General features: G+C 49.9%; 74 protein-coding genes and 6 tRNA genes (2 of these 80 running past the window's edge). 62 read left to right on the top strand and 18 right to left on the bottom strand.

Annotation, left to right across the window (positions count from 1 at the left end; genetic code table 11):
• The 5 genes from K7B67_RS09485 to map form a co-directional block, all read right to left on the bottom strand.
• A protein-coding gene (locus tag K7B67_RS09485; RefSeq protein WP_252180098.1) for a hypothetical protein crosses the window boundary here: on the bottom strand, positions 1–161 show its 5' end (the start). It extends 1,168 nt beyond the left edge of the window; only the first 161 of its 1,329 coding nucleotides appear in the window; the start codon lies at positions 159–161; the stop codon falls past the left edge of the window.
• Between the two features lie 32 nt (positions 162–193).
• The gene (locus K7B67_RS09480) at positions 194–1,165 is read right to left on the bottom strand and encodes a hypothetical protein (RefSeq protein ID WP_252180097.1); all 972 of its coding nucleotides are present in this window, start codon (positions 1,163–1,165) and stop codon (positions 194–196) included.
• 265 nt (positions 1,166–1,430) lie between these two features.
• Complete coding sequence (locus tag K7B67_RS09475) at positions 1,431–2,942, bottom strand: hypothetical protein (protein WP_252180096.1); 1,512 nt, start codon at positions 2,940–2,942, stop codon at positions 1,431–1,433.
• Positions 2,943–3,063: 121 nt separating this feature from the next.
• Positions 3,064–5,781: a [protein-PII] uridylyltransferase gene (gene glnD / locus K7B67_RS09470; RefSeq protein ID WP_252180095.1), complete on the bottom strand. Its 2,718-nt coding sequence runs from the start codon at positions 5,779–5,781 to the stop codon at positions 3,064–3,066.
• Positions 5,782–5,907: 126 nt separating this feature from the next.
• The gene (gene map, locus K7B67_RS09465) at positions 5,908–6,738 is read right to left on the bottom strand and encodes a type I methionyl aminopeptidase (RefSeq protein WP_346658274.1); all 831 of its coding nucleotides are present in this window, start codon (positions 6,736–6,738) and stop codon (positions 5,908–5,910) included.
• A 374-nt stretch (positions 6,739–7,112) separates the two neighbouring features.
• Between map and rpsB the strand changes: the two genes are divergently transcribed.
• The 29 genes from rpsB to rpoS all read left to right on the top strand — a co-directional run bounded on the left by rpsB (position 7,113) and on the right by rpoS (position 39,594).
• Positions 7,113–7,898: a 30S ribosomal protein S2 gene (gene rpsB / locus K7B67_RS09460; protein ID WP_252180093.1), complete on the top strand. Its 786-nt coding sequence runs from the start codon at positions 7,113–7,115 to the stop codon at positions 7,896–7,898.
• Between the two features lie 132 nt (positions 7,899–8,030).
• A complete protein-coding gene (gene tsf, locus K7B67_RS09455) occupies positions 8,031–8,891 on the top strand; it encodes a translation elongation factor Ts (RefSeq protein ID WP_252180092.1) in 861 nt (286 codons plus the stop codon).
• A gap of 159 nt (positions 8,892–9,050) precedes the next feature.
• The gene (gene pyrH / locus K7B67_RS09450; RefSeq protein ID WP_252180091.1) at positions 9,051–9,791 is read left to right on the top strand and encodes a UMP kinase; all 741 of its coding nucleotides are present in this window, start codon (positions 9,051–9,053) and stop codon (positions 9,789–9,791) included.
• A complete protein-coding gene (gene frr / locus K7B67_RS09445) occupies positions 9,784–10,341 on the top strand; it encodes a ribosome recycling factor (protein ID WP_252180090.1) in 558 nt (185 codons plus the stop codon). Before pyrH ends, frr begins: the two co-directional genes overlap by 8 nt.
• 250 nt (positions 10,342–10,591) lie before the next feature.
• Positions 10,592–11,365: a polyprenyl diphosphate synthase gene (locus K7B67_RS09440; protein WP_252180089.1), complete on the top strand. Its 774-nt coding sequence runs from the start codon at positions 10,592–10,594 to the stop codon at positions 11,363–11,365.
• Positions 11,359–12,159 (top strand): phosphatidate cytidylyltransferase, encoded by an 801-nt coding sequence (locus K7B67_RS09435; protein ID WP_252180088.1) that lies wholly within the window; start codon positions 11,359–11,361, stop codon positions 12,157–12,159. The genes K7B67_RS09440 and K7B67_RS09435 overlap by 7 nt, the downstream gene beginning before the upstream one ends.
• Positions 12,160–12,161: 2 nt before the next feature.
• A complete protein-coding gene (gene ispC, locus K7B67_RS09430) occupies positions 12,162–13,349 on the top strand; it encodes a 1-deoxy-D-xylulose-5-phosphate reductoisomerase (protein ID WP_252180087.1) in 1,188 nt (395 codons plus the stop codon).
• Positions 13,350–13,498: 149 nt separating this feature from the next.
• The gene (gene rseP / locus K7B67_RS09425; protein ID WP_252180086.1) at positions 13,499–14,875 is read left to right on the top strand and encodes a sigma E protease regulator RseP; all 1,377 of its coding nucleotides are present in this window, start codon (positions 13,499–13,501) and stop codon (positions 14,873–14,875) included.
• A 47-nt stretch (positions 14,876–14,922) separates the two neighbouring features.
• On the top strand, positions 14,923–17,238 hold the full coding sequence (gene bamA / locus K7B67_RS09420; protein WP_252180085.1) for an outer membrane protein assembly factor BamA: 2,316 nt from the start codon (positions 14,923–14,925) through the stop codon (positions 17,236–17,238).
• Positions 17,239–17,592: 354 nt separating this feature from the next.
• Entirely contained in the window at positions 17,593–18,090 is a 498-nt protein-coding gene (locus tag K7B67_RS09415) for an OmpH family outer membrane protein (protein WP_252180084.1), read from the top strand.
• A gap of 3 nt (positions 18,091–18,093) precedes the next feature.
• Entirely contained in the window at positions 18,094–19,122 is a 1,029-nt protein-coding gene (gene lpxD / locus K7B67_RS09410) for a UDP-3-O-(3-hydroxymyristoyl)glucosamine N-acyltransferase (RefSeq protein ID WP_252180083.1), read from the top strand.
• A 91-nt stretch (positions 19,123–19,213) separates the two neighbouring features.
• Positions 19,214–19,981, top strand: a complete 768-nt coding sequence (gene lpxA, locus K7B67_RS09405; protein ID WP_252180559.1) for an acyl-ACP--UDP-N-acetylglucosamine O-acyltransferase — start codon at positions 19,214–19,216, stop codon at positions 19,979–19,981.
• Positions 19,982–20,027: 46 nt separating this feature from the next.
• Positions 20,028–21,185, top strand: a complete 1,158-nt coding sequence (gene lpxB, locus K7B67_RS09400; protein ID WP_252180082.1) for a lipid-A-disaccharide synthase — start codon at positions 20,028–20,030, stop codon at positions 21,183–21,185.
• Positions 21,172–21,789 carry a ribonuclease HII gene (gene rnhB, locus K7B67_RS09395; protein WP_252180081.1) on the top strand — a complete coding sequence of 206 codons (618 nt, stop codon included), beginning with the start codon at positions 21,172–21,174 and terminating at the stop codon, positions 21,787–21,789. The genes lpxB and rnhB overlap by 14 nt, the downstream gene beginning before the upstream one ends.
• A 67-nt stretch (positions 21,790–21,856) precedes the next feature.
• Positions 21,857–25,366 (top strand): DNA polymerase III subunit alpha, encoded by a 3,510-nt coding sequence (gene dnaE, locus K7B67_RS09390; RefSeq protein WP_252180080.1) that lies wholly within the window; start codon positions 21,857–21,859, stop codon positions 25,364–25,366.
• Positions 25,367–25,447: 81 nt separating this feature from the next.
• Positions 25,448–26,398 (top strand): acetyl-CoA carboxylase carboxyltransferase subunit alpha, encoded by a 951-nt coding sequence (locus K7B67_RS09385; protein WP_252180079.1) that lies wholly within the window; start codon positions 25,448–25,450, stop codon positions 26,396–26,398.
• Complete coding sequence (gene tilS, locus K7B67_RS09380) at positions 26,385–27,794, top strand: tRNA lysidine(34) synthetase TilS (protein ID WP_252180078.1); 1,410 nt, start codon at positions 26,385–26,387, stop codon at positions 27,792–27,794. Before K7B67_RS09385 ends, tilS begins: the two co-directional genes overlap by 14 nt.
• Positions 27,795–27,932: 138 nt before the next feature.
• Complete coding sequence (locus K7B67_RS09375; protein ID WP_252180077.1) at positions 27,933–29,564, top strand: CTP synthase; 1,632 nt, start codon at positions 27,933–27,935, stop codon at positions 29,562–29,564.
• Between the two features lie 9 nt (positions 29,565–29,573).
• Positions 29,574–30,428, top strand: coding sequence for a 3-deoxy-8-phosphooctulonate synthase (gene kdsA, locus K7B67_RS09370; RefSeq protein WP_252180076.1), 855 nt, complete (start codon positions 29,574–29,576; stop codon positions 30,426–30,428).
• Between the two features lie 347 nt (positions 30,429–30,775).
• Positions 30,776–32,068 (top strand): phosphopyruvate hydratase, encoded by a 1,293-nt coding sequence (gene eno / locus K7B67_RS09365; protein WP_252180075.1) that lies wholly within the window; start codon positions 30,776–30,778, stop codon positions 32,066–32,068.
• A gap of 175 nt (positions 32,069–32,243) precedes the next feature.
• Positions 32,244–32,516, top strand: a complete 273-nt coding sequence (locus K7B67_RS09360; RefSeq protein WP_252180074.1) for a septum formation initiator family protein — start codon at positions 32,244–32,246, stop codon at positions 32,514–32,516.
• A 206-nt stretch (positions 32,517–32,722) separates the two neighbouring features.
• Positions 32,723–33,478, top strand: coding sequence for a 2-C-methyl-D-erythritol 4-phosphate cytidylyltransferase (gene ispD, locus K7B67_RS09355; RefSeq protein ID WP_346658268.1), 756 nt, complete (start codon positions 32,723–32,725; stop codon positions 33,476–33,478).
• Positions 33,478–33,960, top strand: coding sequence for a 2-C-methyl-D-erythritol 2,4-cyclodiphosphate synthase (gene ispF, locus K7B67_RS09350; RefSeq protein WP_276576729.1), 483 nt, complete (start codon positions 33,478–33,480; stop codon positions 33,958–33,960). Before ispD ends, ispF begins: the two co-directional genes overlap by 1 nt.
• Before the next feature lie 46 nt (positions 33,961–34,006).
• Complete coding sequence (truD, locus tag K7B67_RS09345) at positions 34,007–35,065, top strand: tRNA pseudouridine(13) synthase TruD (RefSeq protein ID WP_252180072.1); 1,059 nt, start codon at positions 34,007–34,009, stop codon at positions 35,063–35,065.
• Complete coding sequence (gene surE / locus K7B67_RS09340; protein ID WP_252180071.1) at positions 35,046–35,786, top strand: 5'/3'-nucleotidase SurE; 741 nt, start codon at positions 35,046–35,048, stop codon at positions 35,784–35,786. Before truD ends, surE begins: the two co-directional genes overlap by 20 nt.
• Before the next feature lies 1 nt (position 35,787).
• On the top strand, positions 35,788–36,456 hold the full coding sequence (locus tag K7B67_RS09335; protein ID WP_252180070.1) for a protein-L-isoaspartate(D-aspartate) O-methyltransferase: 669 nt from the start codon (positions 35,788–35,790) through the stop codon (positions 36,454–36,456).
• Positions 36,457–36,558: 102 nt separating this feature from the next.
• The gene (locus tag K7B67_RS09330) at positions 36,559–37,503 is read left to right on the top strand and encodes a DUF368 domain-containing protein (protein WP_252180069.1); all 945 of its coding nucleotides are present in this window, start codon (positions 36,559–36,561) and stop codon (positions 37,501–37,503) included.
• A 173-nt stretch (positions 37,504–37,676) separates the two neighbouring features.
• Positions 37,677–38,462 (top strand): peptidoglycan DD-metalloendopeptidase family protein, encoded by a 786-nt coding sequence (locus K7B67_RS09325; RefSeq protein WP_252180068.1) that lies wholly within the window; start codon positions 37,677–37,679, stop codon positions 38,460–38,462.
• 100 nt (positions 38,463–38,562) lie between these two features.
• Positions 38,563–39,594 carry an RNA polymerase sigma factor RpoS gene (gene rpoS, locus K7B67_RS09320; RefSeq protein ID WP_252180067.1) on the top strand — a complete coding sequence of 344 codons (1,032 nt, stop codon included), beginning with the start codon at positions 38,563–38,565 and terminating at the stop codon, positions 39,592–39,594.
• Between the two features lie 140 nt (positions 39,595–39,734).
• Here the strand turns inward: rpoS and fdxA are convergent, their stop codons facing one another.
• On the bottom strand, positions 39,735–40,058 hold the full coding sequence (fdxA, locus tag K7B67_RS09315) for a ferredoxin FdxA (protein ID WP_062264706.1): 324 nt from the start codon (positions 40,056–40,058) through the stop codon (positions 39,735–39,737).
• A gap of 193 nt (positions 40,059–40,251) precedes the next feature.
• Entirely contained in the window at positions 40,252–42,852 is a 2,601-nt protein-coding gene (gene mutS, locus K7B67_RS09310; RefSeq protein WP_252180066.1) for a DNA mismatch repair protein MutS, read from the bottom strand.
• Positions 42,853–42,974: 122 nt separating this feature from the next.
• On the opposite strand from mutS, the gene K7B67_RS09305 reads away from it, so the two are divergent.
• The 6 genes from K7B67_RS09305 to K7B67_RS09280 all read left to right on the top strand — a co-directional run bounded on the left by K7B67_RS09305 (position 42,975) and on the right by K7B67_RS09280 (position 49,795).
• Positions 42,975–43,502 carry a CinA family protein gene (locus K7B67_RS09305; protein ID WP_252180065.1) on the top strand — a complete coding sequence of 176 codons (528 nt, stop codon included), beginning with the start codon at positions 42,975–42,977 and terminating at the stop codon, positions 43,500–43,502.
• 106 nt (positions 43,503–43,608) lie between these two features.
• Positions 43,609–44,664: a recombinase RecA gene (gene recA / locus K7B67_RS09300; RefSeq protein ID WP_252180064.1), complete on the top strand. Its 1,056-nt coding sequence runs from the start codon at positions 43,609–43,611 to the stop codon at positions 44,662–44,664.
• A 192-nt stretch (positions 44,665–44,856) separates the two neighbouring features.
• Positions 44,857–47,478, top strand: a complete 2,622-nt coding sequence (gene alaS / locus K7B67_RS09295; protein WP_252180557.1) for an alanine--tRNA ligase — start codon at positions 44,857–44,859, stop codon at positions 47,476–47,478.
• 135 nt (positions 47,479–47,613) lie between these two features.
• Positions 47,614–48,858 (top strand): aspartate kinase, encoded by a 1,245-nt coding sequence (locus K7B67_RS09290; protein ID WP_252180063.1) that lies wholly within the window; start codon positions 47,614–47,616, stop codon positions 48,856–48,858.
• Between the two features lie 426 nt (positions 48,859–49,284).
• A complete protein-coding gene (gene csrA / locus K7B67_RS09285) occupies positions 49,285–49,488 on the top strand; it encodes a carbon storage regulator CsrA (protein ID WP_252180062.1) in 204 nt (67 codons plus the stop codon).
• Between the two features lie 214 nt (positions 49,489–49,702).
• A tRNA-Ser gene (locus tag K7B67_RS09280) sits at positions 49,703–49,795 on the top strand.
• 2 nt (positions 49,796–49,797) lie between these two features.
• Here K7B67_RS09280 and K7B67_RS09275 read toward each other — a convergent pair.
• Positions 49,798–50,535, bottom strand: coding sequence for an alpha/beta hydrolase (locus K7B67_RS09275; RefSeq protein WP_252180061.1), 738 nt, complete (start codon positions 50,533–50,535; stop codon positions 49,798–49,800).
• 464 nt (positions 50,536–50,999) lie between these two features.
• Here K7B67_RS09275 and K7B67_RS09270 point away from each other — a divergent pair, with 464 nt between their 5' ends.
• From K7B67_RS09270 to K7B67_RS09240, 7 genes are all read left to right on the top strand, one after another.
• Positions 51,000–54,854, top strand: a complete 3,855-nt coding sequence (locus tag K7B67_RS09270) for an autotransporter outer membrane beta-barrel domain-containing protein (protein WP_252180060.1) — start codon at positions 51,000–51,002, stop codon at positions 54,852–54,854.
• Positions 54,855–55,030: 176 nt separating this feature from the next.
• Positions 55,031–55,107: transfer RNA gene (locus K7B67_RS09265), tRNA-Arg, on the top strand.
• A 28-nt stretch (positions 55,108–55,135) separates the two neighbouring features.
• Positions 55,136–55,228, top strand: a tRNA-Ser gene (locus K7B67_RS09260).
• Positions 55,229–55,258: 30 nt separating this feature from the next.
• A tRNA-Arg gene (locus K7B67_RS09255) sits at positions 55,259–55,335 on the top strand.
• Positions 55,336–55,358: 23 nt separating this feature from the next.
• A tRNA-Arg gene (locus K7B67_RS09250) sits at positions 55,359–55,435 on the top strand.
• Positions 55,436–55,470: 35 nt separating this feature from the next.
• Positions 55,471–55,563, top strand: a tRNA-Ser gene (locus K7B67_RS09245).
• A 319-nt stretch (positions 55,564–55,882) separates the two neighbouring features.
• Entirely contained in the window at positions 55,883–78,232 is a 22,350-nt protein-coding gene (locus K7B67_RS09240) for a VCBS domain-containing protein (RefSeq protein ID WP_252180059.1), read from the top strand.
• Between the two features lie 96 nt (positions 78,233–78,328).
• Here K7B67_RS09240 and K7B67_RS09235 read toward each other — a convergent pair whose 3' ends face one another.
• From K7B67_RS09235 to K7B67_RS09225, 3 genes are all read right to left on the bottom strand, one after another.
• Positions 78,329–79,660, bottom strand: a complete 1,332-nt coding sequence (locus K7B67_RS09235) for an MATE family efflux transporter (protein WP_252180058.1) — start codon at positions 79,658–79,660, stop codon at positions 78,329–78,331.
• A 17-nt stretch (positions 79,661–79,677) separates the two neighbouring features.
• On the bottom strand, positions 79,678–83,397 hold the full coding sequence (gene metH / locus K7B67_RS09230) for a methionine synthase (RefSeq protein WP_252180057.1): 3,720 nt from the start codon (positions 83,395–83,397) through the stop codon (positions 79,678–79,680).
• A gap of 107 nt (positions 83,398–83,504) precedes the next feature.
• The gene (locus tag K7B67_RS09225) at positions 83,505–84,725 is read right to left on the bottom strand and encodes a multidrug effflux MFS transporter (RefSeq protein WP_252180056.1); all 1,221 of its coding nucleotides are present in this window, start codon (positions 84,723–84,725) and stop codon (positions 83,505–83,507) included.
• A gap of 327 nt (positions 84,726–85,052) precedes the next feature.
• Between K7B67_RS09225 and nfuA the strand changes: the two genes are divergently transcribed.
• The 3 genes from nfuA (at position 85,053) to K7B67_RS09210 (ending at position 86,942) form a co-directional block, all read left to right on the top strand.
• Positions 85,053–85,634 carry a Fe-S biogenesis protein NfuA gene (nfuA, locus tag K7B67_RS09220; RefSeq protein ID WP_252180055.1) on the top strand — a complete coding sequence of 194 codons (582 nt, stop codon included), beginning with the start codon at positions 85,053–85,055 and terminating at the stop codon, positions 85,632–85,634.
• A gap of 295 nt (positions 85,635–85,929) precedes the next feature.
• The gene (greB, locus tag K7B67_RS09215; RefSeq protein WP_252180054.1) at positions 85,930–86,409 is read left to right on the top strand and encodes a transcription elongation factor GreB; all 480 of its coding nucleotides are present in this window, start codon (positions 85,930–85,932) and stop codon (positions 86,407–86,409) included.
• A gap of 143 nt (positions 86,410–86,552) precedes the next feature.
• A complete protein-coding gene (locus K7B67_RS09210) occupies positions 86,553–86,942 on the top strand; it encodes a hypothetical protein (RefSeq protein ID WP_252180053.1) in 390 nt (129 codons plus the stop codon).
• A 47-nt stretch (positions 86,943–86,989) separates the two neighbouring features.
• Here the strand turns inward: K7B67_RS09210 and K7B67_RS09205 are convergent, their stop codons facing one another.
• Positions 86,990–88,066: a 3-deoxy-7-phosphoheptulonate synthase gene (locus K7B67_RS09205; RefSeq protein ID WP_252180052.1), complete on the bottom strand. Its 1,077-nt coding sequence runs from the start codon at positions 88,064–88,066 to the stop codon at positions 86,990–86,992.
• A gap of 457 nt (positions 88,067–88,523) precedes the next feature.
• On the opposite strand from K7B67_RS09205, the gene cysB reads away from it, so the two are divergent.
• On the top strand, positions 88,524–89,498 hold the full coding sequence (gene cysB / locus K7B67_RS09200; protein WP_252180051.1) for an HTH-type transcriptional regulator CysB: 975 nt from the start codon (positions 88,524–88,526) through the stop codon (positions 89,496–89,498).
• A 29-nt stretch (positions 89,499–89,527) separates the two neighbouring features.
• Here the strand turns inward: cysB and K7B67_RS09195 are convergent, their stop codons facing one another.
• The 3 genes from K7B67_RS09195 to cfa all read right to left on the bottom strand — a co-directional run bounded on the left by K7B67_RS09195 (position 89,528) and on the right by cfa (position 92,623).
• Positions 89,528–89,809, bottom strand: coding sequence for a hypothetical protein (locus tag K7B67_RS09195; protein ID WP_252180050.1), 282 nt, complete (start codon positions 89,807–89,809; stop codon positions 89,528–89,530).
• Entirely contained in the window at positions 89,809–91,218 is a 1,410-nt protein-coding gene (pabB, locus tag K7B67_RS09190; protein ID WP_252180049.1) for an aminodeoxychorismate synthase component I, read from the bottom strand. The genes K7B67_RS09195 and pabB overlap by 1 nt, the downstream gene beginning before the upstream one ends.
• 262 nt (positions 91,219–91,480) lie before the next feature.
• Positions 91,481–92,623 (bottom strand): cyclopropane fatty acyl phospholipid synthase, encoded by a 1,143-nt coding sequence (gene cfa, locus K7B67_RS09185; RefSeq protein ID WP_252180048.1) that lies wholly within the window; start codon positions 92,621–92,623, stop codon positions 91,481–91,483.
• Between the two features lie 234 nt (positions 92,624–92,857).
• Between cfa and K7B67_RS09180 the strand changes: the two genes are divergently transcribed.
• Genes K7B67_RS09180 through prpF form a run of 5 tightly spaced genes read left to right on the top strand, consistent with a single transcriptional unit; the run spans position 92,858 to position 99,138 of the window.
• On the top strand, positions 92,858–93,241 hold the full coding sequence (locus K7B67_RS09180; RefSeq protein WP_252180047.1) for an RRXRR domain-containing protein: 384 nt from the start codon (positions 92,858–92,860) through the stop codon (positions 93,239–93,241).
• Between the two features lie 34 nt (positions 93,242–93,275).
• On the top strand, positions 93,276–94,115 hold the full coding sequence (locus K7B67_RS09175; protein WP_252180046.1) for an oxaloacetate decarboxylase: 840 nt from the start codon (positions 93,276–93,278) through the stop codon (positions 94,113–94,115).
• Between the two features lie 38 nt (positions 94,116–94,153).
• Positions 94,154–95,296 carry a 2-methylcitrate synthase gene (gene prpC / locus K7B67_RS09170; protein WP_252180045.1) on the top strand — a complete coding sequence of 381 codons (1,143 nt, stop codon included), beginning with the start codon at positions 94,154–94,156 and terminating at the stop codon, positions 95,294–95,296.
• Between the two features lie 18 nt (positions 95,297–95,314).
• Positions 95,315–97,915: a Fe/S-dependent 2-methylisocitrate dehydratase AcnD gene (gene acnD, locus K7B67_RS09165; protein ID WP_252180044.1), complete on the top strand. Its 2,601-nt coding sequence runs from the start codon at positions 95,315–95,317 to the stop codon at positions 97,913–97,915.
• A gap of 32 nt (positions 97,916–97,947) precedes the next feature.
• Entirely contained in the window at positions 97,948–99,138 is a 1,191-nt protein-coding gene (gene prpF / locus K7B67_RS09160) for a 2-methylaconitate cis-trans isomerase PrpF (RefSeq protein ID WP_252180556.1), read from the top strand.
• Between the two features lie 69 nt (positions 99,139–99,207).
• On the opposite strand, the gene K7B67_RS09155 is transcribed toward prpF, so the two are convergent.
• On the bottom strand, positions 99,208–100,029 hold the full coding sequence (locus K7B67_RS09155) for a pyruvate, water dikinase regulatory protein (protein WP_252180043.1): 822 nt from the start codon (positions 100,027–100,029) through the stop codon (positions 99,208–99,210).
• A 219-nt stretch (positions 100,030–100,248) separates the two neighbouring features.
• Between K7B67_RS09155 and ppsA the strand changes: the two genes are divergently transcribed.
• The 7 genes from ppsA (at position 100,249) to K7B67_RS09120 (ending at position 108,221) form a co-directional block, all read left to right on the top strand.
• A complete protein-coding gene (gene ppsA, locus K7B67_RS09150) occupies positions 100,249–102,618 on the top strand; it encodes a phosphoenolpyruvate synthase (protein WP_252180042.1) in 2,370 nt (789 codons plus the stop codon).
• A 2-nt stretch (positions 102,619–102,620) separates the two neighbouring features.
• Positions 102,621–103,103, top strand: a complete 483-nt coding sequence (gene rraA, locus K7B67_RS09145; RefSeq protein ID WP_252180041.1) for a ribonuclease E activity regulator RraA — start codon at positions 102,621–102,623, stop codon at positions 103,101–103,103.
• 100 nt (positions 103,104–103,203) lie between these two features.
• A complete protein-coding gene (locus K7B67_RS09140; RefSeq protein ID WP_252180040.1) occupies positions 103,204–103,428 on the top strand; it encodes a ribbon-helix-helix protein, CopG family in 225 nt (74 codons plus the stop codon).
• A complete protein-coding gene (locus K7B67_RS09135) occupies positions 103,428–103,865 on the top strand; it encodes a type II toxin-antitoxin system VapC family toxin (RefSeq protein WP_252180555.1) in 438 nt (145 codons plus the stop codon). The genes K7B67_RS09140 and K7B67_RS09135 overlap by 1 nt, the downstream gene beginning before the upstream one ends.
• 218 nt (positions 103,866–104,083) lie before the next feature.
• Positions 104,084–106,408 carry a dynamin family protein gene (locus K7B67_RS09130; protein WP_252180039.1) on the top strand — a complete coding sequence of 775 codons (2,325 nt, stop codon included), beginning with the start codon at positions 104,084–104,086 and terminating at the stop codon, positions 106,406–106,408.
• The gene (locus tag K7B67_RS09125) at positions 106,405–107,235 is read left to right on the top strand and encodes a hypothetical protein (protein ID WP_252180038.1); all 831 of its coding nucleotides are present in this window, start codon (positions 106,405–106,407) and stop codon (positions 107,233–107,235) included. The genes K7B67_RS09130 and K7B67_RS09125 overlap by 4 nt, the downstream gene beginning before the upstream one ends.
• On the top strand, positions 107,232–108,221 hold the full coding sequence (locus K7B67_RS09120; protein WP_276576728.1) for a patatin-like phospholipase family protein: 990 nt from the start codon (positions 107,232–107,234) through the stop codon (positions 108,219–108,221). The genes K7B67_RS09125 and K7B67_RS09120 overlap by 4 nt, the downstream gene beginning before the upstream one ends.
• Positions 108,222–108,347: 126 nt before the next feature.
• Here the strand turns inward: K7B67_RS09120 and K7B67_RS09115 are convergent, their stop codons facing one another.
• The gene (locus K7B67_RS09115) at positions 108,348–109,349 is read right to left on the bottom strand and encodes a threonine/serine dehydratase (protein WP_252180037.1); all 1,002 of its coding nucleotides are present in this window, start codon (positions 109,347–109,349) and stop codon (positions 108,348–108,350) included.
• 59 nt (positions 109,350–109,408) lie between these two features.
• A complete protein-coding gene (gene aceA / locus K7B67_RS09110) occupies positions 109,409–110,680 on the bottom strand; it encodes an isocitrate lyase (RefSeq protein ID WP_252180036.1) in 1,272 nt (423 codons plus the stop codon).
• A gap of 222 nt (positions 110,681–110,902) precedes the next feature.
• Between aceA and K7B67_RS09105 the strand changes: the two genes are divergently transcribed.
• From K7B67_RS09105 to K7B67_RS09095, 4 genes are all read left to right on the top strand, one after another.
• Entirely contained in the window at positions 110,903–111,859 is a 957-nt protein-coding gene (locus K7B67_RS09105; protein WP_252180035.1) for a LysR family transcriptional regulator, read from the top strand.
• Positions 111,860–112,015: 156 nt separating this feature from the next.
• Positions 112,016–112,147 carry a hypothetical protein gene (locus tag K7B67_RS23855; RefSeq protein ID WP_256484814.1) on the top strand — a complete coding sequence of 44 codons (132 nt, stop codon included), beginning with the start codon at positions 112,016–112,018 and terminating at the stop codon, positions 112,145–112,147.
• A 212-nt stretch (positions 112,148–112,359) separates the two neighbouring features.
• Complete coding sequence (locus K7B67_RS09100) at positions 112,360–114,534, top strand: malate synthase G (protein ID WP_252180034.1); 2,175 nt, start codon at positions 112,360–112,362, stop codon at positions 114,532–114,534.
• 329 nt (positions 114,535–114,863) lie between these two features.
• A protein-coding gene (locus K7B67_RS09095) for a hypothetical protein (RefSeq protein ID WP_252180033.1) crosses the window boundary here: on the top strand, positions 114,864–115,343 show its start. 1,137 nt of this gene lie beyond the right edge of the window; the window shows 480 of its 1,617 coding nt (coding positions 1–480); the start codon lies at positions 114,864–114,866; the stop codon falls past the right edge of the window.

Raw genomic sequence — 115,343 nt, 5'->3', positions numbered from 1 at the left:
AGGTTGTAATGTTTTTTTATAACCTGCCTTTTCATAACCAGACCTGCCCATGACAAACCACTAAAAATAGTTAAGCCACTGCAAAAAAGGTGCTTTTTGTTTAGAATATTTTTGACTATGGCAATACGGGCGATCGATTCAAATACCGGCAGGCCATCCACGGTCTGAGTCGCTTGTAGACAGTGTCGGCCAATTATGGTGTGTACAGGGTGTCATCAGGGGCTGGGGAGACTTTTATACTAAACGGATTACCTAATTGTTGATTACTGGTTTCGAGCCATGTTTTTAGCTGATCGGCATCCACTGAATTCGATATCTGGACATTAAACGTCATTGTCTGGCTTTCCTCCTGCCTTTCAGAGTTTGTTAAATTAAAGTCACCCGAGCGCTTCAGTAACTGCACTATTTGTTGCAAGGTGTCGATTTCCTGAGTGCTGGTCAAACCGTTCAAACTGAATGTGAAGCTCACCTGAAACTGGTTTGGAAACCGGGTATTGCTAAAAAAACGGGCAGTGCCAAGAGTATTGAAACCTCTTGCTAATAAAGATCCCAATCCCAAGCCGGGTATCCCTGAACCAAAGCTGGTAGCAGCACTTGCCGCTGTTGCGAGAAATGTCAAAGGAGCTGCAAATTTTCCACGAGACCAGCGTGGGTTTGCGTTTGCGAGCAAGTCAAATCTATGGCTGCCACGACGCATGAAAAGCCGGGTGCTATGCATCGTGTTCGTTTCCGTAGCAACCAGACTGACAAACGTCAAAACAGAGTCTAGCAGCTCATCTTCAGGTATTTCATAAACCGGTAAATTTTCTGTGTCTGTATTATTTAGTTTTTTCAAGTAAAACGAAACATCAGCACTTCCGGTTTGCGGAGAACGAGTCCTGCCATAAAAAGGATCCATTGATGTCGCCCTAAATGGCGAATAAGCTGCTCTACGTGTCTGGGAAGCCGTTAAACCACCAACGGCTCCACGTTCTTCCGATGGGCCATCGGTTTCTGTATCAGTTTTGACTGATAGCAATACTCTGACGTGTGCTTTCGGGCTATGAATATGAAGCACGTAATAACCTGCGAATGAAGTCGCAGGCACCAGCAGGATTGCCACCACAGTGATACAACTCCATAAGACTTTAAGGTTGCAATATTTTTTTATAACCTGCTTTTTCATAACCGAACCTGTTCATAACAAGCCACTAAAGGTAGTTAAGCCACTGGAAAACAGGTGCTTTTTATTTAGATTATTTTCGACTATGCAGCATGGGTTAATGATTCATGTTGATGAATAAAAGGTGGGGTTTAATACCGGCAGACCATCCATGGTCTGAGTCGCTTGCAGGCAGTACCGGCCTTTGACATTGTGTAATCAGACGGCCTGACAGTCATTGTGCCCGGGGCGTCGTCTTTATTAGGAAAGCTTTAGGTTTAACAGGCTCCTAGGGGTTGGGGGCTGAGGGTGGTTCGAGTACATGGGCTGGATCGCTGGCGGGTTCGCCAGTGGGTTTGCCGTTAAGTTCGCCGTTGGATCCGCCGGTAGGTTCGCCGTTAGATCCGCCGGTAGGTTCACCGTTAGATCCGCCGGAGGGTTCGCTGTTAGATCCGCCGGAGGGTTCGCTGTTAGATCCGCCGGAGGGTTCACCGTTAGGTTCGCCAGTAGGCTCGCCGGAGGGTTCGCCGTTAGCTCCACCGGTGGGTTCGCCGGTAGGTTTGCCGTTGGCAGAGACGTTTATACTAAACGGATTAGTTAGTTTTTGATTATCGGTTTCGAGCAATGATGTTAGCCGCTCGGCGTTCACTGAACTTGATACCCGGACATTAAACGTCAGTGTCTGGCTTTCCTCCTGTCTTGTAAAGGATGCTAAATTAAAGCCCCCTGAAACCCGCAACAACTTCGCTATTTGCTGCAAAGTGTGGATTTCCTGAGTCATGGTCAAGCCATTCGTGCTGAATGTGAAGCTCACCCTAAACTGATTTGGAAACCGGGTATGGCTAAATAAACAGGCGGAGAGAGGAGTAAAGACCCCTCCTGTTACTATAGATCCGTATGCCAGGCCAGGCATCCCTATACCAAAGCCGCTGGCAGTGCCTGCCGCTGCTGCGAGAAAGATGAAAGGAGTCGCAAACCTTCCATAAGACCAGCGTGAATTTGCGTCCGAGTTACATATAAGGTTGCCATAGCGCACGAAAGGCTGGGTAGTGTGCATTTCGCTCCCTTTCCTGGCAACCAAACTGGCAAACGTCCTAACAAAATTTTGCAGCTCGTTTTCAGGTACTACATAAACAGGTAGATTTGCTTTGCCTGTATTTCCTCTTTGCAGGTAAGCTGAAACAGTAGCACTTCCGGTTTCCAGGGAACGGATATTGAGTGTTGAAGCATCATCTGTATCAGGTTGATTGGCTATGGGCTGAATGCTGGAAACGGATTCAGTCCCGTCATGGATATTAATATGATCAATTAATGTCACTATAACTGGCGAAGAAGCTGTTACAGACTGGGAATCTGGTACGCCGCCAACGGCTCCACATTCCTCTTGAGAGGGTGGCGTACCAGATTCCTGGTCAAGTGGCAGCTCTTCAAAGGCTTCAGTTTCCTCCTGCGGGGCTGGCGTGATTTCAACACTTCCAGATTTTCGGGCGGTTGGCAAGCCATCAGCGGTTTCAGATTCCTGAATTTCAGCACCATCACCTGATGTCACTTCAGGTGGAGGCTGGGCAGGAGATGTTGATCCAGAAATGGGCAAACCTCCGATCGTTTCGAGTTCCTGACCGTCAGCAGGTGGCCCATCAACTTCAGTATCAGGGGTGACAGATAGACGTACTTTGACTTCTGCTCGCGAGGATTTGAAATGAAGGACGTAGTTATTTGCTACTGAGGCTGTGGGAGTTAGCAGGAATATCACCGCAGTGATATAACTACACAAAATCTTTAGGTTACGAAGCATTTTCATACATAGCACCTATTAACGACGAACTTTTAAAATAGCTAATCTGCTGGAAAAAAATGCTTTTTATTTAGAATATTTATGACTATGAAACAGCTTGCAGCACTCATAAGTTCTGACTTAACACTTAAGGCTTCTGAAAGCGGATGACATCTTGCTCAGAGGCTTGTTGCAGAACTTGTTTTAGTGTCTGGCAGATATGCTGAGCAAAATCAGGATCACTGATGGGCTGATGGTGTTTATCGGTGATAAAGAAGCTGTCTTCAAGTTTTTCACCGAAGGTGGCTACCTTGGCATTGTGTACTTGCAGCTCCAGTTCCACGAAGGTTCTTACCACCCTGGCCAGCAGTCCGGGCCTGTCGGTTGCCTTGATCTCCAGAAGCGTCTTTTTAATGCCAGGCAGGTTACTGATGGTGATCTGGGGTTCTTTAGCAAAGTGTCGCAGTTGCCTGGGAGTGCGTCTCTGGGCTGCAACGGGCATTTGTTTGGGATTGTTGAGAATATCTTGCAGGTGACTTTGGATCTGCACAATACGTGATTCATTATTGCCTATGGCTGAGCCATCTTCTTCTAATACGGTATAGGTATCCAGGCTGAACTGATGACTGGAGGTGATGATTCTTGCGTCCTGAATGCTCAGGTGCAGGGAGTCGAGTCCGGCCACTGTTGCAGCAAACAGGTTGGGCCGGTCCGGTGTATAGACAAAAATTTGTGAACCACTGTGCTCCCTGTCGGTGTCGGTTTCCCGTGTCAGAACCAGGGGCTCCAATGGCTTGTGGTTAAGAATTCCCCGGGTATGCCAGGCAATTTCATGGGGATCATGACGGCAAAAGTAGTCGTCATCCAGCGTGTTCCAGAGTGACTGTATCGATTGAGTGTTGAGGTTATCACCCGCCAGTAGTTCAAGCGTTTCCTGCTGAATGTCCTGCACTCTCTCGTGACTGTCGGGCATGTTCTCTATGCCGTACTCCAGAACCTGGCGAGTCTGGCTGTACAGTTGTTGCAGCAACGAAGAGCGCCAGCCATTCCATAATGCAGGGTTGGTGGCATTGATGTCGGCAATGGTGAGCAGGTAGAGATGATTCAGGTTGTTCAGGTTGCCTACTTTGCGAGCGAAATCATGAATGACTTCAGGGTCTGAAAGGTCTTTTTTCTGAGCAGTGGTCGACAGGGAGAGGTGTTCGCGCACCAGCCAGACAATCAGTCTGGTATCTACACGACGCAGGCCGTGTCTTCGACAGAACACTTCAGCGTCCGCTGCCCCCAGCTGAGAGTGGTCACCCCCACGGCCTTTGCCAATGTCGTGATAAAGACCGGCAACATAGAGCAGTTCGGGTTTTTTGATATCATGGATGAGTTTGCAGGCGATGGGGTAACGCTGCTTGTTTTCTTCATAGCGGAAACTGCGCAGGTGCTTGATCAGCAATAGCGTATGAGCATCAACGGTATAGGCGTGGAACAGGTCGAACTGCATCTGGCCAATGATGCGACCGAACTCCGGCAGGTAGCGGCCAAGGATGCCATAACGGGCCATTCTCCTCAGACTGATGGTGAGTCCGTAAGGTGCCTGCAAAAGCTGAAGAAATAATTTTGAACACCTGGGGTCTTTTCTGAACCGGTTATCAACGATATGACGAACGTCGCGCAGTAATCGGATGGTTTCAGCCCTGGGGCCGAGAATATTCGGGTCGCGGGTCATCAGCACAAACAGCTCCAGAATAGCGGGCGGGTGCTCAGTGAATACCCGGTCATGGGTCACTTCGATGTAGCCATTGTATATCTGGAATCGCTCGTTGATCGGGGTTATGGTCTGGGGTTTGTCCGCCTTAAGAATGGTGTCATCAAAATGCTGCAGGATCAGGTCTTTGAATTGGTCAACGATCAGGACGGTGCGGAAGTAGCTTTGCATGAACTGCTCCACTGCCAGTGAGCCAGGGTGGTCCTGGTAACCAAATTGTTTAGCCAGTGATCGTTGGTGGTCAAACAGCAGCCTGTCTTCGCCTCGACCTGTCAGGGTGTGCAGCGCCCAGCGTATCTTCCACAGGAATGCCCGGCAGCGGATGAGTTGTTGGTATTCAGTATCTGTCAGAAAGTTCAGGTCCATTAATTTAATGGGGTCCTGGGTGCCGAAATGTCGCTTTGCCGCCCAGCCCAGCATGTGCAGATCACGGATACCACCGGGTGAGCCTTTGATGTTGGGCTCCAGGCTGTAGGCAGTATCGGCGTATTTTTTATGGCGGGCTTTCTGTTCGTCAAATTTGGCCTGAAGATACTGATCGCTGGGCCACATGTGGCGAACATCGATCATTTCCTGAAGTCGTTTATTCAGGCTTTTTGGGTCGGACAGAGGGCGTGCTTCCATCAGGTTGGTGATGATGGTCAGGTCATCTCTGGCCTGTTCTGCGCATTCTTTTATGGATCGTACACTGGAGCCTACTTTCAGGCCGATGTCCCACAATATTGTTATAAAAGCTTCTATCTCTGACTGGTGGGCCTGGTACTTGTCGCTCTCCAGAAGAATCAAAATGTCAATATCCGAGCCGGGATGAAGCTCGCCCCGACCATAACCGCCAACGGCAAGCAGGCTGATGTGTTTAGCATCGTCCCAGGCCGATTGCTCCCACGCCGTGATAAGCATCTGGTCGATCAGCCAGGTATAGCTGTACACCAGCTGATCAATATTGACTTCTTGTCTGAACCATTGGTTGAGCGTTTCCTTGCAGGCCTGAAGGGTATTTTTGTAAAGAGGGATAGCGGGTTGATGGCGGAGGGATGCAACAAATGAATCTTTATCAAAGAGTTCGGTTTTAAGCTGATTGGGAATCTGTGGGCTTGTGTGATTCATAATAGATACTGGCACTCCGTCGCTAAAAATACTGGCTCGCACTCTTGTAACAAGCTCTCGTGACAAGCTCTCATGACAAGCTCTCATAACAAACTCGTACGACAAGAGCTGCGAGCCATTTAATAATCAAAAAGGAAGGGTCTCTTCACTTCTCAGGGTCAGTATCTCAACGCCGTCGGCGGTAACAAGAATGGTGTGCTCCCACTGGGCAGAAGGGCGGCGATCTTTAGTGACCGCAGTCCAGCCGTCTCCCAGCAGTTTGGTGAACTTCTTGCCGGCATTGATCATGGGTTCAATGGTGAATGTCATGCCTTCTTGCAGCACACAGTCGTTTTTATCCCCATAGCCATCGTAATGAAGCACCTGCGGGTCTTCATGGAAGACTTTACCAATACCGTGGCCGCAATACTCCTCAACTACGGAATAATGATGGGTGTGTGCATGTTGGGCAATCACCCGGCCAATATCGCTTAACCTGACACCCGGTTTAACGATCTCAATACCCTTGTACAGACATTCCTGGGTGACTTTTACCAGTTTTTCTGCAAAAGGCTGGGTGCTGCCGACCAGGAACATTTTGCTGGTGTCTCCGTGGTAACCGTCTTTGATCACCGTGATATCGATGTTGAGTATGTCACCATTTTTCAGGGTTTTCTTGTCGTTGGGGATGCCATGACAAACAACATGATTCAAAGAGGTGCAAATAGATTTGGGAAAGCCGGGGCGGCCGGGTGCAGCACCGTAATTCAGAGGCGCTGGAATGGCTTGTTGTTCATTAACGATATGGTCGTGACAGAGGCGATCAAGCTCACCCGTGGTAATGCCGGGCTTGACATGAGGAGTGATCATCTCCAGTACTTCAGCAGCCAGCTTGCCGGCAATACGCATTTTTTCAATGTCTTCAGGGGTTTTGATCGTGATGTTCATTTCAGATGTTCTTTGTCGGGCGCGGGAAATACTGAGAGTACTCTAAAACGAGTGACTCAGCTTTCCCGGGTCTTTACGGATTCATTGCCTGGAATTCTAACAGAAATGGCGCTTGATCACAGTGGCACGGGCTATAAATGGCCTGATGAATTGTCGGTCAAATTGTTTGTCAAATTGTCTGTCAAAAAAGTCTTTCGGCTTTGAATCATCATCTGGTTATGGTATAAAACCGCGTCTTCGTATTCAGGGTCACCTGATTGCGGGATTTTCTATTTGATTTTGTAAACAGAACTCACATACACCGACACATGATTCAGGGTGCCCGGGCGTTATCAGTGAAAGCTGGTCATCGGGTCGAACTCATGGGGTGTGTGGAGGCCTAACCCTGTAACAGGAGAATTCTCATGGCTCAAGTCACCATGCGTGACATGCTCAAGGCGGGCGTGCATTTCGGTCACCAGACTCGTTTCTGGAACCCAAAGATGAACAAATTCATCTTTGGTGCCCGCAACAAGATTCATATCATCAACCTTGAGCACACCATGCCTGCCTTTAATGGAGCGATGAGCTTCATTCGCAAGCTGGCTGAAGGTAAGAACAAGATTCTGTTTGTTGGTACCAAGCGTGCAGCCGGTAAAATCATCCGTGAAGAGGCAGCTCGCTGCGGTATGCCTTTCGTGGCTCATCGCTGGTTGGGCGGTATGCTGACCAACTACAAGACCATCCGTCAGTCTGTACGTCGTCTGCGTGATCTGGAAGCTCAGGCTGAAGACGGTACTTTCGAAAAACTGACCAAGAAAGAAGCCCTGATGCGCCGTCGTGATCTGGAAAAACTGGATCGCTCCCTGGGTGGTATCAAGGAAATGGGTGGTTTGCCAGACGCATTGTTTGTGATCGATGTTGAGCACGAGCGCATCGCTATCCAGGAAGCTAATAAGCTGGGTATCCCTGTTATTGGTATCGTGGACACCAACTCCAGTCCTGAAGGTGTTGACTACGTTATTCCGGGTAATGATGACGCGATTCGTGCTATTCAGCTCTACATCAAGGCTGCTGCTGATGTTGTCCTCGAAGGTCGTACGGCTGCCAATACTGGCGCTGAAAGCGAATTCGTGGAAGTAGAAGTAGAAGCGGAAAAAGCAGTCGAAGCCAAGGCTGATGACGCTCAGGAAGACGCTAAGGAAGCTTAATCTTCGGATCGTTGAGAAAAGGGGGGCGTGGCCCCCTTTTTCAGATTATAAAGAGCGTTGGTTATTTTGGGGCGGTCAGGCTCCTGGGGCTGCCCTGAACCCTTAATAGAATATTTGCGAGAGGAATCCACCATGGCAGCAATTACTGCAGCACTGGTTAAGGAACTGCGTGAACGCACTGGCCTGGGCATGATGGAGTGCAAGAAGGCTCTGGTTGCTTCAGAAGGTGATATCGAAAAAGCGATTGAAGAGCTGCGTAAATCTGGTCAGGCGAAAGCCGCCAAGAAAGCAGGTCGTACTGCCGCTGAAGGTATTGTCGCTACCAAAGTTGCCGAAGATGGCAGCTTCGGTGTAATGGTCGAAGTGAACTCCGAGACCGACTTTGTTGCCCGTGACGACAACTTCCTGGGTTACGTTCAGAGAGTGGTGGATGCCGCTTTTGACCGTAAGGAAGCTAACGTAGCCAGGCTGATGGAAGGTGAGCTGGAAGAAGCTCGTCTGGCCCTGGTGCAGAAGATCGGTGAAAACATCGGTGTTCGCCGTATTGAAATCGTAGAAGGTGGCGTGGTCGACGCTTACGTTCACGGTAACAAGCGCATTGCTGTTCTGGTTAGCCTGAATGGAGGCAACTCCGAGCTGGCTCGTGATGTGGCCATGCACGTTGCAGCTGTTAACCCTCAGGTCGTTAACAAGGACGATATGCCGGCTGAACTGGTCGAGAAAGAGAAGGAAATCTTCAAGGCTCAGGCAGAGCAGTCCGGTAAGCCTGCTGAAATCATCGAAAAGATGATTGTTGGTCGTATTAACAAGTACCTGGCTGAAAACAGTCTGACTGAGCAGCCTTTTGTTAAAGACCCTGATGTTAAGGTGGGTGCCCTGGCCAAGAAAGCTGGCGCTACCATCACTGGCTTCGTGCGTTACGAAGTGGGTGAGGGGATTGAGAAAGAAGAAGTGGACTTCGCTGCTGAAGTTCGCGCTCAGGCTGGACTCTAATCCTGATACTGGTTATTACTGGTTAATGGATGGTGCCTGACCTGTCAGCTGGGCAGACTCGATTGGGTCTGTTCAGCAGCCCAGCAGGTTTTCCCGTCTAATCTGCGGGCTGTTAGGGACAGGCGCTTCTTCGCCTAACTCTGAATTGGAAAGCTGAAAATGCCGGCAAATGATCGACAACCTAAATACAAGCGCATTCTGCTTAAACTCAGTGGCGAGGCCCTTCAGGGAGCAGGGGACTTTGGCATTGATCCCAGTGTTCTTGACAGAATGGCCCTGGAAATCGGCCAGCTGGTGGGTATCGGCGTTCAGGTTGGTATCGTCATCGGTGGCGGAAACCTCTTTCGTGGCGCAGCATTAAGTGCTGCTGGCCTTGACCGTGTGACTGGCGACCATATGGGGATGCTGGCCACAGTCATGAATGCTCTGGCGATGCGCGATGCCCTTGAGCGTTCAAACATCAACACCCGTGTTATGTCTTCTATCCCGATGGATGGTGTCGTTGAACACTATGACCATCGTCGTGCAATGCGCTACCTCAATGGTGGTGATGTAGTGATCTTTTCAGCAGGTACCGGCAACCCTTTCTTTACCACAGATTCAGCAGCCTGCCTGCGTGGAATTGAGGTTGAATCCGATGTTGTGCTGAAAGCAACCAAAGTTGACGGAATCTACGACAAGGATCCGGTCAAATACCCTGATGCAGAAAAATTCGAATACCTGACCTATGATGATGTGCTTGAGCGCAAACTCGGCGTGATGGATTTGACTGCTATCTGTCTGGTTCGTGATCAGCAGATGCCTGTTCGGGTTTTCAATATGAATAAATCCGGTGCTCTGCTCAATGCAGTGGTAGGTGGCGAAGAAGGAACACTGGTGAGTGGGGTGGTGAATGATTGAAGAAATTAAGCAAGATGCGCAAGAGCGCATGAGTAAAAGCATAGATTCTCTGGATGGTGCATTTGCCAAAATTCGTACTGGCCGTGCGCACCCTAGTCTGTTGGACAGTGTCCGGGTTTCTTATTACGGCTCTGAAACACCTTTGAGTCAGGTGTCGAATATTTCTACTGAAGATGCCCGGACCCTGGCCGTGCGCGTCTGGGAAAGGCAGATGGTTCCTGATGTAGAAAAAGCGATCCTGAAATCCGACCTGGGTTTGAACCCTTCCACTGCCGGTGAAGTGATTCGTATTCCTTTGCCTCCTCTGACTGAAGAAACCCGTAAAGGTTACACCCGTCAGGCCCGTCAGGAAGCCGAGAACGCCAAAATTGCCATTCGCAATATACGTCGTGATGCTCTGGCCGACATCAAGGAACTGGAAAAAGAAAAGGAAATCAGTGAAGACGATGAGCGTCGTGCACAGGACGATATCCAGAAAGTAACGGACAAATACATTGCTGCTGTTGATGCTGCCCTGGCCAGCAAAGAAAAAGATCTGATGGAAGTCTGAGTGCCCCGTCTTCTTCTTATTGATTGCTGACAGGCCTGTCTGTGTCAGTCTGGATATAGCTGTATTTTATACCCATGATTGTCTGATGCTCCTCTAAATGTCGATCAGGGATGGTGTTTCTCAGGCGGGTCTGTGTATCCGGTCTGGGTTGTCAGGTGTGGCGCTTGTGCGGGTGTTTGTGATGTTCTGTGAACCCCTGCATGGTGCCGCAGATAAATTATTTTTTAGATCAACAAAATAGTGAATGGCCATGAAATCGCAAGAGGAAATCGGCAGCTTAGCGGAAATACCGGTTAACAGGTTGCCTCGCCATGTGGCCATTATTCTGGATGGAAATAACCGCTGGGCGAAACAGCGATTGCTTCCGAGTCTTGCTGGCCATCGAGCAGGTGTAAAAGCGGTCAGGGAAGTGGTTGAGGCCTGTGGTGAAGTGGGTGTTGAGGTTCTGACTCTGTTTGCTTTCAGTAGTGAGAACTGGAACCGGCCAAAAAATGAAGTGGATGGCCTGATGGAGTTGTTTCTGAGAACACTGCGCAGGGAAACCGGCAAACTTAAAAAAAATAATATCAGGCTGAAGATTATAGGCGACGTAAGTCGTTTTAGTCCTGATATCCAGGCGCATATTGCCGAAGCAGAAGCTTCGACGGCCGACGGCGCCAAGGTGACTTTGGTGATTGCTGCCAATTACGGTGGGATGTGGGATATTGCACAGTCGGCCCGCAAAGTGGCTAACATGGTAGAGCGAGGGGAGATATCCGCTGACGAAGTTGATGAGTCGTTGATTGGTCAACATTTGAGTACAGCTGGTATACCCGACCCTGATCTTCTAATCAGAACCAGTGGTGAACAGCGTATCAGTAACTTCCTTTTGTGGCAGTGTGCCTACAGCGAATTTTATTTTACCAGAACCTTTTGGCCGGATTTTAATCGCAGGGAGTTTGAGCGTGCGCTTCTGGCTTATGTCAATCGCCAGCGACGGTTTGGCAAAACCAGCGAGCAGGTGGAGGCTGAGGCTACGTGTTAAAACAGAGAATTCTCACTGCTGTGGTTCTGGCAGTCCTGGCTCTGGGCAGTGTTATTTTTCTTCCCCCCGCCGCATTTTCAGTCCTGATTGCCCTGATTATTATGCTGGGAGCCTGGGAGTGGGCCAATCTTTCCGGTGTTGAGGACACTGTCGCCAGAGTAGGTTATTTGTTGCTGGTCGGTGCGGTCTGCTGGTTTGTCAAAGGTGTCTCAGCCTATGTGCTGCTGGCTGTATCGGCTGTCTGGTGGCTGGTGGCATTTGCCCTGGTCAGGGGTTACCCGGCTTCTGCCCGTTTCTGCCGCAGTCGTTTATTGAGACTGGTGATGGGCGTGTTGACCCTGGTTCCTGCCTGGTTTGCGCTTTCAAAACTCAAGTTTTATGACCAGCAGGGCTGGACTATTATGCTGGTCTTCCTGTTAGTATGGGCGGCGGATATAGGGGCTTATTTTGCCGGGAAGAATTTTGGACGTCACAAGCTGGCGGCGCTGGTGAGCCCTAAAAAAACCGTTGAAGGTTTGGTGGGTGGGCTACTGATGTCGTTATTTACAGCGGCTTGTGTCGGTCTTTATTATGATCTTTCTTTTGTCCGGGGGCTGGGTCTCCTGATGCTTTCAATCACGGTCGTGCTGGTTTCTGTACTGGGTGATTTGTTTGAAAGTATGCTCAAGCGTGAGCGTGGGATAAAAGACAGTAGTAATTTATTGCCAGGTCATGGTGGGGTGCTGGACAGGATAGACAGTCTGACAGCGGCCGTGCCGGTCTTCACTCTGGCTCTGATTGTCGGTGGGAGTTAAGCATGCAACAAGTTTGTGTACTGGGTTCAACCGGATCTATCGGAAAAAGTACTCTGGATGTTATTGCCCGAAACACTGATCGCTACAAAGTCAGGTCGCTGGTGGCGTGTCGTAGTCATGACGTCATGCTGGAGCAGGTCAGGGCGTTTAAGCCTGACTTTGCTGTCATGTCAGATCCTGATGTTGCCAATCAGTTGAGGGCGTCGGTACAAGCTGAAGGGATCAAAACAGAAGTTTTGGGAGGAACCCGTTCAGTTGCCCAGGTGGCAGCGGATTCAGATGTTGATATCGTCATGGCAGCGATTGTCGGGGCGGCAGGTCTGCTGCCCACTCTGGCTGCTGTCAAGGCAGGTAAGAAGGTTTTGTTGGCAAATAAAGAGGCACTGGTTATGACGGGTGCACTTTTTATGGATTCAGTGAAAGAGTCTGGCGCCCAACTGTTGCCGATTGATAGTGAGCACAATGCGATCTTTCAGTGTCTCCCCCATGGCTATCGTCAAGGTCTTCAAAAGGTTGGGGTTCGCAGGATTCTATTAACTGCTTCAGGCGGTCCTTTCAGAGAGGCTCCGGTCGACATTCTTGCCACGGTAACGCCTGCCCAGGCTTGTGCTCATCCAAACTGGAGTATGGGGCAAAAGATTTCAGTGGATTCGGCCACCATGATGAACAAGGGGTTGGAGTTTATTGAGGCTTGCTGGCTGTTTGGAGCCCGCCCCTCCCAGGTTGAGGTGATGATTCATCCGCAGAGTATTATTCATTCTCTGGTGGATTATGAGGATGGCTCTGTGCTGGCGCAGATGGGGAACCCGGATATGCGCACACCAATTGCTCATGCACTGGCCTGGCCGGAACGCATTCAGTCCGGTGTCGAGCCCCTTTCTCTGACCGACATTGGCAGACTGGACTTTCAGAAGCCCTGTATGCAGCGTTTCAGGTGCTTGCAGCTGGCTCAGGATGCTGCTTCTACGGGTGGGACCGCCGCCGCTATGCTCAATGCAGCCAATGAAGCGGCGGTGGAGGCCTTTCTGGGTGATCGTCTTCGCTTTGATCGTATCCCTGAAGTTATTGATGCTACGCTACAGGCACTTCAAGTAAACAGTGCAGGTGATATTGAACAGGTGCTGGATGCTGATCGTCGGGCCAGGTTGCAAGCCAGTACTCAGATTGAGCGCTGGTACAAGACAGCTTGATGTTTTCAACAAGGCATCTATTTCACTGTTATTCTGGTGATATTCTGTTTAGAGTCGTATGTTAATCACTAAACTCTGTCACTCACTGCTGCCTGGTATTTCAGTACCAAATTAGACAGGCAAGCGTACTGGAGGTTGGGTAGCGCAAAATGATATTTGGAACTTTGCAGACGTTTCTGGCTTTTGTCATAACGTTGGGAATTCTTGTCAGTATTCATGAGTTCGGCCACTTTTGGGTGGCTCGGCGTTGTGGTGTCAAGGTTCTGCGTTTTTCAGTGGGTTTTGGCAAGCCGCTCTGGAGACGAACCGATCGCCAGGGAACTGAATACGTTATTGCTGCTATCCCTCTTGGTGGCTATGTCAAGATGCTGGATGAGCGGGAAGGGCCAGTCTCTGAATCGGAAAAGGCGCTCGCTTTTAATAACAAACCTGTTCTGTCCCGAATAGCCATTGTGGCTGCGGGTCCGATCGCTAATTTCTTGCTGGCTATAGTGGCGCTTTGGTTAATGTATGTGCTGGGCGTAAAGACTGTATTGCCACAGGTTGAAAAAGTACTGCCCGACTCACCTGCGGCAATGGCTGGTATTCAACCCGGTGATGAGATTTTAAGGATTGGCTCAGCGGTGACGCCGGGGTGGCAGCAGGTTAATATGAAGCTTTTGTCGTTTATTGGTGACAGTCGTTCCATTGATGTAAGTGTCAGGTCGGGGGTGCCGGGCCAGAAGCCGGAAGGCAGCGAAGTGATCAGGCAGGTGCCCTTGAATAACTGGCTGGTAGGTCAGGAAGACCTGAACCCTGTCAAGGCATTGGGGATTGTGCCCTATTCACCTCAGATACCAGCCGTTATCGGTCAGGTTGTCGCAGGTGGTGCTGCTGAGCAGGCGGGTTTGAAACCTGGAGACAAGATTCTTAAAACCGACGGTGAGCCTGTACAGGATTGGCTGGCATGGGTTAACCTGATTCGTAGTCACCCTGGTAAAACACTGCACATAGAGATTGAACGAAATAACAGTCTCCAGTGGCTTGCCATTACGCCGGGTGAGAAAGAAGTGGAAGGTCGGCGTGTGGGTTATATCGGTGCCGGTGTGCAGTCAGTCTCCTGGCCTGACGATATGGTCAGAACCCTGCAATATAACCCCTTGTTAGCTGTACCCAAAGCCGTTCAGGCAACATCCGCCCTAACGGGAATGACGCTTGAGTCGCTGTGGAAGATGGTGGTTGGGCTGGTTTCGGTAAAAAACTTGAGCGGTCCCATCACCATTGCTAAAGTGGCTGGCGCATCTCTGCAATCAGGACTGGAGAATTTTCTCTATTTCCTGTCCATGTTGAGCGTCAGTCTCGGGGTTTTGAATTTACTGCCTATTCCTGTACTGGATGGAGGACATCTGTTGTTTTATCTGGTGGAATGGGTTAGAGGAAAACCTCTGTCTGAAAAGACCCAGACGGTTGGGTTGAAAATTGGGGTGACTCTGGTGGTCAGTGTCATGATGTTGGCTCTGTACAATGATATAAGCCGGTTATTCTGATGCGACTACCCAGAGTAAAAGATGAACACGGACTAAGAACGGATTCCATGAAGCGATCACTGTTGTCCCTGCTGATTGGCTCAATGGCCTATGCGTCAGGCGCTCATGCTTTTGTAGTGTCTGATATCCGGATTGATGGCCTGCAGAGGGTTTCAGCCGGTACAGTATTTAATGCGTTGCCCATAGAAGTTGGGGATGATATTGAGTCTGTGCAAATTTCCAGTGCAGCTAAATCTCTGTTTCAGACAGGGTATTTCAAAGATATTCAAATGGCCCGAGATGGCGATATTCTGGTTATCTCGGTTATCGAGCGGCCTTCCATCAGTGAGATAGTTATCAAGGGTAACAAGGCGATCAAGACGGAAGATCTCAAGCAGGGTCTGAGCAAGTCAGGTCTGGCAGAGGGTGAGATTTTTCAGCAGGCTACCCTAGAGGCTATTCGGCTGGAACTGGAGCGCCAGTATGTTGCCCAGGGTCGATACGGTGCCAGTATTACCGCTGATGTTGAAGCCCAGCCCCGCAACCGGATCAAGCTGACGATTAATGTCAAAGAAGGTAAAGTAGCCACCATTCAACATATCAATGTGGTCGGTAATACCGTTTTCCCGCAGGAAGATGTGATTGATCTGTTTGAGCTCAAGAAGTCTAACTGGCTTTCATTTTTCGGTTCCAGCGATAAATATTCCCGGGAAAAACTCTCGGGTGACCTGGAACGACTCCGTTCCTATTACCTGGACAGGGGTTATATCAACTTTAATATTCGCTCCACTCAGGTCTCGATCAGCCCTGATAAGCAAAGTGTCTTTATCACAGTGAATGTTGATGAAGGCGACAAATACACGGTGAGTGATGTCAAGCTGGCGGGTGACTTGATTATTCCTGAAGAGGAAGCCAAGCGTCTGCTGCTGGCTAGGCCAGAGCAGGTATTTTCTCGTCGTGTGATCACCGCAACAGAAGAAACTCTGAGCAGGCGTCTGGGTAACGAGGGTTATACCTTTGCCAATGTAACGGGTATTCCCACTCCCGATCACGAAAAGAAAACGGTTTCCCTGACATTCTTCGTTGATCCGGGCAAGCGCGCTTATGTTCGCAGGATTAACTTCTCCGGAAACACCAAAACTGAAGATGAAGTTCTGCGTCGTGAGATGCGTCAGCTGGAAGGTGCCTCTGCCAACACCCAAAAGATTGAACAGTCCAAGGTGCGTCTGGAGCGACTGGGTTTCTTCAAATCAGTCAATGTTGAAACACCACCGGTGCCTGGCACCAGTGACCTGATCGATGTCAACTACACCGTTGAAGAGCAGCCGTCAGGCAGTATTTCTGCCAGTGTCGGTTACTCGCAGTCGGATGGGCTGCTGCTGGGTGGCTCCATCAGTCAGAATAACTTCCTGGGAACGGGTAACAGGGTGTCTGTAGGTCTGAACAAGAGTGATGTCAGCCAGCTCTATAACTTCAGTTTTATGGACCCATACTTTACCGTGGATGGCGTGAGTCGCGGATTTAGCTTGTATCATCGTTCTTATGATTACAGCAACACCGATATTTCAAATTACGCCGCTGATACAACCGGTGCCAATGTTAACTTCGGGTACCCGATTTCGGAAACTCAGTCTATCAGCATGGGGGTGGGTGTTGATGCTACCAGTATTACCACAGGTACAGAAACACCGGATTACATTCTCGATTACCTGAAGGCGAACGGTGACAGCTATACCAACATCAAAACGACGCTGAGCTGGTCTGAAAATGAATTGAACCGGGGCTTACTGCCGACACGGGGATACTCCCAGAGTGCCACGGCGCAGGTGACCATTCCGGGCTCAGATGTCAGCTTTTACAAGCTCGTTTATCGTGGCCAGTACTTCTATCCTTTTACTGACTCACTGACCGGACGCATCTCCACCAGAATTGGTTACATCGGTGCCTATGGTAGTACCACCGATATACCTTTCTTTGAGCATTTCTATGCGGGTGGCTTTGGCTCTGTTCGTGGCTATAAAGATAATTCCCTGGGTCCGAAGGCGAAAGAGCAGAATGACAATGATTACAACGCTATTGGTGGTGACTTTGTCTTTGAGGGTACCGCTGAGATACTGTTCCCGCTGCCCTTCGTGAAAGACCAGCGTTCGCTCAGAACCAGCCTGTTCTTTGATTTCGGTAATGTCTTTGATACCACGTGTCCCAGCGGGGATATCAAGGACTGTTCAAATCCAGATTTTGGCTCGCTCCGCTACAGTGCGGGTGTGGGCCTGACCTGGATTACGCCGCTTGGGCCACTGACGTTCAGTCTGGCCAAGGCGCTTAACCCTCAGGGTGAAGACGAGACACAGGTGTTTGCGTTCTCTCTGGGTACGCCTTTCTAAACAACTGTTCACGATCTTACTTAGGAAGTCCTCAGTAAGATCGTGAACAGCAGCTGTCCTCTTTCCTGATGTTCCTCATCCATTAGAACCATTGTTTTGTGCGGGGTGATGCCCATTGTTTTTAATGGAATGTTTTGGCAGCAGGCAGGGCAGTTTTACTGATTGTATACAGTCAATGCAGCATGAAATAGATGCGATATAGTCTTATTTCATTATAATGAGCCCATTCTCGCCAGCCGCTGTAGGAGAGCCCCGAAGCTGTCCCCGGATGTACCTGACAGGCTCTCCGGGTGAGTTGGCTCGTGGACGTGTGCTCTGGCTTAGGCTTTGTGTTTTTTATTCAGGAGAATAAACTTGAAATCGATCAAATTGGCATTTGTGGCCCTGTTGCTGTTGTCACCATTGGCTCAGGCGCAAAAGATCGCTGTTGTGGATCCACTAATGGCCATCCAGGAATCGGATGCCGCCAAAAAGTATGCCAAAGAAGCCGAAAAACTGTTTGCACCTAAAATCAAACAGCTCAAAACACTGCAGGATGAAATCAAGGGTTTGGAACAAAAGCTGCAAAAAGACGGTCCTACTTTGACTGAGAGTCAGCGCGAGAGTCGTCAGCTTGAAATTAAGCGTAAGTTTGAAGATCTTCAGTTGCAGGATCGACAGCTGCGTAGCGAAAAAGCCCGTTCTGACCAGGCCGAACTGGGTAAGATGAGGCCGAAGCTGGAAAAAGCGCTTGATGAAGTGTCTAAAGAGCTGAACTATGACATGGTTCTGGAGCGTGGTGCTGTACCTTACCTCAAGCCTGAGTTTGATATCACCCGCAAAGTGATTGAGCGTATGAACAAGTTGAAGTAATACATGAAGCAGTCTTTTTCCTTCACCCTGTGTGAGCTGGCTGACAAGGTAGGTGCTGAACTCAGGGGGGATGCCGGGGAGCGCATCTCCGGCTTGAACACCCTTCAGGATGCGATTGCCGGGGAGCTGGCTTTTTTAGCAAACCCGGCCTACGCTCGCTATCTGGAGAGTACGGGGGCCAGTGCTGTTATTTTGGCTCCGGATCAGGCCAAAGCCTGGAGTGGGAATGCGCTGATTCTGGATAATCCCTACCTGGGGTATGCTTCTCTTTCTCATCTTTTTGATACCGATAAGGGGCAGCCGGAAGGTGTTCATCCCTCTGCTGTTGTTGCTTCTGATGTCGAGATTCATCCAACGGCGGCAATAGGTCCGCAAGTAGTGATTGAGTCTGGAGTACAGATTTCTGAAGGTGTTCGGATTGATGCGGGCGCTGTCATCGGTCATGACTCCGTGATTGGTAAGAATAGTCACATTTGTCGGAATGTTTCTGTTTGCCACGGTGTCTTTATTGGTGAGCGCAGTATTATTCACGCCAATGCTGTGATTGGTGCCGATGGATTTGGTAATGCCCGTTTAGACGGGCAGTGGCATAAAATTGCCCAGATCGGCGGTGTGGTTATTGGTAATGATGTCGAGATTGGTTCCTGCACCTGTATTGATCGTGGCGCATTGGGTGACACAGTGATACAGGATGGGGTCAGGATCGACAATCTGGTACAGATTGCTCATAACGTGGTGATAGGCAAACACACCGCCATCGCCGCCAATGTCGGTATTTCCGGCAGTACCAGGGTCGGTGAGTATTGCACCATTGCCGGTGCTTCGGGTCTTGCGGGTCATATCACCATTGCCGACCATGTTCATTTGTCTGGCATGGCGATGGTCACCAAATCCATAACCCGCCCGGGGGCCTACGCATCCGGAACAGGCATTATGGAAGCGGGGGAGTGGCGAAAGAATGCTGTTCGCTTCAGAAAGCTTGATGATTTAGCCAAACGTCTGAAACAGTGTGAGCGCCGACTCGAAGAGTGAAATGTGTTTTTTAAATAACCTGTGCAAGAAAGGAACTACAGTCTTGATTGATTCCCGTTCCAGCCAAGAATCAAATACTGTTCGGGATGAGTTGATTCATCCGACAGCTATCATCGATCCGGGTGCTGTTCTGGCGCCGGACGTAAAGGTCGGCCCCTATGCCGTTGTTGGCGCAAACGTTGAAATTGACTCTGGAACAGAAATCCATGCCCATGTCGTCATCAGGGGGCACACCCGAATAGGCAAAAATAACCGTATTTTTCAGTTCTCCAGTGTTGGCGAAGATTGTCAGGATCTGAAATACGCAGGCGAAACGAGCTGGTTGGAAATGGGCGACAATAATGTGATTCGCGAAGGTTGCACTATTCACCGGGGAACTGCGCAGGATAGTTCGGTCACCCGGATTGGCTGCAATAATCTGTTGATGGCCTATGTCCATGTCGCCCATGACTGCATCGTTGGCAATAACATTATTCTGGCTAACAACGCCACGCTGGCAGGTCATGTCAGAATCGGTGATGGGGTTATCCTTGGCGGGTTTACCACTGTGCACCAGTTCTGCGTCATCGGTGATTACAGTATGAGTGCTGCTCATACCGCCATCTTCAAGGATGTTCCTGCCTTTGTGATGGTCAGTAAGAACCCGGCTAAGGCCCATGGTATGAACGTTGAGGGTATGAGACGTCGTGGCTACAGTCCGGAATTGATTCGTGAATTACGTCGATGTTACAAGCTGATCTACCGGCAGGGGCTGCGGACCAGCGAGGCTCTGGTCAGGCTTGAAGCCATGGAAAAACAACCCGAAATCCAGTTGCTGATTGACTCTCTGAAAGCATCGACTCGCGGTATCACACGCTGATCCCCGTCCGTTCTGTCAGCCACCTATTTTTTCACGGTAATTAGGAATGTCCAGAACACTGTCATTTGCTCTGGTGGCCGGGGAGGCCTCGGGTGATCTGTTGGGAGCAGCCCTGATCAGGGAGATCAAACGCCATCACCCTGATGCCCGATGCTACGGAATCGGTGGCCCGATGATGATCGCCGAAGGGTTTGAGAGTCTTTTCCCCATGGAGCGACTGTCGGTGATGGGGCTGGTTGAGGTCCTGGGACGACTGAAAGAGTTATTGGGTATTCGCAGGCAACTGAAAGAAACCTTTGTGGCAGAAAGGCCGGATGTTTTTATCGGAATTGATGCTCCTGACTTTAACTTGCCTTTGGAAAAGTTCCTTAAATCCAATAGGATACCCACGGTTCATTATGTAAGCCCTCAGGTTTGGGCATGGCGGGAAGGGCGCTTGAAACACATCAGGTGCTCGGTGGATCACATGCTTGCACTGCTCCCGTTTGAAGCCGATTACTACCAGGGGCACGGGGTTCCGGTTACGTTTGTTGGCCATCCCCTGGCCGATCAGGTGCCCTGGAAGCCGGATGCGGTTGCGGCTCGCCGCTGCCTCGGAATCGATGAAGAAGGGCTGGTGGTCGCCCTGTTGCCGGGCAGTCGAAAAGCCGAGGTCTCCCGTTTGGGGGCGCTTTTCTTAAAAACGGCACGTCTGTTAAAGAAAGATCATCCCGATATTCGGTTCCTGATTCCCTGTGCCAGTGAAAAGAGAAAGTTGCAGCTGCTGCCCATGCTGGCAAATTTCCCGGATCTGGATGTTACCGTTGCCGTCGGTAAAGCGTCCGGGATGATGGCAGCGGCCAATGCTATTTTGATTGCTTCGGGAACGGCCACTCTGGAGGCGGCTTTACACAAAAGACCCATGGTCATCAGTTATCGGATGGCGTCTTTGAGTTTTGCGATTCTCAGTCGGCTGGTGAAAGTTGATCATGTTGGGTTGCCGAATTTGTTGGCGAGCGAGCCTTGTGTCCCTGAGCTGCTGCAAAATGATGCGACACCTGAAAAGCTCTACGAGGCCATGATCAGGGCATTGGATGATCAGGAGTGGCGAAATCACCTGATTCAGGAATTTACAGCGATTCATAAAACCCTCAAACGGGATGCCAGTGCTTTGGCTTACGAGGCGGTGATGTCGGTGGTAGGAAAATACGATGGAACAAAGTGAGATGGGCTTTTTTGCTGTCCCTGAGAGTGTGACACGGGTTTGCGGTGTCGACGAAGTGGGGCGGGGGCCGCTCTGTGGTCCGGTGGTGACGGCGGCTGTTATTCTGGACCCTGATCATCCCATTGCCGGATTGAATGATTCCAAGAAACTCTCTGAAAAAAAGCGTGATGCGCTCTTTGAAGAAATTAAAGAGAAAGCATTAGCCTGGTCCATCGGCAGGGCCGAAGTTCATGAAATAGATGAACTGAATATTCTTCATGCCACGATGCTGGCCATGCAAAGAGCGGTGGCTGGCCTGTCAGTGAAACCTGAACTGGCCCTGATTGATGGTAATCGTTGTCCCGATCTGCCTTGTCCTGCCGAGGCTGTGGTCAAGGGAGACGGTTCTGTTCCAGAGATCGGGGCTGCCTCCATTCTGGCAAAAGTGACACGGGATCGGGAAATGGTTGAGCTGGACAAGCGGTATCCCGGTTATGGGATCAGTGGTCACAAAGGCTATCCCACCAAGGTTCATATGGATGCCCTGAAAAAGCTGGGAGCCACGCCCATTCATCGTCGTTCGTTCAAGCCTGTTCGCGAAGTTCTGGAAGCATCAGAGCTTTGATGTGTGGCAGATAACCCGGCTCTGTTGTTAGAATCAAAAATCACAATCAGTAGGTTTACCTTCTCTCATGCCTGCACGCTTCATACATCTGAGACTCCATACAGAATTTTCCCTGAGCGATGGCCTGGTTCGCATCAAGCCTCTGATCAAAGCGATTGGAGAGCGGGGCTTTCCAGCGGTGGCCGTCACCGATCAGTCAAACCTTTGCTCACTGGTAAAGTTTTATAACAGTGCCCAGGGGGCAGGAATTAAACCCATCAGTGGCGCTGATCTCTGGGTAACCCATTCTGACCCGGCTCTTGAGCCTGTGAGGCTGGTGCTGCTGTCCATGAATGAGAAGGGCTACAGAAATCTCACAGAACTGATTTCCCAGTCATTCCTGGAAAACCAGCGCCATGGCAAAGCCGTTGTCAAAAGAGAGTGGATCCAGGAAAAATCTGAAGGCTTGATAGCACTGTCAGGCGCCAGGGAAGGGGATGTCGGTCAGGCCATTCTTAATGGCAACGAGGCGCTGGCGGGTGAGCTGTTGACCGAATGGATGGCTGCCTTTCCGGGGCGTTACTATCTTGAGCTTCATAGAACCTCCCGGGCGGGTGATGAGGAGTGTCTGCACGGTTCTGTCGCCCTGGCTGAACAATACGATTGCCCGGTGGTAGCCACCAACGATGTGATGTTCCTCAATAAAGAAGACTTCGAGGCCCACGAAGCCAGGGTCTGTATTGGTGAAAGTTCAACCCTGGACGACCCGCGCCGGGTCAAGCGATACAGCGAAGAACAGTACCTGAAAACGGAAGAAGAGATGTGTGAGCTCTTCTCCGACATCCCTGAAGCCCTCGAAAATTCAGTGGAGATTGCCCGACGCTGCTCGGTTTATGTACATCTGGGCGAATACTTTCTGCCCGAGTTTCCCATCCCTGAAGGGATGACCATGGATGCGTTTTTCAGGAAGTTTTCCCATGATGGTTTGACGGAGCGTTTGCAAACCATTCTGGACCCTGCTGACCCGGAATACGCCAGCAAAGAAAAAGTGTATCGGGATCGCCTTGATTTTGAGCTGGATATCATCCTCCAGATGGGTTTTCCAGGTTACTTCCTGATCGTAATGGACTTTATCCAGTGGTCTAAAAATAACGGCATTCCGGTAGGTCCGGGTCGGGGTTCCGGTGCCGGTTCACTGGTGGCCTACGTCCAGAAAATTACCGATCTTGATCCTATCCAATACGATTTGCTATTCGAGCGATTCCTGAATCCGGAACGGGTATCCATGCCCGACTTTGATGTCGACTTCTGCATGGATGGCAGAGACCGGGTTATTGATTATGTCGCCAGAACCTACGGTCGCGATGCGGTCTCCCAGATCATTACCTTCGGTACCATGGCGGCTAAAGCGGTGGTCAGGGATGTCGCCAGGGTTCAGGGTAAGTCTTATGGTCTTGCCGACCGGCTCTCGAAAATGATTCCTTTCGAGATTGGTATGACCCTCAGCAAAGCTCATGAGCAGGAAGCCACGATCAGGGATTTTCTTGATGTCGATGAAGATGGCAGAGAAATCTGGGATATGGCGCTCAAGCTGGAAGGGGTTACCCGGAATGTCGGTAAGCACGCCGGTGGTGTGGTGATAGCACCCACCAAGCTCACCGATTTTGCCCCGCTTTATTGTGATGAATCCGGCGGCAGTATCGTTACCCAGTTTGACAAGAATGATGTGGAGTCAGCCGGTTTGGTGAAGTTTGACTTTCTGGGGCTGAGAACGCTGACCATCATTGACTGGGCGCTGAAAATGATCAATCCCCGCCGCCAGCAGCGTGGCGAGGATGAACTCGACATCATGATGATCGATCTGGAGGACAAGTTCTCCTACGACATGCTTAAACGAGCGGAGACCACCGCCGTTTTCCAGCTTGAATCCCGGGGCATGAAGGATCTGATCAAGCGTCTTCAGCCCGACTGCTTTGAAGATATTATTGCCCTTGTGGCCCTGTTCCGTCCGGGGCCGCTGCAATCGGGCATGGTGGATAACTTCATTAACCGTAAGCATGGCCGGGAAGAGTTGTCCTATCCGGATGCTCAATATCAGCACGAGTGGCTGCAACCGATTCTCCAGCCTACCTATGGCATCATCCTGTATCAGGAGCAGGTGATGCAGATCGCTCAGGTGCTGGCGGGTTATACCCTGGGCGGTGCCGATATGCTGCGTCGGGCCATGGGTAAGAAAAAACCGGAAGAGATGGCCAAACAGCGGGCGGTCTTTGAAGAAGGTGCTATCAAGCAGGGGATTGATGGCGAGCTGGCGATGAAAATCTTCGACCTGGTGGAGAAATTTGCCGGTTACGGGTTTAACAAATCTCACTCCGCTGCCTATGCCCTTGTCTCTTATCAGACGCTCTGGCTGAAAGCTCATTACCCTGCTGAATTTATGGCGGCCGTTATGAGCTCGGATATGCAGAATACCGACAAGGTCGTGACGTTTATCGAAGAGTGTCGTGAGATGGAACTTACCGTCCTGCCGCCGGATGTTAACAGCGGTGACTATATGTTTGGCGTCAATGAAGACGGACATATTGTGTATGGCCTGGGGGCCATCAAAGGCGTGGGTGAAGGCCCTATTGAGTCGATTGTTGAAGCGCGAAAGTCAGGCGGAGCGTTTAAGGATCTCTTTGATTTCTGTGAGCGGGTCGATGCCAAGAGTATCAATAAACGGGTTCTGGAAGCGTTGATTCGATCCGGTGCCCTTGATTTGCTGGGGCCTGCGCCGGGTAAAAAGTCCCGATACAATTTTAACCGCGCGGTATTGGAGTCCAGCCAACCTGAAGCCATGAAAGCGGCAGACCAGGCCGCCAAGAGTTTTGATTCTGGCCATGGCGATCTGTTTGGTGCCCTGGTACCCGCTGGTGAAGAGAACGTCTACGACAAGTACGGCAAGGTCGAAGAGTGGACCGATAAAGTCCGGCTGAGCGGTGAAAAAGACACCCTGGGTCTGTATCTGACCGGCCATCCTATCGATGAATATGAGCAGGAGATCAAGCATTTTATTCGTAATCGTATCCGCGATCTTCAGCCTGCCAGAGGCGAAAGTCAGAACATAGCGGGCCTGGTGGTGGCCATGAGAACCATGAGAAACAAACGCGGCGACAAAATGTGTTTTGTGACATTGGATGACCGTACTGGCCGGATCGAGGTGTCTATTTTTGCTGATGTTTTTGAGCAGTGTCAGGCGCTTCTCAAAATGGATACGGTGATCGTCTTTGAAGGGGAGGTCAGCTTTGATGACTATTCGGGTAGCCTCAAGGTCAGGGCCAGGAAAGCACTTAACCTGATTGATGCCCGAAGTTACTATGCCCGCAGGCTGCTGGTGGATTTACACCATGAGCAGGTGGACAGAGTCTTTCATACCAAAATGTCCGGCCTGCTCGAACAGCATCCGGGGCACCTCCCGGTGCAGGTCAACTATACCCGTGAAGATGCTTCGGCCAGTCTCCAGTTGGGTGAGCAATGGAATGTCAGTCCCAGTGATGATCTGGTGTTGGGTTTGAGGCAATGGCTGGGGAAAGAATCCACCAAAGTAGAGTATCAGTAACGGACGCTTACGCTTTTTAACTCGACATATTGATCGCTTTTACGTATTTTTCGCTGATGCTGAACTCTTGAAGTGGAATCTATGAACCCGAACTATCTGGATTTTGAACAGCCGATTGCTGAGTTGGAAGCAAAGATCGAAGAACTGAGACTGGTCAGCAGCGATGCCGAACTGAACATTACGGATGAAATCAGCCGTTTGCAGAACAAGTGCAAAACCCTGACCGAACAGATATTTTCTGATCTGTCTGCCTGGCAGGTGGCTCAGCTTTCCAGGCACCCACGTCGCCCATACACTCTGGATTATATTCAATATCTTTTTACTGAGTTTGATGAGTTGCATGGTGATCGACACTTTGCCGATGACGCTTCTATCGTCGGCGGTATCGCCCGATTCAATGATCGCCCGGTCATGGTGATCGGTCATCAGAAAGGCCGTGAAATCAAAGAAAAAGTGCTTCGAAACTTTGGTATGCCCAAGCCCGAAGGTTATCGGAAAGCCTGTCGGCTGATGGAGATGGCTGAACGTTTCAAAATGCCTGTCATGACGTTTATTGATACTCCGGGCGCTTATCCGGGCATTGGTGCAGAAGAGCGTGGTCAGAGTGAGGCCATCGCCTACAACCTGGCTGTTATGTCTCGCCTGCGAGTGCCTATTATTTCTACGGTTATCGGTGAAGGGGGTTCCGGCGGCGCTTTGGCCATCGGTGTCTGTGACCGGCTATTAATGCTGCAGAACTCCATCTATTCAGTGATTTCTCCTGAAGGTTGTGCGTCGATTCTCTGGAAGAAATCAGAATACGCTCCTACAGCGGCAGAAGCGATGGGCGTCACGGCGTCCCGGCTGAAGGAACTGGAGCTGGTAGATCGTCTGGTTACCGAGCCTCTGGGTGGTGCTCACAGTCATCCTGAAGTGATGGCCGCTTCGCTGGGTGCAGCCCTGGAAGAAGAACTCCAGAAACTGGAAAAAATGAATGCGGATGAATTGATCGAAAGCCGTTATCAGCGAATCAGGGATTATGGCGCTGTCTGATGGCGGATCAGCCTTTTGTCGCCCTCTCGTCGCATTAGCTGAACACCTTTCTGAGCAAGTCAAAACCGTTGCCGGGAGGCCCCTTGTGGTGGCCTTCAGCGGCGGTGTCGATTCCACGGTTCTCCTTCATTTACTGGTGTCTCTGCGGGAACAGGCGGCGGTTGAGTCACTCTCGGCGGTTCATATTCACCACGGGCTTAGTGACAACGCTGATTCATGGGCGGAACATTGCCTGTCTGTTTGCCGACAATGGCAGGTTCCCCTGGAGGTCGTCAAAGTCGCCATTAATTCATCCTCTGATATTGAACGACAGGCTCGTGAGGCTCGCTATGCCGTTTTTGAAGACTGTCTACCTGAGGGGGGGTGTTTGCTGATGGGTCATCATCAGGATGATCAGGCGGAAACCGTGCTCTTTCGACTGCTACGAGGCAGTGGGCTGGATGGCGCAGCCGGTATGCCTGTTTCAAGAGCTTTGGGTAGCGGGATTTTGTTCAGACCTTTGCTTAATACTCCCCGGAAACACATTGAAAACTATGCAAAAAATTATGATTTGGATTTTGTAGAGGATGAATCCAATCAGGATCAGAGGTTCCGTCGTAACTTTCTGAGGCGCGCTCTGATGCCTCAGATTGAGGCTGTCTGGCCGGGCGTTGCTGCTCGACTGGCGCAGTTTTCCGAGGATGCCTCTGAAGCGAATCAGATTATTCTTGAGCAAACAGAGCAGTACGCCCGGCAGATTATTCAACCTCCCCCTTCCCATTTTTGGGGTGAGCGCAGCATTTTAGATTTGCAGGCGCTCAGGCTCATTAATGACGCAGCAGCCCGAAGAGTGGTTCGTTACTGGCTGGCAACTCACCAGGTCCAAATGCCGGATAGAGCCCGGCTGAGCGTCCTGTTTTCGGATTTGATTGAGGCCACAGGGGATGCTGAACCTATTGTCCGTCTGGGGGCTTTTCAGTTGCGCCGCTTTGCCGGAAAACTGGTGCTGCTTGGTCAGCCTGAATTTATTAAGAAAGAGTTGATTAAGAATGAGTTGATTGAAAAAGAAGCACTTGAGTGGCAATGGTGTCTGGATCGAAGCATTGAGCTGCCTTTTTCAGGGGGAAGGCTGTCGTTGCAGGAAGGCGGTAATGTTTGCTTGCCTGAGGTGCCATTGCGCATACTGTTTCGTGCTCAGCTGCCTGCGGGGCTGAAAATCGCTGTGAAAGGGCGCCGGGGTCGTAAAACCATCAAACGCTGGTTGCAGGACTATCAGGTTCCGCCCTGGGTCAGGGAAAGCATTCCTTTTATTTTCCATGGCGATGAGCTGGTGGCGTTACCGGGAGTTTTTGTCACAGTCAGTTACGCCTGTGAGCCGGGTTTGGGTCAATGCCTGTCCTGGCGTCCTGATGTTTGAGTCTGGACAGCAGCACTGAAATTGAACTTTTTCAGCATTTTCTCAGTATCTGTTTTACGTTTAGTAACGGTTTTGGTATCCTGATCTCCCATCTTGAGTATCCATTTTTTCCCGCATTTTAAGAGTCAGCAGATAACAATGACGCGTTATATTTTCGTCACCGGTGGTGTTGTATCCTCATTGGGCAAAGGCATTGCATCAGCCTCCCTCGCAGCTATCCTTGAAGCACGCGGTCTTAAGGTGACGATGCTGAAGCTGGATCCCTACATTAATGTTGATCCGGGTACCATGAGTCCGTTCCAACACGGTGAAGTGTTTGTCACTGAAGACGGTGCTGAGACCGACCTTGATCTGGGCCATTATGAGCGTTTTGTGCGCACCACCATGAAGAAGGGTAATAACTTTACTACCGGTAGAGTTTACCAGGATGTGTTGCGTAAAGAGCGTCGTGGTGATTATTTGGGTGGTACAGTTCAGGTTATTCCTCATATTACCGATGAAATCAAGCGCCGCGTTGTTCAGGGTGCCGGTGATGCCGATATCGCCATGGTTGAAATTGGCGGTACCGTGGGTGACATTGAGTCTCAGCCATTCCTGGAAGCGATTCGCCAATTGAAAGTTGAGCTGGGTTCTTCCCATGCTTTGCTGATGCACCTGACTTTGGTGCCCTATATCAAGACGGCCGGTGAAACCAAGACCAAGCCTACCCAGCACTCTGTTAAAGAGTTGCGATCCATCGGTCTTCAGCCGGACATCCTGGTTTGTCGCAGTGAGCAGTTTATTGAAGCCTCTGCCCGTCGCAAGATCTCTTTGTTCACTAACGTGGAAGAGCGTGCAGTTATTTCTCTGGAAGATGCCGATACCATTTACCGCATTCCCCAGATGCTCCATGAACAGGGCCTGGATCAGATTGTTGTCGATAAGTTTAATCTGGATACACCGGCTGCAGATCTGTCTGAGTGGGCAGATGTTGTCGACCGTGACACCCACCCTGAGCAAGAAGTCACTATTGCCATGGTCGGCAAATACATGGAGCTTCTGGATGCCTATAAATCCCTGATTGAAGCGATTCGACACGCCGGATTAAAAACCCGTACCAAGGTCACTATTCGCTATGTTGACTCCGAGCTGCTGGAGCAGGAAGGTCTGAGCCGTCTGGAAGGTGTCAGTGCGATTCTGGTGCCGGGTGGTTTTGGTCATCGGGGTGTGGAAGGTAAGATTCAGGCGGTTCGTCATGCCCGTGAGAACAGGGTTCCCTATTTGGGTATCTGCCTGGGGATGCAGGTCGCTGTGATTGAGTACGCTCGTAACAAAGCGGGTCTGGAAGGAGCCAACAGCTCCGAGTTTGATCAGAATTCCCAGCATCCGGTGGTAGGTCTGATTACTGAATGGCTGTCTTCCGACGGTGCCGTCGAGACTCGTACCGAGGCGTCCGACCTGGGTGGAACCATGAGACTGGGTGCCCAGAAGTGTCATCTTATTCCTGGTACGCAGGCTCATTCTGCTTATGGTAAAGACGCTGTCACTGAGCGCCACCGTCATCGCTATGAAGTGAATAACAATTACCTCCCAGCCTTGCAGAAGGCGGGTCTGGTTATTTCCGGACGTTCTGAAGATAATGCCTTGGTTGAAATGGTGGAAGTGGCAGAGCACCCCTGGTTTGTGGCCTGTCAGTTCCACCCTGAATTTACCTCGACGCCAAGGGATGGTCACCCGCTCTTTAAGTCATTTATTGAAGCAGCTCTGGACCATCAGGCTCGACAGGATTAAGGACGCAGTATGTCTGAACAGAAAGTAGTCTCTGTAGGCTCTATCCAGGTAGCGAATGACAAGCCATTTGTGCTGTTTGGTGGCATGAATGTGCTTGAGTCCCGTGATATGGCCATGAAAGTGGCAGAGCACTATGTTGCGGTCACGGAGAAGCTGGGCATTCCTTACGTTTTCAAGGCTTCCTTTGACAAGGCGAACCGTTCTTCCATTGAGTCCTATCGTGGGCCGGGCATGGAAGAAGGTTTGAAGATCTTTCAGGAGTTGAAAGAGACCTTCGGTATGCCGGTGATCACCGATGTTCATGAAGTTCATCAGTGCCAACCGGTAGCCGAGGTGGTTGATGTGATTCAGTTACCCGCTTTTCTGGCACGTCAAACCGATCTCGTGTTTGCCATGGCCAAAACCGGTGCCGTGATCAACATCAAGAAACCCCAGTTCCTGAGCCCTTCCCAGATGGGTAACATTGTCGATAAGTTCGCGGAGGCTGGTAATGAGCAGGTCATTCTCTGTGAGCGTGGTTCTTCATTTGGTTACGACAACCTGGTGGTTGATATGTTGGGTTTTCGTACCATGAAAGAGGTCAGTGGCCAGTCCCCCGTTATTTTTGATGCGACTCATGCGCTTCAGTGCAGAGATCCCATGGGGGCGGCTTCGGGTGGTCGTCGTCACCAGGTGGCTGAGTTGTCCCTGGCGGGTATGTCGACCCGACTGGCAGGTCTTTTCCTGGAGGCTCATCCTGATCCGGATGCGGCTCGTTGTGATGGCCCTTCAGCGCTGCGCCTTTCGCAGTTGGAAGGTTTCCTGACGCAGGTGAAGGCGGTTGACGATCTGGTTAAGTCCATGCCTGAGCTGGATACCTATTGACCAGGACTTGAGTACTTGCTTGGATAGCAAAAAAAACCGCCTGCTTTCGGCGGTTTTTTTTCGTCGAGTGTTTTTGTCATAGATCGCCCTGGGTTCATTTTTCTCAGGCCTTAACCGATGCTTGTTATTTGTTTTTCGTCGCTGTGATATCAACGATTTCTACTGAATTCAGATGTTAACTATTGCGCCTTCGGTGTTGCTATGTGCAATAGTTGATAACCCGTCGGGAGTTGGTATAGTGGCCGCATTACGCCCGATCGGATCGGGTCTGTTTCCCTTCATAGACGACGGTGTTGTGAAAACTACTTTTCATTGGCCGTCAGCATTTGTGTAGAGAGAAAGCTATTATGGCAAACATTGTTGAAATCAAAGGCCGCGAAATCATGGATTCTCGTGGTAACCCAACCGTAGAGGCCGACGTCATTCTGGATTCCGGTGCCATGGGGCGTGCTGCGGCGCCCTCTGGTGCTTCTACCGGTTCCCGTGAAGCTCTGGAGCTGCGTGATGGAGACAAGTCTCGCTACCTGGGTAAGGGTGTCCTGAAAGCGGTTGGTAACATTAACGGCCCTATCCGTGAAGCACTGCTCGGTCGTGACGCTGCTGATCAGCGCGGACTGGATCTGGCCATGATTGAACTGGATGGTACTGAGAACAAAAGCGTTCTGGGTGCCAATGCCATTCTGGCAGTATCCCTGGCTGCTGCTAAGGCCGCAGCTGCCGACAAAAACATTCCTCTGTACCAGCACATTGCTGACCTGAACGGCACTTCCGGTCAGTTCACCATGCCGGTTCCTATGATGAACATCCTGAACGGGGGTGAGCACGCAGACAACAATGTCGACATTCAGGAGTTCATGGTTCAGCCAGTGGCGGCCAAGACATTTGCTGAAGGTCTGCGCATGGGTGCTGAAGTCTTCCACGCCCTGAAGAAAGTGCTGTCTGCCAAAGGCCTGAACACTGCGGTAGGTGATGAAGGCGGGTTCGCTCCCAACCTGGCTTCTAATGCCGATGCTCTGGCGGTTATTAAAGAAGCGGTTGAAGCGGCTGGCTACAAGCTGGGCACTGACATCACGTTGGCGATGGATTGCGCAGCTTCTGAATTTTACGTTGACGGTCAGTACAACCTGAAGGGCGAAGGCAAGGTTTTCTCTTCTAATGATTTTTCTGACTATCTGGCCAAGCTGACGGAAGAGTATCCAATCATCTCCATCGAAGATGGTCTGGACGAGTCTGACTGGGACGGTTTCAAATACCAGACTGAAATTCTGGGCAACAAGATCCAGATTGTGGGTGACGACCTGTTTGTAACCAACACAAAAATCCTGAAGGAAGGTATCGAGAAGGGTGTCGCTAACTCGATCCTGATCAAGTTTAACCAGATCGGTTCCCTGACGGAAACCCTGGAAGCCATCAAGATGGCCAAGGATGCCGGATACACTGCGGTCATCTCCCACCGCTCCGGTGAAACAGAAGACGCTACTATTGCAGACTTGGCGGTAGGTACTGCTGCGGGTCAGATCAAGACCGGTTCCCTGTGTCGTTCTGACCGTGTAGCCAAATACAACCAGCTGCTGCGCATTGAAGAAGAGCTGGGTGCTAAAGCTCCCTATCGTGGTCTCGCTGAATTCAAGCGTGCCTGACAAGTTATTGAATAGCGTGTCAATATAAGGGAAGCTTCTGAAGCTTCCCTTTATTATGTCCTCTGTTTTACCTCCCTGATTCATTTCCCGGATATTCCCGTTTTTCGTGTTTTTACCATGGGCACATTTTTCAGGCTTTGATAGACTCAATGGCTGAAGACAACGAGAGATTCAGATGCGAAAGCTGGTGCATACATTATTGCTGCTGGCGCTGGTGGCCCTGCAGGTGCAACTCTGGTCGGGAGCGGGCAGTGTGGCCGAAATGGTTGCGATCAAAGAACAAATTGAGCAGCAGCAACGGGAAAACGATCGTTTGTATCAGCGGAATCGTTTGCTCGCGGACGAAGTTGTTGAGCTGCAAAATGGTCTGCAAACATTGGAAGAGCGAGCTCGTCTGGATCTTGGGATGATCAAGAAAGACGAAACGTTTTATCTGATTTATGACTGAGTGTTGCAGTCGCTCTCATGCGGATGACGCAATAGTGGCTAGAAAACTCCGCAGCTTTGGTTATTACAGCTATTTTATAGTTCGGTAAGTGACATTTCAGATTTATAAGGGGTTGAATCCTGGCCTGTTGCTGGCAGGTTGTTTTTGATCTTGTTCGAATGACAATATTTTTAGATGACAATGTTTGTAAATGACAGTGTTTGTAAATGACAATGTTTGTAGGTGGCAATGTGAGTACGAGTAATCCTCATAACCCCGGCTTTTGGGCAATTGTTCCGGCCGCGGGCGTGGGTCGTCGCATGCAGAGTACCATTCCCAAGCAGTATCTTGAGATTCATGGTCGTACCCTGATGGAGCACACACTTGAACGTCTGCTGGGTTTTACCCATCTGCAGAAGTTAATCGTTGTGATTGGTGCTGAAGATGAATACTACAAAGAGATCAAGCTATTAAGGGATTCACGAATTATGTTGGTTCAGGGGGGAGAGGAACGTTACCATTCCGTCCTGAACGGGCTGAAAACCCTGTCTGAGCTGGCAGATGCCGAGGATTGGGTGATGGTTCATGATGTTGCCAGACCCTGTATCCGTCACTCTGACCTGGAGTGGCTGGTTGAACAGTTAGCTGACCATACGGTTGGCGGTTTGTTGGGAATGCCGGTCAGAGACACTATGAAGCGGACTTCATCTGCCGGAGAAGTCACTGAAACTGTTGACAGAGATGCCCTGTGGCACGCCCTGACGCCGCAAATGTTCAGAATGAAGTTGCTTTATGATGCCCTTAAGAAAGCACTGGATGATGGTATGCCAGTGACGGATGAAGCCAGTGCCATTGAATACGCAGGATTCAAGCCACTGATGGTCGAAGGGCACAGTGATAATATCAAGGTGACCCGCAGTGCGGATTTGACCCTTGCAGCCCTTTACATTCAACAACAAGCCAAACTGATCGAGACAGTATAATGCGAATAGGTCACGGTTTTGATGTGCACCGCTTTTCTGATGAAGCAACGGCTGATGCCAAGGTTATATTGGGCGGAGTCGGTATTGATTACAGTCACGCGCTGTTAGCCCATTCTGATGGTGATGTTCTGCTTCATGCCGTGTGCGATGCGCTGCTGGGAGCGGCTGCCCTGGGCGATATCGGCCAGCATTTCCCGGATACCGATCCCCGGTATAAAGGGATTGATAGCCGACAGTTGCTCAGGCACGTGGTGGCACTGATTCATGAGAATGGTTATCGGGTGATTAATGTTGATAGCACCATTGTCGCTCAGGCACCGAAAATGGCTCCTCATATTCCCGCCATGAGAGAAAACCTCGCCGGAGATCTTCAGGTTGAAACAGGGGCTGTCAATGTAAAAGCAACGACAACAGAGAAGTTGGGCTATACCGGCCGAAAGGAAGGTATTGCCGTTCATGCCGTGGTGCTTCTGGCTCACTGAGACTCATCCTGATCCGTTCGCGCTCTCACTGAAAGATTATTGTTTAATGAATCAAGTTTCTTACACACTGGCCTGGGCTTATGCCTGGGGTGGTCCTTTGGGGCAATGTACTTTCAAGCGTCTGCCTGAAGATTTTATTGTTGAAGAAGAATTACCTTTTGTACCGGAGGGTGAAGGGGAGCATGCTTACATCAATGTTCAGAAAACCGGCGAAAATACCGACTGGGTAGCGGGGCAGATTGCCAGGTTCGCCGGTGTAAAACGTTCTGCAGTGAGTTATGCCGGACGTAAGGATCGCCAGGGGATCACGCGTCAGTGGTTTAGTGTCTGGCTGCCTGGTCAAGAGGCTCCTGAGTGGTCTGGGCTGAGCAGTGAGTCCCTTAATATTATTGCTGCTACCCGACATGGTAAAAAGCTCAAAACGGGTGCCTTGAAAGGCAATCGCTTCATCATCACTTTACGCAGTGTGAGCGTGTCTCAGGCGTTGCTGGAAGAGCGTTTGAAGTTAATTGCCAGTCAGGGTGTGCCCAACTATTTTGGAGAACAGCGCTTTGGTCATGAGGGCATCAATGTTGACCGGGCGTTGCTGATGTTTGCCGGTCGTTTCAAGGCTCATAGAAACAAGCGCTCAATGTATTTGTCTGCGGCACGATCCTGGCTATTTAATCAGGTTCTCTCTGAGCGGGTTTGTCAGAAAAACTGGACCCGCTATCTTGAGGGGGATGTGCCGGGTTTTCAGGACAGTGGTAGTTTAATTCTGCGGGATCATGATCAGAACCTGATGAGCCGAATTGCATCCGGAGAAGTCTCGCTGACGGCTCCTCTCTGGGGGCGGGGGGAGTTGCTTTGTCAATCGGATTGCAGAAAGATGGAAGAAGAGGTTTCAGCTCGGAACCTGTCATTGTGTGAAGGTCTGGAGCAGGCAGGTCTGAAGCAGGAAAGAAGGGCCATCCGTTTGGTGCCTGCGGCCATGGACTGGAAATGGTTATCAGATGATTGTGTCCGGCTGGAATTTTCTCTGCCAAAAGGCTGCTTTGCAACAGCCGTGTTAAGGGAAGCCCTGGAGTGTATAGAAGGAAGGTTTGATGAGAATACTGCTCAGTAACGATGATGGTGTTGCCGCCAAAGGGCTGGCAATCCTTTACAGTTCACTCGAAGGAGTGGGTGAGAGAACAGTGTTTGCGCCTGATCGAAACAGCTCGGGCTTGAGCAGTTCATTGACTCTGGGTCGCCCCTTGAGGGTGACTGAGCATGCCAATGGTTTTCACAGCGTCGACGGAACTCCGGCTGATTGTGTTCATTTGGCCGTTAATGCCCTGTTGGGGCAAGAGCCTGATATGGTCATTTCTGGCATCAATCATGGTGCCAACCTGGGTGATGATGTTCTTTATTCAGGAACGGTAGGCGCTGCTCTGGAAGGCCGCTTTATGAGGTTGCCTGCCATTGCGGTATCTGCCTGTGGCAAGGGAGAAGAGAGCCTGATCACTGCCGGAAGGGTGGTCAGAGATCTGATCCTCAGGCTTGAGCAATTGTCTTTGCCAGAAGGAACCTTGTTAAATGTTAATGTTCCCGACAGATCCTATGAAGAACTTAACGGTCTGGCAGTGACTCGTTTAGGGCACAGGGAAAGGGCGGAAAAGCCTGTGCAGGTGCTGGATCCAAGGGGTAACCCCGCCTATTGGATTGCTCCTGTCGGTAAGGAGCAGGATGCGGGTGAGGGCACTGATTTCCACGCTGTTGCCCGGGGTTTTGTTTCGGTAACGCCCCTTCAGTATGATCAGACGCATCATGCAACGCTTTCTCAGCTCAGTGAGTGGCTGGGCTGAGATGAAAGACATTGATATTCATGGTATCGGAATGACCTCCCGGAGAACCCGTGATCGTCTGATCAATCGGCTTGCGGCTCAGGGGATCGACTCCGTCGAGGTGCTGGAGGTTATTCGAAAGACACCCAGACACCTGTTTGTGGACGAGGCTCTATCTCACAGGGCTTATGAAGATACTGCCTTGCCTATTGGCTTTGGACAGACATTGTCGCAGCCTTATATCGTGGCAAGAATGACAGAGGCTCTTATGGCCGCAGGCCCGCTCGATAGAGTGCTCGAGGTAGGTACTGGCTCAGGTTATCAGACAGCGATCCTGTCGCCACTGGTAAAAAAAATATATTCCGTTGAGCGTATCAAGCCTCTTTATGAGCGGGCGAAAAAGCGGCTTAAAACACTTTCTATTCACAATGCCCAGTTTAAACTTAGCGACGGTGGTATGGGGTGGTCAGTCATGAGTCCCTTTGATGGCATCATTGTCACCGCTGCCCCGGATCAGGTACCCGAAGAACTATTGCAGCAGTTGTCCGAAGATAATGGTCGTCTCATTATTCCGGTTGGTGGTCGTGGTGTTCAGGATTTATGGTTGATCACCCGCCATGGCGACGTCTTCAAGAGGGAAGTGCTTGAAGCCGTGAGGTTTGTGCCATTGCTTGATGGTATTCAGCGGTAATACCTGCCCTGGTATTTTAACAATGAAACCCAGTCAGATAACTCTGAGAAGATAACGGGTCTATTACTGATTTATGCATTACAGAATACGACAGGTTGGATTATGTCAAAAATGAAAGAAGGTCTGGGCATTCTACTCAGGGGAATGGCTATGGGCGCTGCCGATGTCGTTCCCGGAGTTTCAGGGGGGACCATTGCTTTTATCACCGGTGTCTATGATCGCCTGTTGAATGCCCTGAAGAGTATTAATCCCGGTTTGCTGGTAAAGCTTAAATCCGAAGGGGTTGCCGCCTGCTGGAGGCATATTGATGGGAGTTTTCTGATTCTGCTGTTTGGCGGGATATTGCTCAGCATAATGAGTTTTGCTCATCTTATTACGTACCTGCTGGAATGTTATCCGGAACTCATCTGGTCTTTCCTCTTTGGCCTGATATTGATTTCGGGCATTCATATGCTTAAACAGGTTAAGCATTGGAGTGCCGCCTCTGTGATGCTGCTGGTGCTTGGCTGTGGCTTTTCTTATTTTATAGGGACATTGACGCCTACATCTCTGACACCTTCTTACCTGATGTTGTTCATGGCCGGTTGTATTGCCATCTCCGCTATGATTTTACCGGGTATTTCCGGCAGTTTTATCTTGTTGTTGATGGGATTGTATCCTGTTGTCCTGAGTGCTGTGAAAAACCTGGATATTCTGGTGCTGGCACTCTTTGGATCTGGATGCGTTGTCGGGTTGCTGACTTTCTCTCATGTTCTCTCCTGGTTGTTAAAGCATCATCGTAACCTGGCACTGTCGCTTTTGACGGGGCTGATGCTGGGGGCCCTGGGAAAAGTGTGGCCGTGGAAAGAAACACTGGAAACAAGAATAAATAGTTCGGGTCAGGAAGTACCTTTTCTGGAAAGAAATATTTCTCCCTGGGCATATGAAGCACTGTCTGGTCATTCGGCTTACCTGTTGCCATCCATTGCCCTGATGTTGTCAGGTATTCTGCTGGTGGTTCTGCTTGAGAAATTCGGTAGTCGTTTGACTGAAGATGATGTGAGATAGGTCCGATACGAAAAGAGTGTTTCGGTATTTATGATGTCGTGTAAGTGGATGGCGTCGGAATATAGGCAATCGTACCTGATTTGATATATTTTTTTAGATTAAAAAAATTTAAATATATCTAATTTTGTTATATTTTGAGGCGCGCCTCAGGAGCTAACTATGGAGCAGAGTGAATGACAGGTGATGATCTTGGGCAAAAAATTTATTTGAGTGTTTGCTCAAGAATATTCAGTTGGACGACATTGATTCTGTTACTGTCGGGGTGTTCTCATGATCCTTCCTCGGTTCTGGTTAAAGAACTAAGGTTACCTCCTGAAGTCAATAGTGGCAGTCATATCGTTCGTCATGGTGAAACTCTTTTTTCAATAGCCTGGCTTTATAGCAGAGATTACAAAGAGTTGGCAGCTATCAATGGTATACGTTCACCGTACACTATCTATCCGGGACAGCATGTCAATTTGACTGCTTCAAGGTATGCATCGCGCGCTTCAGGTTCTTCAGGTAAGCGCATTAGAACTTCATCGCAATCTGCTGCGGTTAAAAAAGCACCAACAAAAATATCTGGAAAAACAGCGCATTCATCCAAGCCTTTAAGCTGGCATTGGCCAGCCAATGGCAAAGTGGTACAGGCATACAGCAACGATAACGGGCTGAACAAAGGGATTGATATCGGAGGCAAATTGGGAGAGCCTGTAAATGCAGCTGCCGCCGGAGAGGTGGTTTATGCCGGTAGTGAACTCGCTGGTTATGGCAAGCTGATCATTATGAAACACAATAATAGCTATCTGAGCGCTTACGCTCACAATAAGGAGTTGCTTGTGCGTGAAGGAGACTCAGTTAAAGCAGGCCAGAAGATAGCCGAAATAGGTTCTACAGGAACGACAGAGCCTAAGCTGCATTTTGAAATTCGGCATAATGGCAAACCGGTCGACCCAATGCGATTCCTGCCTGAGCGCTGATTTCATTCTGCGGTGTCGGTAGAGGGATCTCACGGGTGTCGACCCAACTCCCGGTTGGTTGTTCGACAGACAGTGGGGCTTTCGGATAGGACTGACTCTTATGGCAGCAAAGAGGGAAGACTCAGAGCAAAGTAATTTTGCTGAGGATTTTACCCAGGGAAAGAGTGAAATTGATAACGCGCTGGATTCTGATCTTAATGAAAATGAAGTAGTCGAAGGAAAGGAACCTGCGCCACAGTCGTTTACACCCAGTGCGTCAGATTACAGCAAGGCCCGTCGCGACGATGATGGCTTCTACAAATCTATTGATGCCACGCAGCTTTACCTGAATGAGATTGGTTTCTCACCACTGCTAACGCCGGAGGAAGAGGTGCATTACGCGCGTCTTGCCCGTCGAGGCGTTGAGGCAGGTCGGCGTCGTATGATTGAAAGTAATCTGCGTCTGGTGGTTAAGATCTCAAGACGCTACGTCAATCGGGGTCTGACACTTCTGGATCTGATTGAAGAGGGAAACCTGGGCCTTATCAGGGCGGTTGAAAAATTTGATCCTGAGCGTGGATTCCGTTTTTCAACGTACGCTACCTGGTGGATTCGTCAAACCATTGAGCGGGCCATTATGAACCAGACGCGCACCATTCGTCTGCCGATTCATGTGGTTAAAGAGCTTAATGTTTACCTGAGGGCAGCCCGCGAGCTGACTCAGAAGTTGGATCATGATCCTACCCCGGAAGAAATTGCCCAGCTGCTGGATAAACCAGTCGATGATGTCAAAAGAATGTTGGGGCTTAATGAGCGTGTCACTTCAGTTGATACGCCATTGGGGCCGGACTCTGATAAGTCCATTCTTGATACTATCTCTGATGAGAAAGAGTCTGACCCGGCAGAATTGCTTCAGGATCTTGATCTCAATGACAGTTTGGATCGGTGGTTGGGTGAACTTTCTGAAAAGCAACGCGAGGTGGTGGCCAGAAGGTTTGGTTTGCGGGGCTATGAAACCAGCACTCTTGAAGAGGTAGGAAGGGAAATTGGCCTGACCAGAGAAAGAGTCAGGCAGATACAGGTCGAAGCTTTGAAGCGCCTGCGTTCTATCCTTGAGAAGCAGGGACTGTCTGGAGAATCGCTGTTCAGCTGATACAGTGCTTTGCCAATAGAAAAAGCCATGATCGCGAGGTCATGGCTTTTTGTTTGGGAAAGGCTCAGTACCCGAACCATTAAAAGGGATTATCAAAGTGTTTCTGCATAGGTCTTTGCCCATGGAGGCCTTCCCGATTCTTAGCGTTCCAGATGCTCAAGCTTGCCTTTCACGCCATCCCATTTTTCAGCGTCGGGGAGTGCATCTGTTTTTTCTGTAATGTTCTCCCAGACATCTGCGAGTACAGCGTTGAGTTCAATAAACTCCTGCTGATCTTCCGGTACCTCATCTTCGGAGAAGATCGCATTGGCTGGGCACTCAGGCTCACAGAGAGCGCAGTCGATACATTCGTCCGGGTGGATAACCAGAAAGTTGGGCCCTTCGTAAAAGCAATCTACGGGACACACTTCCACGCAATCGGTGTATTTGCATTTGATGCAGTTTTCACCCACTACGAAAGTCATGATGGTTACACTCCGTTTGTTCAGGCTGATGATAAATTCAGTCACAATAGATTGATGAAATGCCACCATCAGGAATGGCATTTCCAATCGTATACCCCTGGCTGGTTTGGCGTACAGCCCAACCAGTCGAGGCGGCAAGTCTACCAGTATTGTCCCTAAGGTAGTAGCTCAAGCAGTTATGAACTAGCCAGTTTTACGAAGTCAGTGACTTAAGGTCGTATAGGAGTCCAAGAGCCTGCCGGGGTGACAGGGTGTCAGGATTAAGATCCTTGAGTGCTTCGACGGCCGGGTGTGTCTGGGAAGCTGCGAACATATCTGCCTGAATCGGGTTCTCATTACACACCGTTTTAGGCTGCTCAGCGGTTTGCAGCATAGTTTGTTCAGATGAGCCTTCTTCCAGTTGTTGTAGCCTGGAGCGCGCCTGAGTGACGACATTTCTGGGAACGCCGGCCAGCTGGGCCACTTGTAAACCATAACTCTGGCTGGCAGGGCCATCCTGAACTGAGTGTAAAAATACAATTCTATCGTCGTGTTCTGTCGCGTTCAGATGAACATTGGCAACAGAGCTGCACTCATCGGGCAGTTGAGTCAGCTCAAAATAGTGGGTGGCGAACAGTGTGAATGCCTTAACGGTATCGGCCAGGTAGTGAGCACAGGCCCAGGCCAGTGATAGTCCATCAAAGGTGCTGGTTCCCCGACCAATTTCATCCATCAAAACCAGACTGCTTGCTGTGGCGTTATGAAGGATATTGGCTGTTTCGGTCATTTCCACCATAAATGTTGATCGTCCCCCGGCCAGATCATCGGATGATCCTATGCGGGTGAATATTCTGTCTACCAGACCAATGTTAGCGTGGCTGGCAGGAACAAAGCTGCCTACGTGAGCTAATAAAACGATCAATGCCGTTTGTCTCATGTAGGTCGATTTACCGCCCATGTTTGGGCCGGTGATGACTAGCATTCTTCTTGTGGCGTCCAAGTCTACATTGTTCGCTACAAAGGGTTCAGTCAGTACCTGTTCAACAACCGGGTGGCGCCCATCTTTAATATGAATACCGGGTGTCGAACTCAGCTCCGGTTGGCAGAAGTTCAGAGTTTCAGCTCTTTCTGAGAGGTTGTTCAGAGCATCCAGCTCGGCGAGACTCATGGCCGTTTCCTGAAGAGGGCCCAGAACTTCCAGAAGGTTATCCAGTAATTCATCGTACAGTGCCTTCTCCCTGGAGAGTGCCCTGCTTTTGCTGGATAGGGCTTTATCTTCGAATTCTTTTAATTCCGGTGTGATAAATCGTTCAGTATTTTTCAGTGTCTGGCGACGTATGTAGTCTACCGGGGCGTCTTCAGATTCTCTTCGGCTAAGTTCAATGTAATAGCCATGAACCCTGTTAAAGCCGACTTTCAGGCTGGGCAGTCCTGTTCTCTCTTTCTCTCTGTTTTCCAGTTCGACAAGATAATCGCCTGCGTTCTGACTGAGGGCACGAAACTCATCCAGCTCTTTGTCAAAGCCTTCTGCAATGACGCCACCGTCTCTGATAATCACCGGCGGATTCTCGATAATAGCCCTGCTCAGTAAGTCCGCAACCTGAGGATGTTCACTAATGGCTTCAGCCAGTTTATGGATGTCTTCGTTGTCGATTGCTTTGAGAATGGCTTGTAGTTCAGGCAGTTGATTCAGTGCATCTCTTAAGCGAGCCAGGTCTCTTGGACGAGCTGACTTTAATGCTACTCTGGCAAGAATACGTTCAATATCGCCAATGCCGCGAAGCAAGGGCTGAATCTGTTCGAAGTGATAACCCGATTTTATTGTTGAAATAATAGACTGACGCTTTTGCAGCTTTTGAAGATTTCTCAGGGGGCGATTCAGCCATCTTGACAGCAATCGGCTGCCCATGGCGGTCGCTGTTTTATCAAGCACCGACAAGAGGGTGTGATCACGGCCGCCATTGAGATTCTGACTTAGTTCCAGATTTTTTCGGCTGGCGGCATCAAGAACCACGCTGTCTTCGCGAACTTCCTGCTGAATGCTTCTGATGTGGGGCAGGGAGGTTTTTTGTGTTTCCCTGGCGTATTGTAACAGACAGCCTGCTGCCTCAAGGCCAACCGTTAACGATTCACAGTCGAACCCTTGCAGGTTTTTGGTTTGGAACTGGCGGGTTAATCCTTCGTAGGCACTGTCACGGTCAAAGTCCCAGGGGGGGCGCTTGATTGTTCCCGGGCGTTCAGCAATCCGGGCAGGCCATTCAACACTGTCATTGATGAGTATTTCGGCAGGGTTGATACGCTCAACTTCTGCCACCAGGGCTTCTTCACCCACGACTTCCAGTGCCGTAAATTGACCACTGCTGATATTCAGAGAGGCTATTCCATATCGATCTTCGGATCGGTTCAGCGCCGTCAGAAGGTTGTCCTGTCGTTCGTCCAGAAGTGCTTCATCACTCACTGTGCCGGGGGTCAGAATACGGACGACTTTTCTTTCAACGGGGCCCTTTGACGTAGCCGGGTCGCCAACTTGTTCGCAAATGGCGACAGAGACGCGAAGTCTGACCAGTCGAGCCAGATAACCTTCTACGGCATGGTAAGGGATACCTGACATGGGAATGGGCTCACCGGCAGACTGTCCACGGGTCGTCAGGGTGATATCCAGTAACTCGGCAGCTTTACGGGCATCGTCGTAGAACAGCTCGTAAAAATCACCCATGCGATAAAATACCAGATGTTCCCGGTGCTGCTGTTTGATGCGCAGGTACTGCTGCATCATCGGTGTATGCTGACTTTGGCTATCTTTGCGCTGGCTCATAGATGAGGGGAAGCCTTGAATTCAGGTTGCTGACAAATAATCTGTCATTTTACTATGAAAAGCGGGCTGTTTTAATGGGAGCAATAGTTTATCTTTACCCATTGGCAGCTGAAGGCTGTTAAATGTATATCCTAGATCAGGCAGGGGCGCGATGGATGTCCGGAGATTTTGACAAAAAGCTGGAGTTGTTAGCCAGAAAGCTTCAGGCTGCAAACTTGAAAGTGGCTGCTGCTGAATCTTGCACAGGTGGCTGGCTCAGTCAGGCTTTTACCTCTGTTGCCGGCAGCTCATCCTGGTTTGAAGGTGCCATCATCAGCTATTCCAATGCTATGAAACATAAGTTTCTGGGCGTTCCTGTTGCACTGATTGATCGTTATGGAGCGGTCAGTCAGCCGGTAGTGGAAAGCATGGCATTGGGTGCCGCCAAGCGCCTTTCGGTGCCTTTGAGTGTTTCTATATCAGGGGTTGCTGGCCCTGAAGGTGGAACCGATGACAAGCCGGTGGGTACGGTATGGATTGGCTGGTGTTTTGATGATCAGGTAACCGCTGAAGTTTTTCACTTTTCTGGTGATCGGGAGCAGGTGAGAAGACAGGCCGTTGAGACTGCTATTGATGGTCTGGTTAAATGGGTGGATACAATTTCCAGATAAATACTGGACAAATATACATATAGTGTTTAAATATACAGTATCTGAAGTTTTTAATACTCAAAACTTAAAAAATAGTGGCCAGCACTAAAAAAGGTGGATCTGAATAATGGATGAGAACAGAAAGAAAGCACTGGCGGCGGCCCTGGGCCAGATTGACCGACAGTTTGGTAAAGGTACGGTCATGCGCATGGGTGACCAGAAGCAGGAAGCCATTCCTGCTATCTCTACGGGCTCGTTGCAACTGGATATTGCACTGGGCATAGGCGGTTTGCCAAAGGGACGTGTCGTTGAGATTTTTGGTCCTGAATCTTCTGGTAAAACCACGCTGACACTCAGTGTGATTGCAGAAGCTCAGAAGCAGGGTGCCACCTGTGCTTTTGTTGATGCGGAACACGCTCTGGATCCTCAGTACGCTGGCAAGCTGGGTGTTGATGTTGAGGACCTTTATGTTTCTCAGCCCGACACCGGCGAGCAAGCGCTGGAAATTACCGATATGCTGGTGCGTTCCGGTGCGGTTGATGTCATTGTTGTCGACTCCGTTGCAGCTCTGGTTCCCAAGGCTGAAATTGAAGGGGATATGGGTGACTCTCATGTCGGCCTGCAGGCGCGTTTGATGTCCCAGGCTCTGCGAAAAATCACGGGTTCTATCAAGCAGGCAAACTGTCTGGTCATCTTTATTAACCAGATTCGTATGAAGATTGGCGTGATGTTCGGTAACCCCGAGACTACCACGGGGGGGAATGCTCTCAAGTTCTACTCTTCGGTGCGTCTGGATATTCGCAGAACCGGTGCAGTGAAGCAGGGTGATGAAATCATCGGTAACGAAACCCGGGTCAAGGTGGTCAAGAACAAGGTGTCTCCTCCTTTCCGCCAGGCTGAGTTTCAGATTCTTTACGGTCAGGGCATTTACCACATGGGTGAAGTGATTGACCTGGGGGTTAAGCAGAAGCTGGTTGAGAAGTCCGGTGCCTGGTACTCCTATAAAGGTACAAAAATTGGTCAGGGTAAGGCCAATGCAGCTCAATATCTGACCGACAACCCAAAGATTGCTGAAGAGATAGAAACACAGATTCGAGCTGAGTTGCTGGGTACGGCTGAGCCTGATTCTGAAGCCTCTGCAAAATCAGACGCAAAACTTCAGGATGAGCTTCTGGCAGAATAAGTTTTAAAAGTCTCTGACAAGGATGTTCGACGTGCTGGCATAGATTCGCTGGCGCGTCTTGAGCACCACACAAGGTTTAACTTGAGTGAAGCCTGCATGGCTGTTTCTCTTTCCCTTCTATATAATGGCCGCTTTTTATAGATTGCTGTTTAATCTCCCGTTTGGAAGACCTGTATGACTCGTGTGAACTATATGAAAAGTGCCGAGATTCGCTCTGCTTTTCTTGAATACTTCAGAGAAAATGGGCATGAAATCGTACCCAGTAGTTCTCTGGTGCCTCACGACGATCCAACCCTGCTGTTTGCTAATGCAGGTATGAACCAGTTCAAGGAGACATTCCTTGGCAGGGAGCAGCGAGCTTATACACGCGCAACATCATCCCAGAAGTGTGTTCGTGCGGGTGGCAAGCACAATGATCTTGAAAATGTTGGCTATACCGCTCGCCACCACACTTTTTTCGAAATGCTGGGTAACTTCAGCTTTGGCGACTACTTCAAGCAGGATGCTATTCGTTTTGCCTGGACTTTCTTGACTGAAAAACTGCAACTGCCTGTTGAGCGTCTCTGCGTTACGGTTTATGAGTCAGACGATGAAGCTTATAACATCTGGCTGAATGAGATCGGCGTTGCTGCTGAAAATATCATTCGTATTGGCGACAACAAGGGGGCTCCCTATGCTTCAGATAACTTCTGGCAGATGGGGGATACCGGCCCTTGCGGACCTTGCACTGAAGTCTTCTATGATCACGGTGATCATATCTGGGGTGGCCGACCCGGAACCCCGGAAGAGGATGGCGATCGTTTTATTGAAATCTGGAACATTGTCTTTATGCAGTACAATCGTCAGGCGGACGGAGTGATGGAACCTCTGCCCAAGCCATCGGTGGATACGGGTATGGGGCTGGAAAGGATTTCTGCCATTATGCAGGGCGGCCACAGTAACTATGATATTGATATTTTCCAAAACCTGCTGAATGATGCTTCCGCAATACTGGGCGGTGTGCCCACGACAGAAGCTTCGCTGCGCGTTATTGCTGATCATATCCGCTCAAGCTCATTTATCATTTCCGACGGTATTATGCCGTCTAACGAAAGTCGTGGATACACCCTCAGGCGTATCATCCGTCGTGCATGTCGCCACGGACACAAATTGGGAGCTACTGAGTCGTTCTTCTATAAATTGGTGCCTTCCCTGGTGCGTGAGATGGGGGATGCTTATCCTGATCTTGCTAAAAATCAGGCGCAGATAGAAAGAATTCTGCTGCAGGAAGAAGAACAGTTCACTAAAACGCTCGACAAGGGAATGAAACTGCTGGAAGACAAATTACAAGGGCTTGAGGGCTGCGTTATCCCCGGTGATGTGGTGTTCACCCTGTACGACACCTATGGGTTCCCTGTTGATTTGACCAACGACATTGCCAGAGAGCGTGAGCTGGCGGTAGATGAAGAAGGTTTTGAGAAGTTGCTTGAGGCTCAGCGTGAAAGAGCCCGCGCGGCCAGCAAATTTGGTGTGAATTACAGCGAACAGCTGGTCATTGAAGGATCTACTGATTTCACCGGTTACGAAAAGCTTCAGGACGGAGGTGAAGTCACAGCTCTGTTTGTCGACGGGCAGTCAGTTGATTTTATTTCTGAAGGCCAACAGGCAACAGTCGTTCTGCAATCGACACCTTTCTATGCTGAGTCCGGTGGCCAGGTGGGTGATACCGGCTTACTCAGTTTTGAAGGTGGCAAGGTCAAGGTATTGGATACTCAGAAGCAGGGTGACAGTTATCTTCATATTTCAGAAGTATCCCAGGGGCAATTAAAGGTTGGCGATACTGTCACTGCCTACGTTGATGTTGAGGTTCGCCGGGCTACGGAATTGAACCATTCTGCCACTCATTTGCTTCATGCTGCACTGCGTAAGGTTCTGGGTGAGCATGTTACTCAAAAGGGTTCTCTGGTAGATCATGAGAAGCTGCGTTTTGACTTTTCCCATTTTGAAGCGGTTAAGTCTGAAGAGCTCCGGGCTGTCGAGAGACTGGTTAATCAGCAAATCCGTGATAACAGTCAGGTTGAAACTGAGCTGTTGGATATGGAGGCTGCCCAGGCTAAATGTGCAATGGCTCTGTTTGGTGAAAAGTACGGTGAAGAGGTTCGCGTACTTTCCATGGGCTCTGATGGCTTCTCGGTTGAACTCTGTGGAGGTACTCACGTTAAACGCACGGGCGATATCGGGTCATTCAGGATGGTCTCTGAATCCGGGATTGCAGCCGGTGTAAGGCGTATTGAAGCTGTCACGGGTGCCGCTGCGGTTGATTATCAGGAGAAACTGGAAGATACCCTGACATCGGTTGCGAGCCTGGTGAAAGGCTCCCGGGATACGGTGCAGGATAAAGTATCTTCTCTGCTTGATCGGAATAAAGAGCTTGAGAGGGAGCTGCAGAAACTTCAGCAGAAGCTGGCTTCAGCAGGCAGTGCCGATCTGCTATCCAGGGCCATTGATATCAATGGTATAAAAGTACTGGCTACAGAACTTGAGGACGTTGATCCCAAGTCTCTACGTGACATGGTTGATCAGCTCAAGGGCAAACTCCAGACCGGTATCGTATTCCTGGCTGTACCAGGTCATGCCAAATTCCCTTTGGTAGCGGGAGTGACCAAAGATCTTACGGATAAAGTGAAGGCAGGAGATTTGTTGAAAATGGTAGCTGGTAAGGTGGGTGGTCGTGGTGGCGGTCGCCCGGATTTTGCCCAGGGTGGTGGTGCAGACGCTTCCAAAATCAAAGAAGCGCTTGAATCTATCACGCCATGGTTGCATGAGCGCCTGTAATAGTATTCATTGAGTGCGATCGACGTACCCCAACAAAAACAAGCCAGAAGGCTCGCCTTTGTTGGGGTGCTTTTTTTCGCAAAGCTATTCATGTTACATTCCGCAGTCGGCTGATTGATGTAGAACGATATAAAAATGGCGTTGTTAGTACAAAAATTTGGCGGCACCTCGGTTGGGGATCTGGAACGTATCCAGGGAGTTGCCGACAAGGTGAAAAGGTTCAGGGATCAGGGGCAGGATGTCGTTGTTGTTGTCTCGGCAATGAGTGGCGAGACTAACCGGCTGACTGATCTTGCATCCAGCATTCAAAAGCAACCCACACCCAGAGAGATGGATGTTCTGCTTGCCACCGGTGAGCAGGTCACTATCGCTCTTCTGGCAATGGCCCTTAATGAGCGTGGTTGCCCGGCTTGCTCGTATACTGGCAGTCAGGTTTCCATAGTGACAGATCAGGCACATACCAAAGCTCGTATACAACATATAGACACAAAGAAGGTGCGGGCTGATCTTGATCAGGGGCGTGTTGTCATCGTGGCTGGTTTTCAGGGGTGCGATCCCCAGGGCAATATTACAACCCTTGGAAGAGGAGGTTCCGACACCACAGCGGTTGCTTTGGCGGCGGCTCTGGAAGCGGATGAGTGCCAGATTTATACCGATGTCGACGGTGTTTATACCACCGACCCACGGGTTGTGGAAGGGGCAAGAAGGCTGGACAAGATTACTTTTGAAGAGATGCTGGAAATGGCCAGTCTGGGTTCAAAAGTATTGCAGATTCGGGCGGTTGAGTTCGCTGGAAAATATAATGTCAAATTAAGGGTGCTGCATTCTGTGCAGGAAGGTCCCGGAACGCTAATTACGATCGACGACGAGGATGTAGCTATGGAATCACCGGTGGTATCTGGTATTGCCTTTAACAGGGATGAAGCGAAAGTCACTATTAAAGGTGTGCCTGACATTCCTGGTGTTGCATCCCGGATACTGGGTCCTGTCAGCCGGGCCAACATTGAAGTGGATATGATCGTTCAAAATGTGTCTGATGATCGTACTACGGATTTTACCTTCACAGTTCATCGTAATGATTATCAGCGGACGCTTGATGTGTGTGCCAAAGTTTGTCAAGAGTTAGGTGCGCGCGAGTACGATGGCGATGAAAAGATCGCGAAAGTCTCTATCGTCGGTGTCGGTATGAGATCCCACGCAGGGGTTGCTTCCCGGATGTTTGAGGCTCTGGCTGCTGAGGGCATCAATATTCAGATTATCTCAACCTCTGAAATTAAGGTTTCTGTTATTGTGGCAGAGAAGTATCTCGAACTGGCGGTAAGGGCCCTTCATTCTGTATTTGAACTGGATAGGGAACCCAATGAAGGTAGAGATGTCTAAGGCTGGGTAGAATGTTTTGAGCAGGGGATTGAGCAGGGGATGTTGCAGTGTCGGTGAGCTCAGCCCTGATAGTGTTCTGGCTGTTGTCATCGGCAGTTAGCAAGAATATCGGTTAAATATACCGTCATTCCCATCGGACATGGATTCTTCAACTAGAATGGTCTTTGCCTGTTAAAAACTTACACAACGTGATTTTTTTGATGACTACATTTCTCTGGTAGTAAAAATACGCATGGAAATGTTGGGTTCGGTAGCTAGACTCTGTTGGCTGAGAGCTTCTTAAGCATGAAACGGTGATCTGGCAGTAGCTGCTTTGCTGAGGACATACTCGCTCCCGTATTCGGGGCTAAGATCGATAAAGCAAAGCATCGCCGTGCTCAGGATTGACGGTCGTTGACTTACAGAGATGTAAATAAGGAGATTGTAATGCTGATTCTGACTCGCCGCGTAGGAGAGACCCTGATGGTCGGGGACGAGGTCACTGTCACTGTACTGGGCGTAAAAGGTAACCAGGTGCGTATTGGAGTCAATGCGCCAAAAGAAGTTGCCGTTCACCGTGAAGAGATCTATCAGAGAATTCAGAAAGAAAGAGAGCACGGGGGGATTCCATCCGTCTCAGAGTCATACTGACTGTTCGGTTAGAACACCTCGTTCAGTGAAGAAATACCCGATTGACAACTCGGGTATTTTTTTATCCCTGAAAAGAGCCTCGATTGAAAAACGATAACTTGTTTCTGACAAGGCGAAAAAACTTTCGGGTTTTTTATAAAAGTCCATGGTCGTAAATCAGGGTGAGAAAAAGCTTGCATTCCAAAGCGTGGACAGTAGTATTAGTAGCACTTGCGGTGAGGTGGCCGAGAGGCTGAAGGCGCTCCCCTGCTAAGGGAGTATACGGTTTGTAGCCGTATCGAGGGTTCGAATCCCTCCCTCACCGCCAGATTATTTGCCATCTCCTTTCTCGTTAAAGTCACATGCTGGATTGATTCCTATCAACTGCTTCCATTTATTGCTCCAACCGGTACTGTGTGTTGCTCCTTCGACTCTAACGATTGAAGTGCACTCCCTGCTGCTCAGCGATGTTTGATAATGCTTTGAAACCTGCTCAGGAATTATAAGGTCTTCACTGCCATAAAAATGTAATTGAGGGATGCCATTCAGTTGATCCTGAAAGTCTAAAGGGTTGAGTGCGGAGGGCATAGGGCTGACTTTGTGGAACTGATTAGTGAACAGGGGATCAAGATTGCCAGCCACTGTCCAGATTGAAGTCACGTCATCTCTTTGGCTTGCCGACAAAAGAGCCAGAGTGGCACCCCCTGAGTAGCCGACCAGCTCAAGTTTTTTATAGCCGCCCTTTTTCTTCAAATAATCTAAAGCCTCGCTAGTGCTTTCAAGTGAAGCTGAATCGTAGCGCCCAAAAGTCCAGACTGATTTATTGCAGATTCTGGTCATGATGTATTGGCAGGGTCTGCCCAGATATGCGATATCCGGGTACGGATCTGCCAGCATAAGGCTGTGAACCAGCCTGTTAATCGGTGTTGGGTCAGACGAGGGTGTACCCCTTTTTAGCCAGGCTTTTCCATCCCCCTCAATATATACCCTTAATTTTTCTGTTCTGGATTGTCTGGGCATCCAGGCTTTAAGGGTGTAGGTTGAGGTGGGGATCTCGATAGCTGTCAATTTTTTCGAGGTAACCAGAGTCTTTGTGGTGGCTGCACTAAATGGAGCAGGCGAGTGACAGCCAGTGAAAATAAGGCTCAAAGAAAATGTCAGAAGAAAATATTTCATGGGTAAACAGTATTTTTAGAACTATTGTACCTCTTATCTATCGGGTGTTGAAAGTTTTTTGATAGAGATTTAATACGACAATTGTTTAATTACTTTTACTGACAAATAAAACTTCGGAGACAGCACTTCTCGTTAATTAAAAAATAATCTCAAATTAGTTAATGGTTTCTAAAGGGTCAAGCTTTTATTTTTATAGAATCTATAGAGAAATAAATATCATTTTTAATTCTGAAAAAGTATTTAATATTACTTCTTCCCATCTGTAGGATTGCCAGCCTTCAGGCTCCTATGTCTGAAATGCCCGGAAAAGCTCATAAATGAGAAAAACACCCAGACTATAGGTTGGAGTTGGATTAATGAAACAAGTACAAGTGTTTAAAAAAACACTGCTTTCCGTATCCGTGTTAGCTGCACTTGGCGTTTATGGTAATCATTCGCAGGCTCAATACTTTGTGGATGATAAAGATTTTTTCAAAAAAGTAGAAAAAGCAGATTTTTCCAAGACGGTCAAAGTCTGGAAAGAAATGCCTGCTGATGATCCATTGAAATCGCAGGCCGATAGGGCCATTTATCTTTATGAGAGATATAAGGTTGGGTATGACGAAAAACGAACGAATGCAGATCGCTTGTTTTTTAATGCCAATTTCCGGCAGGAGCTTCAAACAGAGGTGCCTGAATTATTTTTGCAGAGTGACAAAAGTGCTCCTGTCGATAATGGAACTCCAACAGAAGAGAAGCCTTTAGTAAAGCGTGAAAAGGTTGCTTTGGAGAAACTCAGAAGAAGTTTTGAGTCATTGGATGCCGTAGAAACAAAGTCCAACTTCAGCGTTAAAGCTTATGGTTTTGATGAAAATCATGTTGAAAAAACTGGGCAAAGCTTAAATAAGACTGAGAACGTCTGTGTGAAAAGCTTGCTAGAGCTTGAAGATACTGAGCTTCAGAATGCCATTCTCGTTGAAAAAGAAGTCATGGACGAGACGACTGGAAAAGCCGAAAAGGTTAAGGTGGCTCCAGATGCAGTTGTGCTGAAAGGGCTGGATTTATCTGACGAAAGTGATAGAAAAGCAGTGCTTGAACAACTGGCCGCAGTTAAAGAAGTTTTTGAATTAAAGAGTGATGTCAAAGGTGAAGTAACCGAACTGGGCTTTAAAACCAGAGTATTGGATCTGGCCGATGTCGGTAGCGGTTTTAAGGATGGAGAAAAGGTGCCAGTTTTAGTATCGGCTGCGACTGGAGATAAGGTTGATAGTAAGGCCTACGGTACTGTTGTTCTTTCCGAGAAAACCAATGCTGTACATGAAGGGTTTGGTACAAAGGAGCGAGCACTTGATGTATTCGTTGCTAAAGAAGGTACATCCGTACGTGTTGCAAAAGAGGGTGCTATCCGATCCACTGTCATCTATTTGAAAGATGTTGATGATGTGACGGGTGTTGACGTCGAGGGTGATGGAAGCGAAGCCAGTTCTATTGATACTTTTGTGGACTTTATTGGTGTTCTTCCCCAGCAATTGGAAGTTATGGGCGAAACCGAAAGTGAGAAATGTGAAAAGGTTTATAAGCCTGTTGCCCGAAAGACTACGGTAGCAACTATCGAAGGCGCAAAAAAAGGCGCTGTCAATTTAAAAGGTTATGAAGACCTTCAAATCAAAGCCTCTAAGTTAACTGTTCGGCAGGTAGGTGTTGCTGAAGATGGAGTCACTCCAACATCCATTAATGTTAACTTTACAGACAGTGATATCACTGTTGATGCGGGTTCAGACGATGAATTGAAAGGCGGAAAAGGCGTTATAGCCGGCCAAAATATTGTTCTGAGTAATACTCATCTGCGTATTCAGGAAGAAAACAAGTTTATTCTGGAAGACGTTGTATCTGATGAGTCAGAAGGCGATGATAAAGCTGATGTAAATAACCAGCCAAATTCAATTACGGTCACTGAAATCAAGGCTGTCCCAGTCAAGGGCCTGAACGCTCAAAAGGCAATGGAAGGCTCCAGCGATGGCTTTGACAAGCATATTGTTGATGTTGAAGGCGAAGATTTACCTGATGCGTTTGAGGTTAGAGATGGTTCTGTCTCATATGTCAGCCTGACAGATATTGAGAAAGTTCTGGTCGAAGATGGTCAGCTGTACGCTGATGAAGTCAGCTCGTTTGAAAAGCCACTGCTTTCATTCGACTTGAAAGGCAAAGCGACTGTTCACGCAATCTCTAATGATGCGCAACCTATCTTTATCAGTAGAGATGCAGATGTAACTCTGGCTGACGGGCAGGAAGTGTCGAAGGATCTCCATGGTTTTAGAAACTTTGTATTGGAGGGAGGTTCGTTTGAAGGCGACTTAAAGGGCTTCGCTGCTGAAGATGGTGATGAAAAAGATCCCAAACGTTTTACTGGCTCAACGGTTACTCTGAAGAGAGGTGTTCTGAAAGGCGGTGAAATCGGTGGCGTTATTGATGGAGATGAGAACAGGCACCTGAAGGAAGTACGCGTAACGGGTCAGGTTGAGGTTAAGCCTGGAACTACCGGGCTGACAGCTCTCGACACCGAAGCAACCAAAAAGTCTCAAAAGGCTATTTATCAATTTACCGACCTCAAGCAGGTTAAAGTGGTTGCTCCTTTGGTGGTTGACTCTGAAGGTAGTCTGAAAATCTCTAAAACGTTTAAGCAAATCAGGCTGGATGAGAAAGGTAAACTTGTTTCTGTGACAGCTCCTTCGTTATTAGCAATGAAGGGTAAAACCCTTGAGAAGGGGGCTAAGCTGCATCTGGTTTTAGATTCACGTGATCCATCACCCACTACTCCCTATGCCAGTGTTGATGGTCCCTTGATTTTGAAGGGCCAGAACCAGATCAAACTGGATTTGACTGGTTTCGATAGTGAGAAACGCTTTGAGAGTAACAGAATGCTCTACCATTCAGCTGCCTTGGGTGAGGTTCCGACCATGTCGATTGCAGTTATTGAGGCAGACACAGTAGAGGGTGACTTTGCCCCTCTGGATATAGGTACTGCATTCTACGATACTTCCGACAGTGGATTTGCGAAGAATGAAAAGACTAACAAGTCTATGTACTCTATTCAGTTTAAGTATGATCACAACCCAGTTCAGAAGCTGCGTTCTAAATACGGTCTCTCTGAAGATCAGGCGAAAATGTATATTGCTACTTATCAATCAGCAATGTCTACAGAGAATCTGGTTTCATCTAAGGCTATGTTCAACCTTGTGACAATGGCGGAAGAGCAGCAGTCCATCAAATTGTTTGCCGATCAGCAGCTGCCCGATCCAAATAACGGAGTGGGTCGAGCTTCTGTAACTTTGCAAAATAAAGTTAATGAGTCCATTGGTCGTCGTCTCAGCAGTACCCGAACTGGAGTCAACGCAGGCGATATGTATGAGTCTCAGGGGTTCTGGGCTGAGTATATCTTAAGTGACGGAAAGCTTGATAACAAAGACGCCGTGAGAGGTTATGAAGCCAAGGTTAATGGTGTCACGCTTGGTCTTGATACCGTCCTTAATGACCAGATGACGGTGGGTTTTGCTTTCACTTTGGGTGATACAAAGGTTGAAACTAACGACATCCATCGTGACACAACGACCGATACCTATATGGGTACTTTTTATGCCGGATGGGATCAGGATAATTACTTCCTGGACACAATGCTTAGCTACGGTAAAGGAATCAATGAGTTCAAGCGTAAAGTTGTGAATGACAAGACTTCGTACAAAGGTGAGGCGGATAGCACCATTTGGGGTGCACGTTTCGTAACTGGTTATAACTATCAGATCAATCAGTGGATTCTTCAGCCCCAGATTGCTTTTGACTACACCAGTGTTAACTTTGATGATCTTACTGAAAAGCAAACGGGTGCTTTGGCTCAAAAGCGTAAGATGGAAAAATTTGAAGTCATGGAGCTGGGGGCAGGCCTCAAGCTTATGGGTGATTTCGAATTAGGTCGTGGAGTGCTTCAACCTGAGTTTGTTCTGATGGGTTATCACGACTTTAAGGACGATAAGCCTGAAACGACAGTGACCATCATTCAAGGTGGTAAAACTCTGACTGTGACAGGCAATGATCGTGAGCAAAATCGCTTCCTGGCTGGTTTGGGTGTTAATTATAAAGTGGAAAACAACCTGAGTCTGGGTCTGCACTATGACCATAACTGGATGGGTGACTACAAAGCAGATAGCTTGAATGCTACGGTTCGTTATGACTTCTGATGGATCTCAGACAGGCTAGCATTTAATTGCCAGTGTCTGTAACAAGACCTCAACTTTTAGCCTCGCCCATGCGGGGCTTTTTTGTTTTTGTATGTTGTTGTTCAATTATGAAAATTGCCACAATGCCGTTGACTCCGTGGGGTTAAATCTCTATAGTTCGCTCCCGTTGATGCAGCGCGCTCGTAGCTCAGCTGGATAGAGTACCTGGCTACGAACCAGGCGGTCGTAGGTTCGAATCCTACCGAGCGCGCCATTTATCAAAACGTCAAATATCTTGTAACGGTGAGGTGGCCGAGAGGCTGAAGGCGCTCCCCTGCTAAGGGAGTATACGGTTTGTAGCCGTATCGAGGGTTCGAATCCCTCCCTCACCGCCAGAATTGAAGAGTTGCTCTTCAATAGAAAGTGCGCTCGTAGCTCAGCTGGATAGAGTACCTGGCTACGAACCAGGCGGTCGTAGGTTCGAATCCTACCGAGCGCGCCATTTTTAAAAGTTTTCAAATATGTGCGTCCGTAGCTCAGCTGGATAGAGTACCTGGCTACGAACCAGGCGGTCGGAGGTTCGAATCCTCCCGGACGCGCCATTTTGAGAATCAAAGTATCCAACCGTAATTATGATGGTGAGGTGGCCGAGAGGCTGAAGGCGCTCCCCTGCTAAGGGAGTATACGGTTTGTAGCCGTATCGAGGGTTCGAATCCCTCCCTCACCGCCATTAAATTTCCATAGCTTATTGTTTTATCAATAGTTACTTGTCTAACCATTCCTGTTTTTCTTAGTGATCTACAAAGTATCCATTTTGTTTAATGGATTCACTCTCACCGTATCTGTCAATTGTCATCCTGAGACCAAAATGGCTGAGTGTTACAACAGAGCCGTTTTAATCTGTCTATCCTGTAACTAATAAGCTTTTAAACTGGTTTTTCGTGATACAGGAGCGAAAGGAATTCGCTTTATTCTGTGTTTGCATTGACCGCACAGTACCTAAGTCGATTTTCCGCTGCTCCCTCAGGATTCGGAGAGAGTACAAAAATATGAATTCCAGCTCAGGAAATTCTACACCCGCCATTGGTGAGATCACTGCGGCATCAGGTAAGGTTATTGCCATAAAGCCGGATGGAACTCAGGTAATTCTTGAACCAGGAGATAAGGTTTTTCTTAATGATCGGGTGGTATCGGAAAACGGTGAGCCTGTTGTCATTACGACAGCGAATAATCAGGTTCTGGAGCTGAGTGGACAGCAACCACTTACACTGACCGACAGTGTGTTGTCCGGCCAGAGCTCTGAAGATGATGAAGAACAGGCTGATGAAAATCAAGCTGATGAAGAGGGGCGGGATGCCATTACCGAAGGGGTTGACCCCGCTTCCGTGGCAGAAACTCCAGCGGTAGAAGAAAAAGCTTCAGAAGAGCCAGGCTCTGAACAGACAGAGTCCAGACTCGCACCTCCGGATATGCCTGTTATTACCCTTGAAAGCGATGATCAGGCAGATCAGGATTCAGTGGTCGAGTCTTCAGAGATCCTGAATGCCAACAGCAGGTCTGCTAGCAGCAACATTGTTCAGCGACAGCAGGAGGCAGAGAGGGCTGAGAGTGAAGCGGGGTCGGCAGAGCCTGTTGTCGTTTCGTACCAGCCTGTCGCTCAAGTATCTTCAATGGTTGGTAGTGAAGATGCGCCGGTTCTGCAGGGGCAGCTGTCTGCGACGGATGCCGGTGGTGGCGCACTCACCTACTCACTGATATCTGCACCAGAAGCAGGCTCAATCAATATTGATAGTGATGGCTCTTTTGAGTTCAAACCAGGGGCAGAGTTTGATTATCTGGCTGCGGGTGAAAACCAGACGGTTACTTTTGTTTTCGAGGTTATCAATTCACAGGGGAACAGAAGTCAGGCATCCGTAGATATCACGGTAGAAGGTGTTAACGATACACCTGAAGTAGATGCCCCGATTGCTCTTGATGTCAACCAGAATGATTCCGGTATTAGCTTAAACCTTTTAAAGAACGCCAGTGATACAGACCTTAACGATGATCTGTCTGTTACTGGCCTTCGTCTGGTTTCTGGTAATGAGGCTGGTGTTAGCGTGGCTGAAGATGGCTCAGAGGTGATTATTGATCCGGAAGCCTATAAGTACCTGGCCGTTGGAGAGACGGAAACCATTACCTACGAATACCGCGTAACGGATTCGCAGGGAGATTTTACGATTCAAACCGCCAGCATCACACTGGCAGGAAGTAATGATGACCCCGTGGTTCAAGATGCAATTTTGTTGAGGACTGACCAGGACTCGCCATTACAGAACATTGATTTGTTGGCAGGCGCCAGCGATGTGGATCAGACAGATACTTTAAGTGTTATGAGCCTCCGACTCACTGCTGGTGATCCAGTTGGCATAAGCATCTCGGAAGATGGCAACAGCCTATCTCTGGATTCGTCCGCCTATCAGCATTTGGCGGCAGGAGAGTCGGAAACAGTTGAGTACAGCTATCAAGTTGACGACGGTCGAGGAGGAACCGTTAACCAGACTGCCTCAATGACAATTGAAGGCCTCAACGATGCACCCACCATCACCAGTGCCACCGATGTGGCCGGGACTGTCTCTGAAATTATGGACGGCGATGCCGGGGAGAACGGCACCAGTCTGACCGACACTGGTTCCTTTACCATTACTGATGTTGATCTGAGTGACCAGCAGAGCGTCAGTGTCAGTGCTGGAGCCAACGGTTACCTTGGCAGCCTGACAGCTACCGTTGCTGATGATACCCAGGGTGACGGCAGCGGCCGGATCGACTGGAGTTTCAGTGTCGATGATGCCGACGTCGATTACCTAAGTGCAGGAGAGACACTGAACCAAACCTACACCGTGACTGTTGATGACGGCAAAGGCGGTACTGTCGATCAGCAAGTGACCATTACTCTGACCGGTACCAATGATGCACCAACTATCAGCAGTGCCACCGATGTCGCCGGGATGGTCACTGAGATTGTCGATGGTGGCGCCGGTGAGAACAGCAACACCCTGACCGACAATGGCTCCTTCACCATCGCTGATGTTGATCTGAGTGATCAGCAGAGCGTCAGTGTCAGTGCTGGAGCCAACGGTTACCTTGGCAGCCTGACAGCTACCGTTGCTGATGATACCCAGGGTGACGGCAGCGGCCGGATCGACTGGAGTTTCAGTGTTGATGATGCCGACGTCGATTACCTAAGTGCAGGAGAGACACTGAACCAAACCTACACCGTGACTGTTGATGACGGCAAAGGCGGTACTGTCGATCAGCAAGTGACCATCACCCTGACCGGTACTAATGATGCACCAACTATCAGCAGTGCCACCGATGTTGCCGGGATGGTCACCGAGATTGTCGATGGTGGCGCCGGTGAGAACAGCAACACCCTGACCGACAATGGCTCCTTCACCATCGCCGATGTTGATCTGAATGACCAGCAGAGCGTCAGTGTCAGTGCTGGAGCCAACGGTTACCTTGGCAGCCTCACCGCTACCGTAGCGGATGACACCCAGGGTGACGGCAGCGGCCGGATCGACTGGAGTTTCAGTGTCGATGATGCCGACATTGACTATCTGGGCGTCGGCGAGACTCTGACCCAAACCTACACCGTAACTGTTGATGACGGCAAAGGCGGTACTGTCGATCAGCAAGTGACCATCACCCTGACCGGTACTAATGATGCACCAACTATCAGCAGTGCCACCGATGTTGCCGGGATGGTCACTGAGATTGTCGATGGTGGCGCCGGTGAGAACAGCAACACCCTGACCGACAATGGCTCCTTCACCATTGCCGATGTTGATCTGAGTGACCAGCAGAGCGTCAGTGTCAGTGCTGGAGCCAACGGTTACCTTGGCAGCCTCACCGCTACCGTAGCGGATGACACCCAGGGTGACGGCAGCGGCCGGATCGACTGGAGTTTCAGTGTTGATGATGCCGACGTCGATTACCTAAGTGCAGGAGAGACACTGAACCAAACCTACACCGTGACTGTTGATGACGGCAAAGGCGGTACTGTCGATCAGCAAGTGACCATCACCCTGACCGGTACTAATGATGCACCAACTATCAGCAGTGCCACCGATGTCGCCGGGATGGTCACCGAGATTGTCGATGGTGGCGCCGGTGAGAACAGCAACACCCTGACCGACAATGGCTCCTTCACCATTGCCGATGTTGATCTGAATGATCAGCAGAGCGTCAGTGTCAGCGCCAGTGCCAACGGATACCTGGGCAGCCTCACCGCTACCGTAGCGGATGACACCCAGGGTGACGGCAGCGGCCGGATCGACTGGAGTTTCAGTGTCGATGATGCCGACGTCGATTACCTAAGTGCAGGAGAGACACTGAACCAAACCTACACCGTGACTGTTGATGACGGCAAAGGCGGTACTGTCGATCAGCAAGTGACCATTACTCTGACCGGTACCAATGATGCACCAACTATCAGCAGTGCCACCGATGTCGCCGGGATGGTCACCGAGATTGTCGATGGTGGCGCCGGTGAGAACAGCAACACCCTGACCGACAATGGCTCCTTCACCATTGCCGATGTTGATCTGAATGATCAGCAGAGCGTCAGTGTCAGCGCCAGTGCCAACGGATACCTGGGCAGCCTCACCGCTACCGTAGCGGATGACACCCAGGGTGACGGCAGCGGCCGGATCGACTGGAGTTTCAGTGTCGATGATGCCGACGTCGATTACCTAAGTGCAGGTGAGACACTGAACCAAACCTACACCGTGACTGTTGATGACGGCAAAGGCGGTACTGTCGATCAGCAAGTGACCATTACTCTGACCGGTACTAATGATGCACCAACTATCAGCAGTGCCACCGATGTCGCCGGGATGGTCACTGAGATTGTCGATGGTGGCGCCGGTGAGAACAGCAACACCCTGACCGACAATGGCTCCTTCACCATCGCCGATGTTGATCTGAGTGATCAGCAGAGCGTCAGTGTCAGTGCCAGTGCCAACGGATACATGGGCAGCCTCACCGCTACCGTAGCGGATGACACCCAGGGTGACGGCAGCGGCCGGATCGACTGGAGTTTCAGTGTCGATGATGCCGACGTCGATTACCTAAGTGCAGGAGAGACTCTGACCCAAACCTACACTGTAACTGTTGATGACGGCAAAGGCGGTACTGTCGATCAGCAAGTGACCATCACCCTGACCGGTACTAATGATGCACCAACTATCAGCAGTGCCACCGATGTCGCCGGGATGGTCACCGAGATTGTCGATGGTGGTGCCGGTGAGAACAGCAACACCCTGACCGACAATGGCTCTTTCACCATCGCTGATGTTGATCTGAGTGATCAGCAGAGCGTCAGTGTCAGTGCTGGAGCCAACGGTTACCTTGGCAGTCTCACCGCTACCGTAGCGGATGACACCCAGGGTGACGGCAGCGGCCGGATAGACTGGAGTTTCAGTGTCGATGATGCCGACGTCGATTACCTAAGTGCAGGAGAGACACTGAACCAAACCTACACCGTGACTGTTGATGACGGCAAAGGCGGTACTGTCGATCAGCAAGTGACCATTACTCTGACCGGTACCAATGATGCACCAACTATCAGCAGTGCCACCGATGTCGCCGGGATGGTCTCTGAGATTGTCGATGGTGGCGCCGGTGAGAACAGCAACACCCTGACCGACAATGGCTCCTTCACCATCGCTGATGTTGATCTGAGTGATCAGCAGAGCGTCAGTGTCAGTGCTGGAGCCAACGGTTACCTTGGCAGCCTGACAGCTACCGTTGCTGATGATACCCAGGGTGACGGCAGCGGCCGGATCGACTGGAGTTTCAGTGTTGATGATGCCGACGTCGATTACCTAAGTGCAGGAGAGACACTGAACCAAACCTACACCGTGACTGTTGATGACGGCAAAGGCGGTACTGTCGATCAGCAAGTGACCATCACCCTGACCGGTACTAATGATGCACCAACTATCAGCAGTGCCACCGATGTTGCCGGGATGGTCACCGAGATTGTCGATGGTGGCGCCGGTGAGAACAGCAACACCCTGACCGACAATGGCTCCTTCACCATCGCCGATGTTGATCTGAATGACCAGCAGAGCGTCAGTGTCAGTGCTGGAGCCAACGGTTACCTTGGCAGCCTCACCGCTACCGTAGCGGATGACACCCAGGGTGACGGCAGCGGCCGGATCGACTGGAGTTTCAGTGTCGATGATGCCGACATTGACTATCTGGGCGTCGGCGAGACTCTGACCCAAACCTACACCGTAACTGTTGATGACGGCAAAGGCGGTACTGTCGATCAGCAAGTGACCATCACCCTGACCGGTACTAATGATGCACCAACTATCAGCAGTGCCACCGATGTCGCCGGGATGGTCACCGAGATTGTCGATGGTGGTGCCGGTGAGAACAGCAACACCCTGACCGACAATGGCTCTTTCACCATCGCTGATGTTGATCTGAGTGATCAGCAGAGCGTCAGTGTCAGTGCTGGAGCCAACGGTTACCTTGGCAGTCTCACCGCTACCGTAGCGGATGACACCCAGGGTGACGGCAGCGGCCGGATCGACTGGAGTTTCAGTGTCGATGATGCCGACGTCGATTACCTAAGTGCAGGAGAGACACTGAACCAAACCTACACCGTGACTGTTGATGACGGCAAAGGCGGTACTGTCGATCAGCAAGTGACCATTACTCTGACCGGTACCAATGATGCACCAACTATCAGCAGTGCCACCGATGTCGCCGGGATGGTCACTGAGATTGTCGATGGTGGCGCCGGTGAGAACAGCAACACCCTGACCGACAATGGCTCCTTCACCATCGCTGATGTTGATCTGAGTGATCAGCAGAGCGTCAGTGTCAGTGCTGGAGCCAACGGTTACCTTGGCAGCCTGACAGCTACCGTTGCTGATGATACCCAGGGTGACGGCAGCGGCCGGATCGACTGGAGTTTCAGTGTTGATGATGCCGACGTCGATTACCTAAGTGCAGGAGAGACACTGAACCAAACCTACACCGTGACTGTTGATGACGGCAAAGGCGGTACTGTCGATCAGCAAGTGACCATCACCCTGACCGGTACTAATGATGCACCAACTATCAGCAGTGCCACCGATGTTGCCGGGATGGTCACCGAGATTGTCGATGGTGGCGCCGGTGAGAACAGCAACACCCTGACCGACAATGGCTCCTTCACCATCGCCGATGTTGATCTGAATGACCAGCAGAGCGTCAGTGTCAGTGCTGGAGCCAACGGTTACCTTGGCAGCCTCACCGCTACCGTAGCGGATGACACCCAGGGTGACGGCAGCGGCCGGATCGACTGGAGTTTCAGTGTCGATGATGCCGACATTGACTATCTGGGCGTCGGCGAGACTCTGACCCAAACCTACACCGTAACTGTTGATGACGGCAAAGGCGGTACTGTCGATCAGCAAGTGACCATCACCCTGACCGGTACTAATGATGCACCAACTATCAGCAGTGCCACCGATGTTGCCGGGATGGTCACCGAGATTGTCGATGGTGGCGCCGGTGAGAACAGCAACACCCTGACCGACAATGGCTCATTCACCATCGCCGATGTTGATCTGAATGACCAGCAGAGTGTCAGTGTCAGTGCTGGAGCCAACGGTTATCTGGGCAGCCTGACGGCTACCGTGGCAGACGACACCCAGGGTGATGGCAGCGGCCGGATCGACTGGAGCTTCAGTGTTGATGATGCCGACATTGATTACCTGAGTGCCGGTGAAACCTTAAACCAGACTTACACCGTCACTGTTAATGACGGGGAAGGTGGTACCGTTGATCAGCAGGTGACTATCACAATAACCGGCACCAACGATGCACCTACTATCACGAGTGCCACCGATGTTGCCGGGGCGGTCACCGAGATTGTCGACGGTGGTGCCGGTGAAAACAGCAACAGCCTGACTGACACCGGCTCGTTCACCATTGCTGATGTCGATCTTTCAGACCAGCAGACGGTCAGCGTCAGTGCCGGAGCCAATGGTTATCTGGGTAGCCTGACGGCTACCGTGGCGGATGACACCCAGGGTGATGGCAACGGCCGGATCGACTGGAGCTTCAGTGTTGATGATGCCGACATTGATTACCTGAGTGCCGGTGAAACCTTAAACCAGACTTACACCGTCACTGTTAATGACGGGGAAGGTGGTACCGTTGATCAGCAGGTGACTATCACAATAACCGGCACCAACGATGCACCTACTATCACGAGTGCCACCGATGTTGCCGGGGCGGTCACCGAGATTGTCGACGGTGGTGCCGGTGAAAACAGCAACAGCCTGACTGACACCGGCTCGTTCACCATTGCTGATGTCGATCTTTCAGACCAGCAGACGGTCAGCGTCAGTGCCGGAGCCAACGGTTATCTGGGCAGCCTGACGGCTACCGTGGTAGACGACACCCAGGGTGATGGCAGCGGCCGGATCGACTGGAGTTTCAGTGTTGATGATGCCGACATTGATTACCTGAGTGCCGGTGAAACCTTAAACCAGACTTACACCGTCACTGTTAATGACGGGGAAGGTGGTACCGTTGATCAGCAGGTGACTATCACAATAACCGGTACCAACGATGCACCTACTATCACCAGTGCCACCGATATTGCCGGGGCGGTCACCGAGATTGTCGACGGTGGTGCCGGTGAAAACAGCAACAGCCTGACTGACACCGGCTCGTTCACCATTGCTGATGTCGATCTTTCAGACCAGCAGACGGTCAGCGTCAGTGCCGGAGCCAATGGTTATCTGGGTAGCCTGACGGCTACCGTGGCGGATGACACCCAGGGTGATGGCAACGGCCGGATCGACTGGAGCTTCAGTGTTGATGATGCCGACATTGATTACCTGAGTGCCGGTGAAACCTTAAACCAGACTTACACCGTCACTGTTAATGACGGGGAAGGTGGTACCGTTGATCAGCAGGTGACTATCACAATAACCGGCACCAACGATGCACCTACTATCACCAGTGCCACCGATGTTGCCGGGGCGGTCACCGAGATTGTCGACGGTGGTGCCGGTGAAAACAGCAACAGCCTGACTGACACCGGCTCGTTCACCATTGCTGATGTCGATCTTTCAGACCAGCAGACGGTCAGCGTCAGTGCCGGAGCCAATGGTTATCTGGGTAGCCTGACGGCTACCGTGGCGGATGACACCCAGGGTGATGGCAGCGGCCGGATCGACTGGAGTTTCAGTGTTGATGATGCCGACGTCGATTACCTAAGTGCAGGTGAGACACTGAACCAAACTTACACCGTGACTGTTAATGATGGCAAAGGCGGTACTGTCGATCAGCAAGTGACCATCACCCTGACCGGTACTAATGATGCACCAACTATTAGCAGTGTCACCGATGTCGCCGGGATGGTCACCGAGATTGTCGATGGTGGCGCCGGTGAGAACAGCAATACCCTGACCGACAATGGCTCCTTCACCATCGCCGATGTTGATCTGAATGACCAGCAGAGTGTCAGTGTCAGTGCTGGAGCCAACGGTTACCTTGGCAGCCTCACTGCTACCGTAGCCGATGATACCCAGGGTGACGGCAGTGGCCGGATCGACTGGAGTTTCAGTGTTGATGATGCCGACGTCGATCACCTGGCTGCCGGTCAGACCCTGACCCAAACTTACACCGTCACTGTTGACGATGGCGAAGGCGGTACCGTCGATCAGCAGGTGACTATCACCCTGACCGGTACTAATGATGCACCAACTATTAGCAGTGCCACCGATGTCGCCGGGATGGTCACTGAGATTGTCGATGGTGGTGCCGGTGAGAACAGCAATACCCTGACTGACAATGGCTCCTTCACCATCGCCGATGTTGATCTGAATGACCAGCAGAGTGTCAGTGTCAGTGCTGGAGCCAACGGTTATCTGGGCAGCCTGACGGCTACCGTGGTAGACGACACCCAGGGTGATGGCAGCGGCCGGATCGACTGGAGTTTCAGTGTTGATGATGCCGACATTGATTACCTGAGTGCCGGTGAAACCTTAAACCAGACTTACACCGTCACTGTTAATGACGGGGAAGGTGGTACCGTTGATCAGCAGGTGACTATCACAATAACCGGCACCAACGATGCACCTACTATCACGAGTGCCACCGATGTTGCCGGGGCGGTCACCGAGATTGTCGACGGTGGTGCCGGTGAAAACAGCAACAGCCTGACTGACACCGGCTCGTTCACCATTGCTGATGTCGATCTTTCAGACCAGCAGACGGTCAGCGTCAGTGCCGGAGCCAATGGTTATCTGGGTAGCCTGACGGCTACCGTGGCGGATGACACCCAGGGTGATGGCAACGGCCGGATCGACTGGAGCTTCAGTGTTGATGATGCCGACATTGATTACCTGAGTGCCGGTGAAACCTTAAACCAGACTTACACCGTCACTGTTAATGACGGGGAAGGTGGTACCGTTGATCAGCAGGTGACTATCACAATAACCGGCACCAACGATGCACCTACTATCACGAGTGCCACCGATGTTGCCGGGGCGGTCACCGAGATTGTCGACGGTGGTGCCGGTGAAAACAGCAACAGCCTGACTGACACCGGCTCGTTCACCATTGCTGATGTCGATCTTTCAGACCAGCAGACGGTCAGCGTCAGTGCCGGAGCCAATGGTTATCTGGGTAGCCTGACGGCTACCGTGGCGGATGACACCCAGGGTGACGGCAGTGGCCGGATCGACTGGAGTTTCAGTGTTGATGATGCCGACATTGATTACCTGAGTGCCGGTGAAACCTTAAACCAGACTTACACCGTCACTGTTAATGACGGGGAAGGTGGTACCGTTGATCAGCAGGTGACTATCACAATAACCGGCACCAACGATGCACCTACTATCACGAGTGCCACCGATGTTGCCGGGGCGGTCACCGAGATTGTCGACGGTGGTGCCGGTGAAAACAGCAACAGCCTGACTGACACCGGCTCGTTCACCATTGCTGATGTCGATCTTTCAGACCAGCAGACGGTCAGCGTCAGTGCCGGAGCCAATGGTTATCTGGGCAGCCTGACGGCTACCGTGGTAGACGACACCCAGGGTGATGGCAGCGGCCGGATCGACTGGAGTTTCAGTGTTGATGATGCCGACATTGATTACCTGAGTGCCGGTGAAACCTTAAACCAGACTTACACCGTCACTGTTAATGACGGGGAAGGTGGTACCGTTGATCAGCAGGTGACTATCACAATAACCGGCACCAACGATGCACCTACTATCACGAGTGCCACCGATGTTGCCGGGGCGGTCACCGAGATTGTCGACGGTGGTGCCGGTGAAAACAGCAACAGCCTGACTGACACCGGCTCGTTCACCATTGCTGATGTCGATCTTTCAGACCAGCAGACGGTCAGCGTCAGTGCCGGAGCCAATGGTTATCTGGGTAGCCTGACGGCTACCGTGGCGGATGACACCCAGGGTGATGGCAGCGGCCGGATCGACTGGAGTTTCAGTGTTGATGATGCCGACATTGATTACCTGAGTGCCGGTGAAACCTTAAACCAGACTTACACCGTCACTGTTAATGACGGGGAAGGTGGTACCGTTGATCAGCAGGTGACTATCACAATAACCGGTACCAACGATGCACCTACTATCACCAGTGCCACCGATGTTGCCGGGGCGGTCACCGAGATTGTCGACGGTGGTGCCGGTGAAAACAGCAACAGCCTGACTGACACCGGCTCGTTCACCATTGCTGATGTCGATCTTTCAGACCAGCAGACGGTCAGCGTCAGTGCTGGAGCCAACGGTTACCTTGGCAGCCTGACGGCTACCGTGGCGGATGACACCCAGGGTGACGGCAGTGGCCGGATCGACTGGAGTTTCAGTGTTGATGATGCCGACATTGATTACCTGAGTGCCGGTGAAACCTTAAACCAGACTTACACCGTCACTGTTAATGACGGGGAAGGTGGTACCGTTGATCAGCAGGTGACTATCACAATAACCGGTACCAACGATGCACCTACTATCACCAGTGCCACCGATGTCGCCGGGATGGTCACTGAGATTGTCGATGGTGGCGCCGGTGAGAACAGCAATACCCTGACTGACAATGGCTCCTTCACCATCGCCGATGTTGATCTGAATGACCAGCAGACTGTCAGCGTCAGTGCTGGAGCCAACGGTTACCTTGGCAGCCTGACAGCTACCGTAGCGGATGACACCCAGGGTGACGGCAGCGGCCGGATCGACTGGAGTTTCAGTGTTGATGATGCCGACGTCGATTACCTAAGTGCAGGTGAGACACTGAACCAAACTTACACCGTGACTGTTGATGACGGCAAAGGCGGTACTGTCGATCAGCAAGTGACCATCACCCTGACCGGTACTAATGATGCACCAACTATTAGCAGTGCCACCGATGTCGCCGGGATGGTCACTGAGATTGTCGATGGTGGTGTCGGTGAGAACAGCAACACCCTGACCGACAATGGCTCCTTCACCATCGCCGATGTTGATCTAAATGACCAGCAGAGCGTCAGTGTCAGTGCTGGAGCCAACGGTTACCTTGGCAGCCTGACAGCTACCGTTGCTGATGATACCCAGGGTGACGGCAGCGGCCGGATCGACTGGAGTTTCAGTGTCGATGATGCCGACGTCGATTACCTAAGTGCAGGTGAGACACTGAACCAAACTTACACCGTGACTGTTGATGACGGCAAAGGCGGTACTGTCGATCAGCAGGTGACCATCACCCTGACCGGTACTAATGATGCACCAACTATTAGCAGTGCCACCGATGTCGCCGGGATGGTCACTGAGATTGTCGATGGTGGTGTCGGTGAGAACAGCAACACCCTGACCGACAATGGCTCCTTCACCATCGCCGATGTTGATCTAAATGACCAGCAGAGCGTCAGTGTCAGTGCTGGAGCCAACGGTTACCTTGGCAGCCTGACAGCTACCGTTGCTGATGATACCCAGGGTGACGGCAGCGGCCGGATCGACTGGAGTTTCAGTGTCGATGATGCCGACGTCGATTACCTAAGTGCAGGTGAGACACTGAACCAAACTTACACCGTGACTGTTGATGACGGCAAAGGCGGTACTGTCGATCAGCAGGTGACTATCACAATAACCGGCACCAACGATGCACCTACTATCACGAGTGCCACCGATGTTGCCGGGGCGGTCACCGAGATTGTCGACGGTGGTGCCGGTGAAAACAGCAACAGTCTGACTGACACTGGCTCGTTCACCATTGCCGATGTTGATTTTTCAGACCAGCAGACTGTCAGCGTCAGTGCCGGAGCCAATGGCTACTTGGGTAGTTTGACGGCGACCGTGGCGGACGACACCCAGGGCGATGGCAGCGGCCGTATCGACTGGAGTTTCAGTGTTAATGATGCCGACATTGATTACCTGGGTGCCGGTCAGACTCTGACCCAGACTTACACCGTCACTGTTAATGACGGGGAAGGAGGTACCGTTGATCAGCAGGTGACCATAACAATAACCGGCACTAACGATGCGGCGGTGATCAATGGTACGGACACCGGCAGTGTCACTGAAGATGCGGGTAATATCCTGACTGCCACTGGCAGCCTGAGTGTGAACGATGTGGATAACGGCGAAGGGAGTTTTACCGGAGAGACCATAACTGGCACCTATGGTTCACTGACCATGAACACCGATGGCAGCTGGAGCTACTCAGCGGATAATAGTCAGTCAGCTATCCAGTCACTGGGTGATGGTGACACTTTGACCGAGACGGTGATGGTGAAGTCCCTGGATGGCACTAGCCACAATATTGTTATTACCATTAACGGCACCGATGATGCTGCGGTGATCACTGGTGCAGACACCGGCAGCGTCACTGAAGACGTCGGCAACATTCTAACCACTTCCGGTAGCCTGAGTGTGACTGATATAGATGATAGCGTTGTTGGTTTCCAAAATCAGACTATCAATCGTGATTACGGTTCGCTAACTATTGACGCCAATGGTAACTGGAGCTATTCGGCAAACAGCAGCCAACCCGCTATTCAGGCTCTGGGAGTCGGTGACAGTCTGACCGAAACAATCACTGTACGAGCTGTGGATGGCACCACGCATGACATCGTCATTACGATTAATGGCAGCAACGACGCTGCAGTTATCACGGGCACCGACACAGGCACTGTTACGGAAGATGCCGGAGCGACCCTTACTACTTCCGGTGTCCTGAGTGCCACAGACACTGATAGTGGTGAGTCCGGCTTCACTGCAGCCACCCACACTGGTACCTATGGCGATCTGACCATTGATGCTAATGGCAATTGGACTTATTCCGCTAACAACAACCAGTCAGCGATTCAGGCACTGGGAGACGGTGACAGCCTGACAGAAACGATTACTGTCCAGTCCGCGGATGGAACTTCCCACGCTGTTGTGATCACTATAGATGGCAGTAATGATGCGCCCACCGCAGCCAGTAGTACTCTGAAACTGCACGAAGGGGCGCAACATACCTTTACGGAGTCAGAGTTTGGTTTTGGCGATGTCGATGCCGGAAGTGCCCTTGCTTCAGTTGAAGTTACTTCTCTACCTGCTACAGGTACTTTATCTCTCAATGGTAATCCTGTAACGGTTAATCAAGTCATCAGTGCGAATGATATTTCCAATCTGGTCTTTACTGCGGATGCAAGTATAAGCGGTAGCCGCCACGGTATTCTTCGCTTTAAGGTGAGTGATGGCGCTCTGGAAAGTAACATCTACAGTATTGACTTTGTCACGCCATTAAAAATCGATTCAGTTATTCTGAATAGCAATTTTGAACCAGTGATTAGTGGTAAAGGCCAACCCGGCAGCTCACTGGAATTTACTATCAACAGTAACAACTACACGGCAACGGCGGATGGTGATGGTAACTTCACTTACACAGCCCCTCTGGTTTTGGAGGATTCCGATGCATTATCAATCAGTCTGACCGCCAAAGATGCCAGTAATAATATACTTGCTACAACCAGCTATAGTGCCGATGTCTCTCGCGGAGACGGTGAGGATGATACCCTGTCGGGAGGTGCTGGGTATGACCTGATGGAAGGTGGAGCGGGCAGTGACCAGATCAGTGGTGGAGCCGGTGATGATATTATTCAAGGTAACCAGCTTAATACCGGTGGACGATTTGGTGAACTGCTGGATAACACCGATTTTAGTGACTACACAACACAGGCAAATCATGGCAATAATCGCGACGTTATTCTTGATGACTGGACAGCCGTAAATACCGCCTCCATCACCAGTACCAGCGAGACGGTTGATGCAACACTCCTGGCACAGATTACCTCTAAGTCCTGGGACGCCAGTGCTCTCGCCAGTCTCTCGGACCCCACCCCTCAGGTTGAATTAAACCTGCATGACGGAACACCGGACTCATTGGTGCAGGAAGTGACAACGGTTAATGGTGCAACCTACACCCTGGAATTCGAGAGCATTGGTCGTTCTGGTGTCAGTAACCCTCAGGTAGAGGTATGGTGGGATGGCTCGTACGTCACAACATTTACCGCCAGTTCAGACTGGGACACATTTTCACTCACAGTAACGGGTGATGGCACGGTACAGAGTCTGATGTTACGTGAGCCCGGTCATGGGAATGCTGGCCCAGTCATTAATAATGTCGTCTTGTCGGGTTTATTGCCGGATGGTTCTGGGGACAGTGGTAATTTGATCAAAAATGGCGATTTTAGTAATTATTCCGTTCAGGTTGACCATGGTAGTTGGCAAGAGGCGCGGATCGATCACTGGCGGAATCTGGATACCAGTAGCATAACCAATAATAATTATTCTACCGGTGTTGACATGAGTAGCCTCACCACCGAGAACAATGCAGAACTGGCTGGTTGGGCACCACTAAAAACAGATAATACTGCCCGGCTGGAGCTGGATGGTAATAGCACCAACATTGACGCTATGTATCAGCAAGTAGACACTGTGGATGGCGAAATCTATACCCTGACTTTTGAGGCTTACACACGTAAAGCTGGCTCTGGTGATGTAGAAATCTGGTGGGGTGACCAATATGTTAAAACGATAGCGATCGGTACCAGCTGGGCAGAACATACTGTTGATGTGACAGGTGACGGTTCCCGCCAAACCCTGATGATTCGGGAAGTGGCCGGGCAGAATGATGGAGAGGGAACCATTCTGAACAATATCAGCCTTCGGGGTGTCCTGCCCGAAGTGGATATTCTGGATGGTGGCAGTGGTGAGGACCAGATTTTCGGCTCCAGTGGTAATGATGTCATTACAGGTGGTGCCGACAGTGACACCATCACCACAGGTGCAGGTCGGGATCGTTTGGTCTGGCAGGCTGGGAATGAAGGCACGGCCAGTGCTCCAGCTGTTGACAAGATTACCGATTTTACCGTTGGTGCCGGTGGCGATATTCTTGATTTGCACAACATGCTCAGTGGTGAGGAAAACACGGCTGCTGACCAGTTCATCCATTTTCGTATCGAAGGCAGCGATACCATAATCGATATCAGTACGACTGCCAGTGGCCCAGTGGTACAGCAGATAGTTCTGGAAAATACTGACCTGTCGTCTCTGGGCAATACGGATCAGGAAATCATTGAGCAGATGTTTAACGATAGACAGTTAGTCCTGAACCGAAGCCTTGCCATTGACACCGTGATGGAAGACGACCAGATCGGTGCTGACGAGGAGAATGCAGTATTGGTTTCTGGTGTCGGTGAGCCCGGGGCCACTATTCAGATCGATATTGAAGACTCCTCGGCTACCACTATTTCTGCAAACATCTCTGTTGAGATAGATGGTACCTGGAGTCTGGCTGGTAATGTTCTGGATGTGAGCAGCCTGTCTGACGGCGAACTGGACATTACCGTTACCCAGACCGACAGTGCTGGTAATACCACAACGGATACTTCAACCGTCATCTTCTCCGGTACCGCCCCCACCTTGTCCTCTGCTGAAATCGTGGCCAACACCCAGAATCTGGTGCTGACTTTTAGTGAAAATATGGACAGGGACAGCATTCCTGACCTGGCTGACTTTGATGTGGCCATTGATGGTAGTGCCGTCAATGTTCTAAATATCTCCTACCTCAACGATACCCAGATTCGCCTCAGCCTGGACACTGCGGTCAGTCCCTCGGGTAATTTGACGCTTGATTACACGCCGGGCAGTAATGTTCTTCAGGAACAAGTAGGGATCAACCCGTTTGCGGCATTGAGCGGTTTTTCAGCCACGGTGACACCTGATGTTTCAGCAGCAGTCCGCCAGAATATGACCGTAGAGGGTGACCAGCTGATTATTGATTACAATGAAGCTCTTGATCCCGCCAGTGTTCCTGATGTCAGCGCTTTCAACCTGTCTCTGGTGGGTGGCGGTAGCCGCACGGTATCAAACGTCAGTATTTCCGGTAGCCGAATGACACTCACCCTGGACAGCCCGGTTGGCGATGCGGATATTGTTCAGTTGTCCTACAGCGTGGTGGATGCCAGCAATAATGGGGGCGGTCCCGTTCAAGACGCTCAGGGCAATGATAGCAGTGATTTCACCAGTGCCCTGGTTGAGAATAATACCGACACCTCAGTACCTATTCTCAACAATGCTGTGGTAGAAGGTGATACTCTCGTCCTGACTTACTCAGAGGATCTGAATGAGAGTGTCAGCCTGACCGGTATTCTGGATGTTGAGGTAGCGGGTACCAGCAGGTTGGTCAGCAGTGCTACGATCAGTGGCAATCAGGTGACGGTGCAGCTGGCCAGTCCTGTGGCAGATGGGGAGTCGGTGACGTTCAGCTACAGTCCGTCCAGTGCTGACAGCAATAGTAACAACGATCGGGTAGAAGACTTGCGAGGCTTTGATGCCGCTGCCCTCAACCATGGCGACGTGACCGTCAGCAATATCACGGATACCATTTCACCCAGCCTCTCCACCGCCGAGGTGGATGGTAACACTGTGACATTAAGCTTCAGTGAGGCATTGAATGCTAATGCCACCATCAACCCCTCCCTGTTCAGTATTGTCGTGGATGGGCAAAGTGAATCGGTCAGTAGCCTTGCGATCAATGGTCAACAACTGACCCTGACGCTTTCCAAAGCGATTACAGATGGCCAGTCGGTCACCCTGGATTACACTCCGCCCGCTGCGGGCAGTGCCCTGGACAATGATCGCCTGGAAGACCTTGTCGGCAATGACACTTCTTCGATAGCCAGCTTCTCTGTCGACAACGTGACCAACAGCGGTGGTAACCCGGAAGTCGTGCGCCTTTACAGTGATGACGCGGATCAGTGGTATCGCGATGGTGACACCATTACCGTCAAGGTAGAGTTTTCTGAGCCGGTTCAGGTGACAGGGGATCCAACCCTGCAGCTGGAAACAGGAACCATTGACCGCCTTGCTACCTACAGCGGTGGGACAGGAACGAATGTCCTGTCATTTACCTACACAGTGGCGAACCCTGATGAGTCCGCCGACCTTAATGCACTATCCACCTCCGCACTGGATCTTGGTGGCGGTACGATTACCGACCTTTTAGGTAACAACGCAGACTTGCTCCTGCCTGAGCTGAATGAAGCCGGAGCCCTGGCCCAACAAAACGACATCAGGATTGATACGGTGTCTCCTACCGTAGGACTGAGCAGCAGCTCAGCCAGTTCAGCGGGCATTTTGACGCTCTCTGGCGATGGTTTCAGCTCACTGTTGTCACCAGGTGAGTCTACCGATACCGATCTGACTGGCAGACTGGACTGGTCAAAACTTTCATGGCGGGTTGTTGACAGTAGCGGTAGTAACACGGATATCAGCTTTAGTGCTGCTGATATTGACTCCGCTCTGGCCGTGAACGATCAACAATTGAACATTAAGATCAGCAGTAGCAAGCTTTCCAGCATGCGTGCCACTTCAGGCTATGGTAATGAGGGAGGTATGGATCTGATCCGGATTACCAGTGATGGCTTCTTCCAGGATGCGGCTGGTAACACCATGAATGATGGCAACAGTGCTGGCGTGGAGATCTTCATACTGCCTCCTGATGGTATTGCACCTTCTGTCAACGGTATCACCAGCCTGACGGCCGATGGGGAATACGCAACGGGTTCCGTTATCCGTTTGCAGGTGAGCTTTGATGAAGCCGTGGAGGTGACGGGTACACCGGTACTGTTGATGGGTACTGGTGACAATATCTCTGTTGCCCGGTTCAGTTCCGGGTCTGGCACCCAGGAGCTGGTGTTTGAGTACACTGTTCAGCCAGGGGATGAGGCACCGGACCTGGATGTACTGAGTGCCAGCGCCCTGCAGCTCAATGGTGGCACCATCAAAGATTTATCGGGCAATGCCGCTGTGCTGACGGTTCCTGTTGCTGCCAATAGCGATTCGCTGGCCAGTACCGCGGATATCATGATCGACGGCTCCGCCCCAGATGTGTCTATTACCGGGGTTACTCTGGCTCCCGAGGGCGCCAATGATCAAAAACTGACCATCAATGGCAGTGGTTTTGATGCGTTATTGGGCAGTGGCGAATCCGTTGGCTTGAGCCTGACAGGAGATGCTCTGTCACGGTTTGACTGGAGCAAGCTCTCTATAAAACTGAAACAGCCTGATGGTAGCTTTGAAAGTGTCAGTCTTGACGCCTCCGATATTGGTTCAGTAGAGATTCACAATAACCGGCTTGAGATTGTTATTGATGAAGGCGTCAACAAGGTACTGGACAACAATGGTTTCAGTACCGTATCAGGGGACACAGCACTGGATATCAGTCAAGGCTTTATGGCTGACCGGGCGGGCAACCGATCTACTACCGATGCTCTTGCGGATCAGGCGGTCACTGTCACCAGCAACGGCGCTACGGTTCTTAATGTTTCCTCCGACACCGTAGATGGAAGCTATCAGGCCGGTGATGAAATTCTGATTCGCGTACGGTTCAGTGAAAAGGTCTCGCTGCAAAATTACGACCCTAATAATGACCCTCTCTTGTTGTTGCTTAATGACAGACAGCCGACCCAGGCCGATCCTTATGGGGGTAATGCCGTTTATGTCTCAGGCGATGGCACCAGGGAATTTGTGTTCCGCCATACCGTGAGTGCCGGGGAAAACATTGATGACCTTAACTATCGTGATACCAGTTCCCTGACGTTCAGTACCGGCATTTCTGCAGGCTCCCTGGTCAACGGTGCAGGCAGTAATGTCAGCCTGACATTGCCCGGAACCGCCAGCACTGAATCACTGGCCGGTAGCAGTGACATTGTTATTGACACAGATGCAGCTACCACCACCATCACCAGTGCCGCCTACGATGAAAACAACAACCAGCTCCTGCTGAAGGGAGCGGATTTTGATCAACTGCTGAACAACAGCGAAAGTGCCACCGCCGATCTTTCAGGCAGGCTGGACTGGAGCAAGCTGGTGATTGATATCGATAAGGATGACGGTATCACACAAAACGTCAGCTTCTCTGCCAGTGATGTGACGGTTGCCCGTCTGGCGGGAGCGGATACCCTGTCAATCCAGTTAACTGATGCCAAGGCCACCGAACTTGAGGGCATATTTGGCTATAAGGGTTCAGAGGATGGCGTTGATATCCAGGCAGGATTCCTGAGGGATTTGGCGGGTAACGAAGGTGCCGCAGCCACCAGTGACCTGACCCTGGATTACACCGACATTGCTGCACCGACGGTGTTGCAGGTACGCCTTGAAGATCCCGGTCAATTTATCACCGGAGAACAGGTGGTTATTCTCGTTCAGCTCAGTGAGTCAGTGAACATCAGTGGTATTGATGCTTCCGATGCCAGCACCTACCCAACGCTGAATCTGAATAACGGCGCCGTAGCCACCTACGACAGTGGTGCTGGTAGCGATATATTAAGGTTTGTCTACACCGTTGGTGCGGGTAACAGTGAAAACAGCCAGGGGCTTAACTACGCTTCAGATTCTGCGCTGACCATACCTGCCGGGGTCATGGTCTTTGATTCCGCAGGGAACAGCATGCTTGCCACGCTGCCTCCGGTTAACAGTAACGATGCGCTGGCCCAGACGGGCAGTGCCATCATAGATGTTAATGCTCCGGAAATTACCGCAGTCAACAGCCTGACCTCCGACGGCCCTTACAACGAGGGCAAGGTAATCCAGATTGAGGTGTCTTTCACTGAAGCCGTTGATATTTCTGGAGTTCCAGCCCTTAACCTGGATACCGGTGGCCAGGCCACCTACTCCAGTGGTGCCGGAACGGACAAACTGGTGTTCAATTATACGATTGGCAGTGGTCAAGACAGCTCAGACCTTGATGTCAGCAGCCTGGATCTGTCCAACGGCAGCATTACCGACCTGGCCGGTAATTCAGTGGATGTTAGCACCCTTCCGACGGGGGCTCAGGCCAACTCACTGGCAAGCAATGCAGCACTTGAAGTTGATACAACCAACCCTTCCTTACCGGGTCTGGGTGCGGTTAACTTCTGGGTTGGTAGCGACGGCTATTCGCCGGGCCGGATATTTATTTATTCAGATGGTAATCAAGCGCTTAATTCCAACGAAGTCAGCCAGATGACGCCTGACTGGAGCAAGCTGTACGTTGAAAATACAGAGACTGGCGAGCGGCATTATTTCAAGGCAGATGATTTTTCGGCCAGCAGTTTTGAACGGCACTCATCAATAAATCATGAGATGAAAATAGACCTGAACCAGAGTGGGGCTGATGCGTTTGAAAAAAACTTCCGGGGCTACAGTGACTGGCCAGACACTATGGTTGTACATGTTGAAGAAGGGTTTCTGGTAGACCGTGCTGGCAACGGCTATTCTTTTTCATCACCGTCAAACGGTCTGGATATGGAAATTCTCTCTCCTACGGATACGCCAACCGCGCAGGGGAGGCAAGGTAACAAAATTACGGATGTTCGTGTTGTCTCTGTGAATGACACTTATAAAGCCGGTGAAGAGTTGTTGATTCAGGTGGATTTCAACCATGTGGTTAAACTTGACTACAGTACAACACCTGAACTCCGGTTTAATATTGGCGGCACGCAACAAACCGCAGTACTGGACACGAATGCCCACTTATCCGGCGAGTACAACAACAGCTTTTTATACCGTTATACAATTCAGAGTGGCGATAATGTCACTGGCAGTATCTCCCTTGCGGCGTCCAACCCCATCGATACAGTATTCAAGGAACCTGCAACTTCTTCATGGACTAATGGCGCTATCACTGTCAATTCAGAGCAGAGTATCGCCCTGACAGCACCTTCAGGAGCAGGTTCCCTGGATAACAACAGTTCAGATCTGATTATCGATACGACTGCTCCGCTCACCACCATTGCCTCGGCCAGTTATGACCCCGATACCAATCAGCTGGAGCTGTCGGGTTCAAACTTCAATGATATTTTAAGTGGCAATACCGCCGCTGACAGTGCTGAGTTAAGGCTGGTGCTGGACTGGAGCAAGCTCAGCTATAAGGTCAACGGCTCACTGACCGAGAGCTTCAGTGAAGATGACGTGTTGTCTGCCAAAGTGCTGGATAACAATAAACTCATTATTGAGTTGGCAGCGGCCAAGGCTGACAGTATCGAAACCAACTCCGGTGGTGATTATAGCGATGATGCGCTGGATATCTCCGCCGGGTTTATCAAGGATCTGGCGGGCAACGTGTCAACCACCGATGCGCTCTCTGCAGGCAGTGTGACCCAGTCGGATCTGAAAGCGCCTGATTTAACCTCATCTCTGGCTTCCAGTAATGAGCTGGTGCTGGGCTTCTCCGAAGCCATTTCCGGCTCGCCCTCAAACTCTGACTTTACCGTTCAAATTGATGGCAGTGCACGTCTGGTGACTGGCGTTGCCATAAACGGCCAGGAAGTTACCGTGACCTTTGATGGCGCCCAGATTGACAGCTCAGAACAGTTACTATTCAGCTACACCGGCAGTAGCCTGAGTGACAGCAGTGGTAATGATGTGGCCAGCATCAGCGACCGGGTGGCAGGCTTTGACCATAGTTCCAGTGCCGGTTTGGACACTCTGATTGGCGATATCGGGGACGATATTTTCACCATTGACCATGACGACGTCACTGCTTCTGGTGGTTTGGGGGCTGATATCTTTGATTTTAATGCCACCGGCACAGCGCAAAACCCTGCCGAGCTGATTATTACCGATTTCAATACCGATGAAGGCGACGTGCTGAAGCTGGATGATATCCTGGTGGATCCAAGTGACAGCCTTGATGAGCATTTCCATTTTGTTGCCAGCGGCAATGATACCGTGATGGAGATCAGTGACACCGCCAATGGTGATGTCACCAAGAAAGTTACGTTCAAGGATGTTGATCTGTTCGCCCTGGGCGGAAGTGATGCTGATATTCTTAACAACCTTATGGATAACAATAATTTGGATCATGGCTCCTAAAGCCTGTTATTTTTCGATTGGCACATTTTGTCGTCTTGTGATCCTATCTATGATCTCACGGATCTGACGACAAAATGCTGTTATGTCGGGTAATTTCTAAATAGTGATTCTTTCCCATTTCCGGGCCTGCCAGACCATAACAAAAGCCAGTGAGCTGATAAGTCTCTGCAAAGCCTGTACCAGCCAGATTGCAGTCAGTCCCAGGCCCAGCACAGGTCCAACCAGCCAGCACAGTGGTAACAGGATTAACCACTGTCCGGCAGCTCTTATACCTAGCACCGTGCGATTTGCACCGGCACCCAGAAGGGCCTGTGTGAATACCAGAGAGGCCGCATCAAGGAAGATACTCAAACCGGTCAGCTGAAGCGGAATTGTTCCCATCTCCACAAGCGACTCCTGATGCAGGAAGAGACTCAGCAGGAACTTGGGAGCAAAAAGTAAGGGGATGCTCAGTAGTAGCAGTATACTGGCTGCGACCATGACAATATCCCAGCCCCAGCGCCAGGCTTTATCGGGTTTACCGGCTCCCAGGCTCTGGCTCACCAGGGTATTAGCAGCCATACCCATGCCCATACCCGGCAAAATCAACAACAGGGAAATATTCATCAGAACATGGGCTACAGCCAGTTCACTGGTTCCCATCTGGGCAATGATGGCAAATAGCATCATAAAACCAAGAGAGAACAGCATTTGTTGCAGAGAATCCGGAACAGCCAGTCGTATCAGTCGAAGGGTCTGCCCAAAGTCACGATTCATTAAAAACCTGAAGTCCATAAAACCTTGTTCTTTGGCGATCCCCAGAAGGCTGAACAAATTCAGCATGGTAGCGAGGTACATTGCGAGGAAAGTGCCAAGTGCTGCCCCGGCAACTCCCATTGCTGGTAATGGACCTATGCCATAGATAAGACCGAAACTCACCAGCGCATTGAAGAGGTGAGAGATGACCAGAATACGCAGAAAACCTGAAGGCCTCCCCGTGCCATTCCAGTAACCTCTGAAAGAGAGGCAAAGAGCGGCAGCAGCCAGGGACATGACACGAATCCGAAAATAGGTAACGGCAGTATCCTGCACCAGTGCACCCTGGTTAAAAATGTGCAATATCCATGGGGCTAACAGCATCAGCATAAGACTGACGGGCAGAGCAAAGAACAGGGCGATGATGATGCCATGGTTGACGGGCGTCGCACACAGACGGCCATGGTCAGCCCCCAATCGACGGGCTACTTGCGCCTGTACGCCGGCAGAGAGCCCTGCCACAAGGGAGAGACCGACAAAGTTTGCATAACTGGCGGCACCCACTGCCGCCAGCGCTTCTTTTCCCAAGGGACCCACCAGGGCAGCATCGACAAGATTCAGAAGGCTTTGAGACAGCATCGCCATGATGATGGGGGTGCCCAGTTTCAATATGGTAGTAACGCGCTGTTTCAAGTAAACCTCAGACTGTGTTATTCAAGATTTGGGCGTAACCAGCGTTCGGCTTCTTCCAGACTTATGCCCTTTCGCTCAGCGTAAGAAGCAAGCTGGTCTCTGGCGATCTTACCCAGACCAAAGTATTTGGATTCAGGGTGAGAGAAGTACCAACCACTGACACTGGCTGCGGGCATCATGGCAAAGTGCTCTGTCAGGTTGACTCCGGCATTTTTCTCGCCATTGAGCAGCTTAAACAGTGTTGCTTTTTCGGTGTGGTCCGGGCACGCCGGGTAGCCGGGGGCAGGGCGGATACCGGTGTACTTTTCCTTAATCAGTTCTTCATTACTTAAGACTTCATCCGGAGCATAACACCAGAATTCCTTGCGCACTTTTTCGTGCATATATTCGGCAAACGCTTCAGCCAGCCGGTCAGCAAGCGCCTTCACCATGATGCTGTTGTAGTCATCGCCCTTGTCTTCGTAGGTGTTGGCCAGTTCATCCGCACCAATGCCCGCCGTGGTGATAAAACCGCCGACATAGTCTTCCAGTCCAGAGCTTTTTGGTGCAACAAAGTCTGACAGGCAGTAGTTTGGCTTATCATCCGGTCTTGGGTTCTGCTGGCGAAGATGATGAAGCATGGCTTTGACTTCGGAGCGATCCTCGTCGGTATAAACCTCAAGGTCATCGTTGTTTACCTGGGATGCGGGCCAGAAGCCAATAGCCGCGCGAGCACCAATTTTCTTGTTCTCAACAAGATCTTTCAACATGGCCCTAGCATCATTGTAAAGGGTGGTGGCCGCTTCACCGACAATGTCATCTTTCAGGATATTCGGATATTTGCCCGCCAGATCCCAGGTGATGAAAAAAGGTGTCCAGTCGATGTAATCCACCAGTTTTTCCAGCGGGTAATCTTCAAACACTTTCACACCTGTGAAGGTTGGGGCGGGTGGTTGATAGTTGTTCCAGCCGGCATCAAAGCGATTATCAACAGCCTCCTCATAAGTCAGTAATTGTCGCTTATTACTGCGTTTCTCATGGCGTACTCGAATTTTTTCGTACTCGGCACGCGTCTCCTCGATCAGTCCCGGTTTCAGTTCTTTACTCATCAATCGTGTCGCAATACCAACACTACGGGAGGCATCGGTCACATAAAGTGCCAGATCATTTTGAAACTGTGGCTCTATTTTCACAGCCGTATGAGCTCTGGAAGTGGTTGCACCGCCGATTAACAGGGGCAGCTGCATGTTCTGGCGTTGCATCTCACTGGCGACATGCACCATTTCGTCCAGAGACGGTGTGATCAAACCGCTGAGACCAATGATGTCCACGTTTTCTTCCCTGGCTACCTGCAGGATTTTTTCGCAGGGTACCATAACACCCAGGTCGATCACCTCGAAGTTATTACAGGCCAGCACAACGCCGACAATATTTTTGCCAATGTCGTGTACATCGCCTTTAACGGTTGCCATCAGTATCTTGCCGTTGGATTGAACGTCGCCGTCTTTCTCTTCTTCAATAAAGGGAATCAGGTGGGCAACAGCCTGTTTCATCACCCGGGCACTTTTGACGACCTGGGGGAGAAACATTTTACCGGCGCCAAACAGATCGCCGACCACGTTCATACCCTCCATTAATGGACCTTCGATGACGTGAATGGGTCGGTCTGCCTGCTGACGGGCTTCTTCGGTATCCTCAACAATGTAGGTGGTTATCCCTTTCACCAGAGCATGTTCAAGGCGTTTGCCGACGTCTTGCTCACGCCAGGAAAGATCTTCTACTTTTTTCTGGCCGGTGCTGCCACCGCGATAGTCATCAGCAATGGTCAACAATGCTTCAGTGGCTTCGTTAGTGCGGTTGAGAATGACATCTTCAACCCGTTCACGCAGCTCTTTGGGGATTTCCTCGTAAATTTCCAGCTGTCCGGCATTGACAATACCCATAGTCAGGCCATCTTTGATGGCGTGATACAGGAAGACCGCATGAATGGCTTCCCTGACCGGGTTATTACCGCGGAATGAAAAGGAAACGTTACTGACGCCGCCAGAAATCATGGCATGGGGCAAGTTTTGCCTGATGTAGCGAGTTGCATTGATGAAGTCCACCGCATAATTATTGTGGTCATCAATACCGGTCGCGACAGCAAAGATATTCGGGTCAAAAATAATGTCCTGGGGCGGGAAGCCCACTTCATTAACCAGGATGTCGTAAGAACGCTTACAGATTTCTATTTTGCGGGCTTCGGTGTCAGCCTGACCGGTCTCGTCAAAAGCCATCACCACAACGGCAGCACCGTAATTACGGCACAGCCTTGCCTGATGGAGGAAAGCCTCTTCACCTTCTTTCAGGCTGATAGAATTAACAATCCCCTTGCCCTGGATGCATTGCAGGCCGGCTTCGATGACATCCCATTTAGATGAGTCCACCATGACCGGTACTTTGGAGATATCCGGCTCAGAGGCCACCAGATTCAGGAAAGTAGTGATCGCCTTTTTGGCATCCAGCATCCCTTCATCCATGTTGATGTCGATGACCTGGGCACCGTTTTCAACCTGTTGGCGAGCTACATCCAGAGCTGTGTCGTAATCTTCTTCAATAATCAGGCGTTTGAAGCGGGCTGAGCCGGTTACATTACAGCGTTCCCCCACATTGACGAACAGCGAGTCCGCAAAAATATTGAAGGGTTCAAGACCACTGAGACGACAGGCGACAGGAATTTCAGGAATCTGACGTCTTTCGATAGACGTCATTCTATCTGCAATTGCCTTGATATGAGCCGGAGTACTGCCGCAACAACCACCAATAATGTTCACCAGGCCGGATTCGGCAAACTCGGCAACAATGTCTGCCATTTCATCCGGAGTTTGATCGTACTCGCCAAACGCATTAGGCAAGCCCGCATTTGGGTGTGCGCTGATAAAAGTGTTGGCAATATTGGACAGTTCTTCCAGATACGGACGCAGCTCACTGGCACCCAGGGCACAGTTCAGGCCTACAGAGACAGGATTGGCATGTTGCACAGAGTTCCAGAAAGCTTCCGTGGTTTGTCCTGAAAGGGTGCGGCCGGAAGCATCGGTAATGGTGCCTGAAATCATGATGGGCAGTTCATAACCCAGCTCGTCAAACAGTTCTTTTACGGCAAAGATAGCGGCTTTGGCATTCAGGGTGTCGAAGATGGTTTCGATCAGAATAATATCGGAACCCCCCTCAATCAGGGCAAGGGCTGCTTCTTTGTAGGCAATAGCCAATGCTTCAAAGCTGGTGTTGCGATAGCCCGGATTGTTGACGTCAGGCGAAATGGAAGCGGTTCTGTTGGTTGGGCCTAGCACCCCTGCTACGAAACGGGGCTTATCAGGGTTCTGGGCGGTGGCTGCATCAGCCACTTCCCTGGCTATACGGGCTGACTCCCGGTTAATCTCTGGAACCAGATGTTCCATCTCGTAGTCAGCCATGGCAATGGTTGTCGCGTTAAAGGTATTGGTTTCGAGAATGTCAGCACCGGCATCCAGATAGGACTGGTAAATCTCCTTGATGATCTCAGGGCGTGTCAGGGAGAGGAGGTCATTATTGCCTTTGAGGTCACAGCCGTGACCCGCAAACCGTTCGCCACGGTAATCTTCTTCATCCAGTTTGTAGCCTTGAATCATGGTGCCCATGGCACCGTCAAGGATCAGAATCCGTTTTTCCAGTTGCTCTTTAAGAAGGTCTTTAAGAAGGTTTGCGTTTAGAAAGTGTGCTCTTTCTTGACTGTTAGGCATGGGTACAGATTCCGGACCAGTTCTCTCAATTGCCATGAAACGGGCCGTCAAGGTTTCAGTTTAACGGCTCACGGTTGCTTGTAGGTATTGTCAGGAGAGCGATGTTATCAGAAATGCGCCTCAGAGTGTTTATGCTTAAGCTCAAATAGTGTCATGGTTTTTTTTTGAAGGCAAAATCCCGCAACCAGGGCAGCAGCCACCGTGACACTGGCAAGTGTCAGTGTTCCCATCTCTGGCAACAGTCCCACCAGACCCGTAACCATTGTCGCCAGCAGCATTTCTATGAAGAAGATCAGGCCAGCGGCGGTGCCTACATTTTTACTGATGTGTTCAGTGGCTCTGGCCTGACATAGCGGCATAAAGAGACCCAGGCCCAGTTCAAATACCATGATACCGACCATGTAACCCAGAATAGAACTGCCATGGCTCCACCAGGCAGTGACAAAGGAAATGCCTGCACCTGTAGCCAGGGTGATCCAGGCAACCCGGGTGCTTTTCTTACGTCCTAATCGGTCATTTAATTTGGGACCAAATGATGCACTGAAGAGGTAGCTTGCGATGGCCAGGGCAAAAAGGAATCCATAAAATTTTGGCGCCAGACCTAACTGGCTGATCATGACAAAAGGACCTGCGGCGACAAAAACAAAAGCGCCGGAGAAGGCGGTGCCGGCAGCAATAGTGAATCGGAGATAGCGCCAGTCAGTCAACACTTCTTTGTAACCTGAAAGGATTGGATGACCAGAACTCTTGGAGACTTGATGTTTCTCCGGGATAAGTAGCAGGCTCATTATGGCGATAACGGCCATTGTCCCCATGGCCAGGAAGTTGTATTGCCAGCCTGCGTATTCTTGAATAAATCCACCGGCAATGGGAGCCAGCATTGGGGCTACGGTCAAACAGGCACTAATGTAGGACAGCATTCGTACTTCCATTTCGTCCCGGTAGTAATCTTTGGCCAGGATTCGGGCGACGGCAGTACCAAAGCAACCGAACAGGGCCTGAGCAAAGCGTGCGGCTATAAAAAGGTAAATGTTATCCGTCAGCAGGGTGGCAGCAGTGGCAAGCAGATAAAGGGTATAACCCAGGAACAACGTTTTTTTACGGCCCAGACGATCAGCCAGTGGACCAACTATCAGCATGGACAGTGAAAAACCCAGCATAAAAATACCGACACTCCACTGAGTCGTTGCACTGTTACTGCCGAAGTATTCTGTAATAGCCGGTAGTGAAGGTGAAAATATATCGATAGAGACGGGGCCAACAATGGCGAACAGTGTTAGTATCATCAAGATAGCAGTGGGATGTCTTTCTGTATTTAATGCGCTCATGGCTGCGACTCATTCTACTGAAATTTATGCTCTAAGGGGTGAGTCCGACAGGCTCTCAGGAGTCAATTGGACATTTGTTTTCAGGAAAGATTTGCCTGCAACCTGAAAAAAGAGCGCGAAGGGTACAGGCTTTTAAAAAGGGTAACAATCGTACGATTTCACATCAGATCTGAGGCTGGCGAAGCTCAGGAGAGATAACTACTGCGGCGAGATGTAACCTTCCGAAGTTTAAGCACAAATCCTTAAATACCTGAGTGGCTTACTGGGGATTTCAACGCAGCGCCGAATGGCATAGAATGTCGGCAGAATGATGAGAGGGTTCTTGAGTTGAATATTACATTCACGGAAGCAGCACAGAAGTACCTGGCCACCCTGCTTGAGAAGCAAAATGTAGAGGGTATGGGTGTGCGCCTGTTCGTTACCCAACCTGGCACTCCTTATGCTGAAACCTGCCTTGCTTACTGTAAGCCGGGTGAGGAGAAGGAAGGAGATCTGATTCTCGAACTGGAATACTTCAATTGCCACGTTGAAGGAAAAAGTGAGCAGTACCTGGAAGACGCTTTTGTTGATTTCTCAGAAGATAAGCTGGGTGGCCAGCTGACCATCAAGGCGCCGAACGCCAAGTTGCCGCAAGTCAGTGAAGACAGCCCGCTGGACGAGAAAATCAATTACTTCCTACAGACCGAAATCAATCCGGGTCTGGCATCCCACGGAGGTGTGGTTTCTTTGGTTGAAATCGATGAAGGTATTGCCATCCTGCAGTTTGGTGGTGGTTGCCAGGGCTGCAGTGCAGTGGATTTAACGTTGAAAGATGGCGTGGAAAAAACCCTGATTGAGAGAATTCCTGAACTCAAAGGCGTCAGGGATGTGACAGATCACAGCATTACTGAGAACGCGTACTTCAAGTAAGGCTGCCTCCCTGAAAAAGCCGGTTTATGGGCTAATGTCACTCGTTTAAAGAAGAGTTACATTAGCCCACAAACCGGCTTTTTTTGTGCGCCGGATACGGTGCAAAGAGCTAACCCAGAATTATTATGTATGGATTATATCCAATCATATTACCTGTTTGAGCAATGCTTTACGCCGGAGCCAATCAGTAGAATGGTTAATCAGGATGAGCTTGCCATAAGCGGTACTTTGATTGATGGCTATCTTTGATTAGGATGTCGTTATGAGAAAACTGGATTTCTGTGGATTGCATTAAATGAAGTCGAATCTTATTACTCAGGCTGGCAAAGATAAGCTTGAAGAAGAGCTGCATTACCTCTGGCGGGATAAGAGGCCTAAGGTGACTCAGGCGGTTTCTGAGGCAGCGGCATTAGGCGATCGAAGCGAAAATGCTGAGTACAAGGAAGGCAAGAGATTGCTGAGAGAAATTGATCGAAGAATTCGTTTTCTTACCAAACGGCTCGATATTGTCAAAGTGGTGAATTATTCACCTGAACAGGAAGGCAAAGCTTTTTTCGGTGCTTGGGTAGAGCTTGAGAATGAAGAAGGAGAGGTTCTTCATTGCCGGATCGTGGGGTCTGATGAAATTGATGTTAAGCAGGGGCATATCACCATTGATTCTCCGATGGCCAGGGCGGTAATCGGCAAGCAGGTCGATGATGAAGTGATGGTCAGGACGCCTGAGGGAAATAAAATCTGGTTTATCAACAAGATACAATATAAACCGTTCAATTGATTTTAATGGCTGTTTTAAGCATCTGGTTCCGTATTTTTACCTAATGTTGTTTTCTGGCGTATGGTATTCGTCCATATTCGTGTAAAGTGATGCGCCTTTTTTCTTCAGCGGTGTTTCTGGCTTTTCCAGTAAATAAGGAATCTGTGAAGCGTTATAAGCAAGCCATACTGTCAAATTTCTTCGTTGCTCATATCATCAAACCCTGTGGTTCCCAGTATATACATCTGGTTGAAGCCAATCTTGATATTGAGTCTCGTGCGGATCGGACACTGTGTACGGAAGTACTACACGGTGCGTATCGTTATGAAGTATTGACCAATCAGTTACTACCGGGAATTTGCCCTATTTGCTCCGCCATTTTGGACAGAAGAATCAGTAATATGCCGAAAAGTCGGAAGGTTTCTTCCAGTTTTCCTGATGAAATCTGTGCAGAAGTGCCGGAATCGCAAATGGATCTGTTGTCCGATCTCAATGAGGTGAGTGATACCAAGGTTGAAGAGGTGGGAAAAGGGTATCAATTCGATTTATTTTAAAGCGTTCTGACACAGCCATGAGGCGACCGTGTCAGACTGACCGCCGATTATTCTGAAACTCTTGCCGGAAGCACGGTTTTCAGCTTCTCCTTCATATCGCGCAGGGTTTTCTCCGTAGTTTCCCAGTCAATACAGGCATCGGTGATCGATACACCGTATTTCAGGTCTTCCAGGTTTGCGGGTACTTTCTGGGCGCCCCAGCCAATATTGCTCTCAATCATCAGGCCCACAATAGACTGGTTGCCTTCAATAATCTGATTGGTCACGTTTTCCATGACCAGAGGTTGAAGTGCCGGGTCCTTATTGGAATTGGCGTGTGAACAATCCACCATAACGTTTGGCTTGATGCCAGCACTCTCAAGTTCCTGCTCACACAAGGTTATGCTAACAGAGTCGTAGTTGGGCTTGCCGTTACCACCACGCAGAACGATATGGCCATACTGGTTGCCTTTGGTGCGGGTAACCGCTACCTGACCGTTACCATTAATCCCAAGGAAGCGATGGGGGTTTGATACGGAGTTCAGAGCGTTGATCGCTACTTCCAGACCTCCATCTGTACCGTTTTTGAAACCCACAGCTGAAGACAGACCGCTGGCCATTTCGCGGTGAGTCTGTGATTCAGTGGTACGAGCGCCAATGGCGGACCAGGACACCAGATCCTGCAGGTACTGAGGAGAAATAGGATCCAGGGCTTCGGTTGCCGAAGGCATACCCAGCTCAGCAACGTCCATCAGCAGTCGGCGGCCAATGTGCAGGCCTTCTTCAATTTTGAAGGAGTCATTAATGTGTGGGTCGTTGATCAGGCCTTTCCAGCCAATGGTGGTACGAGGCTTTTCAAAGTAAACGCGCATGACCAGGTAGAGAGTATCGCTTAGCTCATCTGCCAGTTTCTTCAGACGCTTGGCATAATCCATGGCAGCTTCAACATCATGGATAGAGCAGGGGCCTACCACAACAAACAGACGATGATCTTTGCCATCGAGAATATTGCGGATAACTTGGCGGCCTTCAGAAATGGTACGTTCAGCAGATTCGCTCAGGGGGATTTCCCTTTTCAGCTGCTCTGGAGTGACCAGTAAGTCCTGAGATTCAATGTTCAGGTTTTCAATTGGTAATGCGGCCATTGATTGCGTTCTCAACTTTAATTATTACTCCCTTTCGGGTTTGCGCCGTAGATGACTGGCCCGGGTATAGATAAGAGGGGGTTGCAGAGATCAGCGACGGCTGTTCACTCTAATCAAGAGCTGTGATTGCTGCAACCCCGTGAATCATAATTTTGCTGAATGTCAGGTTGGTGCCAAAGTAAGCATAAAGCCGAGGCAGGTAGTAAGTATCGGACTATAATGTTTGCCTCCGACGCAATCAAATGTAGAGCGATGTGTCCATAAATATGGTCTAAAGTTATAACTGGCTCAGGCGATGTTTGAATTCATGATTAAACCTGCATGATTCACTGGTAACTGTAGCGACCGACTTGTATTCTTAGAAGTAATTAAACGATATCCAATTATGCCGCTAAGAACTAAGAGTGCTCATATTTCTCACATCATGGGTAGACGTTAGCTCGATCGGAGGCCATCAATGAAGCTGCAACAACTGCGCTATATCTGGGAGGTCGCTCACCATGATCTCAATGTATCCGCCACAGCGCAGAGTCTATATACCTCGCAACCTGGTATCAGCAAACAGATTCGCCTGCTGGAAGATGAACTGGGTGTAGAGGTGTTTGCCCGCAGCGGTAAACATCTGACTCGAATCACTCCGGCTGGCGAAAAGATTATAGAAACTGCGGGTGAAATTCTCAGGAAAGTCGAAAGCATCAAGCAGGTAGCGCAAGAGTTCAGTGATGAGCGAAAAGGTTCCCTGTCTATTGCTACAACTCATACCCAGGCACGCTATGCACTGCCTGACATCATCAATAAATTTATTACCCAGTATCCTGATGTATCTCTGCACATGCATCAGGGGGCTCCTATCCAGATTGCCGAAATGGCTGCCGATGGCCTGGTCGATTTTGCCATTGCAACAGAAGCACTTGAACTCTTTAACGACTTGGTGATGATGCCCTGTTATCGTTGGAATCGCTGTGTGCTCGTTCCCAAAGATCATCCACTGGCACAAATATCTGAGCTGACACTGCAGGATGTTGCCCGATATCCGTTGGTCACTTATGTCTTTGGCTTTACGGGTCGTTCCAAGCTGGACGAAGCCTTTATGAACGAAGGTTTATCACCCAGGGTTGTCTTCACTGCAACCGATGCTGATGTCATCAAAACTTATGTAAGATTGAAGCTGGGCGTCGGGATTGTTGCAAAGATGGCTTATGATCCAGAGCTGGATTCTGATCTGGTTCCCCTCAATGCAGATCACCTGTTTGAACCCAGTGTCACTAAGATCGGTTTCAGAAGGGGGACTTTCCTGCGTGGATTTATGTACGACTTCATTCAGCAGTTTGCGCCGCACTTGACTAAAGAGGTTGTACAGGAAGCGATTTCAAGGCATAACAAAGTCGAAGTGGATGAGTTGTTCTCTGGTATTCAGCTTCCCGATCACTGAGTTTTTTATTCTCCGGGGCGGCGGCTGCATTATGCAGCCTGCCGGCTCAGCACTTCCTTAACTAACTTAAAGTAAGCCGTGTAAATTTTCGGCTCCTGACCTTCTTCCTCAACGACAAAAAAAGGGGCTTTGTCCACTTGGTAATAGTCGGCTAATAGTGCTCCTTCGCTTGCAGCTTCACCTTCTGTGGCAATCAGTATCTGATCAATTTGCTCAATATGGCCGGAAGTTTTCAGTCGTTCCAGAACTTCACTGCATTTTTTGCAGGGGTTACCGTCCGCCATTATTTTTTTGACCATGGTGATTTTCATCAACAGACTCCTGTGGGTGATCTGCAGAAAGTCTCCAGGGCGGTCATCAGGTTTTTTACCTTGGTTATGGATTCCTGATATTCCTGATGGCAGTCTGATTCTGCAACAATGGCACCACCGCCCCAGCAGTGAAGCTTGTGATTCTGTGCAACCAGGGTTCTGATGGTAATACTGGTGTCCATCTTGTCGTTACAACTGACATAGCCAATAGCACCGCAGTACACATTTCTGGCAACCGCTTCCAGTTCTCGAATGATTTCCATCGATCGGATTTTAGGTGCGCCAGTGATTGATCCCCCCGGGAAGGCTCCTTCCATGAGTTCAAGAATACGGTGTTCCTGAGAAAGCTCGCCAGTCACTGTACTGACCAGGTGATGAACATTGGCGTAACTTTCCAGCTCAAACAACCTGGGAACCCTGATACTTCCCGGTTTGCAGACCTTACCAAGATCATTTCTCAGCAGGTCAACAATCATCAGGTTCTCAGAGCGATCTTTCTCGCTGGTCAGCAATTCTTCAGCCTGAGCGAGATCTTCCCGGGGTGTCTTACCGCGAGGTTTTGTGCCCTTTATGGGGTGGGTTTCCACCATGCGATCGTTTACTTTAATAAATCGTTCCGGCGAGTGGCTCAGGACGGTAACGTCAGGATGAGATAGATAAGCAGAGTAAGGGGCTGGACTTACTGTTCTGAGATATTTGTAGGCCTGCCAGCAATCTCCACGGTATCGGCTGGTAAACTCCTGAGTCAGGTTAACTTCATAGGTATCACCGGCAAGTATGTAATCCTGGACTTTGTTAAAGGCAAGCTCGTATTCTGATTTGCTGATAGTGCTAGAAAATGCTTCCAGCAGCTGGAACGGTTTGGAGTCTTCTGGACTCGTCCTGTTATTAATGAGAGCAAGAATGCTTTCCCGTTCAATTTCCGGCATATCGGGGTGACTGAAAAAGACTGTTTTTTGCTGATGGTGGTCGCAAATAATGGCCCAGTGATAAAGGCCAACACTCATTAAAGGCGTTTCCACGTGTCGTGGCTGAATTTTTTCTGGCTCGGTCAGGCCGCACAGCTCATAACCCCAGAATCCCAGGGCGCCACCTGTGAAGGGCAAGTCAGGATGCTCTACCTTTGACATGGTGCTCAGTAAATCATCCAGAATCTTGAACGGGGACTGATCGCCCTTAACCTGATTTTTACCGGATAGACGATTGATGATCCTGATCTGGTGGTTGCTGTCTACAGTCACCACGGCCCAAGGGTCTGCCGTGATGATGTCATAGCGCTTATGTTGTTCTTTTTTGAAAGAGGAAGAACAGCTGTCCAGATAACATGCCCAAGGGTGTTTGGTAAAAGGCTCAAAATAGGGGCTGGAGTCACTCAGGTAGTCCAGTTCAACAATGGATAGCTCTTTCATAAACGACGTAAAAATCCCGGGTCAGATCAGACGCGCATTCTACCTTCAGAGTGTCGTTGGCGCCACGGGGTTTTCTAAAAGAAGACCTGAATGCTCGGCTTCACCAGTTTGTTGACTTCTTCAACGAGAAAATGGCGAAGCCATTTAAATGGACTTACAAAGGTCGGCCATTGCAGGTGTGATGCTGTATGGATATTAGAGCTTGGGTGCACTAGGCTCTTATGTCAGCAGAACTTGGTCAGGCAGGTGTTTGAATCATCCGTTAACAGAGTCTGGCAGTGGGCGGAAGTGCAGAGCCGGGTTTTGTTAGGACAAACTGCAGTAGATTCAGGTTCCGGCTGCGGAAAGCCCCGGCACAGGAAAGCAAATAATAGCGCCACATGCGATAGAACGTCTTGTCGTATTTATGGGCGATCTGTTCCCAGTTATTTTCAAAATTGTTACACCAGGCCATTAATGTTTTGTCATAATTGGGCCCGATATTATGGATGTCCTCAACATTGAAGAGCCCTTCCATTGATGCCGTTAATTGTGAAATAGAAGGAATAACTCCATTGGGGAAAATATATTTATGAATCCATGGGTCCGTTTTGTTTTGTGATACAGGGCTGCCAATGGTGTGCAATAAAAATATACCGTCATCTTTGAGTAACCGGTGAGCACGTTGAAAATATTCGGAGAAATTATCCGGCCCAACATGCTCAATCATGCCGATGGAAGCAATGCGGTCATATTGTCTCGTGGGCTCGTACTCTCGGTAGTCCTTCAGCATAAAGCGCACTGGCAGGGACTGGTTGTGTGATAGCTCCTGCCCTAGTTGAGCCTGTTCTTTTGAGAGGGTGAGGCCATCACACATTACGCCATAGTTCTCAGCTGCGTAGTTCATAAAACTGCCCCAGCCACACCCAATGTCCAGTACCCGCATATCAGGCATTAACCCCAGCTTTCGGCAAATCAGGTTGAGTTTAGCCGCTTGTGCTTCGTTAAGATTGGACGCTTCTTTCCAATACCCACAGGTATAGGTCATGCGATCATCCAGCATGATTTGAAATAAATCATTGCCAATATCATAGTGAAAGGGCACATCTTTACTGGATTGAGCAACACTTTGCCGATTGAACAGGTTGGCAATTTTCTTCTGGCCAATAGTAATACCCAGTAACAGCTTTGCTTTGACGCTGAGTTGGTCTTCTAACTTGTGGCGGAGCAGACGGTTAACGAGCTCATCGAGCTGCAAACAGTCCCATAGCCCTTTCATATAGGTTTCGCCAAAGCCTAATGACCCTTGTGCTAGGATCGTGTCCAGTGCTGATTCGTCGTGTAGTTGGATATCCCATGCCCGGTCACCATTGATTTGTATATCGGCGGGAGCAAGCAGGGTACTGAAGAGGTCTACGTTGTTCATATTGATCCTGGAATAAGGTGCAATGTTTGAGTAACGGTTTTAAATTGGGTCTATGGTGGATCCCACTGTCTAAAACGCATCCAGCTAGCAACGACCATCTTACTTATAGCGACGAACTTGGCATGTCGTAGCGGGCGCAGCTATACAAGTAAATGAACGACTGTGGTTACGCCTCTCCGCGCCAGGCGGCAGTCTATCAAACTCTGGTTTTCTTGCTGGATACGGTTTAGCCTTATGAGGAAAGCATCAAGCAGTGATGTGGCTGTTGAGCGTGTTAAGTTCGATATGCAGTTGATGGAGAACCCCGATACCTCGGGGGTTGAGTACCAACGAGGTGCGTCGTTTGGTACTGAGTTGAGACAGTACTTACTCTATAGGGATAGGCACAAATGTTCTTACTGTAAGGAAGTGAGTAACGACCCAATACTCAACATCGAACATTCCATATCTAGAGCTCTGGGAGGCTCAAATAAAAAGAACAAGCTGGATGCAGCAAGAGTCAGAAATGTGACCAACATCCTGAAAGGAAAGAAGGTAAATTGTCTGAAAGATGCTACTGCTGTCAATGCCACAAGAAACGAAAGCGCTAGACCCATTTCAACATCAAAATCACACTAGAAGTACGGGGTATTCAGTTGAGGAAAACGATGAAATGAGTGACAAAAACAACGCCCTCCACCGACTGATAGCTAAAGAAGGCATTGTGACTGCACCTGGCGTATACGACGGTCTCTCTGCCCGCCTGGGTGAAGAAGCAGGTTTTTCTGCCTTATACGGAAGTGGTGGTGCAATGGCCCGAAGCACAGGGGTCCCCGATATTGGTCTGCTGACGTTGACCGAAGTCGTTGATCGTGTTCGTCAAATCTGTGAAGCCACTTCACTGCCTGTGATTGCCGATGCGGATACCGGCTTCGGTAACGAAGTGAATGTTAAGCGAACCGTAGAGCTATTCAGAAACGCCGGTGTATGTGGCTTTCACCTGGAAGATCAAGAATTTCCAAAGCGGTGCGGACATCTTGATGGCAAGTCCCTGATCACCACTGAGGAAATGTGTAAGAAAGTGTCCGTTGCGGCAAAATACGCAGACCATGTCACGGTCATAGCACGAACGGATGCCATTGCGGTAACCGGTTTTGACGATGCCATCGAACGGGCCGAGGCGTACGTTGAAGCGGGAGCGGACATGTTGTTCGTTGAAGCGCCCCAGACCATCAAGCAGATCGAAGAGATCGCCAGACAGGCACCGGGACCGAAAATGATCAATATGTTTTACGGGGGCAAAACACCCGTGGTACCCACAGAAGATCTCAAAGCCATGGGTTATCAGCTTATCATCGTTCCTTCTGATCTTCAGCGAGCGGCAATGACCGCCATGCGGGAAGTGCTTGAAGTCATCAAGCGTGACGGCAACAGCGGTGCCCTTGCCGATGGCATGATGACGTTTCAGGAGCGTGAGCGACTGGTTAAGACCCAAGAGTTTCTGAACCCTTAATTGTGACATTCATTTAATAACAAGAACGGAGAACCATCATGGCAGAGAAAAAGCTTTCCAATGACAAGTTGGGTGGTGCGGGTCTGCGTGGTCAGTCTGCCGGTGAAACGGCATTGTGTACCGTTGGTAAAACCGGTTCGGGTTTGACTTATCGCGGCTACGACATCAAGGAACTGGCTGACAAGGCACAGTTTGAAGAAGTCGCCTATCTACTGCTTTACGGTAAACTGCCTAACCAAACCGAGCTGAATGCCTACCAAACTCGTTTGAAAAATATGCGTTCACTGCCTGATGCCCTGAAGTTGGTTCTGGAACAGATTCCTGCTGAAGCACACCCAATGGACGTTATGCGCACCGGTTGTTCAATGCTGGGTAACCTGGAAACTGAGCAGGATTTCTCCAGACAGCGGGATCACATTGACCGTATGCTGGCTGTTTTTCCGGGTATGATCAACTACTGGTACCACTTCAGCCATCATGGCATCCGCATCAATGTGGAGACTGAGGCAGACTCCATTGCCGAACAGTTTTTATGGACCCTGCATGACAAAAAGCCAGAACCTCTGCATGTGCAGGTTATGCATGCTTCCCTGATTCTGTACGCTGAGCACGAATTTAATGCTTCTACCTTCACTGGCCGTGTCTGTGCTTCGACGCTCTCTGACATTCACAGTTGTGTCACCGCTGCCATCGGTTCCCTGCGTGGACCTCTCCATGGCGGTGCCAACGAAGCGGCGATGGCAATGATTGAAAATTGGCGCTCTGCCGATGAAGCGGAAGCGAATATCATGGCTATGCTGGCTCGTAAAGATAAGATTATGGGCTTTGGTCATGCGATTTACCGTGAGTCTGATCCTCGTAACGCCATTATCAAGGCATGGTCCAAAAAACTGTCTGAGCAGGTGGGTGACCAGTGCCTGTACGCTGTTTCCGAACGTGTTGAAGCGGTTATGTGGCGCGAGAAGAAACTGTTCTGTAACGCCGACTTTTTCCACGCTTCTGCCTATCATTTCATGGGTATTCCAACCAAACTGTTTACCCCGATCTTTGTTTGTTCACGGGTGTCCGGTTGGACGGCACACGTTATGGAACAGCGTGCCAACAATCGTATCATTCGACCCTCTGCGGATTACACCGGCCCGGAAAGTGCTGAGTGGGTAGCGATAGCAGATCGTCGATAAAGCAGAAGGTCTGGTGTTATGAATACTGCACATCGCAAACCATTACCCGGCACCCGGTTGGATTATTTCGACACTCGTGCCGCCGTCGAAGCCATCCAGCCGGGTGCCTACGCAACCTTGCCATACACTTCCCGCGTTCTGGCTGAACAACTTGTTCGTCGCTGTAACCCCGAAACCCTGACGGACGCCCTGAAGCAGATCATTGAACGCAGGCGTGATCTGGACTTTCCCTGGTATCCAGCCCGTGTCGTCTGTCATGATATTCTCGGTCAAACAGCGCTGGTTGACCTGGCAGGCCTGCGTGATGCTATTGCTGAACAGGGAGGAGATCCTTCCGAAGTTAACCCGGTGGTTCCCACGCAGTTGATTGTTGATCATTCTCTGGCTGTGGAGTTCGGTGGCTCTGATCCTCAGGCTTTTGAAAAAAACCGTGCCATTGAAGATCGTCGTAATGAGGATCGCTTTCACTTTATTGAGTGGGCCAAAACAGCCTTTAAAAATGTCGATGTTATCCCGGCGGGCAACGGCATCATGCACCAGATCAATCTGGAGAAAATGTCTCCGGTGATTCAGACCCGTGAGGGTGTCGCTTATCCGGATACCTGTGTGGGTACAGACAGTCATACGCCCCATGTCGATGCCCTGGGTGTGATTGCCATGGGTGTCGGTGGGCTGGAAGCTGAAACGGTAATGCTCGGTCGTCCTTCCATGATGCGTCTACCAGAGATCATTGGCGTTGAGCTGGTGGGCAAGCGTCGGCCCGGTATTACTGCCACTGATATAGTTCTGGCCATCACAGAGTTCCTGCGAAAAAAACGTGTGGTGTCTTCTTACCTTGAGTTCTTTGGTGAAGGCGCTGCGGGTCTGACCATTGGTGACCGTGCCACTATTGCCAATATGACACCAGAGTTTGGTGCCTCTGCCGCCATGTTCTACATCGATGAGCAAACCATCGAGTACCTGACGCTGACCGGGCGTGCGCCGGAGCAGGTCGCGCTGGTTGAAACCTATACCAGGACAACCGGCCTCTGGGCGGATGATCTGAAGACTGCTGAATACCAGCGTGTGCTCAGATTTGATCTGTCCACTGTCGTTCGTAATATGGCGGGACCATCCAACCCTCATCGTCGTCTGCCTACCTCCGATCTGGCTGAGCGTGGGATTGCGATGGATCTTGACAAAGCCCGGGCCGAAGAAAAAGCCGGTCTGCTGCCCGATGGCGCGGTGATCATTGCGGCCATCACTAGCTGTACCAATACCAGTAATCCTCGCAATGTTGTAGCAGCAGGTCTTGTTGCCCGTAAGGCTAATGAGCTGGGTCTGGTTCGTAAGCCCTGGGTTAAATCCTCTTTTGCGCCAGGCTCGAAAGTCGCCAGACTCTATCTGGAAGAAGCAGGGCTTCTGACTGAGCTGGAGAAGCTGGGCTTTGGTATTGTCGGTTATGCCTGTACGACGTGTAATGGTATGAGTGGTGCCCTGGACCCGGCAATCCAGAAAGAATTGATGGAGCGGGATCTCTACACCACAGCGGTACTGTCCGGTAACCGTAACTTTGATGGCCGTATTCACCCCTATGCCAAACAGGCCTTTCTGGCTTCTCCACCTCTGGTCGTGGCGTATGCCATCGCCGGTACCATACGTTTTGATATAGAAAAAGAGGCTCTGGGGACGGATAAAAAGGGCAATGCCATCACTCTGAAAGATATCTGGCCCACTGATGAAGAGATTGATGCGATCGTAGCTGAGAGCGTAAAACCTGAGCAGTTCAACGAAGTTTACATCCCCATGTTTGACTTGGGCAAGGTAGAACAAGCGACAAGCCCTCTTTACGACTGGCGCCCAATGAGTACTTATATACGTCGACCTCCTTATTGGGAAGGGGCGCTGGCCGGTGAACGTACTCTGAAGGGGATGCGTCCTCTGGCGATACTCGGTGACAATATTACGACCGATCACCTGTCGCCATCCAATGCCATCCTGGCGAGTTCTGCAGCCGGTGAATATCTGACAAAAATGGGGTTGCCTGAAGAAGATTTCAATTCTTACGCCACACACCGTGGTGACCATCTGACCGCCCAGCGAGCCACCTTTGCCAACCCTAAATTGCTGAACGAAATGTGTCTGGATGACGAGGGAAATGTACAACAGGGTTCTCTGGCCCGAATTGAGCCCGAAGGCAAAGAAACCCGCATGTGGGAAGCCATTGAAACCTACATGAACCGCAGTCAGCCACTGATTATTATTGCCGGTGCCGATTACGGTCAGGGATCATCCCGTGACTGGGCGGCGAAAGGCGTCCGTCTTGCCGGTGTTGAAGCCATTGTCGCTGAAGGTTTTGAGCGGATCCATAGAACTAATCTGGTGGGTATGGGAGTTCTGCCACTGGAATTCAGGGAGGGCACCACCCGAAAGACTTTGAGCCTGGATGGTACAGAAACCTACGATGTTATTGGCGAGTGCACGCCACGGGCTATTTTGGTGCTGCGGATTCATCGTGCCAATAATGAAGTGTTGGAAGTACCTGTGATTTGTCGTTTGGATACGGAAGAAGAAATGTCGGTATACGCTGCTGGTGGTGTATTGCAACGATTTGCCAGAGATTTTCTGGAGAGCCAATAACGATGCCACATAAAACAATGCCACAAAAAACAATGTCGCATGTGCCCCAGATCAGGGTGCCCGCTGCTTATCTTCGGGGTGGCACCAGCAAAGGCGTTTTCTTCAGTCTGGAAGATCTACCGGAGCGCGCACAGGTTCCCGGTAAAGCCCGTGACAACCTGTTATTGCGAGTGATTGGCAGCCCTGATCCTTATGGCAAGCAGACTGACGGGATGGGAGGCGCTACTTCAAGTACCAGTAAAACCGTCATTCTCTCGAAAAGCAGTCAGCCTGATCACGACGTAGATTATCTGTTTGGTCAGGTTGCCATTGATAAGCCCGTTGTGGACTGGAGTGGTAACTGTGGCAACCTGACGGCCGCTGTTGGTGCTTTTGCCATCAGCAAGGGGCTGGTGGATCCCGGTCGTGTACCACAGAATGGTATTTCCGTGGTACGCATCTGGCAGGCCAACATCAAAAAGACCATTGTTGCCCATGTACCCATCACTGACGGAGTTGTTCAGGAGACCGGAGATTTTGAGCTGGATGGTGTGACTTTTCCGGCGGCAGAAGTTCAGGTGGAGTTTCTTGATCCGGCGGATGGCGAGGGTGCGCTATTTCCTACCGGAAACCGGGTGGATGATCTGGACGTTCCTGCCCATATAACAGAGAGTGGTTCGCTTAAAGCCACGCTCATTAATGCGGGTATTCCAACCATTTTCCTGAATGCACAAGAGCTGGGTTATACCGGAACCGAGTTGCAGGAAGCCATAAATGGTGACGAAAAGGCGCTGGCCCGTTTTGAAACCATTCGTGCCCACGGCGCTGTTCGGATGGGGCTTATTGATCATGTCGATGAAGCGGAGCAATATCAGCACACTCCCAAGATTGCCTTTGTCGCCGGGCCTGCCTCATATACCGCAGCCAGTGGTAAACAGGTCAAGATGGATGATATTGATCTGTTGGTGAGGGCTTTATCCATGGGTAAGCTTCACCATGCCATGATGGGAACGGCTGCGGTAGCCATCGCTACCGCTGCTGCTATTCCCGGAACACTGGTCAATCTGGCCGCAGGAGGCAGTGAACGGAATTCAGTTCGCTTCGGGCATCCTTCCGGAGTGCTGCGTGTTGGTGCAGAAGCTGTCCGGGAGAACGGCGAGTGGACAGTAAAAAAAGCCATTATGAGCCGCAGTGCCCGAGTGCTGATGGAAGGCTGGGTGAGGGTTCCGGGGGATTCTTTTTGACATACCTTTATGAGGACTTTCGGGAGCAGTTGAAGGCTGACCGAGAACAGTCAGCCTCTGGTCAGCATATCACTTCAACCGTCGTTTCAGATGCGCAAGATCCATAATTCGAGTCGAAATTTCTTCAACAGAGTAATCAGTACTGTTGATGCAGGGAATAGATTCCCGGCGATAAATCTGCTCAATCGTATAAACTTCAAACTGACATTGCTGGCTGGATGAATAGCGTGAGTTCGGCCGCCTTTCGTGGCGGATACCCGCCAGACGACCGGGATGAATGGTCAGTCCGAACAATTTGTCCCTGTGAGGTTGCAAGGGCTTGGGGAGCTTGAGTGGTTCATCCAGATCTTCTTCTGTGATGGGATAGTTTGCTGCGAAAATACCAAATTGCAGACCCAGATAAATACAAGTTGGGGTTTTGCCGCTTCTGGAGGCACCCAGCAGAATAATATCCGCCTTATCATAATTTCTTGTTTTTGCCCCGTCGTCATTATCAAGAGCAAACTGAACAGCTTCTATACGTCGATGGTAAATATGGCTGTGGGTGGTGGAACGCTTTTTGCCTGTTTTATAGAGAGGATGTTGACCAAACTCATGCTCAAGGCCCGGCAGAAACGTTTGGAAGAGGTCTATTATATAGGCACCACTGGTGTGGAGTATGTTGCTTACGTCTTCGTTCAGTACTGTCATAAAGACGATAGGTCGTATTTGTTCTACTTTGTGAATGTTGTGAATCTTTTCAATCAGCGGAATGGTTTTTACCGTGGAATCTATATAAGGGAAGGTAACGTGTTGAAACTCATAGCCTTCAAACTGAGCCAGGAGACTCTGTCCGAACGACTCTGCCGTGATTCCTGTGCCGTCTGAGACGAAAAATGCCGTTCTTTTCACTTTTTTTCCTTTAAGGTGTTTCATTTTATAACAAAATCTAACATAGTGTACCTGCCGAAACACGAGAGCGATAGGCTGGACTGAATCTTGTGTATCAGACGGTTGTTACAAAAAAGCCGTCACAAAAAGCCGGGAACTCAGCACCGGCCATAAGCATACAAGCACACCTGGCTAACTGAAACAGCCATAAGCAGATAGAAAAGAGCGGGGAATGCTGCTTTGAATAATTTTGTCGTTGGCCTGGAAACTCTGGGCATGGGTGACGTCGAAAAAGTTGGCGGAAAGAACGCCTCCCTGGGCGAGATGATCAGTGGCTTAAGCAAAGCCGGGGTCAAAGTCCCTGGTGGCTTTGCAACCACCGCAGAGGCTTATCGTGACTTTCTTGACGGCAACGGACTGTACCAAAGAATTCATGATCTGCTGGATGATCTGGAGATTAATGATATCAGGGCGCTGACCATGGCCGGTGCAAAAATCCGTCGCTGGATCATGGAGGAGCCTTTCCGGCCGGAACTGGAAGCGTCCATTATCAATGCTTACCAGTCGCTTTCTGAAGGTGATGACCTGCCCGTAGCGGTTCGCTCCTCAGCCACCGCGGAAGACCTTCCCGATGCTTCTTTTGCCGGTCAACAAGAGACTTTCCTGAATATTCGCGGCGCAGACAATGTGCTGGTGGCGGTTCGCGAAGTGTTTGCCTCACTGTTTAATGATCGAGCGATTGCTTACCGAGTTCACCAGGGCTTTGACCACAGGAATGTGGCGTTGTCTGCTGGCATTCAGAGAATGGTGCGAAGTGAGACTGGTTCTTCTGGTGTTTTGTTTTCTCTGGATACTGAGTCTGGCTTTGATCAGGCTGTCTTTATTACGGCTTCTTACGGACTGGGTGAGACGGTCGTTCAGGGTGCTGTCAATCCGGATGAATTTTACGTTTATAAGCCTGCAGTCAAAGCTGGGCGTCCGGGTATTCTGAGACGGACGCTGGGCAGCAAAGCGATCAAGATGGTCTACGGTCGCACCGGCTCTACCGGTCGTTCGGTAGAAACAGTGGATGTGGATCTGGAGGCCAGGGGGCAATTCTCCATCAACGATGAAGAGGTCACTGAATTGTGCCGACAGGCTATGGCTATTGAAGCGCATTACGGCTGTCCAATGGATGTCGAGTGGGCTAAAGACGGTGATGATCAACAGCTCTACATTGTTCAGGCCCGCCCTGAAACCGTGCAAAGTCAGAACAGTGGCAGAAAACTGGAAAGCTATATCCTGAAAGAACAGGGTGAATTGTTGGCTGAAGGTCGCAGTATTGGTCAGAAAATCGGTCAGGGTAAGGTGCGCCTGATTGACGATATTGATGAGATGGACCGGGTTCAGGAAGGTGATGTACTGGTCACTGATATGACCGATCCTGATTGGGAGCCGGTGATGAAACGGGCCTCTGCCATCGTCACCAACCGTGGTGGCAGAACCTGTCATGCGGCCATTATCGCCCGTGAGCTGGGAATTCCTGCAGTGGTGGGTTGCGGTGATGCGACCTCCAGGCTCAGTGAAGGTGCATCCGTTACCGTATCCTGTGCAGAAGGGGACACGGGTTTTATTTATGAGGGTCTGTTGAACTTCGAGCATAAGGTTCGTGATCTGGATGTGATGCCGGAACTGCCTTTCAAGCTGATGATGAACGTGGGCAATCCAGACCGAGCCTTCGGTTTCTCTCGACTGCCCAATAAAGGCGTAGGCTTGGCCAGGCTTGAATTTATTATCAACAAAATGATTGGTGTGCACCCCAAAGCACTGTTGAATTTTGACCGGTTGCCTGCGGATGTTCAGCGTCAGGTGAGTGAGCGCATTTCAGGTTACAGCAGCCCGGTAGACTTTTATGTTGAGAAACTGGTGGAAGGGGTGTCTACTATTGCAGCGGCCTTTGCGCCAGAAAAAGTCACTGTACGTCTATCTGACTTCAAATCCAATGAGTACTTCAATCTGTTGGGCGGGCACCTCTTCGAGCCCGATGAAGAAAACCCGATGCTGGGCTTCAGGGGCGCTTCACGCTATATCTCCGAAGACTTCCAGGACTGTTTTGAACTGGAATGCCGGGCCATGAAACGGGTTCGTGATGAAATGGGGCTGACCCATGTTGAGCTGATGGTGCCTTTTGTCAGAACGCCAGAGGAAGCGGCTCAGGTGACTGCCATCATGGAGAAGTTTGGTCTGAAACGCGGTGAGAATGGTCTGCGAGTTATGATGATGTGCGAGCTGCCTTCCAATGCCTTGATGGCAGAAGATTTTCTTCAATACTTTGATGGTTTCTCCATTGGCTCTAATGATATGACTCAGCTGACCCTGGGTCTGGATCGGGATTCGGGTCTGATTGCCCAACTCTTTGATGAGCGTAATCCTGCCATCAAACAGTTATTGTCCATGGCTATTCAGGCCTGTAGAAAGCAGGGTAAATACGTAGGTATCTGTGGCCAGGGCCCGAGTGATCATCCTGATTTCGCCAGATGGCTGATGGAAGAGGGGATCGAGACCGTCTCTCTGAATCCGGATTCTGTGTTGGAAACCTGGTTGTATCTTGCTGATAGTGAGTCGAAATAGCCATGACCCCGTTTACCACCCCGGATCTTTGCGATGAGTTTCCTGAACAGATCTCCGTTGCCGAACCCGGCTTCAAAAATTTTGGCGGCGTGAATGCTTTTCACGGACAAGTCGTGACCCTGAAATGTTTTGAAGATAATTCCCTGGTTCGTGAGTGGCTGGGGCAGCCGGGAGAAGGCAAAGTTCTGGTGGTGGACGGCGGAGGTTCCATGCGCAGGGCCATGCTGGGCGACAGGTTGGCTGAGCGTGCCATTAAAAACGGTTGGGCCGGGATTATTATCTATGGCTGTATCAGGGATGTCGATATCATAGCCGATTTGACACTGGGCGTTCAGGCGCTAGGCTGTCATCCCATGAAAACCGATAAAAAGGGCGTGGGTGAAAGCAACCTGGTGGTCTCTTTTCATGGTGTTGATTTTGTGCCTGGGGGGTATGTTTACGCTGATAATAATGGCGTTCTGTTCTCTCAGGAGCGGTTGGTTTGATACCTCCCTTCTGCATAGGTTTTGAAAATGCCTGATTGAGGAAGTAAAAAATGCTGTCAATGTGCTAGCATTTAAATCATAAGATAATGGAGATTCTCCTATGGCAACCCTAACCATCAGAAATCTGCCCGATGAGCTAGTTGAACGGCTCAAGTTAAAGGCTAAAGCAGCTAACCGTTCTATGGAGCAAGAAGTACGGGAACTACTGGAAACTCACTACCCGAAAAAGCTGGATACTCTTGAGCGCATCAGAAACCGCTGGAGCCAGTTACCGGAAATTCATCACGAAGAAATGAACGAGTGGCGCAACGAAGGGCGTCCTTGATGGTAAACACTAATATGAAGGATGCTGTTATTGACACCATGGTATTTGCCTATGGTCTCTTGAATGAAACAGAGTATGCTGTTGACTCCTTGGCCGCTATTGCCCGTACCGAAACCATTCACGTGCCGGATTCCATCAGGGCAGAGCTGACCAATGTCATATGGCAGTGGATAACTCTTGAAGCTATTCCCGTTCAGACTGGGTTGGATGTGCTCCAAGATGCCAACACACTGTTCAGTCAGGTGCACCCCACTGAGCAGTTATGGCGGGAAGCACTTATTCTGGCTTGTGAAGACAAACACTCTGCCTATGACACTCTTTTTATTACACTGGCAAAAAATCAGGAAATTCCCCTAATTACCTACGATAAAAAGCTGTTAAAAAAATACCCTGCCATCGCCATAAAGCCAGAGTCGGTATCCGGCCTGCCAAATTGATTTCACGTCATAAAATGCCGGTAAGTGCTTGAATATACTTGTTATTTTGGAATTTTACGACTTAGGTGAATCTTTGGTGCTTTGCAGAGCTTGCTATTACAGGGGTTTGGTCATTTAGCGGGAATTACTGGCGTTCTGTAGGCATAAACCACAATAAACCCGCCCAGGGAAACACAGTATATTTCAGCCAATATTAATTCTACAGGGCTGGGTACTGCATGCCACCTATCAATGATGAGCTTGATCCGCAGCAGATCATCCACTTTTCTCAAAAGAAAGCAATAAGTATTCTGGATCAACTCGAGTCTTATGCAGAAACGATGAGCTGGAGCGATCAGCATCAAAAAGAATTTCTCTCTACCATTAATCGTGAACGTTCCAACCTAGGTAGCCTGGATCTGAAAATGGCTGTGGTGGGAGTCATGAAAGCAGGCAAGTCTACTCTGATAAACAGTCTGGTTGGCCAGGAACTGCTGCCAAACAGAAGTACAGCAATGACCCTGCTTCCTACCTATATTCGTCATAGTGCATCTGAGAGTGCTGGTACTTATTACTTCAAGCATGCGGACTGGTTTAACCAGTTTATCCAGGATTATCAGGAAGAGTTTGAGCAGTATCGTCACAAAATGAACCCTGAGAAGGGTTTTGGCCCGTTAAATGCGTGCGAGTCGGTATCGGGTCTTGACGCTATCCAGCAACAATTGCTGCTGATCAATGATTTTGCTCGTTTTGCCTGCGAAGAAGGGCGCAATCCTGATATTTTAAACTGCCTGCAGGGAGATGAGGATTTTCCTGAGGTAAATATTGCCATGGCATGCCTTGAGAATCAGACCGGAATCAATCAGGTAGGTCAGCTTGTTTTGGTGGACAACCCGGGAGCCAATGAAGCAGGTATTACGAAACACCTTAACAACCTTGTTCATAAGCAGTTAGAAAGAGCAGGTGTTCTTCTGTGTACTCTGGACTATACAGCCCTTAACAATGTATCAGATCAGGAACTCAGGACAGCGGTTCAGAGTTATGCTGAAGCCTATAAGGACAGGATTATTGTTGCAGTCAATAAATTTGACCAGGAAGACTGTAACTCCATGGATGCTAAAGCAACCAGATCCTACGTGCAGGATAAACTGCTCAAAGGGTTAGATTTAGGGCAAGACCGGGTTTACCCTCTCTCTGCACGCCATGCTTATCTTGCTCTTAAAGCTCAGAAATCACTGAGCAATAAGCAATCCTGGCGTATTTCTGAGCAAGAAGGCTGGCAGGGTGACTTCTTGAAAGCTTCTATGGCAACTTTGTACGACCCAGAAAAGGGGTTGGAAGAACCTTATCTGGGTATGCTTCCTAAATTTGCCGGGAATCTGCTTTCTGCATCGAAGCAACCTCTGCTTGTGAAAGGAGCAATTGAGCGCGCTTATGCCAATGCAGGGCCCGACGCAATCATTTCTTCTCTGGCTAAGGTTAAAGTTCAGTTGATTGATGGTCGTCTGTTAATGACACTTCAAAACAAACGACAAGATATCGATACAACAGTTTATGAGCTGAGAGCGAAAATTGACCATTTGAGCTCTCTGTTGGGAGAGTTGGTTTCTTTTCGAGACAGCTTGAATGAAGTTCTTGATGGCTGGCCTGAGAATCAAATGCGTAACGTCAAGCAATGGGTTAAAGCTGAAACAGAAAAATTTGATTGGAAAGTTCAGACCCAGAATGACCAGAAACCAAGCTCATTTCGGCAGAGAAGCTCAAAGCAGCAGGCCGAGGAGCAAGCTAAGGGAGCGGGATTAGAGCTGTTAAAACTGCCTCAAGCAGATATAAATAGTTTTGAAAAACTAAGAAACTACCTGACTGGTAGACAAAAGGAGTTTAGCTCAAAGCGCGAGGCTAAGGAAGCGCGAAGAGATCTGTTTAAACTAGTTCAAGCAGATATAAATAGTTTGAACGAAAAACTAAGAAACTACCTGACTGATAGACGAAAGGATCTGGAATCAGACATTCAGCGAAGAATGTCTGAGTTTGAAGTGCGGTTTGGTCAAAAACTTGAAAAAGTGGCACATGTCAGAGTCAACCCTGCCACCTTTTCTCTAAATATTGATTCTGAGAGCTTGGGCGCCGACAGCCAAGTGCAGAAGGACACTAAACGATATTCTGTAAAGAAACCACCGAAGTTATTTGGTTTTTCACTGAATTTTTTACCAGACTTATTCTATCATACCGAAATTCGCACTGAGACATCCTATACGGTAAACATGAAAAAAATCCAGGAAGAAGTTGCCCAAAATATAGAACTCCAGCTGACAGACAATATTTCTGGTTTAAGCGAATCCTTAAAAAAGTATGTTGATGAATTTACCCGTAACCTGGAAGGCACTTGCCGGATTCTGGAAGCCGATTCTGAACAAAACCTGAAAAATCATGAGCTGTCTAAGGATGAGCAGGAGCAGTTAAAACAACAGGTATCATCTCAGCAAAGCGAGGTGGAACACATCAGCAGTGAGACTGATGAGCTATGCGAAGGCCTGAAGCTACTGAGAGTTAAAGCCGCATGACTGAACAAACGCTGTTAAACCCTATTCGTTCTCAGTTCAGCTTTCTCAGCGACAAAGCTGCTATAGAAATGTGGAATGTGTTGGCTGTAAGCAATGATCATAATAAAGATCTGGCTGATAGCAACACCTTCACCGGGCGGTTATGTGGCCTGGCGTTTGGTCACAGACAGCAGCAACAACAGGCTATCAATGATAACCTGCGGAGCGGAGTATCTCTGCTGATCGAATACTGTCAGCAGCACGATCAGCAGATAGCTAAAACTGCCAGAGGAGTCAGTAAAGTCGCTAAAGCGATTCATGATGCCCGGCAAAAAATAGCTCGCCATGATGATTTGCTTGCACAATTCGGAAGCCAGCTTTCTGATATTGAAAATCGACTGGAATACATTGACCAGCGTATAGAGGCTCGTGATCGCCTGCAGCAGATACTCGATATATGGAAATTAGATCAAACACCACTACCGATAATCAGCCAGCTACTTCTGGTTATCAATGAATTGAAGTGGAGCCAGTTTGGCGTAGTTGCCCAAAGTGATTCGAGCTTATTGGAACTCGGAAAAGTCCGTTTAATGACAGTTGCCTGTGAAAAGTTCGGCCTAAGCCCAAAGCAGCTAATGGCTCTACCTGTGGCAATGGCTGACTTACGGGAGGCTGAAACTGTTATTCAGGATGCGACCCTTTTAACGGTAGATGAAGTTAATCATCCATTGATGGAAGAATTGCAGAGAGTTTTGAATGGTAATCTGGTTGAGTGCAGTGTGCCTGTTATCTCTTTGCAGCGATTAACTCATGAATTTTACGATTCCAGTTTGAGGGAAGCGGCATGAAAACAGGGTTAGTATTATCTGGAGGGGCTGCCCGGGGAGCCTACCAGATGGGTGTCATTAAAGCCCTTGCTGAACAGCGCATTGAAGTGGACATGGTCAGTGGAGCAAGCATTGGGGCACTCAATGGTGTGCTGGTTGCGTCTTCCTCAAATATGCTTGAAGCGGCAGATAAAGTGGAAGCTGTGTGGGATGAATTATCCAAAAAAAATCCAATGCAGTACAACGAGAAAAGTCTTGCGCTAAATGCAGGCCTGTTGCTGTCGGGCATGGCTTCTTTCACACCAAACCCATTGATAAAAAATGCTGGACAAAAAGCTCATACCTTACTGAAGGCTATAGCTGCAGAACACGATGCCCCCCTGTTAGACGACACCCCTATTAGAGAGAAGTTTGATCAACATACGAATGTCTCTGAATATAAATCCTGGAAACCCATCTGGGTCAGTGTATTTGAAGGTTCATTGAAGGAGAGTATTGAGGAGTTCATCAAAGGTGATCTCTTGCGTATGTCTGGTAAAGAAGCAACCTATCTTCATTTGCAGTCATTACCCGCTGATGACGTTATCAACTCTGTCATGGCTTCTGCTGCTTTGCCTTTACTCTATCAATCTCAACAAATACAAGATGGGCAGTATTTTGATGGAGGGATACGGGATAACACGCCGGTTAAGCCGTTGTTGGGTCAATGCGATCTCTGCATTTCTATCCAGTTGAGTAACGGCAGCTTGTTTGATCGAAAAAATCATGAGCATCCCAGAACCAGAATTCTTGAAATTCGCCCGAGTGACCCGGTTGTCATCGAAGAGGGGTATTTTGGCGGTGTGCAGGCGATGGTTAATTTCAGTGCAGATAAAATTCAGTATCTGGCCAGAATGGGGTATGAAGACACTCTGAGGGCATTAGAATCTGTCGAGCATATGTCCAAAAATCGAGCAGCGGTTCACTCCGCCCTTGATGAGATGGATGAAGCTCTCGACTTGCTGTAAACAAGGCCTGTTTGTATGATCTGGTTCGTTTTATTCGGGGCTCGGCCTGCAAAATTGCTTTAAGGATATTCAAGCACTTATCGGCATTTTATGACGTAAAAGCAATTTTACAGGCCGGATACCGGCTCATCGTTGAATAATCCTGGCGTACTTTTCAATATCGATATTGCCACCCGAAGCGATGATCACGCTTGTCTTTCCCCTGAACTTTTCTGGATGCTGCAACAGTGCTCCGATGCCAATAGCTCCGCTGGGCTCGAGGACGAGCTTCATGTTATAAGCCGCGAATCGGATGCCTTCATTAACAAAGGCTTCATCAACGGCCAGCCCTGCGACCTCAGAATTCTGTATGATTGCGAGATTGGCTTCACCGGGGCTCAGGGCCTGCAGGGCGTCACAGGAGCTGGCGGTTTTGCCGTAGGCTCTGGCACGTTGCCCTTCTTCAATCGACAAAGTCATTCCTTCGTATCCGGACGGTTCAATCGCCAGCACTTGAGTGTCAGGATAATGAGCTGCGTTAAAAACCATACTGGAACCGGCAACCAGACTTCCGCCGCCAGTGGGGCATAGCAGGAAGTGGCAAGTCTCTCCCATCTGTTGAAGTTGTTCGGAAGCCTCCATGGCGACAGCGGACTGACCTCGAATCAGAATGGCATCATCAAAGGGGTGAAGCAGTGAGTAGCCGTGTTGTTGAGAGAGTTTTATGGCCTGTGCGGCAGCTGCCTCTTCTCTGGAAGGGGTCGATTCATAACACAGTTTAACTTCAGCGCCGTGGGCACGGGCATTGTCTATCTTGTTCTTTGGGGCGTCAGCGGGCATAACCAAGTGAACCTCAATGCCCAGGATCTCCCCGGCTGCCGCCAGTCCCCTGGCAAAGTTGCCAGAAGAATAGGCGACAACCCCTCGTAATTTTTCCTGTTCAGTTAGTTGAAGCAACCTGTAAAGCGCTCCCCTGAACTTGAAAGCGCCGGTTTTTTGCAGGGATTCAGCCTTTACAAACACCTTGCCCTGCACCCTGGCTCCTAACTCTTCGCTGGGGATCAGAGGTGTTTTTCGGGTGTAACTTTGCTGGCTTTGGTAGATTTCCTTCAGGGTTTTTAAGTCAGGGATAGCTTGAGGGGTCGGCATAGGGGTTCCATTTTGTACAGCTCAGTACAGAATAGACCCTATGCCGGGGGTAGGAGTTCCTACCGCTTTTTCTGAATCACGTGAGTGATATGGTCAAAGTAGCCTGTACCTACTTCTTTCTGGGGGCACACAAAGGTGTAGCCTCGTTCAAACGCAGCTTGCTCTGGCTGCTGAACCATTTCTGCGTAGTGTTTCATGCCCTGTCCCTGGCTGTAGTGGTAGGCCAGGTCGAACATGTTGTGCCACATGCTGTGAATGCCTGCCAGTGTGATGAACTGGAATTTGTAGCCCATCTCACTCAGTTCATCCTGAAAGCGGGCAATGGTTTTATCGTCCATGTTCTTTTTCCAGTTAAAGGACGAGGAGCAGTTGTAAGCCAGTAATTGATCCGGGTATTCGGAACGAATGGCCCGGGCAAAGGTTCTGGCCTCATCGAGATCCGGTGTCTCTGACTCGTACCAGAGAAGGTCGGCAAAAGGTGCGTAAGCCAGACCTCGGGCAATGGCCTGCTCAATACCCTTGCGGCTACGGTAGAAGCCTTCTTTGGTTCTCTCACCCGTCAGGAAAGGTTGATCATAGTCATCAATGTCGGAGGTGATCAGATCAGCGGTGCTGGCATCGGTTCTTGCTATCAGCAGAGTCGGAACGCCGGTAACATCGGCAGCCAGTCGTGCAGAAATCAGTTTGTCGATCGCCTCCTGAGTAGGAACAAGTACTTTGCCACCCATGTGGCCGCATTTTTTGACCGAAGCCAGCTGATCTTCAAAGTGAACGCCCGCAGCGCCCGCTTCGATCATGCTTTTCATCAGTTCATAGGTGTTACGGACGCCGCCAAAGCCATCTTCACCATCGGCGATAATAGGAGCGAACATATCCACATAACCTTTAACACCGGGGCCGATGCCGTTTTTCCATTGAATCTGGTCTGCTCTCATAAAGCTGTTGTTCATTCTTTTAATCAATGCCGGTACGGAGTCTACCGGATAGAGAGACTGATCGGGGTACATGGAGCTGGCTGAATTATGGTCGGCAGCCACCTGCCAGCCAGATAGGTAAACAGCTTCCAGCCCTGCTTTAACCTGTTGCAGTGCCTGACCTCCCGTCAGTGCCCCGAGGCTGTTAACGTAACCCTTGCGTGACTTGTTTTCATAGAGCAATGCCCAGAGTTTCTTTGCTCCCATTTGGGCAAAGGTATTTTCTACCTTAATGGAACCGCGCAGACGGACGACATCCTCAGCGTTGTAGGTGCGTTTTACATGGGTCCAACGAGGATTTTCTGACCAGTCCTGTTCGATGCGGGCAATTTCTTCAGCGCGATTATAAGTAGACATTGTATCGCCTCTCCTGAAAATCAAACGGTTGTTTGTCAAGGCAATTTCAATCTATAACAAAAGATAACAAACTTGATAATTTATTGTCGTTATAGTGATTATTCTTTTTGAGAATGACGCTCTGAGAGCGATTCTCAAAAGTCATACGTTTGTTTGACTTTGCGGTCTGGATATCTCTATTCTTGGCCACCCGCCGAACCGTTTCAGGATGTAAACAAGAATATGAACTTGACTCGTGTTGATCTGAACCTGTTGGTCTATCTGGATGTGCTTTTGAGAGAACGAAGTGTCACCAAAGCGGCCGAGCAGCTGGGCATTACCCAGCCAGCTATGAGTAACGGGTTGAAAAGACTCAGGAGTCTGTTTAATGACCCGCTGCTGGTAAGAACCAGTGAAGGTATGTCTCCTACGGAGAGAGCTCTCGCTCTGCAGCCCCAGATTGCCGATGCCCTGAAACTTCTGGAGCAGGCGGTTTTACCCAGGGACGCTTTTAATCCCGGGGAAAGTTCCCGGGTGTTTCGCGTCATGGCCAGTGACTATTCTGAATCGACTCTGGTTCCCATGGTGCTGAAGCGGCTCAGGGCTGAGGCTCCGGGTATTACTCTTGATATTCTCACACCCAGCGACGTGACCTTTCATGATGTAGAGCATGGTCGTGTTGATATGGCCATTAACCGTTTTAGTAATATGCCGCAATCTTTTCACCAGTCGCTGATCTGGGAAGACTCTTTCTCCTGTGTTCTGAGTCGGGGCAATCCGCTTATTCATCATTTCACCCTTGAGAGCTATCTTTCTGCCCAGCATATATGGGCAAGCAAAACCGGTATGGGCGTTGGGGTGGGGATTGACCCAAAGGATGTGCAACAACTCGGATGGGTTGATGAGGCGCTGTCGGCCATTGGCCACAAGCGTGATATCAGAGTCCTGACGAGACATTATCAGGTAGCCATGTTGCTTTCCTCCCAGAATGACCTTATTGCGACTCTGCCCAGTAAGTTGGCTGAATTGCACCGCCATGAAGAGGATCTGGTGGTTTTGCCGCCTCCTTTTGAGATTCCTCCTATTCAGCTTCGTATGGCGTGGAGCCCACTGTTGCACCACGATGCAGGGCACAACTGGTTACGGCAGATCATCAAAGCAACTACGCAACAAACCTGTCCGGCGGCTGAGCTTGTTTGATAATTGGTGATAATATGTGTGAAATAAGTGGTTTGTTGTGTAGCATCTTGTGTTTATAGATGTTAATCTTTGCTTGCTTTTGAGAAATGGCGGGAGCGAGTGGTTAAGTGCTCTGCCTATCCTATCCACACGAGATCCACCGGAAGGTAGAATAAAATGAACTGGCTAACCCAACTGAACACAGAACATACTTTGTACGCAGTGGCTGATGAGTGCATCGAGCACCTGTCAGAAAGTTACTACCTGGTCATCACTGAGCAAAAGCAGGAGTCTCATCCAGACGACTGAGTTCTCAGAATTTAGAAAAGCCGCCATTGTGCGGCTTTTTTGTGCGTAAATTTTGTCAACACTTGCTATTTATTGGAAAAATGCCGTATATAACTGTGTTGAATTGGTTATCTAACCTTGGTTCAAACAGAATATTGTCAAACTCGAGCCGCCGGATTTTTTAATAAAATCAGGCTTTGTCTTAAGAACAACAGCGTTTAGAAGGAAGACCCATGGCTGATCGCATCCAGATCGGAGGTTTGCAGATAGCAGCTCCTATCCAACATTTGTTAGTTGAAGCTATTGAAGGCACTGGCGTGACTCCACAGGTCTTCTGGTCAGGTTTTGAGCGTGTTCTGGATGATTGCGCTGCTGAGAACAGGGCTCTGCTGGAAAGGCGGGATACCCTGCAAAATCAGATTGATCAGTGGCATAAAGAGCATCAACAGCAGTCTCATGATCCTTCTGCCTATAAACAGTTCCTGTTGGAGATCGGTTATCTGCAACCTGAAGGCGAAGACTTTAAGATTGCAACGGAAAATGTGGATACCGAAATTGCCTCCCAGGCCGGACCTCAGCTGGTTGTTCCTGTTATGAACGCACGTTTTGCCCTGAATGCAGCCAATGCCCGCTGGGGAAGTCTTTACGATGCTTTGTACGGGACGGATGCTATTGCGGAAAGTGACGGTGCTGAACGTGGCAAAGGCTATAACCCTGTCCGGGGGCAGAAAGTGATTGCCTTTGGTAAGGCGTTGCTCAATCAGGCAGCACCTTTGGTGAAAGGAAACCATTCCGGGGTAACCGGTTATGCGGTCAGGGAAGGGGAGCTGGCTCTCTCCCTGGAAGATGGTAGCGTCACAACACTGGCCCAACCTGAAAAATTTGTGGGTTATACCGGCAGTGAAAAAAATCCCGACACAGTTCTGCTCAAAAATAATGGCCTTCATATAGAAGTGCACATTGACCGACAGTCTCCTATCGGAAAAACCGATGGGGCCGGAGTGAAAGACCTGGTGGTAGAAGCGGCTCTGACAACCATTATGGATTGTGAAGATTCCGTGGCTGCCGTAGACGCTGAAGATAAGGCGCTGGTTTATCGAAACTGGCTCGGACTAATGAAAGCTGACTTGCAGGAAACGTTCGTTAAAGGTGATAAAACCTTAACCCGCCAGTTGGTAGCTGATCGCACGTATACATCCCCCGCAGGTGAAGCATTTTCTCTGCATGGCCGCAGCCTTATGTTTGTTCGAAATGTCGGACATCTGATGACTACCGATGCCATTCTGGATCGTGAAGGAAATGAGATTCCTGAAGGTATTATGGATGGTATGTTTACGGCCATGATCGCCATGCACGACCTGAAAAAACAAGAAGGCATCCGAAACTCCCGCACAGGAAGTGTTTATATTGTTAAGCCAAAAATGCATGGGCCTGAAGAGGTAGTCTTCACCAATAAGCTGTTTGGCAAGATCGAAGAGGTTTTGGGTCTTAAACAAAACACTCTGAAAATTGGCATAATGGACGAGGAGCGTCGTACTTCTGTCAATCTCAAAGCCTGCATCCGCGCCGCCAGAGATCGTGTGGTTTTTATTAATACGGGTTTTCTTGATCGTACCGGGGACGAAATTCATACCAGTATGGCAGCAGGCCCGATGATTCCAAAAGGTGAAATGAAGCAGTCAGCCTGGATCAATGCCTATGAGAACCAAAATGTTGAGGTGGGTCTTGACTGTGGTCTGGCCGGTCGTGCCCAGATTGGTAAAGGTATGTGGGCTATGCCGGATGAAATGGCTAAAATGCTGGCGACTAAAATCGGACACCCCCAGTCGGGCGCCAATACTGCCTGGGTACCTTCACCTAATGCTGCGACGCTGCACGCTACTCATTATCATTCCGTCTGTGTCACTGAGGTTCAGGCATCCATAGCTGAGCGTCACAGAGCCAGTCTGGATGATCTTCTGACTATTCCTTTGTTGCAGAACAGATCTTCTTTGACGGAAGAAGTGATTCAACAGGAGCTGGATAATAACGCACAGGGTATTCTCGGTTACGTCGTTCGTTGGGTAGAGCAGGGTGTGGGTTGTTCAAAAGTGCCTGATATTCACGACGTTGGTCTGATGGAAGATCGTGCAACGCTGCGTATTTCCAGCCAGCATATGGCGAACTGGCTAAGGCATGGTATCTGTTCTCAGGAACAGGTAGTAGACGCCTTGAAACGCATGGCAAAAGTGGTTGATGAGCAAAACGCCGGGGATCCTGGCTACCGTCCCATGGCTGCTGATTATGATGCCAGTGTTGCCTTTAAGGCCGCGTGTGAGCTGGTATTGAAAGGTTGTCAGCAGCCTAATGGTTATACGGAACCGGTGCTGCATGCAAGAAGGCGTGAGTTTAAAGCCGCTGTACGATGAAATAACCGAAAGGTTGTCAAATAAATTCTGCTAAAAGCAACCGTCTCAAGTCCAGTAAAAAGAGAGACGGTTGCCATTTTCATCATTCCTCGTTCCCACATAGTCTATTCTTCCTGACTTCGACAATGAATAGCAGCTATCAGGGCGATATGAAAAAAAACGATTACACACTGACTGTTTGCAGATTTCTTTTTTTCTGCCTTACGGTGCAAATGGTAACGATACAACAGGCAGTGGCCGCGGGCAGTCTCGCTGAGCCCATGTCATTGAGTTCGTTGTTACCCTTGCTAGCCACTGTTTACCGGGGTGCGCCCGAAGCTAAGAATTCATTGCCTGATTTGAATCCACCACCCCAGCCCACCTTTCAGGATTCCATCGGGCTAAAGCTTGATGAGGAAGAATCGCTGGTTCTTGTACCTTCGGAGTTTCCTGCTGTAGCGAAAGTCAGCGATATGGCTGATGAAAACTGGCCGCAGCTTATTGCGGCTGAGTCTGTTGACACTGATGCCAGCGGTATCCGGTCTGTGTTCCGATGGGCTGATCAATGGCAGTTGAACGCGTTCCCGGATGACCCGTTATTAAGATTTCTCGCCTTTATTCACGGAGCCGCCTTTTGTGTGCAGGACAATAATAATGGGCAGCTGTCATACATTGTGCAGCACAACGGCAAACTGCTATCCATCAGCAGGTATGAAGCTTACTTGCGGTTTAGTCTGTATAGCCAGAGTTTCCTTGAATCACTGTATCCGGAGATTTTCGGCCCGTCGCTGCCAGCGGGTGGTGGCTGGCATGAATGGAACCGTTTTATT

This window comes from Endozoicomonas sp. 4G (assembly GCF_023822025.1).
In the GTDB taxonomy this organism is placed as follows: Bacteria; Pseudomonadota; Gammaproteobacteria; order Pseudomonadales; family Endozoicomonadaceae; genus Endozoicomonas_A.
The sequence above is the reverse complement of the archived record's forward strand: the minus strand, read 5'-3'. Positions and strand labels throughout refer to the sequence as shown.

What these genes read in the sequence shown, in the direction of transcription:
- lpxB (WP_252180082.1), top strand. Translation starts at nt 20,028, where the DNA reads ATGTCCAGAACACTGTCATTTGCTCTGGTGGCCGGGGAGGCCTCGGGT.
- K7B67_RS09375 (WP_252180077.1), top strand. Translation starts at nt 27,933, where the DNA reads ATGACGCGTTATATTTTCGTCACCGGTGGTGTTGTATCCTCATTGGGC.
- truD (WP_252180072.1), top strand. Translation starts at nt 34,007, where the DNA reads ATGAATCAAGTTTCTTACACACTGGCCTGGGCTTATGCCTGGGGTGGT.
- K7B67_RS23855 (WP_256484814.1), top strand. Translation starts at nt 112,016, where the DNA reads ATGAACTGGCTAACCCAACTGAACACAGAACATACTTTGTACGCAGTG.
- csrA (WP_252180062.1), top strand. Translation starts at nt 49,285, where the DNA reads ATGCTGATTCTGACTCGCCGCGTAGGAGAGACCCTGATGGTCGGGGAC.
- eno (WP_252180075.1), top strand. Translation starts at nt 30,776, where the DNA reads ATGGCAAACATTGTTGAAATCAAAGGCCGCGAAATCATGGATTCTCGT.
- K7B67_RS09130 (WP_252180039.1), top strand. Translation starts at nt 104,084, where the DNA reads ATGCCACCTATCAATGATGAGCTTGATCCGCAGCAGATCATCCACTTT.
- cfa (WP_252180048.1), bottom strand. Translation starts at nt 92,623, where the DNA reads ATGAACAACGTAGACCTCTTCAGTACCCTGCTTGCTCCCGCCGATATA.
- ispC (WP_252180087.1), top strand. Translation starts at nt 12,162, where the DNA reads ATGCAACAAGTTTGTGTACTGGGTTCAACCGGATCTATCGGAAAAAGT.
- surE (WP_252180071.1), top strand. Translation starts at nt 35,046, where the DNA reads ATGAGAATACTGCTCAGTAACGATGATGGTGTTGCCGCCAAAGGGCTG.
- prpF (WP_252180556.1), top strand. Translation starts at nt 97,948, where the DNA reads ATGTCGCATGTGCCCCAGATCAGGGTGCCCGCTGCTTATCTTCGGGGT.
- rraA (WP_252180041.1), top strand. Translation starts at nt 102,621, where the DNA reads ATGACCCCGTTTACCACCCCGGATCTTTGCGATGAGTTTCCTGAACAG.
- rpoS (WP_252180067.1), top strand. Translation starts at nt 38,563, where the DNA reads ATGGCAGCAAAGAGGGAAGACTCAGAGCAAAGTAATTTTGCTGAGGAT.
- tilS (WP_252180078.1), top strand. Translation starts at nt 26,385, where the DNA reads ATGGCGCTGTCTGATGGCGGATCAGCCTTTTGTCGCCCTCTCGTCGCA.
- tsf (WP_252180092.1), top strand. Translation starts at nt 8,031, where the DNA reads ATGGCAGCAATTACTGCAGCACTGGTTAAGGAACTGCGTGAACGCACT.
- greB (WP_252180054.1), top strand. Translation starts at nt 85,930, where the DNA reads ATGAAGTCGAATCTTATTACTCAGGCTGGCAAAGATAAGCTTGAAGAA.
- K7B67_RS09240 (WP_252180059.1), top strand. Translation starts at nt 55,883, where the DNA reads ATGAATTCCAGCTCAGGAAATTCTACACCCGCCATTGGTGAGATCACT.
- aceA (WP_252180036.1), bottom strand. Translation starts at nt 110,680, where the DNA reads ATGTCTACTTATAATCGCGCTGAAGAAATTGCCCGCATCGAACAGGAC.
- rnhB (WP_252180081.1), top strand. Translation starts at nt 21,172, where the DNA reads ATGGAACAAAGTGAGATGGGCTTTTTTGCTGTCCCTGAGAGTGTGACA.
- K7B67_RS09325 (WP_252180068.1), top strand. Translation starts at nt 37,677, where the DNA reads ATGACAGGTGATGATCTTGGGCAAAAAATTTATTTGAGTGTTTGCTCA.
- pyrH (WP_252180091.1), top strand. Translation starts at nt 9,051, where the DNA reads ATGCCGGCAAATGATCGACAACCTAAATACAAGCGCATTCTGCTTAAA.
- K7B67_RS09335 (WP_252180070.1), top strand. Translation starts at nt 35,788, where the DNA reads ATGAAAGACATTGATATTCATGGTATCGGAATGACCTCCCGGAGAACC.
- K7B67_RS09440 (WP_252180089.1), top strand. Translation starts at nt 10,592, where the DNA reads ATGAAATCGCAAGAGGAAATCGGCAGCTTAGCGGAAATACCGGTTAAC.
- K7B67_RS09135 (WP_252180555.1), top strand. Translation starts at nt 103,428, where the DNA reads ATGGTAAACACTAATATGAAGGATGCTGTTATTGACACCATGGTATTT.
- K7B67_RS09105 (WP_252180035.1), top strand. Translation starts at nt 110,903, where the DNA reads ATGAACTTGACTCGTGTTGATCTGAACCTGTTGGTCTATCTGGATGTG.
- acnD (WP_252180044.1), top strand. Translation starts at nt 95,315, where the DNA reads ATGAATACTGCACATCGCAAACCATTACCCGGCACCCGGTTGGATTAT.
- K7B67_RS09360 (WP_252180074.1), top strand. Translation starts at nt 32,244, where the DNA reads ATGCGAAAGCTGGTGCATACATTATTGCTGCTGGCGCTGGTGGCCCTG.
- fdxA (WP_062264706.1), bottom strand. Translation starts at nt 40,058, where the DNA reads ATGACTTTCGTAGTGGGTGAAAACTGCATCAAATGCAAATACACCGAT.
- K7B67_RS09180 (WP_252180047.1), top strand. Translation starts at nt 92,858, where the DNA reads ATGAGGAAAGCATCAAGCAGTGATGTGGCTGTTGAGCGTGTTAAGTTC.
- recA (WP_252180064.1), top strand. Translation starts at nt 43,609, where the DNA reads ATGGATGAGAACAGAAAGAAAGCACTGGCGGCGGCCCTGGGCCAGATT.
- pabB (WP_252180049.1), bottom strand. Translation starts at nt 91,218, where the DNA reads ATGAAAGAGCTATCCATTGTTGAACTGGACTACCTGAGTGACTCCAGC.
- K7B67_RS09120 (WP_276576728.1), top strand. Translation starts at nt 107,232, where the DNA reads ATGAAAACAGGGTTAGTATTATCTGGAGGGGCTGCCCGGGGAGCCTAC.
- K7B67_RS09225 (WP_252180056.1), bottom strand. Translation starts at nt 84,725, where the DNA reads ATGAGCGCATTAAATACAGAAAGACATCCCACTGCTATCTTGATGATA.
- rseP (WP_252180086.1), top strand. Translation starts at nt 13,499, where the DNA reads ATGATATTTGGAACTTTGCAGACGTTTCTGGCTTTTGTCATAACGTTG.
- dnaE (WP_252180080.1), top strand. Translation starts at nt 21,857, where the DNA reads ATGCCTGCACGCTTCATACATCTGAGACTCCATACAGAATTTTCCCTG.
- lpxD (WP_252180083.1), top strand. Translation starts at nt 18,094, where the DNA reads ATGAAGCAGTCTTTTTCCTTCACCCTGTGTGAGCTGGCTGACAAGGTA.
- glnD (WP_252180095.1), bottom strand. Translation starts at nt 5,781, where the DNA reads ATGAATCACACAAGCCCACAGATTCCCAATCAGCTTAAAACCGAACTC.
- K7B67_RS09385 (WP_252180079.1), top strand. Translation starts at nt 25,448, where the DNA reads ATGAACCCGAACTATCTGGATTTTGAACAGCCGATTGCTGAGTTGGAA.
- rpsB (WP_252180093.1), top strand. Translation starts at nt 7,113, where the DNA reads ATGGCTCAAGTCACCATGCGTGACATGCTCAAGGCGGGCGTGCATTTC.
- K7B67_RS09270 (WP_252180060.1), top strand. Translation starts at nt 51,000, where the DNA reads ATGAAACAAGTACAAGTGTTTAAAAAAACACTGCTTTCCGTATCCGTG.
- prpC (WP_252180045.1), top strand. Translation starts at nt 94,154, where the DNA reads ATGGCAGAGAAAAAGCTTTCCAATGACAAGTTGGGTGGTGCGGGTCTG.
- bamA (WP_252180085.1), top strand. Translation starts at nt 14,923, where the DNA reads ATGAAGCGATCACTGTTGTCCCTGCTGATTGGCTCAATGGCCTATGCG.
- ispF (WP_276576729.1), top strand. Translation starts at nt 33,478, where the DNA reads ATGCGAATAGGTCACGGTTTTGATGTGCACCGCTTTTCTGATGAAGCA.
- K7B67_RS09205 (WP_252180052.1), bottom strand. Translation starts at nt 88,066, where the DNA reads ATGGCCGCATTACCAATTGAAAACCTGAACATTGAATCTCAGGACTTA.
- K7B67_RS09480 (WP_252180097.1), bottom strand. Translation starts at nt 1,165, where the DNA reads ATGAAAAAGCAGGTTATAAAAAAATATTGCAACCTTAAAGTCTTATGG.
- K7B67_RS09175 (WP_252180046.1), top strand. Translation starts at nt 93,276, where the DNA reads ATGAGTGACAAAAACAACGCCCTCCACCGACTGATAGCTAAAGAAGGC.
- K7B67_RS09140 (WP_252180040.1), top strand. Translation starts at nt 103,204, where the DNA reads ATGGCAACCCTAACCATCAGAAATCTGCCCGATGAGCTAGTTGAACGG.
- ispD (WP_346658268.1), top strand. Translation starts at nt 32,723, where the DNA reads ATGACAATGTTTGTAGGTGGCAATGTGAGTACGAGTAATCCTCATAAC.
- frr (WP_252180090.1), top strand. Translation starts at nt 9,784, where the DNA reads ATGATTGAAGAAATTAAGCAAGATGCGCAAGAGCGCATGAGTAAAAGC.
- K7B67_RS09115 (WP_252180037.1), bottom strand. Translation starts at nt 109,349, where the DNA reads ATGCCGACCCCTCAAGCTATCCCTGACTTAAAAACCCTGAAGGAAATC.
- kdsA (WP_252180076.1), top strand. Translation starts at nt 29,574, where the DNA reads ATGTCTGAACAGAAAGTAGTCTCTGTAGGCTCTATCCAGGTAGCGAAT.
- K7B67_RS09195 (WP_252180050.1), bottom strand. Translation starts at nt 89,809, where the DNA reads ATGAAAATCACCATGGTCAAAAAAATAATGGCGGACGGTAACCCCTGC.
- K7B67_RS09290 (WP_252180063.1), top strand. Translation starts at nt 47,614, where the DNA reads ATGGCGTTGTTAGTACAAAAATTTGGCGGCACCTCGGTTGGGGATCTG.
- K7B67_RS09100 (WP_252180034.1), top strand. Translation starts at nt 112,360, where the DNA reads ATGGCTGATCGCATCCAGATCGGAGGTTTGCAGATAGCAGCTCCTATC.
- alaS (WP_252180557.1), top strand. Translation starts at nt 44,857, where the DNA reads ATGAAAAGTGCCGAGATTCGCTCTGCTTTTCTTGAATACTTCAGAGAA.
- metH (WP_252180057.1), bottom strand. Translation starts at nt 83,397, where the DNA reads ATGCCTAACAGTCAAGAAAGAGCACACTTTCTAAACGCAAACCTTCTT.
- cysB (WP_252180051.1), top strand. Translation starts at nt 88,524, where the DNA reads ATGAAGCTGCAACAACTGCGCTATATCTGGGAGGTCGCTCACCATGAT.
- K7B67_RS09330 (WP_252180069.1), top strand. Translation starts at nt 36,559, where the DNA reads ATGTCAAAAATGAAAGAAGGTCTGGGCATTCTACTCAGGGGAATGGCT.
- mutS (WP_252180066.1), bottom strand. Translation starts at nt 42,852, where the DNA reads ATGAGCCAGCGCAAAGATAGCCAAAGTCAGCATACACCGATGATGCAG.
- K7B67_RS09125 (WP_252180038.1), top strand. Translation starts at nt 106,405, where the DNA reads ATGACTGAACAAACGCTGTTAAACCCTATTCGTTCTCAGTTCAGCTTT.
- K7B67_RS09475 (WP_252180096.1), bottom strand. Translation starts at nt 2,942, where the DNA reads ATGAAAATGCTTCGTAACCTAAAGATTTTGTGTAGTTATATCACTGCG.
- K7B67_RS09305 (WP_252180065.1), top strand. Translation starts at nt 42,975, where the DNA reads ATGTATATCCTAGATCAGGCAGGGGCGCGATGGATGTCCGGAGATTTT.